Source organism: Nonomuraea sp. NPDC048826 (genome assembly GCF_043198225.1).
GTDB lineage: Bacteria > Actinomycetota > Actinomycetes > Streptosporangiales > Streptosporangiaceae > Nonomuraea.
The window spans coordinates 55,456-168,769 of the sequence record NZ_JBICUQ010000005.1 but is presented as its reverse complement, the minus strand read 5'-3'; the positions used below and the strand labels follow the sequence as shown (position 1 = coordinate 168,769).

Annotated in this window: 103 protein-coding genes and 1 riboswitch (2 of these 104 running past the window's edge); of the genes, 38 read left to right on the top strand and 65 right to left on the bottom strand. The window is 71.6% G+C overall.

Going from position 1 to position 113,314, the window contains the following annotated elements:
- The 8 genes from gatB to ACGFI7_RS19080 form a co-directional block, all read right to left on the bottom strand.
- Nucleotides 1-212 carry the 5' end (the start) of an Asp-tRNA(Asn)/Glu-tRNA(Gln) amidotransferase subunit GatB gene (gene gatB / locus ACGFI7_RS19115; RefSeq protein WP_393406006.1) on the bottom strand. It extends 1,294 nt beyond the left edge of the window, so only the first 212 of its 1,506 coding nucleotides appear in the window; its start codon is at nt 210-212; its stop codon lies beyond the left edge, outside the window.
- A gap of 38 nt (nt 213-250) precedes the next feature.
- Nucleotides 251-850, bottom strand: coding sequence for a hypothetical protein (locus tag ACGFI7_RS19110; RefSeq protein ID WP_393406004.1), 600 nt, complete (start codon nt 848-850; stop codon nt 251-253).
- Nucleotides 847-1,890, bottom strand: coding sequence for an AAA family ATPase (locus ACGFI7_RS19105; RefSeq protein ID WP_393406002.1), 1,044 nt, complete (start codon nt 1,888-1,890; stop codon nt 847-849). Before ACGFI7_RS19105 ends, ACGFI7_RS19110 begins: the two co-directional genes overlap by 4 nt.
- A 16-nt stretch (nt 1,891-1,906) precedes the next feature.
- The gene (gene gatA / locus ACGFI7_RS19100) at nt 1,907-3,400 is read right to left on the bottom strand and encodes an Asp-tRNA(Asn)/Glu-tRNA(Gln) amidotransferase subunit GatA (protein ID WP_393406000.1); all 1,494 of its coding nucleotides are present in this window, start codon (nt 3,398-3,400) and stop codon (nt 1,907-1,909) included.
- Nucleotides 3,397-3,696 (bottom strand): Asp-tRNA(Asn)/Glu-tRNA(Gln) amidotransferase subunit GatC, encoded by a 300-nt coding sequence (gatC, locus tag ACGFI7_RS19095; RefSeq protein ID WP_049556801.1) that lies wholly within the window; start codon nt 3,694-3,696, stop codon nt 3,397-3,399. Before gatC ends, gatA begins: the two co-directional genes overlap by 4 nt.
- 102 nt (nt 3,697-3,798) lie before the next feature.
- Nucleotides 3,799-5,871, bottom strand: coding sequence for a putative bifunctional diguanylate cyclase/phosphodiesterase (locus ACGFI7_RS19090; protein ID WP_393405998.1), 2,073 nt, complete (start codon nt 5,869-5,871; stop codon nt 3,799-3,801).
- A 158-nt stretch (nt 5,872-6,029) separates the two neighbouring features.
- Nucleotides 6,030-8,222, bottom strand: a complete 2,193-nt coding sequence (gene ligA / locus ACGFI7_RS19085; protein ID WP_393405996.1) for an NAD-dependent DNA ligase LigA — start codon at nt 8,220-8,222, stop codon at nt 6,030-6,032.
- Nucleotides 8,223-8,272: 50 nt separating this feature from the next.
- Complete coding sequence (locus ACGFI7_RS19080) at nt 8,273-9,262, bottom strand: methionine synthase (RefSeq protein ID WP_393405994.1); 990 nt, start codon at nt 9,260-9,262, stop codon at nt 8,273-8,275.
- A gap of 24 nt (nt 9,263-9,286) precedes the next feature.
- On the opposite strand from ACGFI7_RS19080, the gene ACGFI7_RS19075 reads away from it, so the two are divergent.
- Entirely contained in the window at nt 9,287-9,916 is a 630-nt protein-coding gene (locus ACGFI7_RS19075; protein ID WP_393405992.1) for an MBL fold metallo-hydrolase, read from the top strand.
- Here the strand turns inward: ACGFI7_RS19075 and mnmA are convergent.
- Nucleotides 9,913-10,971 carry a tRNA 2-thiouridine(34) synthase MnmA gene (gene mnmA, locus ACGFI7_RS19070; RefSeq protein ID WP_393405990.1) on the bottom strand — a complete coding sequence of 353 codons (1,059 nt, stop codon included), beginning with the start codon at nt 10,969-10,971 and terminating at the stop codon, nt 9,913-9,915. The genes ACGFI7_RS19075 and mnmA overlap by 4 nt on opposite strands.
- A gap of 118 nt (nt 10,972-11,089) precedes the next feature.
- On the opposite strand from mnmA, the gene ACGFI7_RS19065 reads away from it, so the two are divergent.
- Nucleotides 11,090-12,139 (top strand): DUF695 domain-containing protein, encoded by a 1,050-nt coding sequence (locus tag ACGFI7_RS19065; RefSeq protein ID WP_393405988.1) that lies wholly within the window; start codon nt 11,090-11,092, stop codon nt 12,137-12,139.
- Between the two features lie 20 nt (nt 12,140-12,159).
- On the opposite strand, the gene ACGFI7_RS19060 is transcribed toward ACGFI7_RS19065, so the two are convergent.
- Nucleotides 12,160-13,323: a cysteine desulfurase family protein gene (locus tag ACGFI7_RS19060; RefSeq protein ID WP_393405986.1), complete on the bottom strand. Its 1,164-nt coding sequence runs from the start codon at nt 13,321-13,323 to the stop codon at nt 12,160-12,162.
- A gap of 54 nt (nt 13,324-13,377) precedes the next feature.
- Here ACGFI7_RS19060 and ACGFI7_RS19055 point away from each other — a divergent pair, with 54 nt between their 5' ends.
- From ACGFI7_RS19055 to ACGFI7_RS19045, 3 genes are all read left to right on the top strand, one after another.
- Nucleotides 13,378-13,890, top strand: coding sequence for a TetR/AcrR family transcriptional regulator (locus tag ACGFI7_RS19055; protein WP_393405984.1), 513 nt, complete (start codon nt 13,378-13,380; stop codon nt 13,888-13,890).
- Between the two features lie 253 nt (nt 13,891-14,143).
- Entirely contained in the window at nt 14,144-15,334 is a 1,191-nt protein-coding gene (locus ACGFI7_RS19050; protein WP_393405982.1) for an MFS transporter, read from the top strand.
- A gap of 25 nt (nt 15,335-15,359) precedes the next feature.
- The gene (locus tag ACGFI7_RS19045) at nt 15,360-15,872 is read left to right on the top strand and encodes an HIT family protein (RefSeq protein WP_393405980.1); all 513 of its coding nucleotides are present in this window, start codon (nt 15,360-15,362) and stop codon (nt 15,870-15,872) included.
- 51 nt (nt 15,873-15,923) lie between these two features.
- On the opposite strand, the gene ACGFI7_RS19040 is transcribed toward ACGFI7_RS19045, so the two are convergent.
- The 10 genes from ACGFI7_RS19040 to ACGFI7_RS18995 form a co-directional block, all read right to left on the bottom strand.
- Entirely contained in the window at nt 15,924-16,877 is a 954-nt protein-coding gene (locus tag ACGFI7_RS19040) for an electron transfer flavoprotein subunit alpha/FixB family protein (protein ID WP_393405978.1), read from the bottom strand.
- Nucleotides 16,878-16,896: 19 nt separating this feature from the next.
- A complete protein-coding gene (locus tag ACGFI7_RS19035) occupies nt 16,897-17,676 on the bottom strand; it encodes an electron transfer flavoprotein subunit beta/FixA family protein (protein WP_393405976.1) in 780 nt (259 codons plus the stop codon).
- 228 nt (nt 17,677-17,904) lie between these two features.
- A complete protein-coding gene (locus tag ACGFI7_RS19030) occupies nt 17,905-19,137 on the bottom strand; it encodes a serine/threonine-protein kinase (protein WP_393405974.1) in 1,233 nt (410 codons plus the stop codon).
- Nucleotides 19,138-19,173: 36 nt separating this feature from the next.
- Complete coding sequence (locus ACGFI7_RS19025) at nt 19,174-20,967, bottom strand: protein kinase (RefSeq protein ID WP_393405972.1); 1,794 nt, start codon at nt 20,965-20,967, stop codon at nt 19,174-19,176.
- A gap of 16 nt (nt 20,968-20,983) precedes the next feature.
- Nucleotides 20,984-23,386, bottom strand: coding sequence for a protein kinase (locus ACGFI7_RS19020; RefSeq protein ID WP_393405970.1), 2,403 nt, complete (start codon nt 23,384-23,386; stop codon nt 20,984-20,986).
- A gap of 170 nt (nt 23,387-23,556) precedes the next feature.
- Nucleotides 23,557-24,069: a YbaK/EbsC family protein gene (locus tag ACGFI7_RS19015; RefSeq protein WP_393405968.1), complete on the bottom strand. Its 513-nt coding sequence runs from the start codon at nt 24,067-24,069 to the stop codon at nt 23,557-23,559.
- A gap of 60 nt (nt 24,070-24,129) precedes the next feature.
- Nucleotides 24,130-25,680: a flavin monoamine oxidase family protein gene (locus ACGFI7_RS19010; protein WP_393405966.1), complete on the bottom strand. Its 1,551-nt coding sequence runs from the start codon at nt 25,678-25,680 to the stop codon at nt 24,130-24,132.
- 175 nt (nt 25,681-25,855) lie between these two features.
- Entirely contained in the window at nt 25,856-26,698 is an 843-nt protein-coding gene (locus tag ACGFI7_RS19005) for a M55 family metallopeptidase (protein WP_393405964.1), read from the bottom strand.
- 31 nt (nt 26,699-26,729) lie between these two features.
- Nucleotides 26,730-27,935 carry a DUF6395 domain-containing protein gene (locus ACGFI7_RS19000; RefSeq protein ID WP_393405962.1) on the bottom strand — a complete coding sequence of 402 codons (1,206 nt, stop codon included), beginning with the start codon at nt 27,933-27,935 and terminating at the stop codon, nt 26,730-26,732.
- Entirely contained in the window at nt 27,926-28,321 is a 396-nt protein-coding gene (locus ACGFI7_RS18995; protein WP_393405960.1) for a hypothetical protein, read from the bottom strand. Before ACGFI7_RS18995 ends, ACGFI7_RS19000 begins: the two co-directional genes overlap by 10 nt.
- A 194-nt stretch (nt 28,322-28,515) precedes the next feature.
- On the opposite strand from ACGFI7_RS18995, the gene ACGFI7_RS18990 reads away from it, so the two are divergent.
- Both ACGFI7_RS18990 and ACGFI7_RS18985 read left to right on the top strand, forming a co-directional pair.
- Nucleotides 28,516-29,856 carry a glycoside hydrolase gene (locus tag ACGFI7_RS18990; protein ID WP_393405958.1) on the top strand — a complete coding sequence of 447 codons (1,341 nt, stop codon included), beginning with the start codon at nt 28,516-28,518 and terminating at the stop codon, nt 29,854-29,856.
- Complete coding sequence (locus ACGFI7_RS18985) at nt 29,853-30,926, top strand: endo-1,4-beta-xylanase (RefSeq protein ID WP_393405956.1); 1,074 nt, start codon at nt 29,853-29,855, stop codon at nt 30,924-30,926. Before ACGFI7_RS18990 ends, ACGFI7_RS18985 begins: the two co-directional genes overlap by 4 nt.
- Here the strand turns inward: ACGFI7_RS18985 and ACGFI7_RS18980 are convergent.
- A complete protein-coding gene (locus ACGFI7_RS18980; RefSeq protein ID WP_393405954.1) occupies nt 30,923-31,696 on the bottom strand; it encodes an enoyl-CoA hydratase/isomerase family protein in 774 nt (257 codons plus the stop codon). The two genes, ACGFI7_RS18985 and ACGFI7_RS18980, sit on opposite strands and share 4 nt — an antisense overlap.
- A gap of 148 nt (nt 31,697-31,844) precedes the next feature.
- Here ACGFI7_RS18980 and ACGFI7_RS18975 point away from each other — a divergent pair, with 148 nt between their 5' ends.
- Complete coding sequence (locus ACGFI7_RS18975) at nt 31,845-33,758, top strand: N-acetylmuramoyl-L-alanine amidase (protein ID WP_393405952.1); 1,914 nt, start codon at nt 31,845-31,847, stop codon at nt 33,756-33,758.
- Here the strand turns inward: ACGFI7_RS18975 and ACGFI7_RS18970 are convergent.
- Nucleotides 33,721-34,617 (bottom strand): MurR/RpiR family transcriptional regulator, encoded by an 897-nt coding sequence (locus tag ACGFI7_RS18970; protein ID WP_393405950.1) that lies wholly within the window; start codon nt 34,615-34,617, stop codon nt 33,721-33,723. The genes ACGFI7_RS18975 and ACGFI7_RS18970 overlap by 38 nt on opposite strands.
- 45 nt (nt 34,618-34,662) lie before the next feature.
- Nucleotides 34,663-37,245, bottom strand: coding sequence for an alpha-glucan family phosphorylase (gene glgP / locus ACGFI7_RS18965; RefSeq protein WP_393405948.1), 2,583 nt, complete (start codon nt 37,243-37,245; stop codon nt 34,663-34,665).
- Nucleotides 37,246-37,484: 239 nt separating this feature from the next.
- Between glgP and ACGFI7_RS18960 the strand changes: the two genes are divergently transcribed.
- The 3 genes from ACGFI7_RS18960 (at nt 37,485) to ACGFI7_RS18950 (ending at nt 42,647) form a co-directional block, all read left to right on the top strand.
- Complete coding sequence (locus tag ACGFI7_RS18960) at nt 37,485-39,530, top strand: alpha-1,4-glucan--maltose-1-phosphate maltosyltransferase (protein ID WP_393405946.1); 2,046 nt, start codon at nt 37,485-37,487, stop codon at nt 39,528-39,530.
- 72 nt (nt 39,531-39,602) lie between these two features.
- Nucleotides 39,603-41,303, top strand: a complete 1,701-nt coding sequence (treS, locus tag ACGFI7_RS18955; protein WP_393405944.1) for a maltose alpha-D-glucosyltransferase — start codon at nt 39,603-39,605, stop codon at nt 41,301-41,303.
- 3 nt (nt 41,304-41,306) lie between these two features.
- Nucleotides 41,307-42,647: a phosphotransferase gene (locus ACGFI7_RS18950; RefSeq protein ID WP_393405942.1), complete on the top strand. Its 1,341-nt coding sequence runs from the start codon at nt 41,307-41,309 to the stop codon at nt 42,645-42,647.
- On the opposite strand, the gene ACGFI7_RS18945 is transcribed toward ACGFI7_RS18950, so the two are convergent.
- A complete protein-coding gene (locus tag ACGFI7_RS18945) occupies nt 42,644-43,342 on the bottom strand; it encodes a DUF4328 domain-containing protein (protein WP_393405940.1) in 699 nt (232 codons plus the stop codon). The genes ACGFI7_RS18950 and ACGFI7_RS18945 overlap by 4 nt on opposite strands.
- 165 nt (nt 43,343-43,507) lie before the next feature.
- The gene (locus ACGFI7_RS18940; protein WP_393405938.1) at nt 43,508-44,182 is read right to left on the bottom strand and encodes a CHAP domain-containing protein; all 675 of its coding nucleotides are present in this window, start codon (nt 44,180-44,182) and stop codon (nt 43,508-43,510) included.
- Nucleotides 44,183-44,195: 13 nt separating this feature from the next.
- Nucleotides 44,196-44,335: riboswitch (cyclic di-AMP (ydaO/yuaA leader) on the bottom strand.
- 335 nt (nt 44,336-44,670) lie between these two features.
- On the opposite strand from ACGFI7_RS18940, the gene glgB reads away from it, so the two are divergent.
- The 4 genes from glgB (at nt 44,671) to sppA (ending at nt 52,064) form a co-directional block, all read left to right on the top strand.
- Nucleotides 44,671-46,821: a 1,4-alpha-glucan branching protein GlgB gene (glgB, locus tag ACGFI7_RS18935; protein WP_393405936.1), complete on the top strand. Its 2,151-nt coding sequence runs from the start codon at nt 44,671-44,673 to the stop codon at nt 46,819-46,821.
- Between the two features lie 98 nt (nt 46,822-46,919).
- Nucleotides 46,920-48,839, top strand: a complete 1,920-nt coding sequence (locus ACGFI7_RS18930) for a S8 family serine peptidase (RefSeq protein WP_393405934.1) — start codon at nt 46,920-46,922, stop codon at nt 48,837-48,839.
- 85 nt (nt 48,840-48,924) lie between these two features.
- Nucleotides 48,925-50,304 carry a S8 family serine peptidase gene (locus tag ACGFI7_RS18925; protein ID WP_393405932.1) on the top strand — a complete coding sequence of 460 codons (1,380 nt, stop codon included), beginning with the start codon at nt 48,925-48,927 and terminating at the stop codon, nt 50,302-50,304.
- A gap of 62 nt (nt 50,305-50,366) precedes the next feature.
- On the top strand, nt 50,367-52,064 hold the full coding sequence (gene sppA / locus ACGFI7_RS18920; RefSeq protein ID WP_393405930.1) for a signal peptide peptidase SppA: 1,698 nt from the start codon (nt 50,367-50,369) through the stop codon (nt 52,062-52,064).
- On the opposite strand, the gene ACGFI7_RS18915 is transcribed toward sppA, so the two are convergent.
- Genes ACGFI7_RS18915 through ACGFI7_RS18895 form a run of 5 tightly spaced genes read right to left on the bottom strand, consistent with a single transcriptional unit; the run spans nt 52,061 to nt 55,931 of the window.
- Nucleotides 52,061-52,543 (bottom strand): flavin reductase family protein, encoded by a 483-nt coding sequence (locus tag ACGFI7_RS18915; RefSeq protein ID WP_393405928.1) that lies wholly within the window; start codon nt 52,541-52,543, stop codon nt 52,061-52,063. The two genes, sppA and ACGFI7_RS18915, sit on opposite strands and share 4 nt — an antisense overlap.
- A gap of 43 nt (nt 52,544-52,586) precedes the next feature.
- Nucleotides 52,587-53,501 (bottom strand): ABC transporter substrate-binding protein, encoded by a 915-nt coding sequence (locus ACGFI7_RS18910; RefSeq protein WP_393405926.1) that lies wholly within the window; start codon nt 53,499-53,501, stop codon nt 52,587-52,589.
- Between the two features lie 15 nt (nt 53,502-53,516).
- On the bottom strand, nt 53,517-54,209 hold the full coding sequence (locus ACGFI7_RS18905) for an ABC transporter permease (RefSeq protein WP_393405925.1): 693 nt from the start codon (nt 54,207-54,209) through the stop codon (nt 53,517-53,519).
- A complete protein-coding gene (locus ACGFI7_RS18900) occupies nt 54,206-54,880 on the bottom strand; it encodes an ABC transporter permease (protein WP_393405924.1) in 675 nt (224 codons plus the stop codon). Before ACGFI7_RS18900 ends, ACGFI7_RS18905 begins: the two co-directional genes overlap by 4 nt.
- A complete protein-coding gene (locus tag ACGFI7_RS18895) occupies nt 54,873-55,931 on the bottom strand; it encodes an ABC transporter ATP-binding protein (protein WP_393405922.1) in 1,059 nt (352 codons plus the stop codon). The genes ACGFI7_RS18900 and ACGFI7_RS18895 overlap by 8 nt, the downstream gene beginning before the upstream one ends.
- Before the next feature lie 268 nt (nt 55,932-56,199).
- On the opposite strand from ACGFI7_RS18895, the gene ACGFI7_RS18890 reads away from it, so the two are divergent.
- Nucleotides 56,200-57,879, top strand: coding sequence for a hypothetical protein (locus ACGFI7_RS18890; RefSeq protein WP_393405920.1), 1,680 nt, complete (start codon nt 56,200-56,202; stop codon nt 57,877-57,879).
- 10 nt (nt 57,880-57,889) lie between these two features.
- Here the strand turns inward: ACGFI7_RS18890 and ACGFI7_RS18885 are convergent, their stop codons facing one another.
- Entirely contained in the window at nt 57,890-59,044 is a 1,155-nt protein-coding gene (locus tag ACGFI7_RS18885; protein ID WP_393405919.1) for an acyl-CoA dehydrogenase family protein, read from the bottom strand.
- Nucleotides 59,044-60,108, bottom strand: coding sequence for an acyl-CoA dehydrogenase family protein (locus ACGFI7_RS18880; protein ID WP_393405917.1), 1,065 nt, complete (start codon nt 60,106-60,108; stop codon nt 59,044-59,046). Before ACGFI7_RS18880 ends, ACGFI7_RS18885 begins: the two co-directional genes overlap by 1 nt.
- Before the next feature lie 254 nt (nt 60,109-60,362).
- Between ACGFI7_RS18880 and ACGFI7_RS18875 the strand changes: the two genes are divergently transcribed.
- The 6 genes from ACGFI7_RS18875 (at nt 60,363) to ACGFI7_RS18850 (ending at nt 65,963) form a co-directional block, all read left to right on the top strand.
- Nucleotides 60,363-60,992, top strand: a complete 630-nt coding sequence (locus tag ACGFI7_RS18875) for a TetR family transcriptional regulator (RefSeq protein WP_393407122.1) — start codon at nt 60,363-60,365, stop codon at nt 60,990-60,992.
- Between the two features lie 103 nt (nt 60,993-61,095).
- On the top strand, nt 61,096-62,034 hold the full coding sequence (locus ACGFI7_RS18870) for an NADP-dependent oxidoreductase (RefSeq protein WP_393407119.1): 939 nt from the start codon (nt 61,096-61,098) through the stop codon (nt 62,032-62,034).
- A gap of 37 nt (nt 62,035-62,071) precedes the next feature.
- Nucleotides 62,072-63,067 carry a sigma-70 family RNA polymerase sigma factor gene (locus ACGFI7_RS18865; protein WP_393405915.1) on the top strand — a complete coding sequence of 332 codons (996 nt, stop codon included), beginning with the start codon at nt 62,072-62,074 and terminating at the stop codon, nt 63,065-63,067.
- Nucleotides 63,068-63,110: 43 nt separating this feature from the next.
- A complete protein-coding gene (locus ACGFI7_RS18860) occupies nt 63,111-64,229 on the top strand; it encodes a steroid 3-ketoacyl-CoA thiolase (protein ID WP_393405913.1) in 1,119 nt (372 codons plus the stop codon).
- Nucleotides 64,226-65,263 (top strand): MBL fold metallo-hydrolase, encoded by a 1,038-nt coding sequence (locus ACGFI7_RS18855; RefSeq protein ID WP_393405911.1) that lies wholly within the window; start codon nt 64,226-64,228, stop codon nt 65,261-65,263. The genes ACGFI7_RS18860 and ACGFI7_RS18855 overlap by 4 nt, the downstream gene beginning before the upstream one ends.
- A 25-nt stretch (nt 65,264-65,288) precedes the next feature.
- Nucleotides 65,289-65,963, top strand: coding sequence for a FadR/GntR family transcriptional regulator (locus ACGFI7_RS18850; protein WP_393405909.1), 675 nt, complete (start codon nt 65,289-65,291; stop codon nt 65,961-65,963).
- Here the strand turns inward: ACGFI7_RS18850 and ACGFI7_RS18845 are convergent.
- Complete coding sequence (locus ACGFI7_RS18845; protein ID WP_393405907.1) at nt 65,960-66,790, bottom strand: hypothetical protein; 831 nt, start codon at nt 66,788-66,790, stop codon at nt 65,960-65,962. The genes ACGFI7_RS18850 and ACGFI7_RS18845 overlap by 4 nt on opposite strands.
- The gene (locus ACGFI7_RS18840; RefSeq protein ID WP_393405906.1) at nt 66,787-67,656 is read right to left on the bottom strand and encodes a hypothetical protein; all 870 of its coding nucleotides are present in this window, start codon (nt 67,654-67,656) and stop codon (nt 66,787-66,789) included. Before ACGFI7_RS18840 ends, ACGFI7_RS18845 begins: the two co-directional genes overlap by 4 nt.
- A 104-nt stretch (nt 67,657-67,760) precedes the next feature.
- On the opposite strand from ACGFI7_RS18840, the gene ACGFI7_RS18835 reads away from it, so the two are divergent.
- Nucleotides 67,761-68,708 carry a DNA polymerase ligase N-terminal domain-containing protein gene (locus tag ACGFI7_RS18835; RefSeq protein ID WP_393405904.1) on the top strand — a complete coding sequence of 316 codons (948 nt, stop codon included), beginning with the start codon at nt 67,761-67,763 and terminating at the stop codon, nt 68,706-68,708.
- Here ACGFI7_RS18835 and ACGFI7_RS18830 read toward each other — a convergent pair.
- The 6 genes from ACGFI7_RS18830 to ACGFI7_RS18805 form a co-directional block, all read right to left on the bottom strand.
- Nucleotides 68,663-69,835 (bottom strand): Cmx/CmrA family chloramphenicol efflux MFS transporter, encoded by a 1,173-nt coding sequence (locus ACGFI7_RS18830; protein WP_393405902.1) that lies wholly within the window; start codon nt 69,833-69,835, stop codon nt 68,663-68,665. The genes ACGFI7_RS18835 and ACGFI7_RS18830 overlap by 46 nt on opposite strands.
- A gap of 199 nt (nt 69,836-70,034) precedes the next feature.
- Complete coding sequence (locus ACGFI7_RS18825; RefSeq protein WP_393405900.1) at nt 70,035-70,787, bottom strand: dienelactone hydrolase family protein; 753 nt, start codon at nt 70,785-70,787, stop codon at nt 70,035-70,037.
- 140 nt (nt 70,788-70,927) lie between these two features.
- Nucleotides 70,928-71,581 (bottom strand): response regulator, encoded by a 654-nt coding sequence (locus ACGFI7_RS18820; RefSeq protein ID WP_393405898.1) that lies wholly within the window; start codon nt 71,579-71,581, stop codon nt 70,928-70,930.
- Nucleotides 71,578-72,816 (bottom strand): sensor histidine kinase, encoded by a 1,239-nt coding sequence (locus tag ACGFI7_RS18815; RefSeq protein ID WP_393405896.1) that lies wholly within the window; start codon nt 72,814-72,816, stop codon nt 71,578-71,580. The genes ACGFI7_RS18820 and ACGFI7_RS18815 overlap by 4 nt, the downstream gene beginning before the upstream one ends.
- A 23-nt stretch (nt 72,817-72,839) precedes the next feature.
- Nucleotides 72,840-73,607: an ABC transporter permease gene (locus tag ACGFI7_RS18810; RefSeq protein WP_393405894.1), complete on the bottom strand. Its 768-nt coding sequence runs from the start codon at nt 73,605-73,607 to the stop codon at nt 72,840-72,842.
- A 25-nt stretch (nt 73,608-73,632) separates the two neighbouring features.
- On the bottom strand, nt 73,633-74,541 hold the full coding sequence (locus ACGFI7_RS18805) for an ABC transporter ATP-binding protein (RefSeq protein ID WP_393405892.1): 909 nt from the start codon (nt 74,539-74,541) through the stop codon (nt 73,633-73,635).
- Nucleotides 74,542-74,695: 154 nt separating this feature from the next.
- Here ACGFI7_RS18805 and ACGFI7_RS18800 point away from each other — a divergent pair, with 154 nt between their 5' ends.
- Nucleotides 74,696-75,133: a GNAT family N-acetyltransferase gene (locus ACGFI7_RS18800; protein ID WP_393405890.1), complete on the top strand. Its 438-nt coding sequence runs from the start codon at nt 74,696-74,698 to the stop codon at nt 75,131-75,133.
- Here the strand turns inward: ACGFI7_RS18800 and ACGFI7_RS18795 are convergent.
- Genes ACGFI7_RS18795 through ACGFI7_RS18760 form a run of 8 tightly spaced genes read right to left on the bottom strand, consistent with a single transcriptional unit; the run spans nt 75,121 to nt 82,743 of the window.
- Entirely contained in the window at nt 75,121-76,047 is a 927-nt protein-coding gene (locus ACGFI7_RS18795) for an aldo/keto reductase (protein ID WP_393405888.1), read from the bottom strand. The genes ACGFI7_RS18800 and ACGFI7_RS18795 overlap by 13 nt on opposite strands.
- Entirely contained in the window at nt 76,044-76,349 is a 306-nt protein-coding gene (locus ACGFI7_RS18790) for an L-rhamnose mutarotase (RefSeq protein WP_393405886.1), read from the bottom strand. The genes ACGFI7_RS18795 and ACGFI7_RS18790 overlap by 4 nt, the downstream gene beginning before the upstream one ends.
- Nucleotides 76,349-77,338, bottom strand: coding sequence for an ABC transporter permease (locus tag ACGFI7_RS18785; RefSeq protein WP_393405884.1), 990 nt, complete (start codon nt 77,336-77,338; stop codon nt 76,349-76,351). The genes ACGFI7_RS18790 and ACGFI7_RS18785 overlap by 1 nt, the downstream gene beginning before the upstream one ends.
- Entirely contained in the window at nt 77,335-78,813 is a 1,479-nt protein-coding gene (locus ACGFI7_RS18780; RefSeq protein ID WP_393405882.1) for a sugar ABC transporter ATP-binding protein, read from the bottom strand. The genes ACGFI7_RS18785 and ACGFI7_RS18780 overlap by 4 nt, the downstream gene beginning before the upstream one ends.
- Nucleotides 78,813-79,844, bottom strand: coding sequence for a sugar ABC transporter substrate-binding protein (locus ACGFI7_RS18775; protein WP_393405880.1), 1,032 nt, complete (start codon nt 79,842-79,844; stop codon nt 78,813-78,815). Before ACGFI7_RS18775 ends, ACGFI7_RS18780 begins: the two co-directional genes overlap by 1 nt.
- A gap of 9 nt (nt 79,845-79,853) precedes the next feature.
- Nucleotides 79,854-80,597 (bottom strand): SDR family NAD(P)-dependent oxidoreductase, encoded by a 744-nt coding sequence (locus tag ACGFI7_RS18770; RefSeq protein ID WP_393405878.1) that lies wholly within the window; start codon nt 80,595-80,597, stop codon nt 79,854-79,856.
- A complete protein-coding gene (locus ACGFI7_RS18765) occupies nt 80,594-81,901 on the bottom strand; it encodes an L-fuconate dehydratase (RefSeq protein WP_393405876.1) in 1,308 nt (435 codons plus the stop codon). The genes ACGFI7_RS18770 and ACGFI7_RS18765 overlap by 4 nt, the downstream gene beginning before the upstream one ends.
- Nucleotides 81,898-82,743: a fumarylacetoacetate hydrolase family protein gene (locus ACGFI7_RS18760; protein ID WP_393405874.1), complete on the bottom strand. Its 846-nt coding sequence runs from the start codon at nt 82,741-82,743 to the stop codon at nt 81,898-81,900. Before ACGFI7_RS18760 ends, ACGFI7_RS18765 begins: the two co-directional genes overlap by 4 nt.
- A gap of 285 nt (nt 82,744-83,028) precedes the next feature.
- On the opposite strand from ACGFI7_RS18760, the gene ACGFI7_RS18755 reads away from it, so the two are divergent.
- Nucleotides 83,029-84,213, top strand: coding sequence for a cytochrome P450 (locus tag ACGFI7_RS18755; protein ID WP_393405873.1), 1,185 nt, complete (start codon nt 83,029-83,031; stop codon nt 84,211-84,213).
- 249 nt (nt 84,214-84,462) lie between these two features.
- Nucleotides 84,463-85,950 carry an ATP-binding protein gene (locus ACGFI7_RS18750; protein ID WP_393405871.1) on the top strand — a complete coding sequence of 496 codons (1,488 nt, stop codon included), beginning with the start codon at nt 84,463-84,465 and terminating at the stop codon, nt 85,948-85,950.
- Between the two features lie 26 nt (nt 85,951-85,976).
- On the opposite strand, the gene ACGFI7_RS18745 is transcribed toward ACGFI7_RS18750, so the two are convergent.
- Both ACGFI7_RS18745 and ACGFI7_RS18740 read right to left on the bottom strand, forming a co-directional pair.
- Nucleotides 85,977-86,777 carry a hypothetical protein gene (locus tag ACGFI7_RS18745; RefSeq protein WP_393405869.1) on the bottom strand — a complete coding sequence of 267 codons (801 nt, stop codon included), beginning with the start codon at nt 86,775-86,777 and terminating at the stop codon, nt 85,977-85,979.
- A gap of 531 nt (nt 86,778-87,308) precedes the next feature.
- Nucleotides 87,309-87,545 carry a hypothetical protein gene (locus ACGFI7_RS18740; RefSeq protein WP_393405867.1) on the bottom strand — a complete coding sequence of 79 codons (237 nt, stop codon included), beginning with the start codon at nt 87,543-87,545 and terminating at the stop codon, nt 87,309-87,311.
- A 178-nt stretch (nt 87,546-87,723) separates the two neighbouring features.
- Here ACGFI7_RS18740 and ACGFI7_RS18735 point away from each other — a divergent pair, with 178 nt between their 5' ends.
- Nucleotides 87,724-88,956 carry a helix-turn-helix transcriptional regulator gene (locus ACGFI7_RS18735; protein ID WP_393405865.1) on the top strand — a complete coding sequence of 411 codons (1,233 nt, stop codon included), beginning with the start codon at nt 87,724-87,726 and terminating at the stop codon, nt 88,954-88,956.
- A gap of 220 nt (nt 88,957-89,176) precedes the next feature.
- On the opposite strand, the gene ACGFI7_RS18730 is transcribed toward ACGFI7_RS18735, so the two are convergent.
- The gene (locus ACGFI7_RS18730) at nt 89,177-89,581 is read right to left on the bottom strand and encodes a DUF2000 family protein (protein WP_393405863.1); all 405 of its coding nucleotides are present in this window, start codon (nt 89,579-89,581) and stop codon (nt 89,177-89,179) included.
- A gap of 67 nt (nt 89,582-89,648) precedes the next feature.
- On the opposite strand from ACGFI7_RS18730, the gene ACGFI7_RS18725 reads away from it, so the two are divergent.
- Nucleotides 89,649-90,461, top strand: a complete 813-nt coding sequence (locus ACGFI7_RS18725; RefSeq protein ID WP_393405861.1) for an AraC family ligand binding domain-containing protein — start codon at nt 89,649-89,651, stop codon at nt 90,459-90,461.
- Between the two features lie 111 nt (nt 90,462-90,572).
- Here ACGFI7_RS18725 and ACGFI7_RS18720 read toward each other — a convergent pair whose 3' ends face one another.
- Nucleotides 90,573-91,598: a GDP-mannose 4,6-dehydratase gene (locus tag ACGFI7_RS18720; protein ID WP_393405859.1), complete on the bottom strand. Its 1,026-nt coding sequence runs from the start codon at nt 91,596-91,598 to the stop codon at nt 90,573-90,575.
- A 212-nt stretch (nt 91,599-91,810) separates the two neighbouring features.
- On the opposite strand from ACGFI7_RS18720, the gene ACGFI7_RS18715 reads away from it, so the two are divergent.
- From ACGFI7_RS18715 to ACGFI7_RS18700, 4 genes are all read left to right on the top strand, one after another.
- Nucleotides 91,811-93,052 (top strand): glycosyltransferase family 4 protein, encoded by a 1,242-nt coding sequence (locus ACGFI7_RS18715; RefSeq protein WP_393405857.1) that lies wholly within the window; start codon nt 91,811-91,813, stop codon nt 93,050-93,052.
- 37 nt (nt 93,053-93,089) lie between these two features.
- Nucleotides 93,090-93,806, top strand: a complete 717-nt coding sequence (locus tag ACGFI7_RS18710; protein ID WP_393405855.1) for a class I SAM-dependent methyltransferase — start codon at nt 93,090-93,092, stop codon at nt 93,804-93,806.
- Nucleotides 93,803-94,843 carry a prenyltransferase gene (locus tag ACGFI7_RS18705; RefSeq protein WP_393405853.1) on the top strand — a complete coding sequence of 347 codons (1,041 nt, stop codon included), beginning with the start codon at nt 93,803-93,805 and terminating at the stop codon, nt 94,841-94,843. Before ACGFI7_RS18710 ends, ACGFI7_RS18705 begins: the two co-directional genes overlap by 4 nt.
- 140 nt (nt 94,844-94,983) lie before the next feature.
- Entirely contained in the window at nt 94,984-95,955 is a 972-nt protein-coding gene (locus ACGFI7_RS18700; RefSeq protein WP_393405851.1) for a DUF1702 family protein, read from the top strand.
- 5 nt (nt 95,956-95,960) lie between these two features.
- Here ACGFI7_RS18700 and ACGFI7_RS18695 read toward each other — a convergent pair whose 3' ends face one another.
- Nucleotides 95,961-96,590, bottom strand: coding sequence for a class I SAM-dependent methyltransferase (locus ACGFI7_RS18695; protein ID WP_393407117.1), 630 nt, complete (start codon nt 96,588-96,590; stop codon nt 95,961-95,963).
- An 83-nt stretch (nt 96,591-96,673) separates the two neighbouring features.
- On the opposite strand from ACGFI7_RS18695, the gene ACGFI7_RS18690 reads away from it, so the two are divergent.
- The 3 genes from ACGFI7_RS18690 to ACGFI7_RS18680 are packed head-to-tail and all read left to right on the top strand — an operon-like array spanning nt 96,674 to nt 98,415.
- Nucleotides 96,674-97,126: a pyridoxamine 5'-phosphate oxidase family protein gene (locus tag ACGFI7_RS18690; protein ID WP_393405849.1), complete on the top strand. Its 453-nt coding sequence runs from the start codon at nt 96,674-96,676 to the stop codon at nt 97,124-97,126.
- The gene (locus ACGFI7_RS18685; protein ID WP_393405847.1) at nt 97,123-97,314 is read left to right on the top strand and encodes a ferredoxin; all 192 of its coding nucleotides are present in this window, start codon (nt 97,123-97,125) and stop codon (nt 97,312-97,314) included. The genes ACGFI7_RS18690 and ACGFI7_RS18685 overlap by 4 nt, the downstream gene beginning before the upstream one ends.
- 15 nt (nt 97,315-97,329) lie before the next feature.
- Nucleotides 97,330-98,415, top strand: coding sequence for a Zn-dependent alcohol dehydrogenase (locus ACGFI7_RS18680; RefSeq protein ID WP_393405845.1), 1,086 nt, complete (start codon nt 97,330-97,332; stop codon nt 98,413-98,415).
- 70 nt (nt 98,416-98,485) lie between these two features.
- Here the strand turns inward: ACGFI7_RS18680 and ACGFI7_RS18675 are convergent, their stop codons facing one another.
- The 10 genes from ACGFI7_RS18675 to ACGFI7_RS18630 form a co-directional block, all read right to left on the bottom strand.
- Nucleotides 98,486-99,010: a DinB family protein gene (locus tag ACGFI7_RS18675; protein WP_393405843.1), complete on the bottom strand. Its 525-nt coding sequence runs from the start codon at nt 99,008-99,010 to the stop codon at nt 98,486-98,488.
- Nucleotides 99,011-99,042: 32 nt separating this feature from the next.
- Nucleotides 99,043-99,636, bottom strand: a complete 594-nt coding sequence (locus ACGFI7_RS18670) for a hypothetical protein (protein ID WP_393405841.1) — start codon at nt 99,634-99,636, stop codon at nt 99,043-99,045.
- Nucleotides 99,637-100,035: 399 nt separating this feature from the next.
- Complete coding sequence (locus ACGFI7_RS18665; RefSeq protein WP_393405839.1) at nt 100,036-101,043, bottom strand: sugar phosphate isomerase/epimerase family protein; 1,008 nt, start codon at nt 101,041-101,043, stop codon at nt 100,036-100,038.
- Nucleotides 101,040-102,188, bottom strand: coding sequence for a Gfo/Idh/MocA family protein (locus ACGFI7_RS18660; RefSeq protein WP_393405837.1), 1,149 nt, complete (start codon nt 102,186-102,188; stop codon nt 101,040-101,042). The genes ACGFI7_RS18665 and ACGFI7_RS18660 overlap by 4 nt, the downstream gene beginning before the upstream one ends.
- Nucleotides 102,189-102,199: 11 nt before the next feature.
- Nucleotides 102,200-103,255, bottom strand: coding sequence for an ABC transporter substrate-binding protein (locus ACGFI7_RS18655; protein WP_393405835.1), 1,056 nt, complete (start codon nt 103,253-103,255; stop codon nt 102,200-102,202).
- Nucleotides 103,252-104,280: an ABC transporter permease gene (locus ACGFI7_RS18650; RefSeq protein WP_393405833.1), complete on the bottom strand. Its 1,029-nt coding sequence runs from the start codon at nt 104,278-104,280 to the stop codon at nt 103,252-103,254. Before ACGFI7_RS18650 ends, ACGFI7_RS18655 begins: the two co-directional genes overlap by 4 nt.
- Nucleotides 104,280-105,764: a sugar ABC transporter ATP-binding protein gene (locus ACGFI7_RS18645; RefSeq protein WP_393405831.1), complete on the bottom strand. Its 1,485-nt coding sequence runs from the start codon at nt 105,762-105,764 to the stop codon at nt 104,280-104,282. Before ACGFI7_RS18645 ends, ACGFI7_RS18650 begins: the two co-directional genes overlap by 1 nt.
- An 11-nt stretch (nt 105,765-105,775) precedes the next feature.
- Nucleotides 105,776-106,933 (bottom strand): ROK family transcriptional regulator, encoded by a 1,158-nt coding sequence (locus ACGFI7_RS18640; RefSeq protein WP_393405829.1) that lies wholly within the window; start codon nt 106,931-106,933, stop codon nt 105,776-105,778.
- A 153-nt stretch (nt 106,934-107,086) separates the two neighbouring features.
- Nucleotides 107,087-107,959 (bottom strand): SDR family oxidoreductase, encoded by an 873-nt coding sequence (locus ACGFI7_RS18635; RefSeq protein WP_393405827.1) that lies wholly within the window; start codon nt 107,957-107,959, stop codon nt 107,087-107,089.
- Nucleotides 107,960-108,026: 67 nt separating this feature from the next.
- Nucleotides 108,027-109,085 carry an MBL fold metallo-hydrolase gene (locus ACGFI7_RS18630; RefSeq protein WP_393405825.1) on the bottom strand — a complete coding sequence of 353 codons (1,059 nt, stop codon included), beginning with the start codon at nt 109,083-109,085 and terminating at the stop codon, nt 108,027-108,029.
- A gap of 46 nt (nt 109,086-109,131) precedes the next feature.
- Between ACGFI7_RS18630 and ACGFI7_RS18625 the strand changes: the two genes are divergently transcribed.
- On the top strand, nt 109,132-109,959 hold the full coding sequence (locus ACGFI7_RS18625) for a glutathione S-transferase C-terminal domain-containing protein (RefSeq protein WP_393405823.1): 828 nt from the start codon (nt 109,132-109,134) through the stop codon (nt 109,957-109,959).
- Here the strand turns inward: ACGFI7_RS18625 and ACGFI7_RS18620 are convergent.
- Nucleotides 109,907-111,187, bottom strand: coding sequence for an MFS transporter (locus ACGFI7_RS18620; RefSeq protein ID WP_393405821.1), 1,281 nt, complete (start codon nt 111,185-111,187; stop codon nt 109,907-109,909). The genes ACGFI7_RS18625 and ACGFI7_RS18620 overlap by 53 nt on opposite strands.
- Nucleotides 111,184-111,894 (bottom strand): winged helix-turn-helix domain-containing protein, encoded by a 711-nt coding sequence (locus ACGFI7_RS18615; RefSeq protein ID WP_393405819.1) that lies wholly within the window; start codon nt 111,892-111,894, stop codon nt 111,184-111,186. Before ACGFI7_RS18615 ends, ACGFI7_RS18620 begins: the two co-directional genes overlap by 4 nt.
- 76 nt (nt 111,895-111,970) lie before the next feature.
- Here ACGFI7_RS18615 and ACGFI7_RS18610 point away from each other — a divergent pair, with 76 nt between their 5' ends.
- Together ACGFI7_RS18610 and ACGFI7_RS18605 are read left to right on the top strand one after the other, a co-directional pair.
- The gene (locus tag ACGFI7_RS18610) at nt 111,971-112,621 is read left to right on the top strand and encodes a B3/4 domain-containing protein (RefSeq protein ID WP_393405817.1); all 651 of its coding nucleotides are present in this window, start codon (nt 111,971-111,973) and stop codon (nt 112,619-112,621) included.
- 204 nt (nt 112,622-112,825) lie between these two features.
- A protein-coding gene (locus ACGFI7_RS18605; protein ID WP_393405815.1) for a multifunctional oxoglutarate decarboxylase/oxoglutarate dehydrogenase thiamine pyrophosphate-binding subunit/dihydrolipoyllysine-residue succinyltransferase subunit crosses the window boundary here: on the top strand, nt 112,826-113,314 show its beginning. Its footprint extends 3,165 nt past the window's final position; the window shows 489 of its 3,654 coding nt (coding positions 1-489); it begins with the start codon at nt 112,826-112,828; the stop codon falls past the right edge of the window.

Below are 113,314 nucleotides of genomic sequence, written 5' to 3'. Positions count from 1 at the left end.
GACTCGATCGCCATGGCGTTCGCCACGGGCAGCGACCCCGGCAGCGCCAGACAGGTCGGGCAGACCTGCGAGTTGGGCGGCGCCCCGAACGTGGTCTTGCAGCCGCAGAACATCTTCGAGTGCGTGCCCAGCTCGACGTGCGTCTCCAGCCCGAGCACCGGCTCGAAGCGCTCGAGCGCCTCGTCGTACGGCATCGCCGTCTCGACAGTCATGATGAGGTCCTTCGTTCAGATCGTCGCATTCGAAAATATCAACGGTTACTCAGAGGAAGCTCTGGCTTCTCAGGATCCGCGTCGTCGCCTCGACCCACTCCTCGTAGGCCGGCAGCCGGCCCAGCACCGCCAGGTCGACGTGGTCGCCGGCGAAGGCGAAGTGCTCGCCGACCCGGCGGTGGGCGACCCCCGGCCAGCACCTTGTCCAGCACGGCCTTCGGGTCGGGAAGCCGCTCCGCCTCCCGGGGCTTGCGCGGCAGGGGACCGGTGTCCGCACCCGGCACCCGCTCCCACACCGCGCGGTCGGCCAGCAGCCACGCTTCGGTCTCCTTGACCGGCACGAGGGAGACGACCGGCCGCGCCACTGGCCCGCCCGCCAGACGATCGGCCTTGCCCCGCTCACGATGGTCACTGTGCAAGAAGATCAGGTGGCAGTCAGCGGCCAGCTCGGCGATCGCCTCATTGATCCGGCCGTCGTCCCTGGTCATCCTGCACCCCGCGTACTGCACGGACTGCACGTCGACCGGGCGGGGGGCGAAGTCCGTGAGGGCGCGGAGCTGCCGTGCGATCACCCTGCCAAGGAAGACCTCGTCGGTGTCGCCCTCCGCGACCAGACCCGGGACGAGCGGGCGGCTCATGAGGCCGCCCCCACCGTGCCGAGATAGGTGCGGACCTGCCTCGGGGAGACGAACGTGCCCGGCTCGCCCTCACTCCGCACCGGCTTGGCCACGGTGACCCGCGAGCGCGGACCTCCACCGCCGGTACGCCAGGCCGAGTCGAGGAAGACGAGCGCGTCCGGCAGGGCCCGGTAGAGGGTCGACACCGCCACCGGGGAGTGCGTGGTCAGGATCACCTGGCGCCAGGTGTCGTCCGTGCGCCCGACCCGCCGTGCGATCCGCTGCAGCAGCTCCCCCAGCCTGCTCGGGTGGAGGCCGTTCTCGATCTCCTCCACCATGAGCAGCCCGGAGGACGCCCGGTCGTAGAGAGCGGCCAGCAGCGCCACCACCCGCAGCGTCCCATCGGAGGCCAGGCGGCCCGGCACCGGCTCGTGGTCGACCAGGATGTCGAACGACCACTCCTCCTGACGCTCGTCCAGCACCGGCCGGACCCCGGTGACGTCCGGCACCAGGGCGGACAGGTCCACCATGAGGTCGTCCAGCTCACCCGTGGCGTCCATGCGGCTGAGCACCGCGGCCAGATTTCCGGCGTTCTCGGCAAGGGGACGGCGATCGAAGGCGGTGACCGGTCTGCGCATCGCAGCCGGCTCCGGCACGTGGAAGTGCCAGGACGCGGCCTCCGTCGACCACAGCCGCTCCGACGCGGGCGTGGTCTCGAGGAACCATTCGGCCGGATCGCGGACCGCCTTGACCGAGGCGCCGATCGACCGCTCGGGTCCGGTCTCCGCCCGCACCCCGATGGTGAACGCGGCGACCGGGCGCTCCCCCGACGGCTGGTGGAACAACTCCTGGGGTTTGCCCCGCCGGGCTTCCAGCAGCGGATCCAGCGCGGGCGAGTAGCCGGGACGCTCGGCCAGGATCGCCGCCCGGGCGAACGCGAGCGCGTCCAGCAGGTTGGACTTCCCGCTCGAGTTCGGCCCGACCAGGGCGAGGAACGGCGGCACGTCGAGCCCGAAGTCCAGGAAGGACTTGAACCCGTCGATCTCGATCCGAGTCAGCACGCCGCCGTCCCCTCTCCTAGAGCGCCGGGGCCTTGGCCAGCAGGCTGCCGCCCCAGCGGCTCTCCAGGGCCCGCTCCACGGCGGCGCCGACCCGGTAGCAGCGGTCGTCGCCCAGGACCGGGGCCATGATCTGCAGGCCCACCGGCAGGCCGTCCTCGTCGGCCAGGCCGCACGGCACCGAGATGGCCGCGTTGCCGGTCAGGTTGGACGGGATGGTGTAGAGGTCGGCGAGGTACATCGCCATCGGGTCGTCGGCGCGCTCGCCGATGGGGAACGCCGTCGTCGGCGTCGTCGGCGAGACGAGCACGTCGACCTGGTGGTAGGCGGCCTCGAACTCGCGCGAGATGACCGTGCGGACCTTCTGCGCCTGCCCGTAGTAGGCGTCGTAGTAGCCGCTCGACAGCGCGTACGTGCCGAGCATGATGCGCCGCTTGACCTCAGGACCGAACCCGGCGGCCCGGGTGAGCGCCATGACCTCCTCGGCGCTGCGGGTGCCGTCGTCGCCGACGCGCAGGCCGTAGCGCATCGCGTCGAAGCGGGCCAGGTTGGACGAGCACTCGGACGGCGCGATCAGGTAGTAGGCCGGCAGGGCGGTGGCGAACGACGGGCAGGACACCTCGACGACCTTGGCCCCGAGCGACTCCAGCAGCTGGACCGTCTCGTTGAAGCGCGCCAGCACGCCGGGCTGGACGCCCTCGCCCCCGGCGAACTCCTTGACCACGCCGATGCGCATGCCGGACACGTCGCCGTGGCGGGCGGCCTCGACCACGGACGGCACCGGCGCTTCGACGGAGGTCGAGTCCATCGGGTCGTGGCCGGAGAACGCCTCGTGCAGCAGCGCCGCGTCGAGCACGTTGCGGGCGAACGGGCCGGGGGTGTCGAGCGAGCTGGCGAAGGCGATGAGGCCGTAGCGGGACGAGCCGCCGTAGGTGGGCTTCATGCCGACGATGCCGGTGACGGCGGCCGGCTGGCGGATCGAGCCGCCGGTGTCGGTGCCGGTCGCCAGCGGCGCCTCGTAGGCGGCCACGGCGGCGCTGGAGCCGCCGGAGGAGCCGCCGGGCACCCGGGTCAGGTCCCACGGGTTGTGGGTGGCGTGGTAGGCCGAGTTCTCCGTGGAGGAGCCCATGGCGAACTCGTCGAGGTTGGTCTTGCCCAGGATGACCATCCCGGCCTCGCGCAGCCGCCGGGTGACGGTCGCGTCGTAGGGCGGGCGCCAGCCTTCGAGGATCTTGGACGCGGCCGTGGTGGGCATGTCGCGGGTGGCGAAGATGTCCTTGTGGGCGATGGGCACCCCGGCCAGCGGCCCGAGCTTCTCCCCCGCCCGCAGCCTGGCGTCGACGGCCCCCGCCTGCTCCAGCGTGGTCTCGCGGTCGACGTGCAGGAACGCCTTGACCTGAGGCTCGACCTCGGTCATCCGGTCGAGGTGGGCCTCGGCCACCTCGGTCGCCGACACCTCGCGGGCGGCGATCATCGCGCCGAGCTCGGCGGCGGTCTTGCGGATCAGGCTCATGCCTCCTCCCCGAGGATGCGCGGCACCCGGAAGCGGTCGTCCTCGACGGCGGGAGCCCCGGAAAGGGCCTGCTCGGGCGTCAGGGACTGTCGCACCTCGTCGGGACGGAAGACGTTGGTCAGAGGCAGAGCGTGCGACGATGGCGGCACGTCCTCGGCGGCGACCTCGGCCACCTTCGCGACCGACTCGATGATGGCATCGAGCTGCGTGGCGTAGTGGTCGAGCTCGTCGTCGGTGAGCGCCAGCCTGGACAACCGGGCCAGATGCGCGACCTCGTCGCGGGTTATGGCGGACATGAGTCGTTGAACCCGTTTCGTGGATGGAGTTGGGACACTCACATCCTAGGGGCCTTGACGGATCGCCTCAGAACCCTTAACCACCTGGAAACACGCGTCGTCTCAGACGCTCTGGGTCACCTCGGGCTGCAAGTCGTAGCCGAGCTCCTCGACGGGAAGCAGCCGCTCGCGGAGCCAGGCGGTGGCGTCGGCGGCCGGCATCGGCTCGCAGAACAACCATCCCTGGCCCAGGTCGCAGCCGATCTCGGCGAGGCGGAGGGCGACCGCCTCGGACTCGACGCCCTCCGCCACGGAGCGCAGGCCCAGCGAGCGTACCAGGTCGACGATGGAGCGGACGATGCGCTCGTCGTCGGCCGAGTCGGCCATGCGGCGCACGAAGGAGGCGTCGATCTTGACCTCGGAGACCGCCAGCCGCTGCAGCCGGATGAGCGAGGAGTAGCCGGTGCCGAAGTCGTCGAGCGCGAGCGGCACGCCCAGCGCGGCCAGCGCCTTGATGGTCTCCTGGGTGTAGGCCTGCTCGCCGGTCAGGATGCGCTCGGTGACCTCCAGCTGGATGGCCGCCGGCGGCAGCCGGAGCCTGGCCAGGCCGGCTTCGAGCTGCTCGGGCAGGGCGTTGCCGAGCAGGTCGCGGGCGGAGATGTTGACCGAGATCTGCACCCGCAGGCCGGTGTGCCACCAGCGGGCGGCCTGCTCCAGGGCCTCGTCGACGACGTAGGCGGTGAGCTGGCGCATCAGGTAGGACTGCTCGGCCAGCGGGATGAAGTCGGACGGCCCGATCGCGCCGTGGACCGGGTGGTGCCAGCGCAGCAGTGCCTCGACCCCGCACACCGTGCCGCCGGCCAGGGCGACCTTGGGCTGGTAGTGCAGGCGCAGGTCGCGGCCGTCGAGGGCGCGGCGCAGGTCGCCGAGCAGGTTGAGCCGCTCGGGCGAGTTGCGGTCCTTGTCCGGCTGGTAGAGCTCGACGCCGGTGCGGCCCTCCTTGGCGAGGTACATCGCCACGTCGGCGCGCTGGAGCAGCAGCTCGAAGTCGGGCGCGTGGTCGGGGAAGAGGGCGATGCCGACGGAGCCGTCGAGGTCGAACGACATGCCTTCGAGCCGCACCGGCTCGGTGAGCGCGGCCCGCAGCCGGGCGGCCACCTCGCGGGCGGCGTGCGCGTCCCTGATGGACGGCAGCAGCACGGCGAACTCGTCGCCGCCGAGGCGCGCCACCACGTCGCCCGGCCGCACCGAGTGGGTGAGGCGGTGGGCCACGAGCTGCAGCAGCCGGTCGCCGACCGGATGGCCCATCGTGTCGTTGACCTCCTTGAACCGGTCGAGGTCGATGAGGAACAGGCCGACCCGCTCGTCCTGGCGGGCCTCGGCCAGCGCCTCCTCGGTGCTGACGATGAGCATCTTGCGGTTGGGCAGCCCGGTCAGCTCGTCGTGCAGCGCCTGGTGGTCGCGGCGCATGGAGAGCGTGGCGGTGAAGTAGACGGCCGCGAGCGGGGCCACGAAGAGCGGCACCAGCCCGGGTGAGTGGTTCATCACGACGACGACCAGCGGGGCCAGCCCGAGCAGCCCGGCGTACACCAGGGCCTGCGGGCCGAGCGAGGCGCGCAGCACCCGCAGGATGGACCGGCGCTCGTGCAGCGCGACCGCGCCGCACACGAGGGCGGCCCGGGTGGTGAAGTAGGCCACGCCGGACAGCGCGATGGCGAGCAGGTCGTCGCCCCTCGGCACCCAGGGCACGGCGGGGCTGGGCGCGTGGCCGAACGCGCCGATCACGACGGCGGCGGCGGTGAGCGCGAGCGCCGACTGGGCGATGTTGAACATCACCCGGTGCCAGGACCTGCGGGTGACGATGCCGTTGACGGTGATGGCCGCGGCCTGCAGGAGCACGGCCACGGGCAGCCCGAAGTGGAGCAGGGCCGCGAAGGTGAACATGGCCGAGGGGTACGTGCCGCCCACGGCGGTGGCCGAGGACACCATGACCGGCCGCAGCTCGCCCAGGATGACCAGCACGACGAGCACCCAGAACAGGGGCGTGCGGACGAGCTCGGCCAGCGGGCCCAGGTCCAGCCGCAGCACGCTCACCAGGAGCGCGGTGAAGCCGGTCACGGTGACGCCCGCGAGGAACGCCCACAGAGGCGTGCCGGCGCGCGGCCCGGTGTCGCGAGTGTCGGTCGGGTCAGTCATCGTTAACGAAACCCCCATCAGGTCACTATGGGAGGGTACGACCATAACCCACTTCGTGAAGCCAAGCGCGTACGTTCCGTCACATCTCCTCCCCGGCCCGCACCCACCCTCTGTAGTTACCTGGTCAACGCCGTGTATCCGCAGAAACTTCCCGAGGCTCACTCTTCGGGCGTGACCGCCAGTTCGGCCGCCGCTTCCGGGCCGCGCTCCAGGAGCACCGCGAAGCCCTCGTCGGTCAGGATGGGGATGTTGAGGCTGACCGCCTTGTCGTACTTGGACCCGGCGTTCTCGCCGGCGATGAGGAACGAGGTCTTCTTCGACACCGAGCCGGTCACCTTGCCGCCCCTGGCGGCCAGCGCCGCGCCCGCCTCGTCGCGGGTGTGCCCGGCGAGCGTGCCGGTGACCACGAAGGTCAGCCCGGCGAGCGTCTGGGGCAGCTCGGAGGCGGCCGACGCCTCCTCCACCATGCGGACGCCCGCGGCCCGCCACCGCTCGACGATCTCACGGTGCCAGTCGACCTGGAACCACTCCCTGATGGTGACCGCCATCCGGGGGCCGATGTCCTCGACCGCGGCCAGCTCCTCCTCCGTGGCGTTCATCACGGCCTCGATGGAGCGCAGCTCGGCCGCGAGCTTCTGGGCGGTGGGCGGGCCGACGTGGCGGATCGACAGCGCCACCAGCACCCGCCAGAGCGGCGCCTCCCGCTTGACCCGGTCGAGCTCGGCGATGAGCTGGTGGGCGGCCTGGCTGGGGTTGCCGTCGGCGTTGGAGAACAGCGAGACGACCTTCTGCTCGCCGGTCTTGGGGTCGATCTTGGGCAGGCCGGACTCCTGGTCGCGGACCACCGACCTGATCGGCACCAGCCGGTCGATCGTGAGGTCGAACAGGTCGGCCTCGGTGCGCACCACTGGCTCCTGCGGCGGCACCGGCTGGCTGAGCGCGGTCGCGGCGACGTAACCCAGGCCGCGGATGTCGAGCGCGTTGCGGTGCGCGGCGAAGTAGAGGCGCTCGCGGATCTGCGCCGGGCAGCCGCGGGCGTTCGGGCAGCGCAGGTCGGCGTCGCCCTCCTGCTCGTAGGCCAGCTCGGTGCCGCACTCCGGGCAGTGGGTGGGCATGACGAAGGGCCGCTCGGTGCCGTCGCGCAGCGCCGCGACCGGGCCGATGATCTCGGGGATGACGTCGCCGGCCTTGCGCAGGATCACCGTGTCGCCGACGAGCACGCCTTTCTTGGCCACCACGGCGGCGTTGTGGAGCGTCGCCCTGGTCACCGTCGAGCCGGACACCACCACCGCCTCCATCACGCCGAACGGCGTCACCCGGCCGGTGCGTCCGACGCCGACCTGGATGTCGAGCAGCTTGGTGTTGACCTCCTGCGGCGGGTACTTGTAGGCGATGGCCCAGCGCGGCGCCCGCGAGGTGGAGCCCAGCTCGCGCTGCACGCGGAACCGGTCGACCTTCACGACCACGCCGTCGATCTCGTACGCCGGATCATGGCGGTGCTCGCGGTAGTGCTCGATGTAGGCGTTGACCTCGTCGATGCCGTCGACCACCCGGTAGAGGTCGCTCACCGGCAGCCCGAACTCGCGCAGCCGGTCGTACACCTGCGACTGCGACTGCGGCTCCGCCGCGCCCTCCCAGACGCCGACGCCGTGGACGAGCATGCGCAGCGGCCGCTTGGCGGTGATGCGCGGGTCCTTCTGCCTGAGCGTGCCGGCGGCGGAGTTGCGCGGGTTGGCGAACGGCGGCTTGCCCTCCTCGACGAGCTGCTCGTTGAGCAGCTTGAAGTCCTCGACCGGGATGTAGACCTCGCCGCGCACCTCGACCAGGCTGGGGATGTCGTCGCCGGTGAGCCGGTGCGGGATGCCCTTGATGGTGCGGACGTTGGCGGTCACGTCGTCGCCGACGCGCCCGTCGCCGCGGGTGGCGCCGCGCTCCAGCCGGCCGTCGCGGTAGACCAGCGCGATGGCCAGCCCGTCGATCTTCAGCTCGCAGAGGTAGGGGCCGGGGTCGCCTTCGGCCAGCCGCTCCGCCCTGGCCTGCCAGGCGGCCATGCCCTCGGCGTCGAAGACGTTGTCGAGGCTCTCCATCCGGGCCAGATGGTGGACCTTGACGAAGTCTCCCGAGACCGGGGCGCCGACCTTCTGCGTGGGCGAGTCGGGGGTCTGCAGCTCCGGATGGGTCTTCTCCAGCTCCAGCAGCTCGTTGAACCAGGTGTCGAACTGCGCGTCGCTGACCGTCGGCGCGTCCTCCACGTAGTAGCGGTAACGCGCGTCCTCGACCAGCTCGCTCAGCTCCGCGTGCCGCTGCCGCGCCTCCGCCGGCGCGCCCCCTTGCTCGCTCAGCTCGCTCACGGCGTCTCCTTCCTTACGGGCCCCTGGCAGAACGGTATCGCGGGGAGCCCTCACACCTGGAGGTCGCGCGCGGGGTCGTCCTTGACCACCTGGGCGGCCTTCCGGCAGGCGGCGAGCGCCGCCCTGGCGTAGCCGGGCGAGGCTCCGGCGAGCCCGCAGGCGGGCGTGAGCACGACCTTCCCGGCCAGTTCCTCCGGCGCGAAGCCGAGCCGCCGCCACAGCTCCAGCGCGGGCCGGGCGACGGCCGCGGACCCGGGCAGCCGCGCGTCGGTCGCGGGCACCACGCCGAGGAACAGCCCGACGCCGGCCTCGGCCAGCTCGCCGATCTCCTCCTCGTCCCTGCGCCTGATCAGCGACGCGTCCACGGACACCGCCCGCACGCCCGCCCGGCGCAGCAGCGCGTACGGCACCGACGGGGCGCAACAGTGGACCACCGCGTCGGGGAACGCCTTCAGCGACTCCTCCACCCGCCACTCCTCCACGGCGGCCAGCCTGCCGAACCCCGAGGCGGTCGGCACGGTGCCCGCCAGCACGCCGGGCAGGCCTGGCTCGTCGAGCTGGAGCACGAGGTCGGTGACGCCCGGCATCCGCCGCCGCACCTCCGCGCAGTGGTCGGCGACGCCCTGCGCGAGCGAGGCGGCCAGGTCGCGCACCGCGCCCGCGTCGGACAGGATCTTGTCGCCGTGGCGCAGCTCGATCGCGCCGGCCAGCGTCCACGGCCCGCAGACCTGCACCTTCAGCGGCCCCTCGTAGCCGTGGCCGACCTCCTCCAGGCCGTCGAGGTCGCGCCGCAGATGGTCGACGGCGCGCCGGTGGTCGCGGCCCGGCCGCCCGGCCAGCCGCCACCCGGACGGCTGCACCTCCACGGGCAGGTCGACCAGCAGCCCCGCCGTCCGCCCCACCAGGTCGGCGCCGACGCCGCGCGCGGGCAGCTCCGGCAGGTAGGGCAGCCCCGGCACCTCCCCGAACACGACCCGCAGCGCCTCAAGATGATCGTCGCCCGGGTGCGACCCGACCCCGGTGGCTTCCCACGTCAGCATGGGCACCAGCGTAGGCTGTGCGAGATGAAGCTCACGAAGTACGGTCACGCGTGCGTACGCCTGGAGAAGGACGGCAAGGTCCTGGTCGTCGACCCCGGCACCTTCACCCGTGACCCGGTGCTCGACGGCGCCGACGCGGTGCTGATCACCCACCAGCACCCCGACCATCTGGACGTCGACCGGCTCGCCGCCGCCTCACCCGACCTGGAGGTGTGGACGTGCGAGGCCGTCGCCGCCGAGCTGGCCGACCTGCCGCTGAAGGTCAACGTGGTACGGCACGGCGACGATTTCCAGGCGGCCGGGTTCCAGGTGGACGTGTTCGGCGAGTGGCACTGGAAGAACCATCCCGACCTGGCCATCGTGCAGAACGTCGGCTTCATGCTCGACGGCGGGCTGTTCTACCCGGGTGACGCGCTCACGGTGCCCGACGCAGAGGTGGAGACGCTGCTGGTGCCGACCAACGCGCCGTGGCTGAAGCTGGTGGAGATGGTCGAGTATCTCCGTACGGTGCGTCCCGCGCGGGCGTTCTCCACCCATGACGGGCTGCTCAACGACATCGGGCTCAGCTTGGTGGACAACTGGCTGCGGATGGAGGCGGAGGCGCAGAAGGCCGACATCCGCCGCATCCCCGTCGGCGAGTCGATCGAGCTCTAGGCCGCCGACGCGATCGTGGCCGACCCGATGACCGTCGGGCCCGAGTAGAGCACCGCCGCCTGGCCGGCCGCGACGCCGGTGGCCGGGCGGTCGAGCTCGATGACCAGGCCGCCGTCGCGCTCCTCGAACGCGCATCCGTAGACCTCGCCGTGCGCGCGCAGCTGCACGGTGAGGTCGTCGCGGGTGCGCGGGCCGTTCCAGACCGGGCGCAGACAGGAGATGCGGGTGACCTCCAGCGCCGAGCGCGGCCCGACCGTGACGGTGTTGGACACCGGCTCGATCGACAGCACGTAGCGCGGCCTGCCGTCGGGCGCGGGCCGGTCGATGCGCAGGCCCTTGCGCTGGCCGACGGTGAACCCGTGGGCGCCCTGGTGGTTGCCGACCACCGCGCCCGACTCGTCGACGATCGGCCCCTCGGCCGCGCCCAGCCGCTCGGCCAGGAAGCCGCGGGTGTCGCCGTCGGCGATGAAGCAGATGTCGTGGCTGTCGGGCTTGTCGGCGACGGTCAGCCCGCGCCGGGCCGCCTCCGCCCGCACCTCGGTCTTGGTGGAGTCGCCCAGCGGGAAGATCGCGTGGCCGAGCTGCTCGCGGGTGAGCACCCCGAGCACGTACGACTGGTCCTTGGCCGGGTCGGCGCTCCTGGACAGCACGCCGTCGACGAGCCTGGCGTGGTGGCCGGTGGCGACCGCGTCGAAGCCGAGCGCCAGCGCCCGGTCGAGCACCGCGGAGAACTTGATCTTCTCGTTGCACCGCAGGCACGGGTTGGGCGTGCGGCCGGCCGCGTACTCGGCCACGAAGTCCTCGATCACGTCGCGCTGGAACCGCTCGGCCATGTCCCAGATGTAGAACGGGATGCCGATGACGTCGGCCGCCCGCCTGGCGTCGCGCGAGTCCTCGACCGTGCAGCAGCCCCTGGCGCCGGTGCGGTGGGATTGAGGGTTGGCGGACAGGGCGAGATGGACACCAGTGACGTCGTGACCGGCCTCGGCGATCCGGGCGGCGGCCACGGCGGAGTCGACGCCGCCCGACATGGCGGCAAGCACACGCAGTCCCATGACCGTTCCAGCGTACTGTCCGTACGGACGTGCCCGCGCGGACAGGACGGCCGGCGAGCCCGTGCGGACATGACCACGCGGGTCACGGACGGGGGGCCGGGTCTGCGAGTATTCAGCCATGCGACTGTTCGGGCGCAAGAACGATGACGAGGGCGCCGACCCGGGTGAGCGCGTGGCGGGGTTCTGGCGGTGGTGGCAGGAGGCCAGGCCGGAGCTCGACGCGGCGCTGGCGTCCGGGGAGAGCGGCAAGCCGGCCGAGCTGCTCGATCCCGCGGTGGCGGCGGTCCACCCCGACCTGGTGTGGGAGCTGGCCCCGGGCAGGAACGCGGCGCACGCGCTGGTCGTGACGGCCGCGGGCGACGCCGAGCTGCGTCCGCTGGCGCATCGCTGGGCGCGCGCCGCGCCGCCGGCCGACCTGCTGTGGGAGTTCCACCCGTCGCGCCAGGCGAGCGCCCTGCCTGGTGAGCTGACGCTCGACGCGGGCGGGGTCGCGTTCGGGCTGGACAAGCTGGTGCTGGGGCTGCGGGTGCCGCGCGGGGCGCTGCGCGTGGACGTGTCCGCCTACCACCCGGTCTTCGGCGAGCTGGACGAGCAGACCCGGATGGAGGCCACGCTGCTGGCGCTCGACCGGCTGCTGGGCGAGGACGACGTGGCCCGATGGGTGGGCGAGATCACCCCGGCCACCGCGGCGCCGATCGACGCCGTGCCGGCCGTCCACCTGCCCGCGGTGGTGGCCGACGTGGCCGCCGACTACGACACCGGGCAGTGGGTCACGCTGGAGGGCCGGACGGCCGGCGGCGCGCCGCTGGTGGCCGCCGCCCGCTATCCGCTGCGGCCCGTCGACCATCCGCTGCTCGACCAGCATGTCGCCGTCACCCTGCCGTACCGCGAGAAGGACGGCGGCGGTCTGCCCCAGGGCGGGTCGCTGGCCGCGTTGCAGGCGTTCGAGGAGCGGCTGGACGAGCGGCTGCGCGCGCTGGGCGACGAGGCGGTGCTGGCCGCCCACCTGAGCGCCGAGCGCCGCCGCGTCATGCACGTGTACGCCACCCCGGAGAGCGGCGCCGCACCCGCGCTCAAGGAGCTGGCCGCCACCTGGGAGGAAGGCAAGGCCCGGGTGGACGTCACCGCCGACCCCGCCTGGAGCGCGGTCGCCGCCTTCCTGGCCTGACCCGCCGCGCCCCGGTCTCGTCAGCTGAGGCCGGCGCGGCGGGCGCGTTCGACGGCTGCCGGGAGGACCTCGATGAGGCGGTCGACGTCGTCCTGGGTGGAGGTGTGGCCCAGGGAGAACCGCAGGGAGCCCCGGGCCGCCGCCGCGTCGGCCCCCATGGCCAGCAGCACGTGGGACGGCTGCGCCACCCCCGCCGAGCAGGCGGAGCCGGTCGAGCACTCCACCCCCCTGGCGTCGAGCAGCATGAGCAGCGCGTCGCCCTCGCAGCCGGGGAAGGAGAAGTGGGCGTTGCCCGGCAGCCGGTCGTCGGGGTCGCCGTTGAGCACCACGCCGGGCACGGCCTGGCGGACGCGGGCGATGAGGTCGTCGCGGAGCGCCGTCAGGTGGCGGTGCTGGGCCTCCTGCTCCTTGACCGCGGTGCGGACCGCCGCGGCGAGCCCGGCGATGGCGGGCGCGTCGAGGGTGCCGGAGCGGACGTCGCGCTCCTGACCGCCGCCGTGTTGCACCGACACCGGGGTCACGCCGCGGGCCAGCAGCAGCGCGCCGACGCCCATGGGGCCGCCGATCTTGTGGCCGGTCACGGTGAGCGCGTCGGCCCCGGACTCGGCGAACGACACGGGAAGCTGGCCGATCGCCTGCACCGAGTCGGTGTGGAACGGGATGCCGTGGTCGCGGGCGATGGCCGCCAGGACGTGGACCGGCTGGATCGTGCCGACCTCGTTGTTGGCCCACATGACGCTGACCAGGGCGACGCCGTCGGGGTCACGCTCGATGGCGGCGCGCAGCGTGTCGGGGGCGACCCTGCCGAACTGGTCGACCTCCAGCAGCTCGACCTCGGCGCCCTGGCTGTCGGCCAGCCAGTGGGCCGGGTCGAGGACGGCGTGGTGCTCGACCGAGCTGAGCAGGACGCGCTTCCGCGGATGGCGCGCCCAGAACATGCCCTTGATCGCGAGATTGTCGGCTTCGGTGCCGCCTGAGGTGAACACGACCTCGCTGGGCCGGGCGCCGAGCGCGTCGGCGATGGTCTCGCGCGACTCCTCCACCACCCTGCGCGCCTCGCGCCCGGTGGCATGGAGGGAGGAGGCGTTGCCGACCCGGCCTAGTTGCTCCGTCATGGCCTCGATGGCCTCCGGAAGCATGGGCGTGGTCGCCGCGTGATCGAGATAGGCCGACGGTCTGTTCACCCGGTAAGGGTATCTCGCTTGCTCGTGTACCGTCCGGACGGTACAGTAGATCGCATGAGACGTGACGAGCTGTTGGACGCGGCAGAAGACCTGCTCAGCGACCTCGGTTCGACCGCGCTCACCCTCTCCGCGGTGGCCGATCGGGCCGGCGTGAGCAAGGGCGGGCTCCTCTACCACTTCTCCACCAAGGAAGCCCTGATCAAGGCCATGGTGGAGCGCCTGATCGAGGAGTTCGACGACCTGGTGTCCGCCCAGCCGGACGCCACCTACACCGAGCGCTACCTCGGCGCCACGCTCGCCGCCGTCCGCTCGGGCAAGCTGCGACGCTGGGCCGTCGTCACCGGCGCGTCGGGCAACACCTACCTGCTCGCCCCGCTGCGGGAGGCGATGGCCCGATGGCATCGCGAGGGCCTGGACGAGGAGCCCGACCGCGTGGCGGCGCAGATCGTACGCCTGGCCTGTGAGGGTCTGTGGGACGTGGCGAGCCACGACCCGGCGCTCAACAGCGACGACGACCTGCGCACCCTCGACGCGCGGCTGAGAGCCCTGCTGAAACCCCCCTCATGAGGCCCCGCGCCCTGGACGCCCGCCCGGCGGGCCCGTCCGCTTCAGAGCCGACCCGGTAGGACGCCTCCCTCAGGAGACGCCACGGTCCCGGCGTGCGCCCCTGCCCGGCCCGAGGCCGCGGCCTGCCCCCTTGGCGCGCTCCGTCACCGCCCGGCGCGTTCTCATCACCCCCACCCCCCGTGACTCCTTCAAGGCCCGGCTACGGCTGGGTCCTACTTCTGCTGATTTATAGAGCTTTGCGAGGTATGCCCAGATGAACCGTGACTTGAGGATCGCCCGCTACGGCGCCGTCCTCACCTTCGCCCTCGCCGGCCTGATGGTCGGCACCATGACCGTGCGCATCCCGGCGCTGTCCGACAAGCTCGGCCTGTCCGAGGCCGAGATCGGCGCCGTGCTGCTCGCCTGGGGTCTGGGCGCGCTGGTGAGCATGCAGGCGATGCGCCGGGTGATGGCCCGCACCGGCAGCCGCACCGTGCTGCGCTTCGGCGGCCCGCTGACCGCGCTCTCCTTGGTCGCGGTGGGCTTCATGCCGAACGTCCCCGCGCTGCTGGCCGCGTCCACGATTTTCGGCATGGCGTTCGGCCTGTTCGACATCGCGATGAACGCCCAGGGCTCCACCGTCGAGCGCGCCTACGGGCGGCCGCTGATGAACGGCATGCACGCCGGCTGGTGCGTCGGCGCCATGACCGCCGGCGGCGCGGGCAGCCTGTCGATCGCGCTCGGGCTGTCGTTCACCGCCAACCTGGTGCTGGTCAGCCTGGTGTCCCTGCCGGTGCTGCTGGTCCTCGGCCGCGCCTACCTGCCGGACGTCCCCGAGCCCGAGGTCGCCAAGGGGCCGCGCCGCCGCCTGCCGCCGGTCGTCTACCTGCTGGGCGCGCTGGCGTTCTTCGCCTTCATGGTCGAGGGCGTGGTCGCCGACTGGAACGGCCTCTACATGCGCGACACCATGAAGGCGCCGGAGGCGCTGGCCGCGCTGGGCTACCCGATCTTCGAGGCGGGCATGCTGATCGGCCGGCTGACCGGTGACCGGCTGCGCTCACGGTTCGGGGTACGGGGCATGCTGACGACCGCCGGCCTGGCCACGGCCGCCTTCTTCGGCGTGGTGCTGGCCGCGCCCGCGCCGGTGGTGGCGCTGGTCGCGGTGTTCTTCGTGGGCCTCGGCGTGGCGACGATCTCGCCGATGACGCTCTCGCTGGCCGGCACCGCCACCTCCACCCCCGGCCCGGCGATCGCCCAGGCGGGCGCCATGGGGTACGCGGGCCTGCTGCTCGGGCCGGTGGCGATCGGCTTCCTGTCGGACGCGACCTCGCTCCGCACCGCGCTCGGCCTGGCCGTCGTGCTGGGCCTGCTGATCGCGGGCGCGGCACGCCTGCTCCCGCGCGAGGAGCCCGCGGCGGTCACTCCCCTGCCGGTCTCCCGCGAGAAGCAGCCGGTGGCCGCCTGACGCCCGGACCGTCATGATCGGGATCATGACGACGGAGAGGAACGTCCCCTTCGACGTGGCCGCCTACGAGGCCCGCGTCCGGTCCATCCCCTGTTTCATCTGCGCCATCGTCGCGGGTGACCCGGCCTACGAGCACGAGCAGGTCTTCTACGAGGACGAGCGCCACCTGGCGTTCCTCTCCACCTACCCGACCGTGCCCGGGTACGTGCTGGTCAGCCCGAAGGCGCATGTCGAGCACGTGGTGCGTGACCTGGACGAGGAGGCGTACCTGGCGCTGATGGGCGTGGTGCGCGCGGTGGCGCTGGCGGTGGAGTCGGTGGTGCCGTCCGAGCGCACCTACGTGCTCTCGCTCGGCAGTCAGCAGGGCAACGCCCACCTGCACTGGCACGTGGTGCCGCTGCCGCCCGGCACCCCGTACCGGGAGCAGCAGTTCCACGCGCTGATGTCGGAGAACGGCCTGATCCCGTGGAGCCGCGACCAGGCCGAGGACCTGGCCGCCCGGCTCCGCGAGGCGATGGATGCCCGCCGGGCCACCTGAGAACGCGCGACGGCGCCGCACGGGAAGTGCGGCGCCGTTTCTCGCGACTGACTACTTGCGCTTGTCGACCTCTTCGGTGAGCTGCGGGACGACCTGGTGCAGGTCACCCACGATGCCGTAGTCGGCCAGCTCGAAGATCGGCGCCTCCGGGTCCTTGTTGATCGCCACGATGGTCTTGGCGGTCTGCATGCCGGCCCGGTGCTGGATGGCGCCGGAGATGCCCGCCGCGATGTAGAGCTGCGGCGACACGGTCTTGCCGGTCTGACCCACCTGGAACTGGTGCGGGTACCACCCGGCGTCCGTGGCGGCACGCGAGGCGCCCACGGCCGCGCCCAGCGCGTCGGCCAGGCCCTCGATGACCGAGAAGTTCTCGGCCGAGCCCACGCCGCGGCCGCCGGAGACCACGATCGCGGCCTCGGTCAGCTCGGGGCGGGCGCCCTTCTCCTGCTTGACGCGCTCGACGACGCGGGCGGACTTGGCGGCGTCGGACAGCGAGACCGACACCTCCTCCTCGGCGCCGGCGCCGGCGGTGGCCTCGGGGGCCGTCGAGTTGGGCCGCACGGCCACGATCGGGGTGCCCCTGCTCACCTTCGACTGGACGTTCACGCCACCGCCGAAGATGGACTGCTCGGCCACGAAGCCCTCGCCGAGGCCCACGGCGTCGGTGATGACGCCGGAGTCGGTCTTGACCGCGAGCCGTCCGGCGACCTCCTTGCCCTCGGCCGTGGCGGCGACCAGCACGGCCGCGGCCGACTTGTCGGCCACGAGCTGGGCGAGCAGCTCGGCCTTGGGCGCGACCACGTAGTCCGTGATCTCCTCGGAGCCGGCCACGTAGATCTTCTCGGCGCCGTACTCGGCCAGCTTGGCCTTGGCCTCCGGGGTGTAGCCGGGGCCGGCCCAGACGGCGGCGGGCGTGCCGAGCCTGCGGGCGAGGGTCAGCAGCTCCAGCGTGACCTTCTTGACCTCGCCGTCGACCTGCTCGACGAGAACGAGAATCTCCGACATATCAGTAAAACCCCCGTTCTCAGATGAACTTCTTGGACGCGAGGAACTCGGCGACCTTGGCGCCGCCGTCGCCCTCGTCCTTGACGACCGTGCCGGCGGCACGCGGCGGGGCCGGGGCGAAGTCGACGACCTGCGACCAGGCGGAGTCGAGACCCACCTGGGCGACGTCGATCTCGGCGTCGGCCACGCCCAGGGTCTGAACCGGCTTCTTCTTGGCCGCCATGATGCCCTTGAAGGACGGGTAGCGCGGCTCGTTGATCTTCTCGACCACGGACACGACGGCGGGCAGCGAGGCCTCGACCCGGTCGAAGCCGTAGTCGGTGATCCGCTGGATCGTGATGGCCGAGCCGTCGACCTCGACCTTGTTGGCCAGCGTGAGCTGCGGCGTGCCGAGGCGCTCGGCCAGCATCGCCGGCAGCACGCCGGTGCGCGCGTCGGTGGACTCCGAGCCGAGGATGACCAGGTCGAACCCGATCTTCTTCAGCGCCTGCGCCATGGCGTGCGAGGTGCCCAGCGCGTCGGAGCCGTGCAGCGCGTCGTCGACCAGGTGCACCGCCTTGTCGGCGCCCATGGCCAGGGCCTTGCGGATCGTCTCGGTGGCCTTGCCCGGGCCCATGGTGAGGACGGTCACCTCACCGCCGTGGGCCTCCTTGAGCTTGAGCGCCTCCTCGACCGCGTACTCGTCGAGCTCGTTCACCACGCCGTCGACGGCGTCGCGGTCGAGGGTCTTGTCATCGGACCGCAGCTTGCGCTCGGTCGCCGTGTCGGGGACCTGCTTCACGCAGACGACAATGTTCATGGCCGGTGGCCGACCTCCCATGTTCGCGTGCGCCGCCGCGAGCGGTCGGCGCCGGATGTCCAGTCCAGACTGCCAGGGCCCCACGGGTGCTGTGACAGCGGGTGTCCCGGCGCCATGTTACCCATGGGTAGCTTACGCGCAATCGTGCTGATCCGCGCGCAGCCCCTCCCCTGCCCCACCTTACCGAGCTTTGTTCCACTCGTTCATGGCGGCCCTGGTCACCCAGCCTCAGGCGCTGAACAGGAACACCAGGCCGAGGACCAGAGCCGTGCCCGCGAACAAGGCCAGCACGGGGGTGCTGAAGAACGCGCTCAACGCCACCGACAGCCCGATCGCCCCGGCGACGCCCAGGGCGTCGGCCACGATCCTGACCTTGGTGAGCGGCCCGCGCGAGAACAGCGCGAACCCGGCGTCCACCACCACTGCCAGCGAGAACGCCGCCAGCAGGAACAGCGCCACCTCCGGCAGCGGCTCGGTCGCCGCGGCCGCCAGCAACGCCACGAACACCGTCGAGCCGACCAGCCAGCGCCTGCGCACCTTCTCCCGGTGCCGCGCCCTGAGCTCCTCCGGCGAACGCTCCCGACCCGCCCGGCCGGGCTGCCAGGCACGCGTCTCCATGTGGTGGACATCACGGCCGGAACCGCGCCCCGTACCCGCCGAGAGCCGGGACAGGCGGCGCGGCCGCGGAGGCGCCTCCACCCCCAGCCGCGCGCAGATGTCCGCGGCCACCGGCCGCGCCGCCGGGTCGGTGGCGAGGCACTGGGCCAGCAGCGGCTCCAGCCAGCCGGGCGCGCCGTCGAGGTCGGGCTCGTGGTGGACGACGCGGTAGGCGACCGCCGACGCGGGCCCCGTGCCGTACGGGTGACGCCCGGTGGCGGCGTAGGCCAGCGTGGCGCCGAAGGAGAAGACGTCGGCCGCCGGGCCCGCCTCCTTGCCCTCCAGCACTTCGGGAGCTAAATAGCCCGGGGTGCCCACCACCGCGCCCGAGGCGGTGACGGACAGCGAGTCGAGCGCGTGCGCGATGCCGAAGTCGATGACGACCGGCCGGCCCTCGCTCATCATCACGTTGGCGGGCTTGAGATCGCGGTGCACGACGCCCGCGTCGTGCATGGCCAGCAGCGCGTCGGCCAGCCCCGCGGCCAGCAGCCGCAGGTCGGCGTCGGGCACCGGCACGGGCACCGCGCTGAGCGGCTTGCCCTGCACGTAGCGGGTGACCAGGTAGGGCCGGTCGACGTCGAGCGAGGCGTCGAGCACCTCGGCGACGTTGGGGCCGCCCACCCGCCGCATGGTCTCGACCTCGCGGGCCAGCCGGGCCAGCGCCACCGAGTCGGCCGCGACGTGCGGGTGGAGCACCTTGACCGCGACCGTGCGGCCCTCCGGGTCGAGGGCCAGGTGCACTTCGCCGAACCCGCCCGCTCCCAGCCGGGAGAGCAGCTGGTAGGGACCGAGGTGCTCGCTCATACCCCTACTTCTCCCCACGCCGGGCGCCGGGGACACTCACGACCAGGGTGACAGGAAGCCCAGCCCCAGCTCTCTCATCAGGTCGTCGATCAGGCCCGTGATCAGCCCCATCGCGCTGTCCTGGGCGCGGGTGGTGAGCTCCTCGATGACGGTCTCGGGGGCCCGCCACGGCTCCCACGAGGGCGTGCCGCCGAGCGCGTACATCACCGCGAACAGCGCGATCGTGCCCATCACCAGGGCGGCGATCGTGGCCGCGCCCGGCGAGCGCAGCACGCTCGTCAACGTGCGGGTGACCGCCTTGCGCGGCGAGCCGCCGCCGGGCAGCACGAACAGGCCGGCCACCAGCGCGCCGGCCCCGTAGGCGGCCGCCTCGTTGACGCCCATCCCGCCGCCCCAGCGCAGCACGCCCCACACGCACACGCCGAACAGGATCGCCAGCGGCACCTGCACCACGCTCACCAGCGTGGCCTTGACCAGCGCCCACGGCGTGCCCACCACCACGAGCAGCGGGTCGGCGGCACTGCTGCCGCGCACCTGGCGACGCTGCACCATGTCGCCGAACAGGTATTCGCCCACCCGCAGCACCAGCGCCAGCACGATGGCGATCGCGCTCACCATGACCGGCATCATCACCGCCAGCGCGATCAGCGTCACCAGCGCCAGCAGCGCGACGAACTGGCTGCCCACGAGATAGCGCTTGCGCTCGCCGGGCGGCGTGTGGGGCCGCGGCGCGGGCGGCGCGTAGGTGCGCGGCGCCGGCTGGACCTGCGCCCGCTGCTGCTGGGCGTAGGCGGGCGGCGGCGCGGGATAGCCCGCCACCCGCTGGTCCGGGCGGGGCGGCCGGGGCGTGACCGGCGCGGGCACGTACGGCGGCGGCTTCTCCTCGCGAGCCGGCCGGGTCGGCCGTTCGTACCGGACGGGCGGCAGCAGGTCGGAGAACGTCTCCATCATCTTCGTACGACCGAGCAGCCGCTTCGTCACCCCCGGCCGCTCCTCGGGCGGTGACTCGTTGAACGTGGTGACCGCCGGGTCGAGCGCCCTGGCCGTGCGCAGCAGCTCGCGGGCGTCCGGCCGGGCCGCCGGGTCGACCTGGAGCGCGCGGCTCAGCCAGCCGCGCAGCCACGGGGGCGCCTTGTCGAGCTGCGCCCGCCCTTCCATGATGTTGAAGCACACGGCCTCGAACGACCCGGTGCCGAACGGCGGCGCCCCGGTCGCGGCGAAGAACACCGTCGAGGCCAGCGAGTGCACGTCGGCCCGCTGCGTGATGTCGGTGTCGCGGATGATCTCCGGCGCCAGATAGCCGGGCGTGCCGACGAACATGCCCGTCTGGGTCAGCCGGGTCGCGTTCACCAGGTGGGCGATGCCGAAGTCGATGACCAGCGGCTCGCCGTCGACGAGCATAACGTTGGACGGCTTGAAGTCGCGGTGGATCACGTCGGCCGCGTGGATGGCCACCAGCGCCTGGCACAGGCCCTGCGCGAGCCTGATGAGCTGGCGCGCGTCGAGCGGCCCGTCGGACAGCACGGTCTCCTCGAGCGTGCGGCCCGGCGCGAACCGGGTCACCACGTACGGCTGGCCCCCCACCAGCTCCGCGTCGAGCACCTCCGCGACGTGCGGGCTGCGCACCCGGCGCATCGTCTCGACCTCGCGGGTGAGCCGGTCGCGCGCCTTGAGGTCGGCGGCGACGTGCGGGTGCAGGACCTTGATGGCGACCTCGCGGCCGTCACCGTCGAGGCCGAGGTGGACCACGCCCATGCCACCCTCGCCGATCTTGCGGACCAGCCGGTAGGGGCCTAGCCGCTCTGGCGTCTGGGTGTTGCCCGCGCTCATCGCCATCGTCCCCGCGTCATCCCCCCGGATCCTCCGTCCACTTCTTCAGCTGATCGACCACGGGCTTGACGTCCACCGGAGTCCATACGGCCCCCTTCGCGTTGTCCCCGAACGTGCCGGCGGCGAGGATGGACGAAAGCGCGACCATCGCCACGAGCGCTCCGGCCATCACCATCGCCGTTGTTCTCGAGGGTACGAGCGATGAGAGAGTTCTGCGCATCTGACGCCCCGGGCCCTCGACTCCGGGGCCGGCGCAGAGCGTCCACAGCGCCACCCCCGCGCCCCAGGCCAGCGAGTTCTCCAGGCGCATCCCGGCCAGCACCGTGAGCAGGAGCGTCACGGGCGAACCGAGGATGATCGCGTAGGGCGTCAGGGCCAGCGTGATGCCCACCGACTTGGCCAGTGCCTTCGGGTGTGCGAACACCCTGATCACGTCCAGCGCCGCCGAGCCCGTCGAGCGGCGGGCGGCCAGCTCGGGCTGGGCGAGGTCGGCGGCGCGCAGCAGCACCGCGAACGGCAGGCACACCACGGCCACCAGCACCGGCGCCCGCGCGGCCAGCACGATCATGAGGATGAGCAGCATCGCGCTCGCCACCCCGTAGGCGGCCGAACGCTGCAGCACCTGACCGGGGCGGGCGCCGGGGATGAACGGCTCGCGCTTGGTCTGCGGGTCGGGCGGGAACTGGGCCTGCGGCGGGATGTACGGAGGCGGCGGCACCGGGGCGCCCCTGCCGTAGTCGGGCGCCTCGGGGCGCACCCGCCTGGTCGGCACGTCCTGCGGATCGGGCCGCACCCGCCGGGTCGGCACGTCGGCCTCCGGCATGTGGTGGTTGGCCGGAGGGCCGGCGGGGTGGCCGGCGGGGTGGCCGGTCGGCGAGCCCGTCGGCTGACCGGCCGGCTGACCGCCGGGGCCCGGGTGCTGCTGCCAGGGGGCGATCGGCTGGGCCTCGCGCTGCATCTGGCGCAGCTCCTCGGGGCTCACCCGGCGCGTCGGCCACGGGTCGCCCTGACCGGGCAGCAGCGAGACGTACTGCTGATCAGGGGACGGCGGCGGGACGAGCGGGTCCTGGCCCTCGACGAGCCTGCGCGGGGTCATGGGCGGCGTGGAGACCTCCCACGCCGGCTTGTCGCCGCCCTCCTGAGCCCCGGTGCCCGGAGCCTGTGACCCGGTGCCCGGACCGGAAGAGCCGACGCCACCGGGACCGCCGGGACCGCCAGGGCCGCCGGCGCTGCTGGGACCGCCAGGGCCGCCAGGACCGCTGGCGCCGCCAGGGCCGCTGGGACGGCCGGGGCCGCCGAGCAGGCTCTGGGGCGGGCCCGATCCGTACGGCGGGTTCTGCGGACCGCTGCCCGGAGGCGTCTTGTCAGGGCCCTGCGGGCCGGAGAGCAGGCTGTGCGCCCCGCTGCCCGCCGCACCCGCCGCGCCGGCCGCGAGGCCGTGCGGGGCGTGCGAGCCGGTGCCCGGGAACGCGGGCTGGGGGCCGCTGCCGCCCGGCGGGCCGGAGGGCACGCCGCGCGGCCCGCCCTGGTCGCGGCCGGGCGCGGGCGTGGTGGGCCCGTCGTACGGAGGCGTCACGTTGACGTCGGGATGCGGCACCGTGGAGATCTCGTCGGGCGCCGACAGCCCGGCCTTGGGCATCAGCCTGGCCACCTGCTCGGCCAGCTCCGCCGCCTTCGGCCGCTTGGCGGGGTTGCGCTGGAAGGCGCTCTTGAGCAGCGGCTGCAGCGCCGCCGGGGCCGCGCTCACGTCGGCCTTGCCCGCGGTGATGTTGTAGAACACCATCTCCAGCGTGCCCTTGCCGAACGGCGGCTGGCCGGTGCCCGAGTAGAGGAGCGTGCCGGCCCAGGCGTGGATGTCGACCTCGGGCCCGGCCTCCTGCCCTTCGATGATCTCCGGTGCGAGGTAGCCGGGGGTGCCGATGAACATGCCGGTCTGGGTCAGCCGGGTCGCGTCGACCGCCTGCGCGATGCCGAAGTCGATCAGCACCGGCTCGCCGTCGAGGATCAGCACGTTGCCCGGCTTGAGGTCGCGGTGGATCACGCCGACCGCGTGGACGGCGGCCAGCGCGGCGGCCACCCCGTGGCCGACCTTGAGCAGCGCGGGCAGGTCGAGCGGGCCGTCGTTCTTGACGATCTCGTCGAGCGAGCGGCCGGCGACGTAGCGGGTGACGATGTAGGGGCGATGACCGGTCACATCGGCGTCGAGCACCTCGGCGATGTACTTGCTGCGCACCCGCCGCATCGTCTCGACCTCGCGCGAGAGCCGCCGCCTGGCGACCTCGTCACCGGCGACCTCGGTGCGCAGGACCTTGACCGCCACCTGACGCCCCTGGGGGTCGACGGCGAGGTGGACAACGCCCATTCCGCCCTCGCCCAGCCGTCTGAGCAGCCGGTAGGGGCCGAGTCGGTCATCGTTCATGGCATGAAGCACCATACCGGCTTAATCCCCGCCCACGAGATGAACCACGAGGCCACATTCCCACTCGTACAACGTCCAGATCGGGGTCATTGGTTTCCCATCCAACGGTCTCGGTTCGGAAACGGTGGCTCCCCTCGTGCCCGATCGGCCCTCCCCGCGCTGCGGGGTCGTCAGGTGGCCAGCGAGAGGACTTCCGCTCCCTTCAGCGCTGCCAGGGCGGCTCCGGCGACGGCGAGCTTGGACCGGCGCACGCCGCTGCCGATGACCACCTCGGCGCGCTCGGCGACCTGGGTGTCGACCAGGATCGGCCAGTCGGCGGGCAGCCCGACCGGGGTGATGCCGCCGTACTCCATCCCGGTGAGCTCGACCGCCTCGTCCATCGGGGCGAAGCTGGCCTTGCGGGCGCCGAGATGCCGCCGCACCACGCCGTTGACGTCGGCCCGCGTGGTGGCGAGCACCATGCAGGCGGCGTAGCGGACCTCGCCACCGCGTCTGGCGGCGACGACCACGCAGTTGGCCGAGTCGGCCATGGCCACGCCGTAGCGCTCGCAGAACGCGGCCGTGTCGGCCAGGTCGGGGTCGATCTGCGCGACCCGCGCGCCCTCCACCTGCCCGATCGCCCGCGCCACCGGGTCGGCCATGAGGTCGGCCCGGTCGGCGGCGGGTAGCCAGTGCAACGTCATTCCCTCTCCTCGTTCGCTCCTCCCAGGACCCTACGCCGGTCCCACGAGCAGCGTGCGGTGTCAGGGGGACCGCAGGACGCGCTGGTGCAGCTCAGTGACGACGCTGCGGGCCGATTCCATCGATCCCGCCTGCCAGGCGACCAGCCGGGTGAGCCAGTCGCCCGCGAAGTAGACCCTTCCGCTCGGGCGTTGCAGAAGAGTGAAGGACGAATCAAAGCCGGGCCAGCCGACCCAGCCGCCCTGGATGTGCTCCTGTCGTTCCCAGGCGATGGAGACGTCGGACAGGACACCGGTGCGGTACTTCTCGCCGTGGATCTTCTTGCCCTGGGTGAGCGCGCGCCTGCGGCGGTCCTCCGGGGTGAGCGCGCCGTACAGCTCGGCGGCGGGGCCGACGTTGTAGTAGCCGATCAGCAGGCCGCGCCGGGCGTGGTAGTCGTGCGACGGGTACCAGAGGTGGGTGATGTCCAGGTCGGTCTCGGTGATGCCGCCGTAGATCCGGTCCTCCAGCTCCCACCAGCGGCGGTCGTACTCCAGGCCGATCTTCCCGGTGGCCACCGGCGTGGGCAGGCGCAGGGCGGCGGTGATCTGGGCGCCCAGGTTGTGCGGGATCTTGGCGAGCAGGTGGGGAGGCAGGGTGGCGATGCAGTAGTCGGCCTTGAGGCTGCCGCCGTCCCAGGTCACCTCGACCCCGTCGGGCAGGTTGGTGATCTTGGTGACTTTGGCGCCGGTGGTGATCCGGTCCTCGCCGACGGCCTCGGCCAGCTTGGTGACGATCATGTCCATGCCGCCGGCGGGCTGGAACATGGGGGTGGCCTGGTCGTAGCCGAAGTCGTTGGTGATGGCCCAGCCGGTGCCCATGGCGAGCACCTGACGCAGGCTCGCGGGCGGGCCGAGCGGGGTGCCCGCGTCGAGGTCGGGAGGGTCGATGTAGCCGCGCCGGGTGGTGCCCTCATAGTCGAGCTTGGGGCCCAGGTCGCCGAACCGGCGCAGGAAGCTGAGCAGCCGCTCCCGGTCCTCGGCAGTGAGCTTCCTGTCGAGGGCGCCGCGGTCGGCCGCCTTGGCGAGCAGCTCGGCGACGTAGCCGTACATGTCGGCGCGGGCGGTGCCGGAGCGCACGGTCTGGCCGTTGTTGTGGATGTAGGCCTGGGAGTTCCTGTTGACGAAGGTCTCGATGGGGATGCCCAGCTCGCGGCAGTAGTCGAGGGTCACCATCCACTGGGCGATCCGGGCCGGGCCGGCGTTGAAGTAGACGCCCTCGCCCAGCTTGACCTCCTGGGTGGGGCCGTTCAGCTCGGGCAGCCGGTCGCCGCCGCGCAGGGTGAGGTTGCGCCCGCCGGCCTTGGCCCTGGCCTCCAGCAGCGTGCAGTCGTAGCCCGCCTTGCCGAGCTCGTAGGCGGCGGTCAGCCCGGCCACCCCGGCGCCGAGGATCACCACCTTGGCCGCGGCGCGCCCCTGCAGGGAGAAGTCGCCGGTCCTGGGCGGGGTGAAGGCCTTGTCCTGCTGGTCGGGGGCCAGCCCCAGCGCCCCCATGGCGGCGTACATGGCGCCGGCGCCGCCGGCCGCCCCGATCCCCACGAGCAGCCCGCGCCTGGTCAGAACCGCGCCGTCCATGCCACCTCCCTTCCGGCCCGGCCGCGCCGTCACCCGGCGCGGCGTTGCGAATCCGCCCATGCTGCCGCCCGGACGGCCTGGCCACCTCCGGAATGTCGCAATCCATCAGAAGCCGGGCGCCGCCCGAACGCTGGAACCCTACGACCGCACCTCGCCGGTCCTCTCGCGAGCCCCCTCAGCCGTACGGGCCACTGCCGCACGCCACCTGGCCGCCGATGGTGGCGAAGATCCCGAACAGGGCCATGATCTGGGTGAAGTCGTCCGTGGTGAACTCGGTGTGCCGCGTCCCCGCCGCCTTCACCCCGGGAATGAGCCCCACGGCCGCCGCGATGGCGGTCGAGTTCCACTCCACACCCAGCGTGTACGGGGGATCGAGCCGGTAGGGCGTGAAGTCGCTCAACCTGCTGAGCGCCCTGGCCATACCCTCACGGATGCGTTGCTGGGCCACCGCCGGCGGCAGCAGCTCGGCGGAGAACTTGTCGATCCCCTTCTTGACCGCCACCGTCTCGACGTCGCCGAGCAGCTCGCGGGCCTCCTCGCCGACGGCCTCGTCACCGGTGACCAGCACCACCGGCACGCCGTGGAACCCGGCGCAGGCCGCCACCACCCGGGTCTCCCCGGCGACCTCGCCGTTGAGGTAGACGTTCTGGATCTCCTTGCCCATCCACGTGTGGTTGAGCACCCCGTGGCTCACCCCGGCCCGCGCGTGATAGCCGACGAAGCCCGCGGCCTGGAAGGACCCGTCGAGCCCCTGCGCCATCCGCTGCGCCTTGCCCGGCCCCCTGATCAGGGTCGCCCGCCGGTCGAGCAGGTCGATCCGGAGGTTCTTGGTCGACCCGTGGGCGTCGTTCACCAGGACCTTCCCGGCCCCGGCGGCGAACGCCCCCTCGACGGCGGCGTTCGCGTCGGCCGTCATCAGCTCGCAGCCGCGGTCGTACCCGCGCTTGCCCGCGTGCATCTCCTCGGGGTCGGTCAGGCCGGTGACCCCTTCCATGTCGACGGACAGGTAGACCCTCATCGCTCACTCCCTCACTGGCTGCCGCTACGAATCAGGAGCCCCAGGTTTCCACGCGGTGGGCTTCCTTCTCCGTCATGAGCCCGACCTCGCCGGTCATGAAGGAGACCGCCCGCTCGCGCCAGGGGTCCGGGATCTCGTCCAGCGCCGGGGGGTAGCAGTGGTCGAGCCAGCTGATCGACTCCTCGGTGGCGTCGAAGTACTCCAGGCACCCGGCGAACAGGGTCTGCTCGATCCCGGGGATGCGGGCCAGGCCGTACTCGACCATCTCCTGGCCTCCGTACGGCGGCGGGCGGAGCCACTTCTTGGCCCGCGGATGGCCGGCGGTGAGCGGGGTGTCGAGCGGGCGGCGTTCGACGGCGGCCTGGATGAGCTCCTTGTAGAGGCACTTGGCGCAGGTCCGGCAGGGGCCGTCGGTGCCCTGGAGGCACCAGCGGACCTGGCCGGCGAGGTCGGAGCCGAGCGCCAGGCGCATGGTGACCGCCTCGCTCACGCCGCCGACGGGCAGCACGATGTGCACGCCCGCCGCGGCGAAGAGCCTGCCCCACTTGCCGTGGGGGGCCCACATGGGGTTGTCGGGGGTGAAGCGGTGGAGGTAGCGGCCGCCGCCGAGCCAGCGCGAGCCGATCTCGTAGCCGAAGGCGAGCCCGCCGAGGCCCAGCCGGTCGGCGTTGAGCAGCGCCCCGGCCGCCACCGCGTGGTGCTCCGGATAGCCGGGCCGGGGCTCGGCCAGGGTGTACTCCAGGTCGGAGCCCACCACGGTGAGCGGGCGTCCGGTCTGCTGGGCGAGCTTGGCCAGCACGTCGGAGCGGTAGTGCGGCCACCGGTTCGGCACCCGGGGGTGCGACATCCGGCGGAAGTGGACGAACGGCGCGTCGGGGTAGATCGCGGCCGCCGCCACGGAGTCGGCTCCGCCGCTGTACGAGACCGCGAGCGTGGCGCCGGCCGGCCGGGGCTCGGCGCCGGTCGGCCCGGCCTCGACGCCCCAGCCGTCGTACAGCGCCGCGGCGAGCCCGGCCGAGACGGCACGGTCGAAGACGATCCGCCGCCGCGTCCAGGGCGCGACGACGGTCCAGGCGGCGACGGCGAACAGGTCGGGGTGGGCGTCGTCCGGCACGTTCGTGATCGTGCAGGAGTTGGTGGCCAGCTTGACCGGATACTCGTCGGCGGCCTTGCCGGTGATCTCGTCCTCGGGGTCGAGACGGAACGTGAGCAGGCCGCCGGCCCAGGTCACGCGCACGGCCGCTGGTCCTCACGGGGACGCGACACGGCGCTCTGGGGCCGGGACTTGAGCTCGTCGATCGCCTGCCAGATGAGGACCTCGTTCTGCAGCAGGCCGTCGAGGGCCTGGGCGGTCTCCTTGGCCAGGCGGTGGGCGTCACCGGCGAGCCGATGGGCGTCGGCGGCCGATGCCTGCTGCTTGGACGACTGCCCGGGCCGCCGCTCGACGGCGGCGCGCAGGCGTTCGACCTCGCCCTGCAGGGTGGCCATCTCACGGCGCAGCGTCTGCACCTCCCAGAGGGCGTCCCTGATGTCCTGACGGTGGTCCGCGATCGAGATGTAACGGGAGTCGAACCACGAACGCACGGCCTGACGGAGCCGCGCGGGAACGAGGACGCGCTTCATGGAACGTCACGATAGTCGGTAACCTCCCGCGCTTCCGACGGCCGAATCCCGGCTGTGGCTGGATCGGTATGGCTCCGGCATCGTTTCCCCGCGACGCCTCCTGACTGGGGTGTTGACGAAGCGGCTTCCGCCCTTTACGTTTCCGGCTGTTGACGAAATATATCGTCACCTTTCCGAAAAGTTTCGGAGGCGCCATGTTACGAGGCGTTGTCGCGGTCACCCTGCTCGGCTTCACCGCCGTGAATCCCGCCCCGCACGGTGATCCCCCGGCCGTCACCGTCCGGGAACACATCCGCCACCAGGAGATCGACGGGTTCGGCCTCTCGCAGGCCTTCAGGCGCAACGAACTGCTGGAGGCGCTCACGCCCGCGCAGCAGCGCGAGATCCTCGACCTGTGGTTCCACCCGCGCAAGGGAGCCGGCCTGAGCATCCTGCGCCTGGGCATCGGCTCGTCCCCGGCCGGCAGCCCGTACGACCACATGGTCTCCCACCAGCCGGAGGACCCCGGCGGCCCGGACGCGCGGCCGCGGTACGTCTGGGACGGCGACGACAACAGCCAGGTGTGGGTCGCCAAGGAGGCCCAGCGCTACGGCGTCAAGCGCTTCTACGCCAACGCCTGGAGCGCCCCCGGCTACATGAAGGACAACGGCGACGACAAGAACGGCGGCACGCTCAAGCCGGAGTGGGCCGAGGCCTACGCCCGCTACCTCGTCGCCTACGCCGACTTCTACAAGAAGGAAGGCATCCGGATCACCGACCTGGCCTTCACCAACGAGCCAGACTACACGGCCGTCTACGCCTCCATGCGGTTCACCCCCGAGCAGGCCGCCGCGTTCGTCAAGGTGCTCGGCCCGATCGCCCGAGGCATGAACGTGGTGTGCTGCGACTCCTTCGGCTGGGACGAGGCCCGCGCCTACACCCGGGCCATCGAGGCGGACCCGGAGGCCCGCCGCTGGGTCAAGGTCCACACCGGTCACACGTACGCGAGCCCCGTGGACGGCCCGCTGCCCACGAACCGCAAGGTGTGGATGTCGGAGTGGAACCCCAACGGCACCACCTGGAACGAGAACTGGGACGACGGCAGCGGCTATGACGGCATGACGATCGCCCAGGCCGTGCACGACGCGATGACGCTGGGCCGGGCCAACGCCTACGTCTACTGGTTCGGCGCCTCGCGCGGCGCGACCAGGGCGCTGATGCAGATCGACGACGCGGCGGGGACCTACCGGGTGGCCAAGCGGTTCTGGGCGCTGGCGGCGTACGGCAGGTTCATCCGGCCGGGCGCGGTCCGGGTCGACGCCACCAGCCCGAACCCGGCGCTGAAAGTTTCGGCCTTCCGCAACCGTGACGGATCCACGGTCGTCGAGGTGATCAACACCGGCACCGAGCCGGTCACCTGGCACGGCGTGCGCGGCAGGGCGACCGCGTACCTGACCGACAGCACGCACGACCTCGCCCGCACCCCGATCACGGGCGGGAGCGTCACGCTCCAGCCGCGCGCCCTGACCACCATCGTCACCGGAGGCCATCGATGAGACCTTTGATCGTCGCGCTCGCGCTGGCGCTGACCGTGCCCGCCCTGCCCGCCTCGGCCGCGCCCGCCGAGTCCGGGCAGGGCGTCTCCGACAGCCGTCACCGCGTCCGCGACCTGCGCGACCTGGCACACAAGAACGGCATCAGGATCGGCAGCGCGGTCGACGTCGCCGCGCTGCGGTCGGAGTCCGACTACCGGCACGTGCTCAACCGCGAGTTCACCCACCTCACCGCCGAGAACGCGATGAAGTGGGAGAGCGTCGAGCCCGAACGCGGCGTCTTCACCTGGGACGACGCCGACGCGGTGGTCGCCAACGCGCGCCGCCACGGCCAGAAGGTGCGCGGCCACACGCTCATCTGGCACAACCAGCTCCCCGCCTGGCTGACCGAAGGCGTGGCGGACGGCTCGATCGGCCCGGCCGAGCTCAGGACGATCCTGCGCGACCACATCCGCGTCCAGGTCGGCCGCTACAAGGGCAAGATCAGGGCCTGGGACGTGGCCAACGAGATCGTCGACGACGAGGGCAACCTGCGCCAGAGCATCTGGCTGGAGCACCTCGGCCCCGGCTACATCGCCGACGCCTTCCGCTGGGCCCGTCAGGCCGACCCGCACGCCAAGCTCTACCTGAACGACTACAACATCGAGTGGAACCGGGCCAAGATCGACCGCTATCTGGCGCTGGTCAAGGAGCTGAAGGCGCAGCGGGTGCCGATCGACGGCATGGGCTTCCAGGGCCACCTGGGCATCCAGTACGACTATCCGGGCGACTGGGCCAACGTCATGCGGAGCTTCGCCGACCTCGGCCTGGAGATCGCGGTCACCGAGATGGACGTGCGGATGGTGCTGCCCGTCACGCCCGAGAAGCTCGCGACCCAGGCCGAGTACTACAGCAGGGCGCTGGCCGACTGCCTGAGCGTCAAGTCGTGCCGTGAGTTCACCGTCTGGGGCTTCACCGACCGGCACTCGTGGGTGCCGGGGTGGTTCGAGGGCGAGGGCGCGGCGTGCATCCTCGACGAGGACCTGCGGCCCAAGCCCGCCTACCACGCCCTGCTGGCGACCAGGCGGCGCTAGCGGCCGGTGAACTTGGGGATGGACTTCTCGGCGAAGGCCCTCATGCCGTTCTTCGCGTCCTCCGTCGCGAACAGGCCTGAGAACTGGAGCCTCTCGACCTCCAGGCCGGAGTCGAGGTCCACCTCCAGCCCCCGGTCGACCGCCTGCTTGGCGGCCCGCAGCGCGATCGCGGGCCCGCCGGTGAAGGTGGCGGCCCAGTCGCGCGCGGCCTGGTAGACCTCGGCGTCGGGCACGACCCGGTCGACCAGGCCGATGGCCAGCGCCTCGGCGGCGGGGACGTGGCGCCCGCTGTAGATGAGGTCCTTGGCGCGGGACGGGCCGATCAGACGCGGCAGCCTCTGGGTGCCGCCGGCGCCGGGGATGATGCCGAGCTGGATCTCAGGCTGGCCCAGCTTGGCTGACTCCCCGGCGACCCGGAAGTCGGCGCACAGGGCGAGCTCGCAGCCGCCGCCGAGCGCGTAACCCGTGACGGCGGCGATGACCGGCTTGCCGATGCGGGCGACGGCGGTGAAGCAGTCTTGCAGGGTGCGCGAGTGTGACGACATGTCGGCGTACGACATGTCGGCCATCTCCTTGATGTCGGCGCCCGCCGCGAACACCCGCTCGCCGCCGTAGATCACCACGGCGTGCACCCCGGGGTCGGCGTCCGTCATGCGGGCCGCCTCGGCGATCTCCAACTGCACCTGGGCGTTGAGCGCGTTCATCTTCGGACGGTCGAGTCGGATCGTGGCGATCTGGTCGGCCACCTCGACGCTTACGAACTCAGCCATGCTGCGACCTTATCGCCTGGCTTCCCACCGGCCCTGGCAGGTCCGCTCCCGGCAAAGGATGAAGATTTCCTTCGCAAAACTATCGCCAGAGAAGGAAAATGTTGAGACGCTGACTCCGGTCCGAACAGCCCCCCACAAGGAGCGGTACATGCGCAGAGCGCTGGCGATCGCCGCGGTCGCCATCCTGCCCTTAGCCAACGTCACGGCGGCGCGAGCCGCCGAGCCCGACGACCGTCAGGCGGCCTTCACCGCGGCCGCCGAGGAGTACCAGGTCCCGGAGAGCGTACTGCTGGGCGTCTCCTACCTCGAGTCACGCTGGGACTCCCACGCCGGGACACCCAGCAACAACGCGGGCTTCGGCCCCATGCACCTGACCGACGCGGCCGCGTACTCCGGCTCGAACCACCACGGCGCGAGCGAGGAGGACCCGCGCGGCGACGACAGCAGAGCCGCCGCGCCGGCCGCCGAGGAGCCGGAGCCGGCGCAGGTCCCCGCCGCGCTGCGCACCCTGGAGCGGGCGGCCGAGCTGACCGGCGAGAGCCGCGAGCGGCTGCGCACCGACCCGGCCGCCAACATCAGGGGCGGCGCCGCGCTGCTCGCCGACTACCAGAAGTCGATCGGCGCGCCGCTCAGCGACGACCCCGGCCAGTGGTACGGCGCGGTCGCCAAGTACTCCGGCGCCGAGCAGGAGGAGGCCGCCAAGTTCTTCGCCGACGAGGTCTTCGGCACGATCGAGTCGGGCGAGCAGCGGGTCACCGACGACGGCCACCGGGTCACCCTCGACCCCGTGCCCGGCCTGGGCAAGGTGACCGCGTGGCTGAAGAAGCTCGGGCTGCGCGCGCCGCGCCGCGACGGCGTGGAGTGCCCGCCCACGGTGTCGTGCGAGTGGATCCCGGCCGGCTACGCCGAGCTGCCCAACGGCGGCTACGGCAACCACGACCTGGCGAACCGCCCCGCCTCGCAGAAGATCGACTACATCGTCATCCATGACATGGAGGGCTACTTCGGCCCGTCCATCGGGCTGGTGGAGAACCCGGCCTACCGGGCGAGCTGGCACTACTCGCTGCGTTCCACCGACGGCCACATCGCCCAGCACATCAAGACCAAGGACGTCGGCTGGCAGGCCGGCAACTGGTACATCAACGCCAAGTCCATCGGCCTGGAGCACGAGGGCTTCCTCGCCGAGGGCCACACCTGGTACACCGAGGCGATGTACCGGACGTCCGCCCGGCTGGTGCGCTACCTGGCCTTCCGGCACGGCGTGCCGCTCGACCGGGCGCACATCATCGGCCACGACAACGTGCCGGGCACGCTCCCGACCACGGTGCGCCAGATGCACGAGGACCCCGGCCCGTTCTGGGACTGGGCGCACTACTTCAAGCTGCTCGGCGCGCCGCTGCACCCGTTCGGCGGTCCCCGCTCCGGCTCGGTCATGATCAGGCCCGACTTCGCGACCAACAAGCCGTACTTCTACGGCTGCGACCGGCAGAACCCCGAGGCCGCCTGCCCGCCGCTGCCCGCGCACACCGTCTGGCTGCGCACCGAGCCGCGCGCGGACGCGCCGCTGGTGAAGGACATCGGCAAGCACCCCACGGGCGAGTCTCTCTACAGCGTGTACGACCACAGCGCGCGGGCCAGCACCGGCCAGCGGTACGCGGTGGCCGACCGGCAGGGCGACTGGACCGCGATCTGGTATCTCGGCCAGAAGGCGTGGTTCCACAACCCGGCAGCCGCGCCGACGGCCGTGCCGTCGATGGGGCTCGTGGTGACGCCCAAGCCGGGCCTGGAGACGGTGCCGGTGTACGGCAGGGCCTATCCGGAGGAGGAGGCCTACCCCGAGGGCATCCCGTATCAGGCGGTCACCCCGCTGCAGTACACGTTCGCGGCGGGCGAGAAGTACACGCTGGCCGGACCGGCGGCGGCCGAGTACTACCGGGCCGTCACCTTCGACCCGGCCGGCCACCAGGTGGTCCGGGGCAGGACGAAGTATCTCCAGATCCAGTTCGGGCACCGGATCATGTTCGTCAAGGCTGACGACGTGCGGGTGTCGTTCTCCGGGTGAACTCCGAGACCGCGCGTTTCGTGCTGGCCAGCGCCTCCTGCGAGGAGTCGTAGGTGCGCTGGGCCACGCCGACGAACACGCAGTCGACGACGAGGAGCTGGCTGATGCGGCTGGCCAGGGCGCCGGGGCGGAACTCCGTCTCGCGCCCGGCCGAGATGAGCACGTGCTCGGCCAGCTCCGCGATGGACGAGCGGGGGTTGTTGGTGATGGCGACGGTCGTCGCGCCCGCCTCCCCCGCCCGCCGCAGCGGCTCGATCACGTCGGGCGTCTCGCCGGAGGTGCTGATGCCGATGGCCACGTCGCCGTCCTGGAGCAGGACGGCGCTGGTCAGCGCCAGGTGGGCGTCCTGGAAGGCGTGGCTGGACAGGCCGATCCGCATGAGCTTCTGGGCCATGTCCTCGGCCACCAGGCCGGAGGCGCTCACCCCGTAGGCGTCGATGCGGCGGGCGCCGACGATGGCGTCGACGACGAGGCCGAGCCGCTCGGAGGTGAGCTGGGCGACCGTGTCGTTGATCGCCTCGGACTCGGCCCTGGCGACCTTCTGGATGACCTCCGACAGCGGGTCGTCGGGGGCCAGGTCACCGGGCACCAGCCGGTCGGGCTGGGCGGCGGCCGCGGCCAGCGCGAGGCGCAGCTGCGGGTAGCCGGCGAAGCCGAGCAGCCGGGCGGTGCGCACGATCGTCGCCTCGCTGGTGCCCGACGCCGCCGACAGCTCCGTGATCGTGCTGCGGGCCACCGTCGCCGGGTCCTCGAGGATCAGCTGGGCGACGGTCCGGGCAGCAGGCGTCAGGGACGGCAGCACACCACGGACCGTGGCCACCAGGGTGTCGGCTCGCATGCCGTTGCCGCTGTCGTCCACGTCTCTGATTATGCCGCTGGTTGACCCGTTTTCTACACCGTGTAATCAGCGCAGCGTGCCGTTGGTCATGCCGGCCGGCTCCTCGGGAACCGCGAGGAGGCCCGGTTCGGCTCGCGCCGCCACCAGGGGATGGCTGGGCACCACCCGGACGGTGTAGCCGAAGGCTCCGGTGCGGCTGAGCGGGACGACGCCGGTGTAGTGGGCGCGCCCGTCGTCGTCGACCCCGTCGGCGGTCAGCTCGGTGTATTCGGGATGGACCAGCTCGTCGTGCGGGCCGACCCGGCCGTAGGCGGCCTCCACCAGCACGTCGCCGGGCCCCAGGTCACCGAGCACGATCGTGGCCCGCAGCTCCAGCGACGCCCCCACCTCAGGCGTGTCGCCGACGCCCGAGGCCTCGACGTGCTCGACCCGGACGCCCGGCCACTCCTTGGTGACCTTGAGCCGCCAGTCGGCGAAGGCGCGCGCCGGGGCGTACCCGTCGGCGGACAGCGCCCGCGCGGCGTTGGCGGCGGGCAGGTAGAGGTTGACCACGTAGTCGCGGAGCATCCGCCCCGCGAGCACCTTGGGCCCGAGCGAGGCCAGGGTGTGCTTGACCATCTCCATCCAGCGGCGGGGCAGCCCGTCGGCGGCCCGGTCGTAGAAGCGGTCGGACACCTCGTGCTCGATCAGGTCGTAGAGCGCGGCGGCCTCCAGCTCGTCACGCCGGTCGGGGTCGGTCACCCCGTCGGCGGTGGGGATGGCCCAGCCGTTGGTGCCGTCGTACCACTCGTCCCACCAGCCGTCGCGGATGGACAGGTTGAGTCCGCCGTTGAGCGCCGACTTCATGCCGGAGGTGCCGGACGCCTCCAGCGGGCGCAGCGGGTTGTTGAGCCACACGTCGCAGCCCTGCACCAGCAGCTGGGCCAGGGCCATGTCGTAGTCGGGCAGGAAGACGATGCGGTGGCGCACCTCGGGCCGGTCGGCGAACTTGACGATCTGCTGGATGAGCTTCTTGCCGCCCTCGTCGGCCGGGTGGGCCTTGCCGGCGATCAGGATCTGCACCGGCTTGTCGGGGTCGAGCAGCAGCTCGGTCAGCCGCTCGGCGTCGCTGAGCATGAGCGTGAGCCGCTTGTAGGACGGCACCCGGCGGGCGAACCCGATGGTCAGCACGTCGGGGTCGAGCGCGTCGTCGATCCAGCCCAGCTCGGCCGGCGAGGCGCCACGGTCGAGCCACGACCGGCGCAGCCGCGCCCGCGCCCCCTCGACCAGGCGGCGGCGGAGCGTGCGCCTGATCTCCCAGATCTCCTCGTCGGAGATCTTCTGCACGCCTTCCCAGCCGCGCGCCCGCTCCAGCAGCGACGGCAGCTCGCGGCCGGCCAGCTCCATGAACTCGCGGCCGACCCAGGTGGGCGCGTGCACGCCGTTGGTGATCGAGCCGATCGGCACCTCGTCGACGTCGAAGCCCGGCCACAGGTCCTTGAACATGTCGCGGCTGACCGCGCCGTGCAGCTCGGACACGCCGTTGACGCGCTGGGCCAGCCGCATGCCCATGACGGCCATGTTGAACCGGCCGGGGTCGGCCTCGGCGCCGAGCTCCAGGATGCGCTCGACGGGCACGGTCGGCCAGGCGTTGTCGCCGCCGAACTGGCGGGCGATCATGTCGACGGGGAACCGGTCGATGCCGGCGGGCACCGGGGTGTGGGTGGTGAAGACCGTGCCGGCCCGCACCGCCTCCAGCGCCTCGTCGAAGGAGAGCCTGGACTCGGTCAGCTCGCGGATGCGCTCCAGGCCGAGGAAGCCCGCATGGCCCTCGTTGGTGTGGAAGACCTCGGGGTCGGGGTTGCCGGTGATGCGGCAGAAGGCGCGGATGGCGCGCACCCCGCCCACGCCGAGCAGGAGCTCCTGCATCAGCCGGTGGTCGCTGCCGCCGCCGTAGAGCCGGTCGGTGACGTCGCGGGCGGCGCTGTCGTTGTCGGCCACGTCGGAGTCGAGCAGGAGCAGCGGGACCCGTCCGACCTGCGCCACCCAGACCTGGGCGTGCAGCACGCGCTCGCCGGGCAGCGAGATGCGGATCTTGACCGGGGCGCCCTCGGGCTCCTTGAGCAGGCTCAGCGGCAGGCCGCCGGCGTCGAGCGACGGGTAGTGCTCCAGTTGCCAGCCCTCGGGCGAGAGCGACTGCGTGAAGTAGCCGTGCCGGTAGAGCAGGCCGACCGCGAGGATCGGCACGCCGAGGTCGCTGGCCGCCTTGAGGTGGTCGCCGGCCAGGATGCCGAGGCCGCCCGAATACTGCGGCAGCGCGGCGGCGATGCCGTACTCGGGCGAGAAGTAGGCGATGGCCCGGGCGGCGTCGGGCAGCGTCTGGTACCACCGCGGCGCGGTCATGTATTCGCGCAGGTCGTCGGCCGCGTCGGCGAGGCGTCGCCGGAAGCGGCGGTCGGCGGCCAGCTCGGCCAGCCGGTCGGGCCCCACGGCGCCCAGCAGGGCGACCGGGTCGTGGCCGACCTGCTCCCAGAGGACGGGATCGACCTCGGCGAAGAGATCCAACGTCTCTGGGTGCCATGACCAGCGCAGATTGTGCACGAGCTCGCCGAGTGCGGCCAGCTCCGCGGGCAGGACGGTCCGGACGGTGAACCGGCGGATAGCTCTCACAATGTGAACCCTACGGGCTAGGAGGAACGTCTGGTTCCTTCACCCCCAGCCTGGGCGTTCAAACCCCTTCCGGGATGAAGCATGAAGATGGACTATTGGGGCAACTTTCTCCAATGTCAGGTTCTCCCGGGGAACACTCGGGAGGTCTATCCACTGCTGCCCGCAATTCACGTGCAAGGATCGATCCTGCCAGGAAAGCCTCCGGCGGTACCGAGTGCCGTCGCAACCCTTGAAATGCGATGATCGGACGAATTCCCATCACGGACATCTCCCCCGTCGTCGACTGCGGGCAGTGGCCCGCCAAGGCGGTCGCCGGCGAGACCTTCGAAGTCTCGGCGACCGTGTTCCGGGAGGGCCATGACGCCGTGGCCGCCGGAGTGGTCCTGACCGCGCCCGACGGGCAGCGCGGCCGGCTGAGACGGATGCGCGAGATCGCCCCCGGCACCGACCGGTGGGCCGTGGACGTCTGTCTCCCGAGCGAGGGCGAGTGGCTCTTCCGGGTGGAGGCGTGGAGCGATCCCATCGCCAGCTGGCTGCACGACGCCGAGATCAAGATCCCGCGCGGTCTCGACTCCGACCTGATGTGCGAGGAGGGCGCCCGCCTGTTCGAGCGCGCGGCCAAGGCCGTGCGGCAGGCCGACTGCCCGGCCCCGACCGGCGGCAACGGCGAGAGCGCCTGCGGCCACCGGGCCGCGCTGCTCGGCGTCGCGGCCCGGCTGCGCGACGAGGACCTCGACCCGCGGGCCCGGCTGTCGATCGCGCAGTTGCCCGAGACCGCCTCGCTGCTGACCGCCCACCCGCTGCGCGACCTGGTCACCAGGGCCAAGCAGCAGAAGGTGCGGGTCGCCAGGCGGCGGGCTCTCTACGGATCCTGGTACGAGTTCTTCCCGCGGTCCGAGGGGGCCGTGGTCAGCGACTCCGGCATCACCAAGTCCGGAAATTTCCAGACTGCGGCCAAGCGTCTGCCCGCCATCGCCAAGATGGGCTTCGACGTCGTCTACCTGCCGCCGATCCACCCGATCGGCCACACCTTCCGCAAGGGGCGCAACAACACGCTCAGCCCCGAGCCCGACGAGCCCGGCTCGCCGTGGGCTATCGGCTCCGAGGACGGCGGCCACGACGCCGTCCACCCCGACCTGGGCACCATCGACGACTTCGACGACTTCGTCGGCCGCACCCGCGAGCTGGGCATGGAGGTGGCGATCGACTTCGCCCTCCAGTGCTCGCCCGACCACCCGTGGGTCAAGGAGCACCCGGAGTGGTTCACGGTCCGGGCCGACGGGACGATCGCGTACGCCGAGAACCCGCCCAAGAAGTATCAGGACATCTACCCGATCAACTTCGACAAGGACCCCGAGGGCCTGTACGCGGAGATCAAGCGGGTGCTGCGCCACTGGATGGACCACGGCGTGCGGATCTTCCGGGTCGACAACCCGCACACCAAGCCGGTGGGGTTCTGGGAGCGGCTGATGGCCGACGTGCACGCCACCGACCCGGACGTGCTGTTCCTTTCGGAGGCGTTCACCCGGCCGGCGATGATGCAGACGCTGGCCAAGATCGGCTTCCACCAGTCCTACACGTACTACACGTGGAAGAACGCCAAGTGGGAGGTCGAGGACTACCTGGCCGAGCTGGCCCACACCACGTCCCACTTCCTGCGGCCCAACCTGTTCGTCAACACGCCGGACATCCTCCACGAGTACCTGCAGCAGGGCGGGGTCCCCGCGTTCAAGATCCGGGCCGTGCTGGCGGCCCTGGCCTCGCCGACGTGGGGGGTCTACGCCGGGTACGAACTGACGGAGAACGTCCCGGTACGCCCCGGGAGCGAGGAGTACCTGGACAGCGAGAAATACCAGTACCGGCCGCGCGATTGGGTCAGCGCGGAGCGAGAAGGCCGCAGCCTGGCGCCCTTCATCACTCACCTGAATTTGTTCCGAAGAGCCCATCCGGCTCTGCAGGAATTGCGTAACCTACGGTTCCACCGGGTCGACCAACCGGACATCGTCTGCTTCTCGAAGCGGCTCCCCGGCGCCTACGACGCGGCCACACGACGGCACGGTCTGGGCGACGTCGTCATAGCAGTGATCAACCTCGATCCGCACCATACGCACGAGGCCACTGTCGACCTCGACCTGCCTGCCCTCGGGCTCGACTGGAATGCCGAGTTCGTGGTGGACGACGAACTGTCGGGCGAGTCGTACCGTTGGAGGCAGAGCAACTATGTGCGCCTCGACCCTCACATCCAGCCGGCCCACATTCTCACCGTACGAGCCTCGCCACGGTAGAACTGAACTCAGCGGGGAGTCTTCAACTGTGTGTGCAAGCGCCTCCCTCATGAGCACCCGAGAGGAGAGCTCATGAGCTCCACACCCATTCCCAACACCTTCGACGACGAGAAGCCGCGCGATCCGCACTGGTATCGGCGGGCCGTCTTCTACGAGGTGCTGATCAGGGGTTTCGCCGACTCCAACGGCGACGGCACGGGCGACATCCGCGGCCTCATCGACAAGCTCGACTACCTCCAGTGGCTCGGCGTCGACTGCCTCTGGCTCCTCCCCCTGTACGAGTCGCCGCTGCGTGACGGCGGCTACGACATCGCCGACTTCATGAAGATCCTCCCCGAGTTCGGCGACCTCGGAGACTTCGTGCGACTGGTCGAAGAGGCGCACAAGCGCGGCATGCGCGTCATCGCCGACCTGGTGATGAACCACACCAGCGACGCCCACCCCTGGTTCCAGGCCTCACGCCACGACCCCGAGGGGCCGTTCGGCGACTTCTACGTCTGGTCAGACACCGACACGCGCTACTCCGACGCCCGGATCATCTTCATCGACACCGAGACGTCCAACTGGACCTACGACCCGGTGCGCGGCCAGTACTACTGGCACCGGTTCTTCCACCACCAGCCGGACCTCAACTACGAGAACCCCGACGTGCAGGACGCGATGCTGGAGGTCCTGCGCTTCTGGCTCGACCTGGGCATCGACGGGTTCCGGCTGGACGCGGTGCCCTACCTGTTCGAGGAGGAGGGCACCAACTGCGAGAACCTCCCCAGGACGCACGAGTACCTCAAGCGGGTGCGGGCCGAGGTCGACCGGCTCTACCCGGACCGGGTGCTGCTGGCCGAGGCCAACCAGTGGCCGTCGGACGTGGTCGAGTATTTCGGCGATCCGGTGGGCGGCGGCGACGAATGCCACATGGCCTTCCATTTCCCGCTCATGCCGCGCATTTTCATGGCGGTCCGCAGGGAGTCTCGTTACCCTATTTCCGAAATTTTGGCCCAAACGCCGAAAATTCCGGAGAACTGCCAGTGGGGGATTTTTCTCCGCAACCATGATGAGTTGACCCTCGAAATGGTGACGGACGAAGAACGCGATTACATGTACACCGAATACGCCAAAGACCCTCGTATGCGGGCGAACGTCGGCATCCGTCGCCGGCTGGCTCCCCTGCTGGAGAACGACCGCAACCAGATCGAGCTGTTCACCGCCCTGCTGCTCTCGCTCCCCGGCTCACCGGTGCTCTACTACGGCGACGAGATCGGCATGGGCGACAACATCTGGCTCGGCGACCGCGACGGCGTCCGCACCCCGATGCAGTGGGACCCCGACCGCAACGCGGGCTTCTCCGACTGCGACCCCGGCCGCCTCTACCTGCCGGTCATCATGGACCCGATCTACGGCTACCAGGGGCTCAACGTCGAGGCCCAGCAGAAGAACGCCGGGTCGCTGCTCCACTGGACCCGCCGGATGATCGAGATCCGCAAGCGTCACCCGGTCTTCGGGCTCGGCGAGTTCACCGAGCTCAACTCCTCCAACCCGAGCGTGCTGGCGTTCGTGCGCGAGCTGGGCGACGACCGGATGCTCTGCGTGAACAACCTGTCTCGCTTCCCTCAGCCGGTGGAGCTCGACCTGCGCAGGTTCGTCGGCGTCTCGCCCGTGGAGACGATGGGCGGCGTGCCATTTCCCCCAATTGGGGAACTTCCGTATCTTTTGACGCTTCCTGGGCATGGGTTCTACTGGTTCACCTTGCCACCGGTCCGCACCCAGGAGGAATAGGACGTGCTGGACGAGCTCCTTGCCGCATGGATCGCCCGCCAACGCTGGTTCGGCGGCAAGGGGCGCCCGATCGACGCGCTGTCGATCGAGTCCGACGTCGTCATCCAGGAGGGCGACCCGAGCCTGCGCCACCTGGTCGTGGCGGTCCGGCAGGAGGGCTCACCCGAGCGCTACCAGCTCCTGCTCGGCCTGCGCAGGGAGCTGCCCGACACCCTCACGCACGCCTTCATCGGCCCGTACGCGGCGGAAGGCGCGGAATGGGCGGCCTACGACGCCGTCCACGACCACGAGCTGACCCACTGGATCCTGGAGTCGATGGCGGGCGACGGCGGCCGGGCGGGCGTGCGGTTCAGCCACCTGCCGGGCGTCGAGATCGACACCTCGCAGCGCAGCATCGTGCTCGGGGCCGAGCAGTCCAACACCTCGCTGGTCTTCGGCGAGGAGTACATCTGCAAGCTCTTCCGCCGGCTCGTCCCCGGCGTCAACCCGGAGCTGGAGATCACCACCGCGCTGGCGGCCAGGCAGGCTCCGCACATCGCGCAGCCGTACGGGTGGATCGAGACCGACCTCGACGGCACGCCGACCACGCTGGCGATCATGCAGGAGTACCTGTCGAACGCCACCGACGGCTGGGACCTGGCGCTGACCAGCGTGCGCGACCTGTACAACTCGATGCCGGAGCTGTCCGCCGGGGAGGCCGGCGGCGACTTCGCCGCCGAGGCGAGCCGGCTCGGCGCGGCCACCGCCCGCGTCCACCACGAGCTGCGCGAGGCGTTCGACACCGGCGTGCTGGACGCCCCCGAGGTCAAGCGGATGATCGAGGACTTCCGGCGGCAGCTCGGCCAGGCCGTGAGCGAGGTGTCCGAGCTGCGCGAGCACGCGCCCGTCGTGGAGCGGGCCTACCACCGGGCCGAGGAGCTGACCTCCGAGGTGCACGTCCAGCGGGTGCACGGCGACTACCACCTGGGCCAGGTCATGCGGACCACCACCGACTGGGTGGTGCTCGACTTCGAGGGCGAGCCAGGCCGGCCGCTGGCCGAGCGCCGCGCGCTCTCCTCGCCGCTGCGGGACGTGGCGGGCATGCTGCGCTCGTTCGACTACGCGGCCAGGCACCTGCTGGCCGGCCACGCCGAGGCGAGCCGGCTGGAGGCCAAGGCCGAGGAGTGGACCAAGCGCAACAGGGCCGCGTTCCTGGAGGGCTACGCCGAGGGCGGCGGCGTGATCACGCCGGCCGACGCGGCGCTGCTGCGCGCGTTCGAGCTGTCGAAGGCGGTCTACGAGGTCGGGTACGAGGCCCGCAACCGCCCCGCGTGGGTGTCGATCCCGCTGGCCGCCTTCCGCTAGGCGGCCGGGCTCCCGTACGGCGGCGCCGGGGACGGGGGCACGGGCGACAGCGGCGCCGCCCGGCGGGCCTCCTGCGCGTTGCTGATGCGCAGCACCACCAGGGCAGCCGGCACCGCCGCCATCAGCATCAGGACGCAGCTCACCGCGTCGAACCTGGCCGCCGACGCCATGGACTCCAGCTCCTGGGCGTTGAAGAGCAGCCGTGCGGCCGCCCACGTCACCCAGTTGCCGATCAGCCAGAGCGTCCACCAGAGCGTGACCAGCCTCGAACGCGGCCAGGGGTCGTTCGGGTTCCCGTGGCTGGCGCTCCAGATGTCGTCGACGATCTGCTTGGGGAACCAGAGACTGATGATCGGCACGAACCACGCGAAGATCGCCCAGGGCCGGGCATGCCGCTGCTCGTCGGGCGCGATGATCTCGGCGTTCGCCCGTACCCGGAACATCCAGATCAGGAAGGCCACGGCCGTGAGGACGTAGACGCCGATCTCCACCATCCCGGACAGGGCGTAGAGCGCGTCGCTCGCCTCGGCCTCCTCCAGTGTGGCGGACATGGGGTCGGCGACCACCTGGTCGATGAACGCGGCCCGCTGCAGGTCGATCACGATGGCGCCGAGCCCGACGACGGAGTCGAGGACGAGCCCGCCGACGGCCAGGAAGGCGACCCCGCGGGCCGGGCGTAACGGTAAGGGATACACGATGACCTCTCAGAGGCTGGGGGGTGAACAGCCCGCCAGTCTCGCAGCTCCCCGTGCCAGGGCGCCCCCGGTGGCCGATCCGGGGCCCATCCGTGATCGTCCCGCGACACACGACGATCCGGCCAGGAAGTCCTGACCGGATCGGCGGAGTGAGGTGTGGTCGGCTCAGGCGGCGTTGTACTCGGGGTAGCCGTAGCCGGTCACGTGGCCCTTGGGCCGGACCCGCTCCTCGACCTTGCCGTTGCCGGTGTTGCCCTCGATCGTGGTGATCGTGCCGTCGCCGTTGTCCTTCTTGACCAGGCCGACGTGGTCGATCGAGCTGATGCTCTTGCTGCCGCCCCAGTCGAAGAAGACGACGCTGCCGGGCTTGGCCTCGCCGCCCCAGCGGCCGTTGTTCGCGAACCACTGGGCGTAGGTCACGGTGTAGGCGTCCCAGCCCACCGTGGAGCGGGCGCCGACCTGCTCGCCGACCCAGGACACGAACATCGCGCACCAGGGGGCGTTGGCGTACATCGCGGGCGTGCCGCCGCCGTCACGGGCCAGGGTCTCGGCCGCGCGCGGGGAGGACATGTACCACTGGTGGAACTTGGTGCCGCCACCGGTCGCGTCCTCGGACACGCCGATCTGGGACTCGGCCACCCGCAGGAGGGTCTGCGCGCTGACGGGCTTGGCCTGGGTCCGCTGCTGCTGGGCGGCGGCCTGCGGCTCGGCCGGGGTGGTGGTGGCGGAGGCGGCGGTCGCGGCGGCTCCGGTGAACGCCAGGCCCAGCGCCAGCGTGGCGCCGACGGCCAGACGGGAGGCGGTCGTGGGGATGCGGTCGATCAGATGCTGTGCGGCCATGCTCTCGGATTGCTCCTTGCTTCCATGCCGCCTACCGGGTTAGCTGTCGGGTTCGGGCGTGGAAGTGCCCTACGGTCGAATACGACCGATTCACCCCAGATGGAAAGGTGGGTCCCCGGTTCCGCCCGACGGCGGATTCGGCGGCCGCGCCGTGCTCCTGCACGGAGGGCGCGGTCTCGGCAATACATCGGCAACGCGCGAGGGCTTTACCTGAAAGCGCTGGTCAAGCGCGTGCCATCGATGTACTCGAAGGTAATCGGCGAGCAAGGGGCAAGGCAAGTGCCCTACCGGCCCGCACGACGCGATCCCCGATCCCATAGGGGATCCCGGACCGATTTTTTACCTTGGGACGCAGCCCGGACGGGGTGGGCACCCACGGCTTCTCCTCCCGATAAACCCAAGATTCCGCACATTCGGTGATTGGCGTGGTGAATGCGGGCAGTGCCAGAGATGGACGGTCGCCATAGGGCAGTGTGGGGAGTATGCCGATGAGGACAGAGCTCGACCGCCTCGCGGGCGGGGCGCATCACGATCCGCATTCCGTGCTGGGTGCCCACCCGGGCGCGGGCGGGGTGACCTTCCGTGTGCTGCGCCCGCTCGCCGAACAGGTCCGCGTGGTGCTGGAGGACGGCACCGCGCACGATCTGAAGCACGTGGCCCACGGCGTGTTCGAGACCACGGTCGCCGGTTTGGACAAGGTTCCCGCGTACACCGTGAGCGTGCGCTACCCCGGCGGTGACGCGCACGAGGCGCGCGACCCGTACCGGCACTGGCCCACGCTGGGCGAGGTGGACCTGCACCTGATCGGCGAGGGGCGGCACGAGCGGCTCTGGGAGGTCCTCGGCGCCCGCGTGATGGAGCACCAGGACGTGCGGGGCACGGCGTTCGCCGTCTGGGCGCCCAACGCCCGCGGCATCCGCGTGATCGGCGACTTCAACCACTGGGACGGCACCGCCCACCCGATGCGCTCGCTGGGGCGCTCGGGCGTGTGGGAGCTGTTCGTCCCCGGCATCGACGCCGGCGAACGCTACAAGTACCAGGTGCTGGGCGCCGACGGCGTGTGGCGCGACAAGGCCGACCCGATGGCGCGCAGGACCGAGCTGCCGCCGCAGACCGCCTCGGTCGTCGAGCGGTCCGACCACGTCTGGCAGGACGAGGAGTGGATGGCCCAGCGGCAGGACAGGCAGCCGCGCAACGCCCCGGTGAGCATCTACGAGGTGCACCTGGGCTCGTGGCGGCCCGGCCTGTCCTACCTGGAGCTGGCCGACCAGCTCTCCGAGTACGTCGCCGACCTGGGCTTCACCCACGTGGAGCTGCTGCCGGTGGCCGAGCACCCGTTCGGCGGGTCGTGGGGCTACCAGGTGACCTCCTACTACGCGCCGACCGCCCGGTTCGGCAGCCCCGACGAGTTCCGCGTGTTCGTGGACCGGATGCACCAGAAGGGCATCGGGGTGCTGCTCGACTGGGTGCCCGCGCACTTCCCGATGGACGACTGGGCGCTGGCCCGCTTCGACGGCACCCCGCTCTACGAGCACGCCGACCCGGCGAGGGGCGAGCACCCCGACTGGGGCACCTACGTGTTCGACTTCGGCCGCCGCGAGGTGCGCAACTTCCTGGTCGCCAACGCCGTCTACTGGCTCAAGGAGTTCCACATCGACGGCCTGCGGGTGGACGCGGTGGCCTCGATGCTCTACCTGGACTACTCGCGGCGCGAGGGCGAGTGGACGCCCAACGTCTACGGCGGCCGGGAGAACCTCGACGCGGTCGAGTTCCTCAAGGAGATGAACTCCGTCTGCTATCGCGAGGCGCCCGGCATCATGACCGTGGCCGAGGAGTCGACCGCCTGGCCGGGGGTGTCGCGGCCGGTGCACCTGGGCGGGCTCGGCTTCGGCTTCAAGTGGAACATGGGCTGGATGCACGACACGCTGGAGTACCTCCGGCACGAGCCGATCTTCCGGCAGTACCACCATCACCAGATGACGTTCTCGCTCATCTACGCGTACTCGGAGAACTACGTCCTGCCGCTCTCCCATGACGAGGTGGTGCACGGCAAGGGCTCGCTCATGGGCAAGATGCCCGGCGACGAGTGGCAGCGCTTCGCCCAGCTGCGCGCGCTGCTGGCGTTCATGTGGGCGCATCCGGGCAAGCAGCTGCTGTTCATGGGCGGCGAGTTCGGCCAGGGCTCGGAGTGGTCGGAGGAGCGCGGGCTCGACTGGTGGGTGCTGGAGTTCGACGGCCATCAAGGCGTGCAGAAGCTCGTACGCGACCTCAACCGGTTCTACAAGCAGACCCCGGCGCTCTGGGAGCAGGACACGCGGCCCGAGGGCTTCCGGTGGATCGACGCCGACGACGCGCCGGGCAACACGTTCTCGTTCGTCCGCTACGCCAAGGACGGGTCCGCGGTGGCGTGCGTGGTCAACTTCAGCGGCGCGGCGCACGAGAACTACCGGCTCGGTCTCCCGTACGCGGGTCAGTGGACGGAAGCGGTCAACACCGACGCCTACGAGTACTGGGGCAGCGGCGTGGGCAATCTGGGCTCGGTGGAGGCGGTCGAGCAGGCGTGGCACGGCCTGCCGTACTCCACGACGCTGCGGGTGCCGCCGCTGGGGGCGGTCTGGCTGACCTCTCCGGCTTCCTGACAGACGGCTGAAAGTCTGGTGAGAAAGGGGCGGCAGGGCCTGTGCCGTTCTGACATATCGCCTTAAACTCCGAGATCATGTCTCTTCGGAGGAAGCCGGTGCGACTTCGCCCCCTGATCGCCGCCGCGGTCATGCTGGCGCTGCTTCCCGCGGCGCCCGCGTTCGCCGACGATCCCACGCCGACACCGTCCCCCAGCGCCACCGCGAGCCCCGAAGAGAAGGTCGAGGAAGGGTTAGCCGTCGACGGCGGCACCGTGCGCGCCATCGTCGAGCTGACCGACCCCGCCGAGCACGCCCCGGTCGCGGGCAAGGCCGCGGCCGACGACGTGCAGGTGCTGTTACAGCCGCAGTCGCAGCCGTTCATGGTGGTCGAGGGCACGGCCGAGGAACTGGCCGCGCTCGCCGAGGACCCGCGGGTGACCTCCATCCACCGCGACCGGGCCTACCCGCCCGCCCTGGCCTCCAGCATCAAGCAGATCGGGGCCGACCAGGCGCACGCCGCCGGCCACACCGGGGCCGGGCAGAACATCGCGATCCTGGACACCGGCGTCGACCTGGACCACCCGTTCCTGGGCAATCGGGTGGTGGCCGAGGCCTGCTTCTCGGCCGTGGACACCGGCGTCGAGTCGCTCTGCCCCAACGGCCAGACCAGCCAGGTCGGAGCCGGCGCGGCCGACGCCACCACCGCCAAGTGCCTGCTCGACGGGACCAACCTGTGCGACCACGGCACCCACGTGGCCGGCATCGCCGCCGGCACCGGCGGCGTGGCGCCCGGCGCGGGGATCATCGCGGTGCAGGTGTTCAGCCGGGTCAACGACGAGGACCTGTGCGGGGCGGCCGCCTGTCTGCTCGCGTACGAGTCGTCGCTGCGGCTGGCCCTGGACCACGTGGCCTCCCTCACCGAGCCCGTCGCCGCGGTCAACCTGAGCCTGGGCGGCATGCCGTACGAGACCACCTGCGACGACAGCGAGGAGGGCCAGGTCTTCAAGCCGAAGATCGACGCCCTGCTGGCCAAGGGCACCGCCACCGTGGTCGCGGCCGGCAACGAGTACTTCGAGGGCGCCTCGTTCCCCGCCTGCATCAGCTCCGCGGTCGCCGTCGGCGCGAACGACGACGGCGACGCCATCGCCGACTTCTCCAACCAGGGCGCGCTGCTCGACCTGTTCGCGCCCGGCGTGGACATCGAGTCGTCGGTGCCGGACAACCAGACGACCACCTACAGCGGCACCTCGATGGCCACCCCGCACGTCGCGGGCGCGCTGGCGGTGCTGAAGGCGCAGTCGCCCGGGACGCCGATGCCGGAGCTGATCGCCAAGCTCGTCGCCACCGGCAGGCCGTACGTCTACCAGGCCAACGGCGCCGAGGTGCGCACCCCCCGGCTGGACGTGGCGGCGGCGGTGACCGGCAGCGGCCCGCAGCCGGAGATCAGCCAGAGCCCGCCGTCCGCACCGGACCCGACGGATCCCGGCCCCACCGACCCCGAGCCGGACCCGACGGAGAGCGGCCCGGCCCCGGAGCCCGGCCCGACCGAGAGCGGCCCGAGCCCCGAGCCGGACGCGCCGTCGGACGACCCGACCCCGGTGCCGCTGCCGACGATCACCGTCACGGTCACGATCACCGTCACCCCCACCCCGGCCGCCAAGGCGGCGCCGGTCTGCACCCGGGGCACCGCGGCCGAGCGGCTGACCGTCAAGCAGTGGGCCAAGGAGATCCACCGCGGCAGCGGCACGATGAGCGACGAGACGCTCACCTGCTACCTGAAGCTGGTGGGCAAGGCCAGCAAGGTCTTCCCCGAGCTGACCAAGGCCTCGTCGCTGGGCAAGGCGTACCGGGTGCTCAAGAACACCAAGAAGGCCAAGGGCAAGCTCGACAGCGCGCTGCTCGCCGGCTGGCTCAACTGGGCGCACGGCGTGAACGGCACCAAGACCCTCGGCTCGGCCGAGAAGGTGCGGCTGTCCAAGAAGTCGACGGGCGCCGCGCTCAAGAAGGCCGCCGCCAAGGTGATCAAATCCCGGTAAAGGGCTGGAAAACCGAGGCGTCGGGGACGACACGGATGGGGAGCAATCCGCCGTGTCGTCCCTTTGACGCCCTCGGAGGAAACCAGTGGGATCCCGCTCCGCGCTCGCCTGCGCGCTCGCCCTGACCACGGTGGTGGCCGCCGCGCCCGCCGGCCACGCCGGCACCCCGGGCGGCGTCCACGGGGGCGACGGACCCACGGTCGGCAAGGGCCTGGCCAGCCAGATCCGCTCCGAGGAGAAGGTCCGCTCCATCGTCGAACTGCGGCCCGGTCAGCCGGTGAGCAGCGTCGCCACGGACGTCGAACGGGCCTCGGCGGGGGCCAGGGTGCTGGAGGCGTCGGCCTCGGCGCACTTCTTCGTCGCCGAGGTCGACGCCGCCACCCTCGCCGAGCTGCGCAAGGACCCCCGGGTCAAGGCCGTGTACGCGGACCAGCTCAGCGTGCCGTTCCTGGCCGAGAGCACCAGGGTGATCGGCTCGGACGCGGCCAACCGGGCGGGCTGGACCGGCCGCGGCGCCACGGTCGCGGTGCTGGACATGGGCATCGACGGCGACCATCCCTTTCTGGCCGGCCGCATCGTGGACCAGGCCTGCTTCTCCACCACCGACGCGAGCACCGGGGCCGTCTCCCTGTGCCCGAGCGGCCGGGACGACCAGGCCGGCCGCGGCGCGGCGGACAGCCGGGTCGCGCGCTGCCTGGCGCGCGGCGTCAACCAGTGCGGCCACGGCAGCCACGTGGCCGGCATCGCGGCCGGCCGGTTCGCGCCCGGCGCGCCCGGCGACGGGGTGGCCCCTGGGGCGGGGATCCTGCCCATCCAGGTCTTCAGCCGGCTCGACTCCGCCACCAGCTGCACCCGGGTCGGCCGCCAGGCGCCCTGCTTCGTCAGCTACACCTCCGACCAGAAGCTGGCGCTGGAGTACGTCACCCGCATGGCCAGGACCTACAACGTGGCCTCGGTGAACATGAGCTTCGGCGGAGGCGGCCCGCACGAGACGCACTGCGACGCCGACCCCGAGTCTGCGGCGCTCAAGAGCCAGTTCGACGCGCTGCTGGACCTGGGCGTCGCGCCCGTGGTCGCGGCCGGCAACGGGGGCGCCGGCAACGGCGTCTCGGCACCGGCCTGCATCTCCAGCGCCGTCACCGTGGGCGCCACCGACAACGCCGACGAGATCGCCGCGTTCTCCAACCGGGGGCCGCTGCTCGACCTGTTCGCGCCGGGCGTGGCGATCACGTCCTCGGTGCCGGACGACGCCTACGCCACGATGAGCGGCACGTCGATGTCCACGCCGCACGTGGCGGGCGCGTTCGCGGTGATGAAGCAGGCGTTCCCGACGCTCGACGCGGTGCAGATCCTGCAGCGGCTGCGGGCGACCGGCCGGTCGATCGTCTACAGCGCCGACGCGCGCCGGCTCGGCACCCCGCGCCTCGCCGTGGGCCGCGCGACCGCCCCGAGCGCGGCGCGCTGAGCTGTCCCCACTTGGCAGGAGTTGGACACACGCGTCCGGGTCGCGCCGCTTAGGGTGGCTCTATGGACGCAGGCAAGGCGATCATCGACACCGTCGAGAAGTACCGGCAGCGACGCACCGCCCCGCTCGTGCTGGAGCTCGACCTCACCGAGGGGCTGACCGAGGGGCCGCCTGCCGACCCGCTGGCCGCCCTGTTGTCCATGCGCAAGCCCCGCCTGTCCGACGTGCTGGCCGGGCTCAAGCGGGCCCGGCAGGACTCCCGGGTCAAGGCGCTGATCGTGAAGATCGGCGGCAACCCGATCGGGCTCGCGACCGTCCAGGAGCTGCGCCAGGCCGTCATCCAGTTCCGCGCCTCCGGCAAACAGACCGTGGCCTACGCCGAGACGTTCGGCGAGTTCGGCGCCGGCACCGTCCCCTACTTCCTGGCCAGCGCCTTCGAGCGGGTCTACCTGCAGCCCAGCGGTGACGTCGGGCTGACCGGCGTGGTCCTGGAGCAGCGCTTCCTGAAGAACGCGCTGGGCAAGCTCGGCGTCGACTACCAGGTCGGCCAGCGCCACGAATACAAGACCGCGGCCAACACCTTCACCCAGGACCACATGACCGAGCCGCACCGCGAGTCGATGGCCCGCATCGTCGAGTCGGTGACCGAGCAGCTCGTCGCCGGCATCGCCGACGGCCGCAGGCTCGACCCGGGCAAGGTGCGCGAGCTGATCGACCGCGGCCCGTTCATCGGCGCCGAGGCGCTGGAGGCCGGCCTGGTCGACGGCCTCGCCTACCGCGACGAGGTGTACGAAGAGGTCAAGCGGTCCGCGGGGGCGGACACGCATCTGCAGTATGTGTCCCGCTACCAGCGGGCGTCGGCCGTCAAGAAGCTGCCCCACCCGGGCGCCGACAGCGTCGCGCTCGTCCACGGCAGCGGCCCGATCCGCACCGGCCGCAGCGGCCGCAGCCCGCTCGGCGGGAGCGGCGCGATGGGCTCCGACACGATCAGCGCCGCGCTGCGCGCCGCCCGCCGCGACGAGCACGTCAAGGCCGTGGTGTTCCGGGTCGACAGCCCCGGCGGCTCGTACGTGGCCTCCGACACGGTCTGGCGCGAGGTGGTGCTGACGCGCAAGGTCAAGCCGGTGATCGTGTCGATGGGCGACGTGGCGGCCTCCGGCGGCTACTTCGTCGCCATGGCCGCCGACGTGATCGTGGCCCAGCCGGGCACGCTCACCGGGTCGATCGGCGTGCTCGGCGGCAAGCCGGTGCTGTCGGAGCTGATGGCGAAGCTCGGCGTCGACACCGAGCAGGTCGCCGAGGGTGCGAACGCGGGCATGTTCTCCACCACCCGCGGCTTCTCGCCGGAGCAGTGGGAGCGGGTCAACGCCTGGCTGGACCGCATCTACGACGACTTCGTGGGCAAGGTGGCCCAGGCCCGCGACCTGAGCCGCGAGCGGGCCCACGAGCTGGCCCGCGGCCGGGTGTGGACCGGCGCCGACGCCCGCGCGAGCGGCCTGGTCGACGAGCTGGGCGGCCTGGAGGACGCGCTGGCGCTGGCCAGGAAGCGGGTCGGCCTGGCGCAGGACGCCCCGGTCCGGATGTACCCGAAGCTCAATCCGCTGGAGCGGCTGCGCGGCCCCGAGTCGAGCGAGGACAAGGCCGCGGCGCTGGCCAGGGTGCGCCTGGACGCCTGGGGTCCGCTGGCCCGGCTCTCCGCCGAGCTCGGCCTCCCGGCGACCGGCCCGCTGGCGCTCCCGGCCTGGTATCAGATCCGCTAGCCGCTCACCGAGCGGTAACGCCCGCGCAGGCGGACCAGGGGTCGCAGGCCCGGGGTGACGTAGTCGACGGTCAGCACCCGGGCCACGAACAAGGTGTGGTCGCCCGCCGGCACCACCTGCGCGGTCTCCGCCTCCAGCGCCGCGACGCCGCCGTCGAGCACGAGCGCGCCGGAGTAGGCGCCGCGGTGGTGCGGGGCGCCGGCCACGAGGTGGCGGGCGCTCGGCCGGCCGGCGGCGGCGAACCTGCTGGCCATCGCCGCCTGCCCGGACGACAGCAGGGAGCACGCCCAGCGGTCGCGGCGCAGCAGCACCTCGCTGAGGTAGCCCCGGCTGCCCAGGCTGACGAGCACCAGCGGCGGGTCGATCGACACCGACATCAGGGCGGAGACGGTGACGCCCACGTCGTCGCGGTCGTCGCGCACGGTGACGACCGACACGCCCGCCGCGAGCTGCCCCATCGCGTCGGTGAACTCGCTCACCGACGGGCCCCCCGGCGCGCGGGGGGCCCGTCGGCGGCGCGGGTCAGCCGAGACCGTTCGACGTCAGCCATTCCTTGGCCACCGTGGCGGGCTCGTCCTTGTTGACGGCGATCTTCTGCATCATCTCGAGCAGCGAGTCCGTCGTCAGCTTGGCGGAGATGCCGTTGAGCGTCGTGCGGACCGTGTCGTCCACCGCGGCCTTGTTGACCAGCGGGGTGACGTTCTGGGCGGGGAAGATGTTCTTGGTGTCCTCGAGCGGGACCAGGTCGTTGGCGGTCATCTTCGGGTCGGTGCTGAAGACGTTGCCCACCTGGATGGAGCCGTCCTTGATGGCGTCGGCCGTCGTCGGGCCGGTCGGCTTCCACTCCTTGAACTCGATCCCGTACACGTCCTTGAAGGGCTTCTCCCAGCGGCTCTTGAACTCCGGCGGGCCGCCCACGACCATGTCCTTCGACACCTTGGCCAGGTCTTCCATGGTGGCGGTGGTCTGCGCGGTCTCCTTGGTGACCGAGAGCGTGTCCTTGTCCTCGGCCGGCGAGGAGTCGAGCACCTCCAGCTCCGGCGGCAGCTTCTCCTTCAGCGCGGCGTTGACGTCGTCGGCGGTCGCCGCGGTGGACTCCTTGTCGACGTAGGCGAGCAGGTTGCCGTTGTACTCGGGCACGACGGTCAGCCCGCCGCTCTTCACCTGGTCGTAGACGACCTCGCGGCTGCCGATCCTGGGCTTCTCCTCGACCTGCACGCCCTTGGCCTCCAGCGCCTGGGCGTAGATCGACGCGAGCAGCACGCTCTCGTCGAAGTCGAACGACCCGATCACGACCGTCCCCCCGCCGGAAGCCGAACCGCTCGGCGCGGCGGACGTGGTCTGCAGCGGGTTGTCCCCTCCGCCGCCACCACCACAGCCGGCCAGCGCGAGCGCCGCGGACAGAAGCACCGCCGCGGTGCCGAACATGCGTCTCATCAGTTGTTTCCCCTTCTAGCGGGAGGTTGCACCACTGTCACGTACCCTCAGTCGCCGGCTCACGCCCGGGGAGACGGTGACCCGCTGCACCAGCGTGAAACCGACCTGCACCACGAGCGCGAACAGCACAATCAACACAGAACCCCCGAACACGCTCGCGTAATCCTGTGTCGCGAAACCGTCGATGACGAACCTGCCGAGCCCGCCCAGGCCGGTGTACGCGGCGACCGTCGTGGTCGCGACCACCTGGATGGCCGACAGCCGCAGCCCCAGCAGGATCAGCGGCAGCGCCACCGGCACCAGCACCTTCCCGAGCACCTGCCCGCCGCGCAGCCCCATCCCGTAGGCGGCGTCGCGCAGCTCGGGGTCGACCCCCCTGATCCCCTCGAAGGTGTTGACCAGGATGGGCGGCACGGCCAGCAGCACCAGCGGGATGATCACCGGCCAGATCGACGTGGTGCCCAGCAGCAGCACGAACAGCACCAGCGCGCCCAGCGTGGGGATCGCCCTGGCCAGGTTGGCGGAGACCACCACGACCAGGCCGCCCCGGCCGGTGTGGCCGATCAGCAGGCCGAGCGGCACCGCGACCAGCGCGGCCAGGGCCAGCGCCAGGGCGGCGAACTCCAGGTGCTCCAGCAGCCGCATCGGGATCCCGTACGGCCCGGACCAGTTGGCCGGATCGCCGAAGAAGTCGAACAGCCAGGTCACGACGCCCTCCTCGCCCGTTCCCAGGGGGTGAGCAGCCGCTGCGCGAGCACCAGCAGCCCGTCGGCGACCAGCGCCAGCAGCACGATGAGCCCGATGCCGACCACGACCGGGGGCACGAACGGGTTCTGGTAGGCGCGGGTGAACAGCATGCCCAGCCCGCCCTGACCGATCAGCGCGCCGACGCTGACCAGGCTGATGCTGGAGACGGCCACCACCCGCAGCCCGGCGATCACGACCGGCACCGCGATCGGCAGCTCCACCTGCACCAGCCGGCGCAGCGGCGTGAAGCCCATGGCCACGGCCGACTGGCGGACGTGATCGGGCACCGCGCCGATCCCGTCGACCACGGCCGGGATGAGCACGGCCATCGCGTAGAAGGTCAGCGGGATGATCACCGTGACCGGCGACAGCCCGGTGACCGAGATCAGCATCATGAACAGCGGCAGCGACGGCAGCGCGTAGAGCACGTTGAACACGGCCGCCGTGGGCTGGTAGAGCCACCGCCACCGGATGCAGGCCAGCCCGAGCGGCAGGGCCAGCGCCAGGCCCACGACGATCGGCACCAGCGACATCAGCAGGTGGTCGCCGAGCAGGTCCTTGATGCTGCCGCTCCGCCCGGTGTCCCAGTTGCGTGCGGTCCACTCCCAGAGCGAGGGAGGCCCGTCACCCATGGACGGCCTCCGTCAGGGCCTCGTCGAGCGCCTGCCGGGTGGCCACCCCGACCACCTTGTCGTGCTCGTCCACCGCCACCGCGTGGCCCGACGGCGACAGCAGGGCGGCGTCCAGCGCCGCGCGCATGGAGTCGCGGCCGGGCCGGAAGGTGCCCGCGGGCTCCAGCGCGCCGGGCTTGGCGCGCGACAGCCAGCCGGCCGGGCGTCCTTCGGCGGTGACCGCGAGCAGCCAGGGCTCGTCGCCGTTCCGGCCTGAGCCCTCCCGCACGGTCAGGTCGGTGCGCAGCCGCAGCCCGTCGGTGGGGACGAACTGCAGGCGGCGGATCCCCCGGTCGCGGCCGAGGAACTCGCGCACGAAGTCGTCGGCCGGCTCCGTCAGCAGCGTCCGGGGATCGGCGAGCTGCGCCAGCTTGCCGCCCACGCGCAGCACCGCCACCTGGTCGCCCAGCTTGATCGCCTCGTCGATGTCGTGGGTGACGAACACGATGGTCTTGTTGAGCTCGGCCTGGAGCCTGATCAGCTCGTCCTGCAAGCTCGTGCGCACCACCGGGTCGACCGCGCTGAACGGCTCGTCCATGAGCAGCACGGGCGGGTCGGCCGCCAGCGCCCTGGCCACCCCGACCCGCTGCTGCTGCCCGCCGGACAGCTGGAACGGGTAGCGCTCGGCCAGCGCGGGGTCCAGGCCGACCCGCTCCAGCAGGTCCATGGCCCGGCCGCGGGCCCGCTTGCGGTTCCAGCCCAGCAGGTAAGGGACGGTGGCGACGTTGTCGACGACCTTGCGGTGCGGGAACAGACCGGCCTGCTGGATCACGTAGCCGATGCCGCGGCGCAGCACGGGAGGGTCGACGCTCTGCACCGGAGCGCCGTCGAGCAGGATCCGGCCCTCGCTGGGGTCGATCATCCGGTTGATCATCCGCAGCGACGTCGTCTTGCCGCACCCGGAAGGGCCGACCAGCACGGTGATCTCTCCCGTGCGCGCCTCAAGGCTCAAGCCGTCCACCGCGACGGTGCCGTCCGGGTAGCGCTTGGTGACAGCGTCGAAAGTGATCACGCGCGACCTCCCGCATCGAGCAGGGCCGCGACCCCCTGCCACGACCGCCACATGATCTCTTGAACCCACAGACTACGGCGATCCATCCCCATCTGGGCATCGAGTCCGAACTGAACCGCTTCACTGACCTGCGATTCCCCAGGAATTCCCGCCCCGGTAGTGCGCTCGACTTGGGATTGTTGGCATGATTACCTCCACAATCTCCAGACTCACCGGCGCACCCCCCTCCCCCCAGCGTCCGCCTTTGTCAGTAAGAGGAACCGGTACCGTGACACACCCGCTCACCGGTCAGCGCTCCCGTCGCGAGCAGATCGCCGAGCTCTACGACAGTCACGCCGCCGGGCTGTTCGTCTACTGTGCCGATCAGCTCGGCGACCCCGGCTCGACGGCCGACGTCCTGGTGTCCGTCCTCACCAGCGCGCCGGAGGATTCTCCGCGAGCCGCCCTGTACGCGTTCGCCCGCCGGGAGATCCACCGGCGCGACGTGGTCTACGCGCCGCCCGTGGTCGACCCGCTCGTCGACCCGGCCTCCGCGCTGGTCGAGCGGATCCTGCGCGAGCTGCGGCCGCAGCAGCGCGAGGTGCTCGTGCTCGGCCACGTCTGCGGGCTCGACCTGGCCGAGCTGGCCTGGGTGCTCGACGTGGCGCCCGACACGGCGGAGGAGCTGGTGCTCAGCGCGGCCCACCGGTTCCGTCAGATCCTCAACATGGCGCTGGACGCGAGCGAGGGCCGCATCCCGAAGCCGGTGGCCGACGTCTACGGCGCGCTGTCCGTGGCGCCGCTGCGCGACGTGCTCGGGCGCCTGCCGTGGCCGGAGCCGCCCGGGACGCTCCGCATCCACCTGGCGGGCTCCAGCACTGCCAATCCCGCACCGCTGTTCGTCAAGCCGCGCTGGCCCGTGCCGCCGGCCTGGCCGCAGCCGCTCGGCGAGGCCGACCCGGCGACCACGACCGGGCTCTTCCCCCGCGACCTGCTGACCCCGCCCTCGTCGTCCCGCGTCCCGGCCCACGACGCGACCACGGCCCCGATGCCGAAGTACCGCGACGCGGTGCGCGAGGGCCCGGCCCGCCTGACGGGCTTCCCCGGTGCGTCGTCCCTCGCGCCCTTCCCCGGCGCCCGCCCCGGCCCGTCGTCCTTCGCGCCTTTCCCGGGTTCGCGCCCCGGCCCGTCGTCATCGCCCTTCCCGGACCCGCGGCCCGGCCCGTCGTCCCCAGCACCCTTCCCGGACCCGCGGCAGGGGCCGTCGGCCCTCGCGCCCGTCAAGCCGGAGCGGCCCGCTGTTCCTGAGCCTCCGGCCGCGTCGTCGCCTTTCGAGGCCTTCCGCCCGCGCCGGGCCGCGCAGGCCGGGCCTGAGCGGCCGACGCCGCGGGGTGCGAAGCCGGGCATGGGCGAGCCGCTGTCCGCGCCCGCGTTCCTGACCGGCGGCGACCTGCTCGACGACGCGGCCGGCGCCCCGCCGGCGTCACCGGCCGCCGACCCGCCGGCCACCGGCGACTTCCTCGTCCACCAGGGCCAGGTCCGCGAGGCGGGGCCGCTGTTCGTGCCGCGCACCCCGCCCAAGGAGCCGGTCTACCGCATGCCCGTGGCCCCGGCCGCCGAGCCCGTGGTCCCGGCGCCCCGCCCGGCCGACTCACCGACCTCCCCCACGGCCGCCCCTCTCTCGGACGTCTCCCGTACGGACGTCTCCCGTACGGACGAACCCCGTACGGAAGAGGCCCGGAAGCCGGTGGCCGCACCCGATCCGCTGCTGACGAAGCCGCGGCCCGTGCGCAAGCCGCCGGCCCGCAAGCCGCCGCAGAAGGGCCGCAAGCCGCACCCCGCCAAGGGCAGGAAGAAGAAGCGCCGCAACCGTCACCACGACTGGGCCTGGGAGCTGATCGGCTTCCTGATCTGCGTGGCGATCGCGATGATCGTGTTCTTCTCGGTCCCGATGATCATCAAGCCGTAGCCGCCTTCGGTCAGCGCGGCGGTCTGGGCAGGCTCAGGCCGAGCATGGTGATCAGCTCGCGCTGCACCTCGTTGACGCCGCCGCCGAAGGTGAGCACCAGGCCGCCCTTGACGCCCCGGTCGGTCACCTCGATCAGCTCGGCCGTCTCCGGGTCGGCCGGGTCGCCGTGGCGGGCCAGGATCTCGCCGATCAGCCGGCCCGCCTCCTGCATCCGCTCCGAGGCGTAGACCTTGGTGGCGGAGGCGTCGGGCGCGCCCAGCCAGCCGAGGTCCATGTTCGCCGCGACCTGCCAGTTCAGCAGCTCGTTCGTACGGAAGAAGGCCCGGACGCGGCCCAGCGCGCGGCGGACGTCCGGCTGGTCGGCCACGCCCGTCCGGCGGGCCCAGGCGAGCAGGCGGTCGTAGAGCTGGCCCAGGTTGCCGGCGGGGCCGAGTGTGACGCGCTCGTGGTTGAGCTGGTTGACGATCAGGTCCCAGCCCTTGCCCACCTCGCCGACCACCATGTCGGCCGGGACGCGGACGTCGGCGTAGTAGGTGGCGTTCGTGTGGTGGCGGCCGTCCATGGTGGTGATCGGCGTCCAGGAGAAGCCGGGGTCGTCCGTCGAGACGATCATCATGGTGATGCCCCGGTGCTTCTTCGCCTCCGGGTCGGTGCGGGCGGCGAGCCAGATGTACTGGGCGTAGTGGGCGCCGCTGGTGAAGATCTTCTGGCCGTTCACCACGTAGTGGTCGCCGTCGAGCACCGCCGTGGTGCGCAGCGAGGCGAGGTCGGTGCCCGCCTCGGGCTCGGTGTAGCCGATCGCGAAGTGGCACTCCCCCGCCAGGATGCTCGGCAGGAACCGCTCCTTCTGCTCGCGCGTCCCGTACTGCATGATCGTCGGCGCGACGGTCTGGACGGAGATGAGCGGGTATGGGACGCCGGCGCGGGCGATCTCGTTGGCGAAGATCTGCTGCTCGATGGGGCCGAGACCGGCGCCGCCGAACTCTTCGGGCCAGCCGAGGCCGAGTCTGCCGTCGCGGCCGAGCCGGCGGCAGTGCGCCATGTACGCCTCGCCGAACGGGTCCTCGGCGATCTTCGCGCGCTCCTCGGGGGTCAGGCAGGCGGTGAAGTACGCGCGCAGTTCGTCCTGGAGCCGGCGCTGGTCGGGGGTCAGGTCGATGTGCATCAGGCGAGCGCTCCGATCAGGTCGAGCTGCGCGTCGGCGCCGCCGAGCAGGTGCGCCAGGTGCTTGGCGTGCGCGAAGTAGCGGTGCAGCGGGTACGTCACGTCCAGCCCGAGTCCGCCGTGCAGGTGCTGGCAGGTGTAGAGCGCACGGGCCGCCTCGCTCGCGTGATAGCCGGCCAGCGCCAGGTCCTCCTCGGCGGGCAGGCCCGCGGCCAGCCGCCAGGTCCCGGACCACATGGCGACGTCGAGCGCCCGCGCCGCGATGTAGACGTCGGCGACCTGTGTGGTCACGGCCTGGAACTCGGCCAGCGCCCGGCCGAACTGCCTGCGGGTCTTCAGGTGCTCGGTGGTCAGCCGCAGCGCCCCGGCGAGCACTCCGGACGCCTGCGCGGTCACGGCCGCGGTGTAGAGGTGGCGCACCGCGGTGACCGCCTCGGGTCCGGCCACCCGTTCGGCGGGGGCGTCCTCGAACGCGACCGAGGCCATGACCTCCCCGGTCGAGGCGAACTCCGCCGTCGTCGTGACCCCTGGCGCGGCGTGCTCGGCGATCCCCGGCGCGCGGACCAGGAACAGCCCTTCGTCGGCGGTGACCAGCAGCTCGCCGCCGGGGTAGGCGACGCCGCACTTGCGCCCTGTCAGCCGCCAGACATCGGACGCCCGCCCGGCGGTCGTGGCGGGCGGGTCGGCGAGCGACCTGCCCGGCTCCCTGATGGCGACTGTGGACACGGCGGCGCCGTTCAGCCGCTCGTGGTGTTCCGGTGCGCCGTACCGGCTCGCGGCCAGCGTGCTCACCAGCGTGGCCGCCAGCGGACCCGGCGCCGCCCGCATGCCCGCCTCGCGCAGCACCACCGCCATCTCGACCGGCCCCAGCCCCGCGCCGCCCGCGTGCTCCGGCACGCAGATCGCGGTCAGGCCGGCCTCGCGCAGCGCCTGCCACAACCCCTGGTCGTACGGTGCGCCGCCGCGTTCGTGCGCCTCCAGCCGCTCCTGGCTCGCCTCCTTGGCCAGCAGGCCGGCGGTCAGGTCGCGCAGGGCTTCCTGGGTCTCGTCAAGGCCGAAGTCCATCCGCGCCTCCACCAAGCGCTCGGTCAACCGAATCGCAAACTAGAACAGATTCCAATATCTGTCTAGTGCGAGTTAATCCGAATAATCCTCGAAATAGCCACGAAACGGCGAGGACATGCACTGATAGGCCTTCTTTGTGACTCGCGAGTAACAAGCCGGGGCGTCGGTTAATCAGATAACGTGTTCTTATGCGTACCCCGCAGGCGGCCCTTCAGGGAGCCATCGCCACACCCCCCACCCACCCTGAGGGGACCATGGAGCACGACTTCACGCCCGACGGGCTCCCGTCCGGCGGCCCCTCGTCGGGCGGGCAGGGCGCCCGTTCGCGCAGCCAGCACCAGCGCCGCAAGCGCATCGTCCAGGCCGCCGCGGCCCTCGCCTCCCGGGGCGGGGTCGAAGCCATGCAGATGCGCACCGTCGCCGAGCGGGCCGGTGTGGCGCTCGGCACCCTCTACCGCTACTTCCCGTCCAAGATGGACCTCGTCGTGGCGGTGGTCGGCGAGGAGATCGACCTGCTGGAGAGCAGCATCGAGCGGCGCCCGCCGAGCGCGGACACCCCCGCGGGGCGCGCGGTCGACGTGCTGATGCGGGCCACCCGGGGGCTCATGCGCGAGCCCGAGCTGGCCGACGCGCTGATCCGCTCGCTCATCCTCGCCGACGACGTCGAGATCCCCCTCGGCGACCGCATGGCCGGCCTCCTGCTCCGCGTCTCCACCGGCGGTCTCACCCCCGAGCAGGCCACCGAGGAGCAGCTCGCGCTGGCGGGCTCGCTGGCGAGCGTCTGGGTCCAGGAGCTCCTGGAGATCCTCCGCGGCCGCCGCACCCACGACCAGATCCAGCGCCGCATCGAGATCGCCGCCGGCCGCCTCCTCGCCGACATCTGACCCCCGCCGCCCGCCGGTCCGGGGTTGGCCGGATCTTTGCGGAGGTTGGCCATCCGGCCGCTCGCCCGCACCCGGGCGGCTGGGCAAGCTGGTCGGCATGAAGATGCTCGCGATCACGCAGGACTCGCTCGGCGGGCCCGAGGTGCTGACCATGGCGGAAGTCGACAAGCCGGTGCCCGGCCCGACCGAGGTGCTGGTGCGGGTGGAGGCCGCCGGGGTCAACCCGACCGACTGGAAGACCCGCGCCACCGGCGGGCTGGTGGGCGCGCCGCCGTTCACGCTCGGCTACGACGTCTCCGGCGTGGTGGAGGGCTCCGGCATCGGGCAGGCTCTGTACGAGCCGGGCGACGAGGTCTTCGGCATGCTGCGTTACCCGTTCGGCCACGGCGCGTACGCCCAGTACGTGACCGCGCCGTCCCGCCACTTCGCCCGCAAGCCGCGGGTCGTCGACCACGTGCGCGCCGCCGCCCTCCCGCTCGCCGCGCTGACCGCGTGGCAGGCGCTGGTGGACGTGGCCGGGCTCAAGGGCGGTCAGCGCGTCCTGATCCACGCGGCGGCCGGCGGGGTGGGCCACCTCGCGGTGCAGATCACCAAGGCGCGCGGCGCGTACGTCATCGGCACCGCGAGCGCGGCCAAGCACGCGTTCCTGCGCGGGCTCGGCGCGGACGAGCTCGTCGACTACCGCGCGGCCGACTTCGCCGAGACCGTCCGCGACGTGGACGTGGTGCTGGACGGCATCGGCGGCGACTACGGCCGGCGCTCGCTGCGCACCCTGCGGCGGGGCGGCACGCTCGTCACGCTCCCCCTGTCGGTGATGGATGCGGGCCTGCCCGAGGAGGCGGCCGCACTGGGCGTCAGATCGGCCGCCATGCTGGTGGAACCGGACCACGCCGCGCTGCGCGCGCTGGCGGCGCTCGTGGAGGCGGGCAGGCTCCGTCCGGAGATCGCCGCGGTGCTGCCGCTCGCGGAGGCGGCCAAGGCCCACGAACTCGGCGAGACCGGCCGGACCAGCGGCAAGATCGTCCTCACGGTACCGCACTGACCGGCGATCTGTCGGTCGCGTCGTCTATACAGGGGGTATGACCGAGAGGCCATCCAATGAGGAGTTTCTCCGGCAGGCCGATCCCATGCGCCGGGAGTTGCTCGCCCACTGCTATCGCATGATGGGCTCGGTGCACGACGCCGAAGACCTGGTGCAGGAGACGTTCCTGCGGGCCTGGCGCCACTATGACGGGTTCGAGGGGCGCTCGTCCCTGCGCACGTGGCTCTACCGCATCGCCACCACGCAGTGCCTGACCGCGCTCGACAACCGGGGGCGCAGGCCGCTGCCGACCGGGCTGGGCGCGCCCGCGTCCGAGCCGGCCGCGCCGCTGGTGGAGCGGCGGGAGGTGCCGTGGCTGGAGCCGGTTCCCGACGGCATGGTGGGCGCCGGCGGCGACGACCCGGCCGCCATCGTCACCGCTCGCGAGAGCATCCGCCTGGCGCTCGTCGCGGCCCTGCAACACCTGCCGCCGCGCCAGCGGGCGGTGCTGGTCCTGCGTGACGTGCTCAAGTGGCGGGCCGCCGAGGTGGCCGAGGCGCTCGACACCACGACCACGGCCGTCAACAGCATCCTGCAGCGCGCCCGCGCCCAGCTGGAGCAGGTCTCGCCGAGCCTCGACGACCGGCCCGAGCCGCTCACTGAGGAGCAGCGGGAGCGGCTCGACCGCTACGTGGAGGCGTTCGAGTCCTACGACATCGGGGCGATCGTCGAGCTGTTCACCAAGGAGGCGATCTTCGAGATGCCCCCTTACGACGGGTGGTACCAGGGCGCGGAAGACATCGGCCGGCTCGTCTCCGCCCAGTGCCCGGCCGAGCGACCCGGTGATCTGCGGCTGCTGCCGGCGCGGGCCAACGGCCAGCCGGCGTTCGGCCTCTACCTGCGCGACGGCGACACCTACCAGGAGTTCGCGCTGCAGGTGCTCACCTTCGACGGGCCGCAGGTCAGCCACGTGGGGATGTTCTTCGAGCCCGGCATCCTGCCCCGCTTCGGGCTGCCCGCCTCGTTGCCCGCCGGGGCTTCCGGATCAAAGTAGAACAAGTTACAGTCGCGACCAGAGTAACGTTCTGGAGGCGAATGTGCGCACCCCCGTCATCGTCGAGGCCGTCCGCACGCCGATCGGCAAGCGCGGCGGCTGGCTGGCCGAGCTGAAACCGCAGCAGGTGCTGGCCACCGCGCTCAACGGCCTGATCGGGCGGTCCGGGGTCGCTCCCGCGCTGGTCGACCAGGTGTTCGCGGGATGCGTGACCCAGGCGGGCGAGCAGGGAGGCCACGTCGGCAGGCACGCCTGGCTCTACGCCGGCCTCCCCTACCGGACGGGTGTGACCACCGTCGACGCCCAGTGCGGCTCCTCGCAGCAGGCGGTGCACCTCGCGGCGGCCATGATCGCAGCCGGGGTGATCGACGTCGGCGTGGGCTGCGGCGTCGAGGTGATGAGCCGGGCGCCGCTCGGCAGCAACGTGCTGCCCGCGAACCCGCGGCCCGACGACTGGAACATCGACCTGCCCGACCAGTTCACCGCGGCCGAGCGGATCGCCCGGCGGCGCGGGCTCACCCGTGAGCGGCTCGACTGGTTCGGCGCCCGGTCGCAGCAGCGGGCCGCCAAGGCGTGGTCCGACGGACGGTTCGAGCGGGAGATCGTCCCGGTCGGCACGGTCACCAAGGACCAGGGGCTGCGCGAGACCACGGTGGAAGGGCTGGCCAAGCTCAAGCCGGTGCTGGGCGAGGAAGGGCTGCACACCGCGGGCACCTCCTCGCAGATCTCCGACGGGGCCGCCGCCGTGCTGCTGATGAGCAGGGAGGCCGCGATGCGCCACGGGCTGCGGCCCCGGGCGCGCATCCTGGCCCAGACGCTCGTCGGCGCCGAGCCGTACTACCACCTCGACGGGCCGGTGGACGCGACCGCCAAGGTGCTGGCGGCGGCCGGGATGACCATCGGCGACATCGACCTGTTCGAGGTCAACGAGGCGTTCGCGTCGGTGGCGCTGTCCTGGGCGCAGGTGCACGAGCCGGACCTCGACCGGGTCAACGTCAACGGCGGCGCCATCGCGCTCGGCCACCCGGTCGGCGCGACGGGGGCGCGGCTGATCACCACGGCGCTGCACGAGCTGGAACGGTCGGACCGCTCGACGGCGCTGGTGACCATGTGCGCGGGTGGCGCGCTGGCCACCGCCACGATCCTCGAGCGCATGGCATGACCCGCTCCAAGACAGCCCGTCGTCCGTACGCCGAGCAGCGCCCGCTGGATCTCGGGTTCGGGGTGTGGAGCGTGCCGGTGCCGATCCCGGGCAACCCGCTCGGCTACACGCTGGTGTACGCGATCGAGTCGCCGCGCGGGCCGGTGCTGGTGGACGCCGGATGGAACCACCCGGACGCGTGGGCGGCGCTCCGCGACGGCCTGGCGGTGGCCGGGATCGACGTGGCGGACGTACACGGGGTGGTCGTCACCCACTTCCACCCGGACCACGCCGGGCTGGCCGGGCAGGTCAGGGAGACGTCGGGCGCCTGGATCGCCATGCACGAGGCGGACGCGGCGCTCGTCGACATGATGAACGACGTCGACTCCGACCTCCGCAGGTCCTTCCAGACCGACATGCTCCGCCGGGCCGGCGCGCCCGTGGAGGACCTGCCCGACGGCATGGCGAGCGACGGCAGGCAGCAGCCGCCCGCGCGGGCCGATCGGCGGCTGCGCGACGGCGACCTCGTCGACCTGCCCGGCAGGAAGCTGCGGGTGGTGCACACGCCGGGCCACACCCCCGGCCACGTCTGCCTGCACCTGGAGGACTCCGACCGGCTCTTCACCGGTGACCACGTGCTGCCCGGCATCACCCCGCACATCGGGATCTATCCGTTCGACCGGGACGACGTCAACCCGCTCGGCGACTTCCTGGAGTCGCTGGACAGGGTCGGCGAGCTGGGGGACCTCGGAGCCCTGCCCGCGCATGAGTGGACATTTCCAGATGTGGCGGCACGAGCCGCTCAGATCCGTCACCATCACGAGGAGAAGCTCGACCGGCTCCTCGCCCTGCTGGCCGAGCGCGCCGAGCCGCTGACCATCTGGGAGACCGCCGCCATGATGACCTGGAACCGGCCATGGTCGGAGCTGCCGCCGATGCTGCGCGGCATGGCGGCCGGCGAGGCCGCCGCCCACCTGCGCGCCCTGGAGGTCCGCGGCGCGCTCCGCCGACTCCCGGGAGGCGAGCCGGTACGTTTCCAGGCCCTAGAATCCTAGACATCCGATGTCTAGGGAGAAAAGCGTGGCGGTCACCGACGCGGCCATCGACAAGATCAAGCAGATGATCCTCTCAGGCGAGGTCGCTCCGGGAGACAGGCTGCCCAAGGAGGCCGACCTCGCCGAGCGGCTCGGCCTCTCGCGCAACTCGCTGCGCGAGGCCGTGCGCGCGCTCGCCCTGATCAACGTCCTGGACGTGCGGCAGGGCGACGGCACCTACGTGACGAGCCTGGAGCCGCGGCTGCTGCTCGACACCATGTCGTTCATCCTCGACCTGCACCGCGACGACACGGTGCTGCAGTTCTTCGAGGTCCGCCGCATCCTGGAGCCCGCGGCCACCGCCATGGCCGCCGAGCTGATGACCGACGACGACATCGCCGAGCTGCGCACGATCCTGGAGTCGCTGCCCGCCGAGCCGACGATCGAGGAGCTGGTCGCCAACGACCTGCGGTTCCACCAGCGGATCGCCGCCGGGTCGGGCAACAGCGTGCTCTGCTCGTTCATCGAGAGCCTGTCGGGGCCGACCACCCGGGCCCGCATCTGGCGCGGCCTCACCCAGGAGGGCGCGATGGCCAGGACCCGAGAGCAGCACACCGCCATCTACGAGGCGATCGCCGCCCGCCAGCCGGAGGTGGCCCGGGCCTGGGCCACCATCCACGTGGCGGGCGTCGAATCCTGGCTCCGCAAGGCCCTCGCCTAACGGAGCCCGGAGCGGCTGCCCTCCAGCGGGTCCGGCACCGGCACCCGGAGGTTCTGGAAGTCCTTGTAGGGGAGGACCTCGTCCGCGGCCGGGGCCGTGATCACCATGGGGGCGCCCCAGTCCGAGAAGCGGGTGTCGGCGGTGGTGACGACCTTGTGCTCGCCCGAGCCCACTGCCTCCCGGGTCTGCAGACGCTCGATCAGGCCCTTCCGGTCGATCCGGAGCCGGTAGGAGATCTTTCTGTCGGCGCGGTCACCGCGGTTCAGATCCCCGAACCGCTCGGCGTAGAAGGACTTCGACGCCTCGTACAGCTCCTGGTACGTCACGTGGCCCTGATAGAGGTGGCCGCCGGAGACCGGCCTGGCCCGCTCGCCCCGCAACGTCGCCTTCAGCACGGCCGGATCGAACACGTTGATCGGCTGCATGCCGGCGAAGGCCACCGGGTTCACGGTGACCCCCTTGGCCGCTTCCTCGCCCACCCAGGACTTGCCGCCGGGAAGGTGCTTCGCCACATCGGCTCCGCCGAGATAGGCGGCTCGCGGGAAGCCGAGTATCTCGATGGTGCCGGCGTCCTCCTCGTCCGGGGCTTCCACGGAGACGTGCACGGCGACAGGGCCGGACGGGGAGAGCTGGACGCCGCCCTTGATCCGGAAGCGGACGGAGCCCAATCTGGACACCTCCGCCAGTTTGACCCCGCGCTCGGCCTTGAGCTGCTTCCGCAGCGCACGGACCGGGTCGGGCGCCGCGGTCTCGGCGGCGGCGGCGGGGGGAGCGGCGAGGAGGACGGTCAGCGCGACGGTGACCGCCGCGAGGATTCCGCGCTTCACGACGCGTAGGGCTCGGAGTGGGCCGCCGACAGGCTGATGTCGCTCTCAGGGGCGTCGGGGCCGGGGCGGCGGCGGTCCTCCCACTCGACGACCTCGGCCCGCGCCGGGGCGGTGATGATCAGGTGCTCGCCCCAGCCGGAGTAGCGGGTGTCGATCGTGCGGTACGCGCCGGACACCGCCCGCTCGGTGGTCGCGAGCCGCAGGGGCAGGCCGCGGCTGTCGGTCCAGAGCCGCCAGGAGATCGTGGTCTTGGCGTAGGCCCCGCGGGGGGCGCCGGAGAAGAGCTTGCCGTAGTAGCCCTTGGCGGCCTCGTACAGCTTGGCGTAGGTGATCGTGCCCCGGTAGAGGTGGCCGCCGGAGACCGCGCCGGCCCGCTTGCCCTTGAGCGCGGCCCTGAGCACGGCCGGGTCGAAGACGTTGATCGTCTGCTTGCTCGCCACGGCCAGCGCCAGGTTCGGGTAGCGGTCGCCCTGCTCGGTCCTGACCCAGAGCTTGTCCTTGGGCAGCAGCTCGGCGACGGCCTCGCCGGTGGTGTAGACGGACGTGCCCACGGCGGCCCGCTGGCCGGGCTTGCTGCCCTGGCCGCCGCTGCTGCGGTCGTCGGAGGCGTCCTCCACGTCCGCCCATGAGGCGACCGGGCCGGTCGGGCCGAGCTGGATGCCGCTGTGGTAGCGGGTGCGGGTGGACGCCTTGGCGGTGACGGCCCGCGACACCTCGTCGACGCGGACGCCGCGCTCGGGCCGGAGCTGCGCCTTGACGGCCTGCGCGGGGTCGGGGGCGGCGGTCCGCGCCGCGGCGGGCACGGCGGTCACGGCGGGCAGGGCGGCGGCCAGCGCGAGGGCCGCGGGGAGGATCCAACGCCTCATGATGATTCTGCAGTCCTAGGGAGGGGGAATGCTGGGGGAGATCATCTTTCCAGAAGCGGGCTCGGGTTCGCTCGGACATGGGCGAAGTCGGGTAGTACGCCTGTGTGGCTGACAAACTCAAGCAATACAGGAGCAAACGCGACGCCAGCCGTACCCCCGAACCCGTCCCCGACGAGCCCCCGGAGCCGCGCGGCGGCGCCTCCTTCGTCATCCAGGAGCACCACGCCCGCTCCCTGCACTGGGACCTCCGCCTCGAACGCGACGGCGTGCTCGCCTCCTGGGCCATCCCCAAGGGCCTGCCGTCCGACCCCGCCACCAACCACCTGGCCGTGCACACCGAGGACCACCCGATGGAGTACCTCACCTTCCACGGCGAGATCCCCAGGGGCGAGTACGGCGGCGGCACCATGACCATCTGGGACCAGGGCACGTACGAGACCGAGAAATGGTCGGAGCGCGAGGTCAAGATCGTGCTGCACGGCTCCCGGGCCGAGGGCCGGTTCGTGCTGTTCCAGACGAACGGCAAGAACTGGATGATCCACCGGATGGACCCGCCGTCCCGCGCTCCCCTGCCGGACGTGGCGCCCATGCTCCCCACCCGGCGCTCCCGCCTGCCCCGCGACGCCGCCGCGTACGCGTACGAGTTCGCCTGGGGCGGCCGCCGCCTGCTGGTGCCCGTCGAGGGCGGCCGCACCACCGCCGCCCGCGAGCACCCGTGGCTGCGGGCGCTCGCGGCGTCGTTCGGCAGCCGCACCGCACTCCTGGACGGCGAGCTCACCACCCTCTCGGGCGCCGAGGTGCTGGTCTTCTACGACCTGCTGTACGACGACGGCCGGGTGTTGCTGGACGAGCCGTACGAGGTGCGCCGGGCCGCCCTGGAGGCGCTGGATCTCTCCACGCCCCGCTGGCAGACGGCCCCCGCGTGGCCCGGCGACGCCCGGCCGGTCCTGGAGGCGGCGCGCGGCCAGGGCCTGCCCGGCGTCGTCGCCAAACGCCTCGACTCCCCCTACGAGCCGGGCGAGTCGGCGTCCTGGCTGTTCATCCCGTCCTGACGCCGGATCAACAGGGCCAGAGCCGGCGCCACCAGCAGCGCGCTCACCCACAGCGGCGACCTGAACCCGTGGCCGGCGGCGATGGCGAGGCCGCCCAGCCAGGGGCCGAGCGCCGCGCCGACGTTGAAGGCCGCCGTGGCGAACGCGCCGCCCAGCGTGGGCGCGTCGACGGCCGTGTAGAGCACCCGGGAGATCAGCGTCGAACCGACGGCGAACGCGAGCGTCCCCTGGACGAGGACGAGCACGACCGTCGCCACCGGGTTCCCGGCCGCCAGCGCGAACGCCACCCACCCGGCCAGGAGCGCCGCGCCGCCCAGGACCAGCAGCCGCGCGGGCCGTACGTCGGCCACCCGGGCGGCGGCGGTCACGCCGGCGAACGAGCCGACGCCGAACAGCGCCAGCACGACGGGCACCCACGCCGGGTCCATCCCCGCCACGTCGGTGACGACCGGCGCGAGATAGGTGTAGGCGCAGAAGGTCGCGCCGTTCACCAGCGCGCCGAGCAGCAGCGTCACCAGCAGCCGCCGGTCGCGCAGCGCCCCGAACTCCACGCGCGCCCCGCCGCCGCGGGCGTGGACGGCCGGGGAGTCGGGCACCGCCCTGAGGATCGCGGCGAACGCGGGCGCCGACACCAGGGCCACCGCCCAGAACGCCGACCGCCACCCCCACGCCTGGCCGAGCAGCGCCCCCGCGGGCACTCCCACGACGCAGGCGGCGGTGACGCCGCCGAGCAGGACGGCCGTGGCCCGCCCCTTGGCGTCCGGCGCGACCAGACCGGCCGCCGCCGACAGCGCCACCGCCAGGAACCCGGCGTTGGCGAGCGCGCCGACGACCCGGGTCACCAGCAGGAGTTCGAAGCTCGTGGTGACCGCGCCGAGGACGTGCACGAGCATGAAGACCGCCAGGAACGCCAGCAGCGCGCGCCGCCGCGGCCAGCGCAGGCTCAGGGCCGCCATCAGCGGCGCCCCGACGATCATCCCCACGGCGAACGCCGAGGTGAGCTGCCCGGCAGCGGGGATGGACACCCCCAGCTCACGGGCGAGGCCCGGCACCAGGCCGGACAGCATGAACTCGGACGTGCCCATGGCGAACACGGCCAGCCCGAGGAGATGGACGAACAAAGGCATGAAGAGGCTCCGCACCCAGAAAGGGACCGACAGGAAAGCGGAACCGGTGATCCGGCGACGACGGCCCTTCAGGGACCGCGACAGGACAAGCCACCGGACGACCGGTGGCTACCGTCTTGACGCCTCTGGGCTGGACATGTCCGGCAACCTAACAACGGGTGTCCCGCGCTGCCAAGCGAATTCGGCCCGCGGCTCCGGTTCACCTGGAAGGTTCACGGGGGCAGCCGAGGTGGCGGGTGAAGAAGCGCACCGTGCTGTCCAGTTCGAAGGCCGGGAGCTCAGCGTGTTCGCCGGGGTTGGCGTGCAGGGTCTTCTCGGCTGAGCCCAGGGCGTCGAAGAGGGCCAGGCTCTCGGCCCGGGGCACCCGCTCGTCGTCCCACTGCACCAGGAACTCGACCGGGACGGTGATCCGCGCGGCGGCCTCGGCCGACGCCGACGCGCCGCCCAGGCCCAGGACCGCCGCGCGGACCCGGGGTTCGGCGGCGACGAAGGGGACGCCGAGCCCGCAGCCCAGTGACACGCCCCAGTAGCCCACGGGCCCGGCGCCGACGTGGCCGAGGTGCTGGAGCGCGTCCAGGACCGCCCGCCACTCCAGGACCGTCCGGCGTGCCACGAGGGCCTGGAAGGCGGCGATCAGCGGAGCCGGGTCCTCCCCGGCGTCCACGCGGGCCTGGTTCGCGGTCGCGATCCGGTGGAACTCCTCGTCCTTCGGACGGTCTCCGTGACCGGGCACGTCCACGGCCGCGACCGCGTAGCCGCACTCGGCCACGAGCCGGCTCGACCGGGCCACGATTCCGGGATCCTTCTTGTGCCGGCCGCCGCCGTGCCCCATCAGCACGAGGGGACGGGCACCGGTGGCGCCGTGCGGCGTCCACAGCACGCCGGGGATCTCATCGAGGGTGAAAAGCTGTTCGCGGATGCCGTCGGACGACGTCTCAGAGGTGAAGCGCATAGCGTGGGGAACCTTTCGGGATGCCCGCGGGCGCTCCCTCGGCCATGCGCAGGAGGGAGGCCCGACTCGTCACAGCGTTGATCGGTCTCACCTCCTCGGTTCGCAGTGGTGCACGGCGCCGCAGAACATATCACGAAATGTCATGACCGCCCTGGGGGGCGTGGGACGAGGAGGCCGCGGTTGAAGGCCTCGGTGACGGCGGCGGCCCGGTCCTTCACCTGGAGCTTGGCGTAGATGTTGAGCAGGTGGGACTTGACCGTGGCCTCCGTGATGAACAGCCGGACGGCCGCCTCGCGGTTGGTGTTCCCGGCGGCCACGAGTTCGAGGACCTCCAGCTCGCGGGCGCTGAGCAGGGACGGCGCGGGGGCCCGCATCCGGTTCATCAGCCGGGCCGCCACCGAGGGGGCCAGCACGCTCTCGCCCCTGGCCGCGGCCCGCGCGCCACGCAGCAGTTCCTCCCGGGGTGAGTCCTTGAGGAGGTAGCCGGTGGCGCCCGCTTCGATGGCCGGCAGGACGTCGGTGTCGGAGTCGTACGTGGTCAGCACCAGCACGCGCGCGGCGACCCCGAGCCTGGCCAGTTCGGTGATCGCGGCCAGGCCGTCCATGCCGGGCATGCGCAGGTCCATGAGGATCACGTCGGGCCGCAGGTCCTGGGCCAGCCGGACCGCGTCGGCGCCGTCCGCGGCGGCGCCCAGCACCTCGAACCCGGGAGCGGAGGCGAACATGCTGCTCAGCCCGTCCCTGACGACAGGATGGTCGTCGGCGATGAGCAGCCGGATCGGGGCGCCGGTCATGCGCCGCTCCCGTTCAGCGGGCAGGGGACGCAGGCCGAGATGCCGACGCCGGCGCCGGGCTCGGCCTCGACGCGCAGACTGCCGGACAGCTCTTCCACGCGCTGCCGCATGATCGTCAGCCCGTACCCGCCGGCCCCGAGTGCCGCGAGGTCGAAGCCCTTGCCGTCGTCGCGCACGTCCAGTGCCACCTCCTGCTCCAGATAGGACAACGTCACCCCGACCCTGCTCGCGCCGGCGTGTTTGGCCACGTTGGCCAGCGCCTCCTGCGCCGTGCGCAGCAGCGCGAACTCGGTCTCGGGCGTCATCGGCCGCGCCGTGCCCGTCGTCATGACCTGGACGGGCAGACCGTGCAGCTTCGACCACCGGTCGGCGACGTCGGCGAGCGCGTCGCTCAGACGCGCGGCCTGCAACGGTTCGGGCCGGAGCGCGTCGACCGAGCGCCGCGCCTCGGCCAGGCTCTCCCTCGCCAGGTTCTTGACCGCGTCGAAGGGCCGCCGCCACGGCGCCGGGACCTCGTGCATCTGCTCGGCCGCCTGAAGCTGCGCGATGATGCCGGTGAGTCCCTGCGCGAGCGTGTCGTGGATCTCGCGGGCCATCCGCTGCCGCTCGTCGAGCACGCCCGCCTCCCTGGCCTGGGCGAGCAGCTGGGCGTGCAGGCCGGCGTTCTCCGCGAGCGACGCCTCCAGCAGCCGGTTCGTCCGGCTCAACTCTTCCAGGGTCCGCTCGCGCCGCTCCTCCTCCTTCTCGGCGAGCCGCAGCACCCAGGCGCAGCCGCCCATCAGGATGATGTTGAAGGCGACGATGATCACCTGCAGCGCCAGGCCGAGCGCGTCCGGCCCGGGAATGCCGGACGCCTGCGCCGTACCCGCGAGGACCGCCGTGGCGGCCACGCCCAGCAGCCGCCGCGGCCAGGGCAGGACCGTGAAGGAGTAGATGTAGGAGGCGGGGGTGAAGAGCCCGAAGGCGGGATGGCGGACCACCAGGACCGCGGTGATCGCGAGCAGCCCCGCGACGAACACCCCCATGATCGCCGGCCGGTCCCACCAGCCGGGACGCAGGGTGAACAGGCCGAGCATCCACGCGGCCGCCAGCCCGCACAGGGCGAGGTCGACGGCCAGGGAGCCGCCCGCCCAGCCGTCCGCGATCGCCACGATCACCAGAGGGAGCACCAGCACCGTGTAGGGCACCACGTTGACCAGCACGAACGGCGGCCGTGTCGAGGTCTTCCCGGTCAAGGACTCCATCTCCCCACGCGCCCCTACTCCCAGCGGAACCAGCGGACCGCGACGAACGCGCACACCGTCGCGTAGGCCGCCAGGGTAAGCAGTGGCGCGGCCGACGGGAAGTCGCCCAGGTAGGCGTCCTGGAAGGCCCCCATGCCCGCGCCGAGCGGCGTGTAGTGGGCGATGTCCCGCAGCAGCGGCGGCATCTGGGAGATCGGCACCCAGAGCCCGGCGAAGAACATCATCGGGAAGAACAGCACCGTGCCGATCGCCGTGGCCGGGCCACGCCCGGGGGCCAGGGCGCTGATCAGCAGCCCGATCGCGAGCAGCGCGGCCGCCGCGAGCAGCCAGGCGAGGACGAAGCCGGGAAGGTGCCGCGGCAGGTCGACGCCGAAGCCGAGCGCGGCCACCGCGACGAACAGGACCATGGCCACGACCGCGATGGCGAAGTTGGCCGCGAGCTGGGCGGCGAGCACTCGGGCCGGGCCGACGGGCGTGGTCCGCATCCGCCGCAGCACGCCGTTCTCCCGGTATCCCGCGAGCGTGGTGGGCAGGGCGGCCGTGGCCAGGATGGCCAGGTTGAACAAGATCAGGACAGGGACGTAGAGGTCGAAGTACGTCAGGTCGCCGCCGGTCTCCACGGGCTGGCGCAGATCGGGGACGCTGCCGAGGATGATCAGCAGGATCAGCGGGAAGCCGATGCCCCAGAGGGGGCCGACCTTGTCCCGGACGCAGAGCGTGCCCTCGGCCTTGACGAGCCGCCACGTCGCGGAACCTCGTTCGACGGTGTGCAGTGCGGACATGGGATCAGGTCCTCTCTTCAGGTGGTTACTGGGGGCGCTTGCCGGTCAGCCGGACGAACGCGTCCTCCAGGCTGGCCTGCTCGACGCGGAGCCGTTCGGCGACGATCTGGTTGCGGGCCAGCACGGCGGTGACGGCGTTGAGCGCGTTGTCGTTGCCGTCGACGACGACCAGGTCGCCCCGGCGGGTCACGGCGGAGACGTCGGGCAGGCTCGTCAGCAGGCTGTCGTCCATCGGCCTGGACGGCCTGAACTGGATCCGCTGCCCGATGCGCGCCCGCTCGGTCAGGCCGGCCGGGGTGTCCACCGTGACGACACGGCCGGAGTCGATCAGCGCGAGCCGGTCGCAGAGCCGTTCGGCCTCTTCCATGAAGTGGGTGACCAGCACGATCGTCACCCCGCGCGAGCGCACGCCCTCGATCAGGTCCCAGGTGTCGCGCCGGGCCTGCGGGTCGAGGCCGGTGGTGAGCTCGTCGAGGATCGCCACCCGGGGGTTGCCGACGAGCGCCAGCGCGATCGAGAGCCGTTGCTTCTGGCCGCCGGACAGCTTGGCATAGCCGGTCCTGGCCTTGTCCGCCAGGCCGAGGCCGTCCAGCAGCGCGCGCCAGTCGGCGGGCTCGGGGTAGAAGGAGCTGTAGAGCTCCAGGGCCTCGGCGACCTTGAGCCGCTCGGGCAGGTGACCGGCCTGCAACTGGACGCCGAGTTGCCGGGTCACCTCGGCGTGGTCCCTGAGCGGGTCGAGCCCGAGCACCCTGATCTCACCGCGATCCGGCGTGCGGAGCCCCTCGACGCACTCGACGGTCGTCGTCTTGCCGGCGCCGTTCGGGCCGAGGATGCCGAAGATCTCGCCTTCCTGGACGGTGAACGAGACGTCGTCGACGGCGACCTTGTCCTCGTAGCGCTTGTGGAGGTTGCGTACCTCGATCACTGCTGGCATGCCGGTCCTTCCGGAGAGCTGCTGTGGCTCCCAAGCCTGCTATGACCAGCGCTTTTCCGGCATCGACCAGTGGACGGGACCTGACGGTCAGCCGATCGGTGGATAGCCGTCCGCCGGACAGGCGGCGGCGAGCGCGTTGTGGCAGATTGGCGGCGTGCGCATCTCGGAGATATCAGCTGACCAGCCGGGCCTGATCGACCTGCAGCGAGCCGCCTACCACGTCGAGGCGGAGATCATCGGCGACGACCGGATCCCGCCCCTGCACGAGACGCCGGAGGAGGTGCGGGCCCTGCCCCTCACCTGGCTGGGGGCCTTCGGTGACGACGGTGACCTGCTCGGGGCCGTGGCCTGGGAGGAGACCGCCGACGAGGTGGACCTCGACCGGCTCATGGTGGACCCCGGCGCGCACCGGCGGGGTGTCGGGCGGGCCCTGGTCAAGGAGGTCATGGCCAGGGCCGGTGCGCGCCGGGTCGTGGTGTCCACCGGGCGCGGCAACACCCCGGCCAGAGCGCTGTACGAGCGACTCGGGTTCACGCTCACCGGCGAGTCGGAGCCGGTGCCGGGGCTGTGGGTGGTGCACTACGCGTCGTGAAGCAGGCCCTCGGCGCGCAGCTCCGACCAGAGCGCGTCGGGGACGGGCTGCCCCATCGCCGCGGCGTTGGCCTCGACCTCCTCGGGCGAGCGGGCGCCGAGGACGACCGCGGCCGTGGCCGGGTGGCGCAGCGGGAACGCCATCGCGGCCTGCGGGAGCGTCACCCCGTGGGCCGCGCAGACCGAGGCGATCCGCCGGGCCCGGTCCAGCAGTTCCGGCGGCGCGGGCGCGTAGTCGAAGGTGCCCGACGGGTCGGGGGTCGCGAGGAGGCCGCTGTTGAAGACCCCCGCCGCCAGCACCCGGACGCCCCGTGCGGCGCAGGCGTCCAGGAGCGGCAGGCCCGATTGGTCGAGCAGGGTGTAGCGGCCGGCCAGCATGACCACGTCGATGTCCGTTTCCCGGACGAATCTCAACGGCGCCCGCCACTGGTTCATGCCGACCCCGATGGCCTTGACCACGCCCTGCGCGCGGAGCGAGGCCAGCGCAGGGTACGCCTCGGCAAGCGCCTGCTCAACGTGGTCGTCCGGGTCGTGCAGGAGAACGAGGTCGACGGACGGCAGGCCGAGCCGTTCCAGGGACTCCTCCAGCGAGCGGAGCACGCCGTCGCGGGAGAAGTCCCACACCCGCTCGACGTCGGCCGGCACGTCGAAGCCCTGGGTGTCCCTGCCGCCGGAGGACGTGGGCACCAGCAGCCGGCCGACCTTGGTCGAGAGCACGTACCCGGACCGCTCGCGCAGCGCCGCGCCCAGGCGACGCTCCGACAGGCCGAGCCCGTAGTGCGGCGCCGTGTCGAACAGCCGCACCCCGCTCTCCCAGGCCGCGTCGACGGTGGCGCGGGCCTGCTCGTCGGTGACGGCCGAGAACAGGTTGCCGATCGGCGCCGCGCCCAGGCCGACCCGGGGCAGCGCGATCACGTCAGCTCCCAGACCAGCCGCAGGCCACCCGAGCCCTTGTCGAAGCCGCCGTCGAGCAGCCGGTTCATCCGGGCCTGCCACGCCCGGTCGGCCGGGTGGTCGCGGAGCGCGTCCTGCATGGCGGCGTAGTCGTCGACCTCGACGACGTGGAACAGGTCGAGCCCGTCACGGTAGATCCGCCAGGAGTGCAGGCCGTGGTCGCGCATGGCCTGCTCCAGCTCGGCCGGGATCTCGGCGTGCTCGCGGTCGTAGACCTCCTCGCAGCCGGGCTTCAGCCGGGTACGCAGCGCGAGCCGTTCCATCAGTCTTGCGCCTTCCCACCCGCGATCCTGCTGATCATGAGGGCGACCAGGATGATCGTCCCGTACACGACCGGCTGCCAGAAGCCCGACACGCCCTTGAGGGTGAGCAGGTTCTGCACCAGGCCGATGACCAGCACGCCGGTGAGCGCGCCCAGGATGGTGCCCTTGCCGCCGTCCATGCTGACGCCGCCGATGACGGCCGCCGCGAACACCATGAAGATCCAGTTGACGCCCATGCCGGAGCCGATCGCGCCCAGCCGGCCCGTCTCCAGGATGCCGGCCAGCGCGGCGAGCGTGCCGCCCAGGATGAACACGCCCCACAGCACCCGGTCCACCCGGATGCCGGCGGCGCGGGCCGCGTCGACGTTGCCGCCGATCGCGTACAGGGAACGGCCGACCCGCAGGTAGGCGAGCCCGGCGATGCCCGCGGCGAACAGCACGCCCGCGATCCAGATCGAGGCCGGCAGGCCGAGCCAGACGGCGCCGCCCAGGTAGAGCATCGAGGCGGGCAGCTCGAACAGGGTCTTGCCCTCGGTCGGGCCGAGGTGCAGGCCGTGCACGATGATCAGCATGGCGAGCGTGACGATGAACGCCGACAGCTGGAACTTGATGATCAGGAACCCGTTGAACGCCCCGATCGCGGCCCCGATGAGCAGGCAGAGCGGGATCACCAGCACGGGCGGCAGCCCGATCCCGAGCCCTCCCGCCGACACCGGCACGACCAGCAGCACGGCCAGGGCCGGCGCCATGCCGACCGTCGACTCCAGCGACAGGTCGAACTTGCCGGCGATCAGGATCAGCGCCTCGGCCAGCACCAGCAGCGAGATCGCCGCCTGCTGCTGGAGCACGTTCGTCAGGTTGCCCTTGGTCAGGAAGACCGGGTCCAGGAACGCCCCCACGATCAGCAGGAGCACGATCACCGGGACGAGCGTCAGGTCCCTGAACCTGGCCAGCCTGAGCCGGGGCGCGGGTGCGGTCAGTGTGGTCACTCTTCGATGCCTTCCATCACGGCCACGAGCTCGTGGTCACTCCAGCCACGCGGCACGTCCTTGACGACCCGTCCGTGGAACATCACCAGGACGCGGTCGCAGATCCGCAGGTCGTCCAGTTCGTCGGAGACGAGCACGGCGCCCGCGCCCCGGTCGGCCGCGTCCTCGACGGCGCCCAGCAGCGCCTGCTTGGCCTTGACGTCGACCCCGGCCGTCGGGTTGATCACCACCAGCGCGTCCGGGTCGTCGGCCAGCGCCCTGGCGAACACCACCTTCTGCGCGTTCCCGCCGGACAGGTCGCCGACGGGCTGGTCGGGGCCCTCGGTCTTGATGTCCAGGTCCTCGATCATCCGTACGGCCCGCGCGCGGCGTCTGGCGGGCGCGACGACGCCGTACCGGCCCAGCTTGCGGGCGATCGACATCGTCCCGTTCTCGCTCACCGACAGCAGCGGCACGAACCCCTGGTGGTGGCGGTCCTCGGGGACGAACCCGAGCCCGGCGGCGAGCGCGGCCGGCACGTCGCCTGGCTTGACCGCCCGGCCGTTGACGGTGACGGTGCCGGCGTCGGCCTTGCGCAGGCCGACCAGCGTCTCGGCGAGCGACACCTTGCCGCTGCTGCCCGACCCGGCCAGCCCGACGACCTCGCCGGACCGTACGGCCAGGTCGACGTCCTCGTAGCGGCCCGTCAGCGAGAGGCCGGAGGCGGCCAGGACCACCGACTCGCGCGGCTCGCGGGCGCGCGCCTGGTAGGCCGCCGTGGCCTCGCCGGTCATGGCGTCGACCAGCTCGTCCTGCGGCAGGTCGGCGACGGGCGCGGTGAGGATGTGCCGGGCGTCGCGGAAGACCGTGACGCTCTGGCAGATCTCGTACACCTCGTCCAGGTGGTGGGAGATGTACATCATCGTCACGCCCTGCCGGCGCAGCGCCCGCATGCGGGTGAACAGCCGCTCGATGGCCGGGCCGTCCAGGCGCGCGGTCGGCTCGTCCAGGATGATGAACCGCGCGCCGAAGGAGAGCGCGCGGGCGATCTCCACGAGCTGGCGCTGCTCGACGCCGAGGTCCCCGGCCAGCGCCTGCGGGTCGACGTCGACCTCGTACGTGTCGAGCAGCTCGCGCGCCTTGGCCCGCAGCGCCCGCCAGTTGATGAGCCGGCCCTCGGTCTGGCGGTTGAGGAACAGGTTCTCGGCCACGGTCAGCGCGGGGATGATCGTGGACTTCTGGTAGACGCAGGCGACCCGCTGCCGCCAGGCGTCGCGGTCGCCGAGGGCGGGCGCGGGCTCTCCCGAGTACCGCACCTCGCCCTCGTCCGGCCGCTGGAGCCCGGTGAGTATCGACACCAGGGTGGACTTGCCGGCGCCGTTCCTGCCGACGAGCGCGTGGGTCTCGCCCTCCGCGATCGAGATGCCCGCTCCGTCGAGCGCGGTGGTCGGGCCGAAGCGCTTGACGACATTTCGAGCTTCAACGTGATATTTCATCACTTGACCTGGTTGCCCCAGAGGGTCGGGTCATCGACGTTGTCCTTGGTGACGACCGGCGCCGGGAGCTGGTCCTCCAGGCCGTTGGGCAGCTCGATGATGGTGCTGTCGTGGTCCGTCGCGCCCGGCTGGAACGTCTTGCCCTCCAGCGCCGCCTTCGCGTAGTACAGGGCGTACTTCGCGTACAGGTCGGCCGGCTGCGAGATCGTGGCGTCGATCTCACCCTTGCGGATCGCCTCGAACTCCTGCGGGATGCCGTCGTTGGAGATCACGGCCACGTGCTTGGGGTCGTCCGGCGGCAGCAGCAGCCCCTTCTGCTTGAGCACCTGGAGCGTCGGGGCCAGGTGCACGCCGCCCGCGTGCATGTAGACGCCGTTGATGTCCGGGTGCTGCTCCAGCCGGGTCTGCAGCATGGACGCGGCCTTGCTGCCCTCCCACTCGGTGGGCTCGTCGAACACCGTGATGCCGGGGAACTTGGTCTTCATGCACTCGCCGAACGCCTCGGCCCTGTCGCGCCCGTTGATCGAGCTGAGCGCGCCCATGAGCTGCACGACCTTGCCCTTGCCGCCGAGCTTCTCACCGAGGAACTCGCAGGACTTGGTGCCGTACGCGCGGTTGTCGGCCCGTACCACCATGTAGACCTTGCCCTTGTCCGGGCGGGTGTCGACGGTGACGACGGGGATGTTCTTGTTCTCCAGGTTCTGCAGGGTGCTGGCGATGGCGCCGGTGTCCTGCGGGGCCATGACGATCGCCTTGGCGCCCTGGCCGACCAGCGCCTGCACGTTGTTGACCAGCTTGGCGACGTCGTTCTGCGAGTTCGTGGCAGGCATCAGCTCGACGTCGAGCTCGTCCGCCATCTTGGGGACGTACGTGATGTAGGAGTTCCAGAAGTCGGAGTCGGCGCGCGGATGGTCGATGCCGACCTTGCCGCCTTCCCCTCCCGCTGCCGGGGTGGTCGTGGTGGTGTCGGAGCCGCACGCGGCGATCGCGGCGACGAGGACCGCGCAGGCGGCCAGCGGCTTGATCTTCATCGGGGGGTTTTACCTTTCTGGGTGGTGCGGCCGGAGCCTGAGCCCCTGCATGCCGCCGTCGACGGCCAGGGCCGTGCCGGTGGTCGCGCCGGAGTCGGGGCCGGCCAGGAACGCGATCGCCGCCGCGACCTCGGCTGCGTTGACCAGGCGGCCCATCGGCTGCCTGGCCTCCAGCGCGGCCCGCTCGGCCGCGGGGTCGTCGGCGGCGTCGAGCAGCCGGGCGACCCAGGGGGTGTCCGCGGTGCCCGGGTTGACGCAGTTGACGCGGATGCCCTCACGGAGATGGTCGGCGGCCATCGCCAGCGTGAGCGACTGCACCGCGCCCTTGGTGGCGCTGTAGAGGGCCCGCTGGGGCAGGCCGGCGGTCGCCGCGATGGAGCAGGTGTTGACGATCGAGGCGTGCGCGGACCGGCGCAGGTACGGCAGCGCGGCCCGGGTGACGCGGACCATGCCGAGCACGTTCACCTCGAACACCCGGCGCCACTCCTCGTCCGGGTTGTCCTCGACCGTGCCCTGGGCGCCGATGCCGGCGTTGTTGACCAGCACGTCGAGGCCGCCCATCCGGTCGGCCGCCTCGGCCACGGCCCTGCGCACCTGGGCGTCATCGGTGACGTCGGCCCTGATGCCGATCAGCGGCTCGCCGGGCGGGTTCAGGTCGAGGCAGGCGACCCGCATGCCGCGCTCGGTGAGCAACTGGGCGGTCGCCAGGCCGATGCCGGAACCGCCGCCGGTCACGATGGCTCTGAGGTTCACGCGTTCCTCCAGACCTCTCCGCCGGGATAGGTGTGGGCGGCGATCGACTCGGCGCGCATCTCCGAGCTGAACCCCGGCGTCTCCGGGGCGCGGTAGCGGCCGTTCTCGATCACCACCGGGTCGGTGAAGTGCTCGTGCAGGTGGTCGACGTACTCGATCACCCGGTTCTCCATGGTTCCGGTGACGCTCACGTAGTCGAACATCGACAGGTGCTGGACCAGCTCGCAGAGCCCCACCCCGCCGGCGTGCGGGCACACCGGCACCCCGAACTTGGCCGCGAGCAGCAGGATCGCGAGGTTCTCGTTGACCCCGCCGACCCGGGCGGAGTCGATCTGCAGGTACGAGATCGCGCCGGCCTGCAGCAGCTGCTTGAACACGATGCGGTTCTGCACGTGCTCGCCGGTGGCGACCGGGACGGGCTTGACGCCCTCGGCGATGGCGGCGTGGCCGAGCACGTCGTCCGGGCTGGTCGGCTCCTCCACCCAGTGCGGGGAGAACGGCTTGAGCGCGGTCACCCACTCGATGGCGGAGGCGACGTCCCAGCGCTGGTTGGCGTCGACGGCGATCGGGTAATCGGGGCCGCAGACCTCGCGGGCCACGGTGAAGCGGCGCACGTCGTCGGCCAGGTCGGCGCCGACCTTGAGCTTGATCTGGCCGAAGCCCTGGTCGAGGGCCTCCCGGCAGAGGCGGCGCAGCTTGTCGTCGTCGTAGCCGAGCCAGCCGGGGGAGGTGGTGTAGGCGGGGTAGCCGGTGCGCCGGAGTTCCTCGATCCGCCCCTGCTTCCCCTTTTCCGCATTTTTCAGGATCTGAAGGGCTTCGTCCGGCGTCATGGCGTCGCTCAGGTACCGGAAGTCGATCAGGCCGACGATCTCCTCCGGCGCCATCTCCGCCAGCAGCAGCCAGAGCGGCTTGCCCGCGCGCCTGGCCTTGAGATCCCACAGGGCGTTGACCACGGCGGAGATCGCCATGTGCATGACGCCCTTCTCCGGCCCCAGCCAGCGCAGCTGCGAGTCGTAGACCATCTCCTTGTAGAGCGCGCCCAGGTCCTCGGCGTCCCGGCCGATCACGTACGGCTCCAGCGCGGAGATGGCGCCGGTCTGCACGTCGTTGCCGCGCCCGATGGTGAACGCGAACCCGTGCCCGGCGTACCCGTCGTCGGTCCTGAGCACCACGTACGCGGCCGAGTAGTCGGGGTCGGGGTTCATCGCGTCGGAGCCGTCGAGCTCGCGCGAGGTCGGGAAGCGCACGTCGTACGTGTCCATCCCGACGATCCGGTACGAGGCCGCGCCCCGCGACGCCGTCATGCCTGACCCACCGTCTGGCGCTGGCGGCCGAGAGCCTCGATCTCCAGCTCCACCACGTCACCGGCCCGCAGGTAGGGCTGGCCGGGCATGCCCATCGCGACGCCGGCCGGGGTGCCGGTGTTGATGACGTCGCCGGGCTCCAGCACCATGAACTGACTGAGGTAGCGGACGATCTCCGCCACGTCGAAGATCATGTCCTTGGTGGAGCCGTTCTGCCGCTGCTCACCGTTGACCCACAGCCGGAGCGCCAGGTCCTGCGGGTCGCCGACCTCGTCGGCGGTCACCAGCCAGGGGCCGAGCGGGTTGAACGTCTCGCACGACTTGCCCTTGTCCCACTGGCCGCCGCGCTCCAGCTGGAACTCCCGCTCCGACACGTCGTTGGCGACCGCGTACCCGGCCACGGCGTCGAGCGCCTCCTCGCGTGACTCCAGGTAGCGGGCGCGCCTGCCGATGACCACGGCCAGCTCGACCTCCCAGTCGGTCTTCACGCTGCCGCGCGGCACCAGCACCTCGTCGTACGGGCCGACCATGGTGTCACTGGCCTTCATGAACACGACCGGCTCGGCCGGCGGCTCGGCGCCGGACTCCGCGGCGTGGTCGCGGTAGTTCAGCCCGATGCACACGATCTTCCCGGGCCGCGCGACGGGCGCGCCGACGCGCAGCCCCTCGGCCTCGGCCAGGGGCAGCGCGCCGCGCTCCAGCGCCTCCCGCACCCGTGCCACGCCCCCGGAGGCGAAGAAGGCCCCGTCGATGTCGGGCTCCCCGATGGCGCGCAGGTCACCGGCGGCATCCATCACCACCGGCCGTTCCTGGCCGGCGGGTCCTACTCGAAGCAGCTTCACTCCGCGTCCTTCGGTTCATACATCGGATGTCTCGCCTCCGCATGCTGATGGCGGTTTCGGGTGTGTGTCAAGAGCCGCACCCTGGTTAAATCCGATCCGTGACATGTACGAGGGTCGGCAGCGTCGTCCTCTGGACCAGGCAATCATCCGACGACAGATGACTGGTTGTCCCAGGTCGGAGGTTTACCAGGCTCCCTACCGGTCATCTTGACGGCCGTACAGGCGCGTAATAGAACACGTTTCAGCAGGGCTTTCACAGAGCGCTCTACCAAGAGGGTGAACCGGGTGCACATCGACCTCGTCGACCAGGACCGTTACGCCACCTCCGGACCTCCGCACGAGCAGTTCTCCTGGCTCAGAGAACATGATCCTGTGCACTGGCACGAGGGCGAGCCGGGCTTCTGGGCCGTCACCCGCTACGAGGACGTGGTGCACGTCTCGCGCCACTCGGAGCTGTTCTCCTCGGCGCGGAAGCTGGCCCTGTTCAACGAGATGCCCGAAGAGCAGCGGGCGCTGCAGCGCATGATGATGCTCAACCAGGACCCGCCCGAGCACACCCGCCGCCGCTCCCTGGTCAACCGCGGCTTCACCCCCCGCGCCATCGGCGCGCTCCAGCAGCACATCCGCGACATCTGCGATGACCTGCTCGACACGTGCGGCCCCGAGGCCGACTTCGTCACCGACGTCGCCGCCCCGCTGCCGCTCTACGTGATCTGCGAGCTGCTCGGCGCGCCCGTCGAGGACCGCGACAAGATCTTCACCTGGTCCAACCGCATGATCGGCGCCCAGGACCCCGACTACGCCGCCTCCCCCGACGAGGGCAGCGCCGCCGCCGCCGAGGTCTACGCCTACGCCAACGAGCTGGCGGCCAAGCGCCGCGCCAACCCGCGCGACGACATCGTCACCAAGCTCCTGCAGACGGACGAGAACGGCGAGACCTTGTCGGAGGACGAGTTCGACCTGTTCGTCCTCCTGCTGGTGGTAGCCGGCAACGAGACCACCCGCAACGCCGCCTCGGGCGGCATGCTCGCCTTCTTCGACCACCCCGACCAGTGGGACCGCCTGGTCGCCGACCCCTCGCTCGCCGCCACGGCCGCCGACGAGATCGTCCGCTGGGTCTCCCCCGTCAACCTCTTCCGCCGCACCTCCACCCGCGACCAGCTCCTCGGCGGCCAGACCGTTAAGGAGGACGACAAGGTCGTCGTCTTCTACGGCTCCGCCAACCGCGACCCCGCCGTCTTCCCCGACCCCGAGGTCTTCGACATCGGCCGCACCCCCAACCCGCACATCGGCTTCGGCGGCGGCGGCGCCCACTTCTGCCTCGGCAACCACCTGGCCAAACTGGAGCTCCGCGTCCTCTTCGAACAGCTTGCCCGCCGCCACCCGCGCCTCCGTCAGACCGGCCCCGCCCGCCGCCTGCGCTCCAACTTCATCAACGGCATCAAGGAGCTCCCGGTCGCCATGAGCTGACGCCGTCGCCACCCGTACGACCTCGGCCGGTGGCGCGGCCGAGGCCGGACGCCGCGACAGCCACCGAACACCAAGCCCCCACCGAACGTGGCCGCTCAATCTCCTCATGCGCTACAGAAGCGATGACAGTATGTGACCATGCGACCACCCCCAGCGAAATCCTTCAACACCGCCGGCCCGTGTGACCCGCGACGCCACTACATGGTGCCTCCCACTCCGCGACTTCCCCAGGCGCGAGCACTGATAGAGATGGACCGGTATTTCGTGGTCCACGCGCCCCGGCAGACCGGCAAGACGACCGCGCTGGAAGCCCTGGCATCCGAACTGACCGCCGAGGGCGACATCGCCGCGCTGATGTTCTCCTGCGAGACTGCCAAGGCTGCCGGCGAGGACGTCGCCCTCGCGGAGTCGCTTCTGCTGGATTCCCTCCGCGACGCCGCCGAGTGGTCGGGATGGCCGGAGGAACTGCTGCCGCCGGATCCCTGGCCGCAGTCCTCTCCCGGCAGCCGCCTTCGTGCGGCACTGCGTGAGTGGTGCCGCCGGAGCCCGCGCCGGGTGGTGCTGCTCCTGGACGAGGTCGACGGCCTGCAGGGCAACAGCATGATCAGCATTCTCAGCCAGCTCCGTGACGGCCACAACTCGCGGCCGAAAGGGCGTCCGTTCCCCGCATCCGTGGTGCTGTGCGGGCTGCGCGACGTGCGTGACTACAAGGTCGCCTGCGGCGGCGACGCCGACCGGTCGAATCCGATCAGCCCGTTCAACATCGTCACCGAGTCGCTGCGGCTGGGTGACTTCACCGCCGGCCAGATCGGCGAGCTGTACGGCCAGCACACCGAGGCGACCGGCCAGGAGTTCACCAAGGACGCGGTGGACCGGGTCTTCGAGCTGACCCAGGGCCAGCCGTGGCTGGTCAACGCCCTCGCCCATGAGATCACCTTCACCATGGGCGTGACCGGCGCCGTCACCATCGGGCAGGTGGAGAAGGCCAAGGAGCGGTTGATCCGGGCGCGCGCCATCCACCTGGACGCCCTCGTGGCGCGGTTGTACGAACCGCGGGTGGAACGGGTGATCGAACCGATCGTGGCGGGAACATGGCCCGGCACGGACACGTCTTTCGACGATGACGTCTCCTATGTTCACGATCTGGGCCTGATCCGGGGGACCCGGGATCTGGAGATCGCCAACCCGATCTATCGGGAGGTTCTGCTACGGGTCCTGGGCGACCGTACGGAACGGTTCGTGAAGGCCGACCCGCGCAGCTTCGTGCTGCCGGACGGCCGGTTCGACCTGGAGCGGCTGCTGCGGGAGTTCGTCGTGTTCTGGCGCGAGCACGGCGAGGTGCTCATCCAGCAGGAGGGCTACCACGAGGCCGCCTGCCAGATCATCCTCATGGCCTTCCTGCACCGGCTGGTCAACGGCGGCGGCCAACTCGACCGGGAGTACGCCGCCGGCACCAAACGTCTGGACGTGCTGGTCCGCTGGCCCTACCCCGGCCCGGACGGCGAACGCCTCGTGCAGCGCGAAGCGATGGAGCTCAAGGTCTGGCGAGCCGGCAAGGACGACCCCCTCTTCGACGGCCTCGCCCAGCTCGACGGATATCTGGACCGGCTCAGCCTCACCACCGGCGTGCTGGTCGTCTTCGACCGGCGGCCCGAGGCCGCGCCCTGGAACCAGCGAGGCACGTTCGAGCAGGCGACCACGCCGTCCGGCCGCCAGGTCACCGTTCTCCGTGGATGACCACGAACGCGCCACGTAAGGGGGTTCTACCCGTACGACCTGCCGCGGCGGGACGTGCGGGGGCGGCGGGTGGCGCGGATGCGGGCGAGGATCCGCACCATGCCCTCGGGGCCCGGCTGCCACCCGCGCTCGATCAGGGCGTTCGCCACGACCTCCAGGAGGTCGGCGGCCCGGCCGGGGATGACGTCGGGGCCCGCGACGACGATCCGCCAGCCGAGGTCGCGCAGCTCGGCCCGGCGCAGTGAGTCGTGGCGGCGGTCGGCGGGGGTGGCGTGGTGCTCGCGGCCGTCGTACTCGACCGCCACCTTGTACGCCTCCCACCCGAGGTCCAGGCAGGCGTGACGGCCCCCGGGGAGAGCGACGCGAAGCTGCGTCGCGGGTCTGGGCAGCCCGCAGTCGGCCAGCATCACCCTCACCCAGCTCTCCCTCGGGGACGCGGCCCGTCGGTCGGCGAGGGTCAGCACGTCCCGGGCGCGACCCGAAAGGGTGCGGTGCCACAGCGGGCCGAGGTCGACGCCCCGGCGGAGGAACTGGTCCAGCACCACCACCGCCTCGGCCCTGGGCAGCCAGTGGGCGCAGTCGAAGGCCGTGCGGGCGGGGGTGGTGACGCGGATCCCGTCGTGGAGCGTGACGTCGGCAGTGGGCAGGACCCCGGCGTGGGTGACGCAGCCGGGGATCTCCAGCCCTTCAGGGGTGATCAGCTCCAGCGGCTGCCCGGCGCCGGGGTGGTGGAGGACCTCCACGCCCCACACCCGAGCCGCCGCGGCCCGGCACACCACCGCCTGGGGCAGTGCCCGCGTGACCCGCCGCGCCCGGACCAGCAGCATGGTCTTCTCCCGCTGCCGCTCCCGCTTGAGAGCCCGCGCCGGGCTCTCCCCTTTGATGTCGTAGAGCGAGTGAGAACCAGAGTCGCTGTCGTCCGACGCGCGGGAGGGGACGCGGGATCCGCGGCTCGATGCTCCCTCGCGCGAAGATCGTGGGCGGTCGGATGTCAACCTGCCATCCGGGACGGCCACCTGATCAGCATGCGGGCGGCCGGAGGCGGAGCCAACGTCGGGGACAGTCATGGGTTGAGCATGCAAGAGAGGGACCGAGGAGGTGCGGCCGAGTGGGGTTCTGTGGACGGCCGGGCGTCATCCCCAGAAGATGGCCGCTCGTCACCTCGGCAGCTGCCCGACATCACTCCGCCCTCGCCGGTCGCGGACCCCAGGTGAACCGGGCCGTTGTAGACCCAGGCCACCTCACGCCACCCACCGAGTCGGAGGCAACGGCCAGGACCTGGTCACGCATGGCCGTTGCCAGCTCCGGGGCGCGAAGCTGTGCAGTTGGAAATGCTGGCACCGCTGCGGCGGACGCGGTCACCGGGCTCTCCATACGTCCCGGCGCGCCTGCTCGGCGATGCCTTCCTGCTCCGCGATGGCCTGGCACAACCTCACCAGGTCGTCCGCATCGACCGTACGGTGCGCGCCCGCGTTTTCGACGGCCCGGGGGAACGGTCGCTCGCGGGTCGCCCAGAACCGCCCGGCGTCGCTGCGCATGATCCGCCATCCGGCGAACACCGGAGGAGCGGTGACAAGAGTCCTGTCGTGTGTCATGGGTCAGGACCACCATCCTGATCAAGGGGTCCGTACGGCGGTTCCAGCGCCTACGGACCCCGGCTTCGATCGCGTCACCTCCGATTACAACAGTGAGTAATCTTTTGATCACAGGTGTGATTGGGGGACGCTAAGGGTGGTCAGAACGTCCCCCAGGTCTGACAGCGAGGTGCTCACGGTGGTGACCGAACTTCCTGCATGGGCCGTACGGCTGCGCGCCGAGCGGCGCAACCGGCTCTGGAGCCAGAAGGACATGGCCCGACGCCTGGTCGAGGCCGCCGACGACGACGTACGAGTCCGGCTCCCTTCTCGGGAGAGCATCGTCCGCCGGATCAAGGCGTATGAGGCCGGACGCGACCAGCCTGATGACCCTTACCGCCTCCTGTACGCCCGGGCCTTCGGCCTCGCCGAGGACGAGCTGTTCGAGCACAACCCTCGAAACCTCGGATGCGCTGGTGACGATGAGTGGAACGCCCTGGAGCTGTCTCGCCGTGCCGCCGCCACTGAGGTGGGGCAGGACACTCTCGAACGGCTGGAGGCGGCGGTCGACGACCTCGCCGTGGCCTATCACCGAACGCCGCCCCGCAAGTCGCTGGTCCATGTTCGTCGCCATCTCGATTACGTCTCCCAACTCCTGGACGGCAAGAAAACGCTGATCGAGCATCGACGGCTGCTGGTGGCCGGCGGCTGGCTCTCACTCCTCGCGGCAACCTGCCTCATAGACCTGCGCCGGTTCCCTGCCGCAACGGCGCGGCTGCGTACGGCCACCCAGCTCGCGAAAGAGACAGAGCACCGTGAGATCGCGGCATGGTGCCTGGAGACGGAGGCGTGGCAGGTCCTCATCGACGGCGAATACCGGGGGGCTCTGACGCTCTCCCAGGCGGCGCGGCGGGTGGCGCCCAAGGGCGGTTCGGCGTACATCCAGGCGGTCGCTCAGGAGGGCCGGGCCTGGGCGCGTCTGGGTGCCGCCCGCGAGACGCGCGAAGCGCTGAACGTGGTGGCCCGGCTGGTCGCTCCTCTGCCGACTCCCAACAGGCCCGAGCACCACTACCGCTACGACCCGGCCAAGTCCGACGCCTACATCGCGACAACACTCTCCTGGCTCGGCGACTCCGCGGCCGAGTCGTACACTCGCGGAGTGCTTGCCCGGCTGAAGTCCGACGGCCCTGCACGACCGCGCCGCGCCCTCGCCGCAGGGCTCGACCTGGCTCTCGCGCTCCTGGCCAATGACCAGCCCGACGAGGCAGGGCACATAACGCTCACCGCCCTCACCAACCCGCACCTCGTACCTTCGCACCATTGGCGTGCCACAGAGGTGATCGGAGCCTTGGAAGCCCGGCGGGCACCAGAGGCCAAGCACCTACGTGAGGCATACCGAGAGCTTTGCGGCCCTGCCATCCAGCGTTTCTGATGACCGCCCGGAATCTTCTCAGGGAGAGGTGTGAGTCCGGCAAGGAGCGGCGTCGACTCTTCGGTCGTGTTCGGGTCATCGCCTTGGGGAGGCGCATTCAGCACTTCCAGCAAGCCGAGGCACTCGATGAAGGACGTGATCTCGGCGGCCGATACAAGCAGCTCAAACCCGGGACGGTCGGCCGCCTTTCACCTGTCGTCATCCACCAGGCGCACCACCGTCAGGGGTGCAGGGAGAGGCCCTTGAGGGTTTTGTCCACGGCGTTCTTGGGCCCGTACACCGCGAGCCCGACGAGTTGCAGGTCGGGCGCCGCCACCGCGCGCACGGCGGCGCGGTTGTCCACGTCGTTGCCCGTCTTGAACATCTCCTCGATGTAGACCGCCACCCGCAACCCCCGGCCCACGGCCTTCTCACGGACGGCGGCCAGCGACTCGGCCGTGTAGACGAGCACCGGCTGGCGGAACATCGGCAGGTAGGCGTTCCCGGACCCGTCCTCGTACGGCTCCCCGATCGTCTCCGGCTCGCCGCCGGCGACGGCGCTGGCGAGGAAGGCGGTGACGTTCAGCTTCTGCCAGGTGGCCAGGTCCTCGCGGACCACGATGCCGATCTTCGTGTCGAAACGCATGATGTCCAGGATGCCGTCAGCGCGTCCGCCGGGTCTTGAACGCTGGTGCGGCTCGTAGCATGGGTGCGTGGCACGTGATTGGTCCCGCTACTGGAGGTCCCCCGACCGGCCCATCGAGGCCATGCACGCCCACTTCGCGCGCCACGTCTACCACCGGCACAGCCACGAGACCTACTCGTTCGGCATGACCGAGGACGGCGCGCAGTCGTTCACCTGCCGGGGGTCGGCGCACACGAGCACGCCCGGCATGGTCATGGCCTTCAACCCCGACGACCCGCACGACGGCCGGGCCACCGACGCGCTCGGCTTCACCTATCGGATCGTCCATCTCGGCCCCGGCCTGGTGTCGGAGGTGCTCGACGACCTGGCGGGCCGCCGCACGGGGCTGCCGCTGTTCGCCGAGCCGGTGGTGCACGACCCCGCGCTCGCCTCGGCGCTGCGCGCGCTGCACGCCGCCCTGCTCGGCGGGGCGTCCGCGCTACGCCGCGACGAGCTGCTCGCCGTCACGGTGGGGGCGATGGTACGGCGCGCGGCCACCAGGCCGGTCACTGCGGCGGCCGCCTCCGGCGGGGTGGCGGCGCGGGCCGGGGCCCTGCTGCGCGACCGCCTCCTGGACGACCTGACCATCGACGACCTGGCCCAGGAGGCGGGCACCAGCAGGTTCGCCGTCTACCGGGCGTTCCGCGCCGCGTACGGGATGGCGCCCAGCGAGTACCAACGCCTGCTCAGGCTCAGGGAGGCGCGCCGGCTCATCGCGGTCGGGACCCCGATCGGCGAGGTGGCGGCGCTCACCGGGTTCGCCGACCAGAGCCACCTGACCCGCTGGTTCGGCCGCTGCTTCGGGCTCACCCCGGCCGCCTACCGCGCCGCCGCGGCCTGAGCCCCCGGCCGCCTACCGCACCGTCGCGGCCTGAGCCTCGGCCGCCTACCGCGCCGCCGCGGCCTGAGCCCCCGGCCGCCCACCGCGCCGCGGCCTGAGCTCCGGCACCCGTCACGGCCAGGAGGACTCCTGGTCGGGGTCGCCGCCGTCGGTCAGCAGGCGCAGGTCCGACTCGACCATCATCGCCACCAGCTCGTCGAACGACACTGTCGGCTCCCAGCCGAGCTGCACCCTGGCCTTCTTCGGGTCCGCGCAGAGCAGGTCCACCTCGGCCGGCCGGTGCAGCGCCTGGTCGGTGACCACGTACCGCTCCCAGTCGAGCCCAGCCGCCGCGAACGCGGCCTGGGCCAGCTCCCTGACGGACTTCATCCGCCCGGTGCCGATCACGTAGTCCTCCGGCTTGCCGGCCTGGAGCATGAGGTGCATGGCGCGGACGTAGTCGCCGGCGAAGCCCCAGTCGCGCCGCGCCTCCAGGTTGCCCAGCCGCAGCTCACCGGCGAGGCCGAGCTTGATGCGGGCCACGCCGAGCGAGACCTTGCGGGTGACGAACTCGGCGCCGCGCCGGGGCGACTCGTGGTTGAACAGGATGCCGGAGACCGCGAACATCCCGTACGACTCGCGGTAGTTCTGCGTCAGGAAGTGCCCGTACGCCTTGGCGACCCCGTAGGGGGAACGCGGGTGGAAGCCGGTGCTCTCGTTCTGCGGCGTCTCGCTGACCTGGCCGAACATCTCCGAGGACGAGGCCTGGTAGAAGCGGATCTGCCCGCCGGAGGGCCGTCCGCCGCGCGACACGCCGGAGCACACGCGGATGGCCTCCAGCACGCGCAGCACGCCCATCCCGGTGACCTCGGCCGTCAGCTCGGCCTGCTCCCACGACATCGGCACGAACGAGATGGCGCCGAGGTTGTAGACCTCGTCGGGCTGAACGCGTTCCACCGCGGAGATCAGCGAGCCCTGGTCCAGCAGATCGCCCCGGACGAGCCGGACGTCCGCGAGGAGCTTGCGGATGCGCGACACGCGCGGGTTGGCCTGGCCTCGGGCCAGCCCCCACACCTCGTAGCCCTGATCGAGCAGGTGCTCCGCCAGATAAGAACCGTCCTGGCCGGTGATGCCGGTGATCAGAGCGCGCCTGGCCAAGGGTCCTCCAACTCTCGCCTACCCGGGAATACTATCTAGAACACGTTCCACCGAACAACGCTCGGTCAGGCTAATGCCGCAGTTCGCACGGCTTGTCCATGCGACTGTGAACCATTCCAGATGACGTACCGAATGGTAGCCTTCTCGGACTAAGGTCATCTTTCACGGTACACGCCCGCGTTCCGGGCCTACCGGCGGAGAAAGGGGTGTCCGTGAGCACGGACTCGCTGCGGATCGCGCTGCTGTCCTACCGCAGCAAGCCCACCTGCGGCGGCCAGGGCGTCTATCTTCGCCACCTGAGCCGCGAGCTGGTCGCACTCGGCCACCACGTCGAGGTGTTCTCCGGCCAGCCGTACCCGGAGCTCGACGAGGGCGTCGTCCTGCGCGAGGTGCCCAGCCTCGACCTCTACCGCGACGAGGACCCGTTCCGCACCCCCGGGCTCTCCGAGTACCGCGACTGGATCGACCTCCTGGAGGTCGGCACCATGTGGACCGCGGGCTTCCCCGAGCCGCTGACCTTCACCCTGCGCGCCTACCGGGAGCTGAAGAAGCGCGTCGGCGACTTCGACGTGGTGCAGGACAACCAGACCCTCGGCTACGGCCTGCTCGGCATCCAGAAGCTGTTCCCGGTGGTCGGCACCATCCACCACCCGATCAGCGTGGACCGGCGCATCGAGCTGGAGGCCGCCAAGGGGGTCAAGAAGCTGACCATGCGCCGGTGGTACGGGTTCGTGAAGATGCAGGCCAAGGTCGCGCCCCAGCTCAACCCCATCCTGACCGTCAGCGAGTCGTCGCTGGCCGACATCCACCGCGACTTCAACGTCCCGCAGGCCAACATGCGCCTGATCCCGCTCGGCGTCGACACCCGCTACTTCCACCCGCGGCCGGACAAGCCACGCCGCAAGGGCTCGATCGTGGCCGTGGCCAGCGCCGACTCCCCGATGAAGGGCGTCGCCACGCTGCTGCGGGCCGTCGCCAAGCTCGCCACCGAGCGCGACGTCAACCTCACCGTGGTGAGCCGGCCGACCCCGGGCGGGCCGACCGAGCAGCTCGTGCAGGAGCTGTCGCTGCAGGATCGGGTCCGGTTCGTGCACGGGATCTCCGACGACGAGCTGGGCGAGCTGATCGCCACCTCGGAGATCTCGGTCGTCCCTTCGCTGTACGAGGGGTTCTCGCTGCCCGCCGTCGAGCACATGGCCTGCGGCACGCCGCTGGTGGCCAGCCGTACGGGCGCGCTGCCGGAAGTCGTGGGCGACGCCGCGGTCCAGGTCGCGCCGGGCGACGCCGAGGAGCTGGCCGCGGTGCTGCGCCGGCTGCACGACTCCCCCGAGGAGCGCGAGCGGGTCGGCCGGGCCGGCTACGAGCGGGTCATGGAGCGCTACACCTGGCACGTGGTGGCCAAGAAGACCGTCGAGGCCTACCGGGAGGCCATCGCCGCCCGCCGGTCCCGCTGACGACCCTGCTGCTGACGATGACAAGGAGATCTCTCTCGTGCTGACCGTCGACTTCGACCGGCTGCCCGTGGGCCGCGGGGTGCGCGTGCTCGACCTGGGGTGCGGCGGTGGCCGGCATGCCTTCGAGGTGTTGCGCCGCGGTGCCGACGTGGTCGCCTTCGACATGGACCAGGCCGAGCTCGACAGCGTGTCGGCCATGTTCGTGGCGATGGACAAGGCGGGCGAGGTGCCGGCCGGCGCCACCGGCGAGACCGTCCAGGGGACGGCGCTCGACATGCCGTTCGAGGACGCGAGCTTCGACCGGGTGATCGCCGCCGAGGTGCTGGAGCACATCCCGGACGACATGACGGCGATGCGGGAGATCTTCCGGGTGCTCAAGCCGGGCGGCACCGCCGCGATCACGGTGCCGAGCTTCCTGCCCGAGCGGATCTGCTGGGCGCTGGACGAGGACTACCACACGGCCCCCGGCGGGCACGTGCGCATCTACACGCTGGCCGAGCTGTCGGCCAAGCTGAAGTCCATCGGGTTCGTCATCGGCCCGCACCATCACGCGCACGGCCTGCACGCACCGTACTGGTGGATCAAGTGCGCCGTCGGCGTCAACAACGACGATCACCCGCTCGCCAAGGCCTACCACGAGCTGCTCGTGTGGGACATCATGAAGCGCCCGCCGGCCACCAGGATCGCCGAGGCGCTGCTGAACCCGATCATCGGCAAGAGCGTCGTGCTCTACGTGCGAAAGCCCGAGGCGTGATCTCGCGCGAGCAGGTCGCGCAGACCGCCGAGAGCATCGCGGCCATCCAGCAGGACGACGGGGGCGTGCCCTGGCCCGAGGGGCACGTCGACGCGTGGAACCACATCGAGTGCCTGATGGCCATGGCCGTCGCCGGGCTGCGCGGGCCGGTCGAGCGGGGCTACGCCTGGCTGGCCGGCCACCAGCGCGAGGACGGCTCCTGGCCGATGAAGGTGACCGGCGGGGTCGCGGTGGAGCGGGGCGGCGAGTCCAACCACGCCGCCTACATCGCGGTCGGGCTCTGGCACCACTGGCTGGTGACGGGCGACCGGGCGTTCGCCGAGGACCGCTGGCCGATGGCCAAGGCGGCGCTCGACTACGTGGTGGGGCTGCAGACCGAGCGCGGCGAGATCGTCTGGGAGCGCGACGCGCACGGCCGGCCGGCCACGTACGCGCTGCTGACCGGCTGCGCCTCCATCCACCAGGGCCTGCGCTGCGGGGTGCGGCTCGCCGACCACCTGGGCGACCCGCAGCCGCACTGGGAACTGGCCGCCGACCGGCTGGCGCACGTGCTCGCCGCGCACCCGGAGGCGTTCGCCGACAAGAGCCGCTACTCGATGGACTGGTACTACCCCGTACTCGGTGGCGCGGTGCGCGGCCCGGCCGCCGTCGAGCTGCTGGAGCGGGAGTGGGGCACGTTCGTGGTGCCGGGGCTCGGCATCCGCTGCGTGTCGGACCAGCCGTGGGTGACGGGCGCGGAGACGTGCGAGCTGGCGCTGGCCCTGGACGCGCTCGGCGACCGTGACCGCGCGGCCGCGCTCTTCGCCGACATGCAGCACCTGCGGCACGAGGACGGCTCGTACTGGACCGGCTGGCAGTTCGCCAACCGCAAGCACTTTCCTCACGAGCGGTCCGGCTACACGGCCGCCGCCGTGATCCTCGCGGCGGACGCCCTGCAGGGGCTCACCGGCGGGGGCGGGATCTTCCGCGATGTCGCCGCGCCGTCCGGCCTGACCGGCCGTCCGGAGCTGTGCGGCTGTACGCCCGCCAGAGCGTGACACGCAAGCGGTTTTGCCGCTTCTTTGCCCGTGGGGCCCGTGCGGCACCGTGAAAGCGCCCAATGCGGTTACTAGCTTCGGGAGCGACCGTACGAGGCGTCTTCGGGGGAAGCGTGGGCGACACGGGCACAACATCGTTCTTGGAGCACGTCGGAACCGAGCCGGTGATGAGCCCGGCCCGAGGATGGCGGCGGCTGCTGGCGAAGGATCCGCGCGAATCGGACCTGAGCAGGCGGAGGTTCCGGCTCACCAGGCCGGCCTCCAGAGCCGTCATCGAGCGCGCGGAGAGGTCTTACCTCTCCGGGTTCAACGCGGTCGTCGCGCGGGACGTCGAGCGGATCGAGGATCTCTCGCGTGACCAGCGGGCCTTCGCCTACGAAGGGGCGGGGGCCGCGTGCGCGGTGCTCGATCTGGTCACCCTGACCCGGGGCCGGCGCCTTCGCGAGCTACTGGCCGGCCCCGCCGCGCACCACCCGTTCGCCGCCCATCTGGGGGCGGGCCGCGGCTACGCCATGCTGCGCATGCGCCCGGTGCGGGCCACCCGGCGGGCGCACCCGCTGCTGCGCTGGCTGGCGCTGGACGGGTTCGGATTCCAGTGGAGCCTGGCGCGGGCCGACCGGATGGTGGGCGAGCGGGCCATGCCCGACCTGCTGTCGCGGGCCCACTGCGCGCTGTTCGACCAGGGGCTGGGGCGGCTGCTCTGGTATCACGACTGCGCCGCTCCCGACGACGTGGCGGCCAGGGTCGCCGCCTATCCGGTGGCGCGGCGGGCGGCGCTGTGGAGCGGCGTGGGGTTCGCCGCCGCCTACACCGGCGGCGCGGAGGCCGACGAGCTGTGGTGGCTGACCGAGCACGCGGGCGCCGACGGCTTCCGCGCGCACCTGGCGCAGGGCTGCGCGTTCGCCGTCGCGGCCAGGGCGCAGGCCGGGCCGCTGCCGGACCACCTGGCGCAGGCGGCGCCGATCCTGGCGGGCGGCGAGGCGGACGAGGCCGCCGGCTGGGCGGACCGGGCGCTGCTGGTGCTCGGTGAGGACCCGCACGGCCATGAGGGGTTCCTCGCCTGGCAGGCGCACACCCGCCGGCTCTGGCTGCGCCGCCACCAGCCGGCCTGACGCCGTCAGATCCCGTCGCCGACGCGTTCGAGGACCCGCAGCGAGCCTGTCACGCTCACCTCGGTGAACGCGCCGGACTTCAGCGCCCGCAGGTAGACCCGGTAGGGCGCCTGCCCGCCGTCGGCGGGGTCGGGATAGACGTCATGGAACACCAGCGCCCCGCCGAGCGTGATGTGCGGGGCCCAGCCCTCGTAGTCGCGGGTCACCGGCTCCTCGGAGTGGCCGCCGTCGATGAAGAGCATGCCCACGGGCGTCGCCCACAGCCGCGCCACCCGGTCGGACTGCCCGACGACGGCGATCACCTCGTCCTCCAGCCCGGCGGCCGCGATCGTGGCGCGGAAGGTGGGCAGGGAGTCCATCTTGCCGAAGCGCGGGTCGACCAGCGTGGGGTCGTGATGGGCCCAGCCGGGCTGGATCTCCTCCGAGCCGCGGTGGTGGTCGACGGTGACGACCACGGAGCCGGTCTCGCGGGCGGCGGCGCCGAGATAGATCGCGGACTTGCCGCAATAGGTGCCGATCTCGCAGATCGGCCCGCGCGGCCCGTACTCCCGAGCCGCCTCGTACAGGGCCAGGCCCTCCTTCGGAGGCATGAAGCCTTTGGCGTGCTCAGCTGCGTAGAGCAGCTCGGGCGGCATCGTCATGCCCAGCACCTTAACGGTACCGAACAATATTCGGGCCACCCCTTGCCCGGCATAATGCAACCTGTTCTACTGGCAGCGTGAATCAGCGCGCACGCATCTCGATGCCCGAGGAAGAGGTGGCCGCGTTCCTGGAAGAGGGACGCAAGCTCCAACTCGCCACGATCAACTCCGACGGCACGCCCCACCTGGTGACCATGTTCTACGGCCTCGACAAGGGCAGGATCACCTTCTGGACGTACGCCAAGTCGCAGAAGGCGCTCAACCTGTCCCGCGACCCGCGGGTGAGCTGCCTGATCGAGCTGGGCGACGACTACGACGAGCTGCGCGGGATTCTGGTGTACGGGCGAGTCACGGTCCTCGACCGCCCCGAGGACATCCTCGACGTCGGCATGCTGGTGGCGCGCCGGATGACCCCGGGCGTGCCCGACGAGCAGCTGCGACCCTACGTGGAGCACACCGGGCGCAAGCGGCTCGCGTACGTCGTGGAGCCTGACAAAGTGGTCTCATGGGATCACCGGAGAATCACGTGAAAGTCAGCGTTGACGAGCTGGTCTGCGAGGCCAACGCCGTGTGCATGGGCCTCGCTCCCGAGGTCTTCGAACTCGACGACGACGACCGGCTCCACATCCTGCTCCCCGAACCGCCCCCCGAGATGCTGGACCGCGTCCGCCACGCGGTGCGGTCCTGCCCCAAAGCCGCCCTCTCCCTTGAGGACTAGCCGGAGGAGGAAACCATGCGCGCCGCGCTCCTGCACGCCGTAGGTGACGACAAGCTGGACATCCGCGACGACATCACCCTGGCCCCCGTCGGGCCGGGCGACGTCCGCGTACGGATCAAGGCGACGGGCGTCTGTCACTCCGACCTGTCGGCCATGACCGGCGTGCTGCCCCAGCCCGTGCCGCTGATCCCCGGCCACGAGGGCGCGGGCGAGGTGGTGGAGGTCGGCGAGCACGTCGGCTCGGTCCAGCCGGGCGACCACGTGGTGATCAGCTGGCGGCCCGCCTGCCAGGAATGCGACCTGTGCCTGGGCGGTCAGCCGTTCCTGTGCATGAAGTACATCATCGAGTCGTTCACCAAGGGCAACTTCCGCTTCGGCGGCGACACCACCGCTTTCGGCATGGCCGGCTGCGGCACCTGGGCCGAGGAGATCGTGGTGCCGTCGGTGGGCGTGGTGAAGATCGACCCCGAGGTGTCGTGGGAGGCGGCGGCCCTGATCGGCTGCGGCATCACCACCGGCGTGGGCGCCGCGATCAACACCGCCAGGGTGCGCCCCGGCTCCACGGTCGCGGTGATCGGCTGCGGCGGCGTCGGCCTGTCGGTGATCCAGGGCGCGCGCATCTCCGGCGCCAGGACCATCCTCGCCATCGACCCGCTGGAGTCCAAGCACGCGCTGGCCAAGAAGGTCGGCGCGACCCACGCGGTCACCCCCGAGGAGGTGCCGGGCGCGCTGGCCGAACTCACCGGCGGCAGCGGCTTCGACTACGGCTTCGAGGTCGTCGGCAAGGCGGCCACCATCCAGTCGGCCTGGCAGATCACCCGCGCCGGCGGCGACGTGATCGTGGTCGGCGCGGGCGCGGCCGACGACATGGTCTCGATCTCCGCGTTCAGCCTGCTCTTCGAGGGCAAGAACCTCCTGTCGAGCCTGTACGGGGAAGCGGACGTCCGCCATGACTTCCCGTACTTCGCCAAGCTCTACAAGGCCGGCCAGCTCGACCTGGAGTCGCTGATCAGCTCCCGCATCAAACTGGCCGACCTCAACGACGCGGTGGCCGCGCTCAAGAGCGGCGAGGTGCTGCGCCAGATCGTCGTCATGGACTAGGTTCCGGCCCCCTTCTTCCGTCCCGCCTCCACGGGGACGCGGGACGGAAGGAGGTCACCGCCGTCGCCGGTCACCTGCCCACCCGGTGGGCCCAGAGGTCACGCAGCAGCGCGATCTCGGCGCCGTGGTGGATGACCTCGCGGTTGATGTGCAGCACCAGCGTGGCCATCGGCCGGTCGCCGTACGACCCCTCGGCCGGTCCGCACGGCCGTGCCAGCGCCTCGGCGTCCAGCGACCGCACCCCCTGCGACCAGCGCGCGAACCCCTCGTCGAGCTGGTCCAGCGCCTCCGCCGCCGTCTTGGCGTACGGGTGGGTCATGTAGTCGAACGGCGGGCCGCCGAAGTGGCTGTGCGCGCGGGCCCCGAAGATGCCGACGATGATGTGCGCCAGCCGCCAGGCGATCGTGGTCACCGGCTCGGGCCGCGGAGGCGGCACGTCCCAGTCGATGGGCCGGTCACCGCCCGGGTGGATGGTCCAGGCGCCGGGGGCCGGCTCCCACAGGTACTCCTCGTCGGTGAGGCCGTCGAGCCGGGGTCGGAGCTGGTTGGTCCAGTGCCAGTCGAGCTGGTCGTGAAGCTCTCTTGTCCAGTTCATGGGCCATGCCTACCCCGGCTTGGCGCGGCTTCTCAGCTGTGGCCGCCGTGGGCCGGGCCCGACGGGCACTTCACCCGCGGGTTCCACTGCTCGAACAGGCCCTTCGGATTGTCCTTCCAGATCCACAGGTGCAGGTCGTAGTGGATGGGCATGCCGTCCTCGTGCGGGCCCATCGGCCCCTGGAACTCCTGCCCGAGCAGCGTGGGCCGGTCGTCGGCGGTGGCGATGCGCTGGTCCCTGTCGCGCTTGAAGTACTCGACCGCCCCCAGCTTCCGCCCGCCGCGGCCGTCGGGCACGTACACGAGGATTTCCGGACGCATGAGATCGATCTTCGGGTCCTGGATGAGCCGCTCGTTGGCGTAGTGGTATCCCATGCCGCCGAGCGGCTCACCGCCGGGCAGTTTGTACGGGAATTCCCAGCAACTGTCGGTCCTTTCGTAGCCGTACCGCTCGGCCACCCGCGGATCCCGGAATTTCGCCGTCTCCTTGCGCAGCCGCTTGAGCCAGCTGGACGGGCTGATGGTCGTCAGGTCGCCCCGGCCCGCTTCGACAGCCGCCGTCGTCGGGGCCGTCGCCGCAGCTGGGAGGGCTATGGGGGACGCTGCGCACGCGGTAGCCAGGAGCATGGATGCGATTCTTCTCATGCCCTTGTTCGTCCACTGACGCCCCTCAGGACAAACACGAAAGGCACCCAATTCTTCACCGTCCGCGGCGTATTCGCCTTTCTCCGGGTTGCGGTCTCAGGTGATTAATTCCGGACATTTCCCATTAAAGACGGTGTGCCACTTTTGCCCCTACCGAGGCCGCGCGGGCACCGACCTCCTGGGCGGGGTCTCACGCGTGTCCCAACGCGTACTGGCCAGGCGCCGTTCGGTGAGAGTCAGCAGCCGGCCCGCGGGCGGGGAGCGCGAGGGGCAGCGGCCTCTCGCCCCGGGGGGCAGCCCCCGTCGGGCGCGGCCCGAGGTGTGGGGCGCGGAGCGACTGGAAGGCGAGGACCTCGGGTTCCAAGGTCCTCGCCGTAAGGGTCAGCCGCTGCTGAAGGCCGCGTCGAAGGCCGTCGCCGGCGGGGTGATGGAGTTCATGGTGCGGATGTACGACAGCGCCTCGCGGGCCCCGTCGAGCCGGTCCATCCCGGCGTCCTCCCATTCGATCGAGATCGGTCCCTCGTACCCGATGGAGTTCAGCGCGCGGAAGCAGTCTTCCCAGGGCACGTCCCCGCGGCCGGTGGAGACGAAGTCCCAGCCGCGCCGCATGTCGGCCCACGGCAGGTGCGACGACAGGCGGCCCCGGCGGCCGTCGCCGACGCGTACGCGGGTGTCCTTGCAGTCGACGTGGTAGATCCGGTCGGCGAAGTCGAGGATGAACGCCACCGGGTCGAGGTCCTGCCACACCATGTGGGACGGGTCCCAGTTGAGCCCGAACGCGGGCCGGTGGCCGATGGCCTCCAGGGTGCGCACGGTGGTGTGGTAGTCGTAGGCGATCTCGCTCGGGTGGACCTCGAGCGCGAACCGTACGCCGACCTCGTCGAACACGTCCATGATCGGGTTCCAGCGGTCGGCGAAGTCCTGGTAGCCGGCGTCCACCATGGAGGCGGGCACGGGCGGGAACATCGCGACGGTGTGCCAGATGGACGAGCCGGTGAACCCGACGACGGTGTCGACGCCGAGCGCGGCGGCGGCCCTGGCGGTGTTCTTCATCTCCTCGGCGGCGGCCTGGCGCACCGACTCGGGGTCGCCGTTCCCCCAGATGCGGGCGGGCAGGATGGCCTTGTGCCGCTCGTCGATGGGGTGGTCGCAGACGGCCTGGCCCACGAGGTGGTGGGAGATGGTCCACACCTTCAGGCCGTGCTTGTCGAGCTGCGCCCGCTTCTGCTCGACGTACGACGGGTCGGAGACGGCCTGGGCGACGTCGAAGTGGTCGCCGGAGCAGGCGATCTCCAGGCCGTCGTAGCCCCATTCGGCGGCGAGCCGGCACACCTCCTCGAACGGCAGGTCGGCCCACTGGCCGGTGAACAGCGTGACGGGTCTCATCAATCCTCCACAGCGGTGTAGCGGCTGCCGTCGGCGGCGCTGCGCTCGACGGCGGCGAGCACGCGCTGGACCCGCAGCCCCTCGGCGAACGACGGGGTGGGGTCGGCGCCCTGCCCGATGGCCTCCAGGAAGTCCTTGATCTCGTGGGTGAACGTGTGCTCGTAGCCGAGCCCGTGGCCGGGCGGCCACCACGCGCCGACGTACGGGTGGTCGGGTTCGGTGACGAGGAGGCGCTCGAAGCCGCGCCCGCCGTCGCTGACCCACAGCTCGTTCATCGCCTCGAAGTCGAAGGCGAGGCTGCCGAGCGAGCCGTTGAGCTCGATCCGCAGCGCGTTCTTGCGGCCGGTGGCGAACCGGGTGGCCTCGAACGAGCCGACCGCCCCGCCCGACAGCCGCCCGATGAACAGGGCGGCGTCGTCGACCGTGACGGGCCCCCTGCCGGTGCCGCCGCTGGCGGCGAGTCCGGACGAGCCTTCGGAGAGCGGCCGTTCCTTGATGAACGTCTCGGTGAGCGCGGAGACGCCGACGATGTGCTGACCGGCGATGAACTGGGCGGCGTCGATGATGTGCGCGCCGATGTCGCCGAGCGCTCCCGAGCCGGCCTTGTCCTTCTGCAGCCGCCACACCAGCGGGAAGTCCGGGTCGACGATCCAGTCCTGAAGGTACTGGGCGCGCACGTGGCGGATCTCGCCGAGGCGTCCCTCCTCGACCATCCGGCGGGCCAGTGCGATGGCGGGGGCCCTCCGGTAGTTGAACGCCACCATGCTCTTGCCGGTGGCCGAGGCGGCCGCCGCCGCCATGGCCTCGGCCTCGGGAACGGTGTTGGCCAGCGGCTTCTCACAGATGACGTGCTTGCCCGCGCGGAGCGCGGCGATGGCGATCTCGGCGTGCGTGTCGCCGGGGGTGCAGATGTCGATGACGTCGACGTCCGCACGCCCGACCACCTCCCGCCAGTCGGTCACCGCCTCGTCCCACCCGAGCCGTGCCGCCGCCGTGTGGGTGGCCTCCTTGGACCGGCCCGCGATGACGCGCATGCGCGGCGTGACGGGCAGGTCGAAGAAGGCGGCGACGTTGCGCCAGGCCTGGGAATGGACGCGGCCCATGAAGGCATAGCCGATCATGCCGACGCCGACGGTTCTGTCAGACATGCAACCCCCGATCAGGATTCGAAGCCGAGTGGCAGGTACTTCTCGACGTTCTCCTTGGTAATGGTCTCGGACGCGAGTGTGATCGACTGGGGAACCTGGTTCTCCACGAGGTCACTCATGCCCTTCCCTTGGGCGATCAGACGAGCGAGCTTGATCGCGGAGGAGGCCATGGTGGGGCTGTAGGTGACGGTGGCCTTCAGCACGGAGTTGTCGTTCTGGATCTCCCGCATGGCGTTGGCCGAGCCGGCCCCGCCGACCATGATGAACTCGTTGCGGCCGGCCTCGCTGATGGCGGCGAGCACGCCGACGCCCTGGTCGTCGTCGTGGTTCCACATCGCGTCGATCTTGCTGTGGGCCTGGAGCAGGGAGGTGGCGACCTCGTTGCCGGTCTCGACGGTGAACTGGGCGTCCTGCTGGGCGGTGACGCTGAACCCGTAGGTCTTGAGCGCGTCGGCGAAGCCCTTGCTGCGGTCCTGGGTGAGCGGGAGGGTGGCGATGCCCTGGATCTCGACGATGACCGGGTTGGAGACGTTCTTCTCCTTGAGCGCGCTGCCGATGTAGTGGCCGGCGGCCACACCCATGCCGTAGTTGTCGCCGCCGATCCAGGAGCGGTAGGCGAGCTTGTCGGGGAAGATCCGGTCCAGGTTGACCACGGGGATGCCGGCGTCGGTGGCCCGCAGCGCGATCTGGTTCAGCTGCTGGCCGTCGTTGGGCAGGATGACCAGCGCGCTCACCTTGGCCGCGATGAGCGACTCGACGGCGGAGATCTGCTGGTTGATGTCGTTGGTGGGCTCCACGGGCCGGAACTCGACGTCCGTGTACTGCTTGGCGGTGGCTTCGGCGTTCTTGGCGATGGCCGCGATCCAGCCGTGGTCGGCGGCCGGGGCGGAGAAGCCGATGGTCACCTTGGTGCCGGGTTCGTCGTTGCCGCCGGCCGCCTGGGTGGGGGCGGGCGCGGCGGAGGTCGGCGAGGCGGACGGCTCATTGCTGGTGCAGCCGGCCGCCAGCAGCGCGGCTCCGCCGAGCCCGCCGATGAGGAATCCCCTGCGTGCGACGTTGTCACTCATGGTGCTCTCTCCTTCAGGTTCCGCCGCTGGAGAAGGACGGCGACGACGATGATCAGGCCCTTGGCGATCAGCTGGTCGCTGGTGTTGAGCCCGTTGAGGATGAACAGGTTGGTGATGAGCGTGAAGATGAGCAGGCCGAGGATCGATCCGATGATCGTGCCGCGGCCTCCGGTGAGCAGGGTGCCGCCGATGATGACGGCGGCGATCGCGTCGAGTTCGTACAGGTCGCCGTGGGTGGACGAGCCGGTCGTGGTGCGGGCCATGATCAGGATGGCGGCGATGCCGCAGCACAGCCCCGACAGCGCGTAGAGCAGCATGGTGTGGCGGCGCACGTCGATGCCGGCGAGCCGGGCCGCCTCCGGGTTGCCGCCGACGGCGTAGGTGCGTCGGCCGAACGTGGTCCGGTTGAGCAGGATCCAGCCGAGCACCACGACCAGCGCGAAGATGTAGACCAGCAGCGGCACGCCGAGCCACCGGGTGGTCGACAGGTCGACGATGGCGGAGTTGTCCTGCGTGATGAGCTGGGTCTTGCGGTCCGACATGCGCTGGGCGAGCCCTCGGGCGGCGACCAGCATGGCGAGGGTGGCGATGAACGGCACCAGCCGCCCGTACGCGATGAGCAGCCCGTTGACCAGGCCCGCCCCGGTGCCGACCAGGAGGGCGCAGATCGCCATGACGACCGGGCCGAACTCCTGTGTGGCCACCGTCGTGGCCCAGACCGAGGCCAGCGCCATGATCGCGCCGACCGACAGGTCGATGCCGCCGCCGATGATGACGAACGTGGCGCCGACGGTGATGACGCCGATGGTGGCGGCCAGCGACAGAATGCTGATCAGGTTGGAGGTGGTGGCGAACGCCTCCGGCCTGGTGACCAGGCCGACGACGACGAGCAGGGCGATCGCCACGAGCAGGCCCAGGTGGCCGCCCTCGATCAGGCCGCCGAGCGGGTTGCGCAGCGCCGAGCCCGGCAGCGCGAACCTGGGAGGCGGCTCGGTGTCCGTCCGTGGTTTCGTGGGGTCGCTCATCAAGCCGCCCTCCCGTTCATGATCATGTCGAGTACGAGGTGCTCGTCGAGTTCGCGGGCGTCGCCTTCGTGCAGGACGACGCCTTCGCGCAGCACCAGCACGCGGTCGGCGAGACCGAGCACCTCGGGCACCTCGCTGGAGACCAGCAGCACCCCGATGCCCCGGTCGGCCAGTTCGCGGATGACCGCGTACAGCTCGGCCCTGGCGCCCACGTCCACGCCCCGGGTCGGCTCGTCGAGGAGCAGCAGCTTGCGGCTGCCTAGCAGCCAGCGGGCGAGCACCGCCTTCTGCTGGTTGCCGCCCGACAGCGTCTTGATCGGCCGTTCCGGGTCGGGCGGGCGGATGTCGAGCGCCTTGACCAGCCGCTCGGCCTCCGCCCTCTCCCGGGTACGGTCGAGCCAGCCGAACGTGGCGAACCCGGGGAGGCTGCCGAGGGTGATGTTGGCCGTGACGCTCTGGTCCAGCAGGAGCGCCTGGGCCTTGCGTTCCTCGGGCGCCAGGCCCATCCCCCGGCGCACGTTGCCGGAGACGCTGTGCCGTACCCGCGTGCCTGACAGCACCACCTGGCCGGTGGCCGGGCGCGCCCCGTACACGGCTTCGAGGATCTCCGAGCGCCCGGAGCCGACCAGGCCGGCCAGTCCGACGATCTCGCCGGCCCGTACCGAGAACGACACGTCGCGGAACGCGCCCGGGGAGGTGAGCCCCTCGACCCGCAGCACCTCGTCGCCGGGCGGGTGGGCCGCCCGGGGCGGGAACACGTACTCGACGTTCCTGCCGGTCATCAGGGAGACGATCTCAGAGGTGGGGGTGTCGCGGGCGGGCAGGCCGACCGCGACGGTGCGGCCGTCCTTGAGCACGGTGACGCGGTCGCCGATCTCGCGGATCTCCTCCAGCCGGTGGGAGATGTAGACGACGGCCACGCCCGCGGCCGTCAGCTCGCGGATGATGCGGAAGAGGTTGTCCACCTCGTCGTGGGCGAGCGCGGCCGACGGCTCGTCCATGATGATCAGGCGGGCGTCGTGCGACAGCGCCCTGGCCATCGACACGACCTGCTTGGCCGCCGGGGACAACCGGCCGACCTCGGTGGTGGGGCGGATCTCGGGGTGGCCGAGGCGGGCCAGCACCTGGCGGGCGGCCCGGTTGCCCTCGGCCCGGTTGACGAAGCCGAACGTGGCGTGTTCGTGGCCGAGGAAGATGTTGTCGGTCACGCTGAGCCCGTCGACCAGGTCGAGCTCTTGGTAGATGGTGGCGAAGCCGAGCCTGATCGCGTGGTTGGGGCCTGACGGGCGGACCTGCTGCCCGTCGAACTCGATCGTGCCCTCGTCCGGCTGGTGGACGCCGGCCAGGACCTTGATGAGGGTGGACTTGCCGGCCCCGTTCTGGCCCAGCAGGCAGTGCACCTCGCCGGCCCGGACGTCCAGGTCCACGCCGTCCAAGGCGCGCACGCCGGGGAACTGCTTGACGATGCCCCTCATGACCAGCATGGGGCTCCCTTTCAGGCGGTGACGATCTTGTTGATGTTGTCCGGGGACAGGTAGTGCTCGATCGCCAGGATTCCGGCGCCCCACGCGGCGGCGTCGACTCCCATGCGGCTCGGCACGATCGACAGGTGGTGAGTGGCCAGCGGCAGCGACCGGCGGTAGATCGTCTCCCTGACGCCCGCGAGCAGGTGCTCGTGGACCCTGGAGAGCGCGCCGCCGATGACGATGGCCTCGGGGTTGAAGAAGTTGACCAGGCTGGCGAGCACCTCGCCGATGAGCCGCCCGGCCTCGCGCACCAGCCGCAGCGCCTGGGTGTTGCCGGCCTGGACGAGGGCGACGACGTCGGCGCCCGTCTCGGCGGGCACGCCCAGCTCGGTGAGCCGGCGGGCCACCGCGGCGCCTCCGGCCACGGCCTCCAGGCAGGCGCTGTTGCCGCACCGGCAGCCCGACTCCTCGTGGCCGCTGACGCGGATGTGGCCGATGTCGCCGGCCGAGCCCTGGGCGCCCCTGTGGAGCTTGCCCTCGGCCACGATGCCGCAGCCGATGCCGGTGCCGACCTTGACGAACAGCAGGTGGCGGGCCGCCGGGAAGGCGTTGCGGTGCTCGCCGAGCGCCATCACGTTCACGTCGTTGTCGACCAGGACGTCGACGCCGGAGAAGTATTCGGGGATGGGGTACTCGTTCCAGCCGGGCATGATCGGCGGGTTGTTGGGCCGCCCGGTGGCGAACTCGACCGGCCCGGGCACCCCCATGCCGATCACCCGCAGCGCCGCCCGGGGCCGTCCCGCGGCGGCGAGCAGCCGGTCGATCCGCCCGTCGACGTGGGCCAGGACCTTCTCCGGGCCTTCGCTGATGAGCAGCGGGTCCTCGCACTGGGCGAGCACGACGCCGGTCATGTCCATGAGCGCGATCCGGCAGTGGGTGGCGCCGAGGTCGACCCCGGCGAACGCGTGCTCCTCGGTGTGCAGGCGGAGCTGGCGTGGCGGCCGGCCGCCGGTGGATTCTCCGCTCTCGGTCTCCTCGACCAGCCCGCGTTCGATCAGCGCGTCCACCCGCTGCGAGATCGTCGAGCGGGCCAAGCCGGTGACACGGGCGAGATCAGAACGGGTCGTGGCGGAGCCTGCGCTGATGAGCGTCAGGACGTCGCCGGGCGAGCCCGGGGCGGGGGTCATGCCGCGACAATAAGATCACGCAACACGTAATTCAAGAGTGTGAGCGACATAACTCCCCATACTTACGCCGATCATCGAACAAAGTCTGATTTGTCGGGCATAGCAAAGGCCGGACGGGATCGTCCCGTCCGGCCTCGGCCTGGCGCGCTCAGCTCACAGCATGCGCTGCATCGACTCCATGGCCGACTGCACGTACGGCTGCTCGGCCATGATCTCGCCCCAGTGGTCGGCGATCGCCTCGGGCGTGAGGTCGTCGGTCTTCCAGCCGGGACCCTCCGCGACGAACACCCGGGCCACCCGGCCGGCGCCCACGCTGAACACCTCGCCGCTCACCTCGCACGACTCGTGCACCAGGTAGGCCACCAGGGCGCTGATCCGCTCCGGGGTGAACTTGGCCTCGAACTCCGCGGGCAGCAGCGACTCGGTCATCCGCGTCCAGGCGATCGGCGCGATGGCGTTGGCCTTGATGCCGCTCCGGGCGCCCTCGATGCCGATGGTCTTGGTCAGCCCGACCAGGCCCATCTTGGCGGTGGAGTAGTTGGCCTGGCCGAAGTTGCCGAACAGGCCGGCCGGGCTGGAGGTGTTGACGACCCGGCCGTAGCCGGCCTCCTTCATGTGCGGGTAGGCGGCCTGGCTGACCAGGAAGGAGCCGCGCACGTGCACGGCGAGCACGTTGTCGAAGTCCTCGACCGTCATCTTGGCGAGGGACTTGTCGCGCAGGATGCCGGCGTTGTTGATCACGATGTCGACCTTGCCGAAGGCGTCGAGCGCCGACTGCACGATCGCCCGCGCGCCCTCGGGGGTGGCGACGTTGTCGGTGCTGGCGATCGCCTGCCCGCCGTTCTTGGTGATCAGCTCCGCCACCTCGGCGGCGGGGCCGGTCGACGCGCCGGAGCCGTCGAGCGAGCCGCCCAGGTCGTTGACGACGACCTTGGCGCCGCGCTCGGCCAGCAGCAGCGCGTGCGAGCGGCCGAGGCCGTGCCCGGCCCCCGTGATGATCGCGACCCTGTCATCGAACCGCAGCATCGAACCTCCAGCCCAGGAGAACAACATTCTGTTAGGTGCACGATAACCCAGCACGCCCCGGTCGGCCTCAGACGCCGGTCCACAGCTCCGGCTCGCCCCGCAGACGGCGGGCCCGGCCGCGTGACTCCAGCCAGATCAGGTGGGCGAGTGTCTCGTTCCCCGCCGCCCGGCGCATGAACGGCGGGATCGACTCCCAGGGCCGCGACCAGGTGAGCTTGGTGGCCACGTCCCAGCAGGTGACGCCGTCGCCGCCGGAGATGACCTGCTCGATCTCGGCCAGCCGCTCGTGGTGGTGCTCCATCACGTAGTCGATCCGCCCGGCCAGCTCCAGGAACCGGTACTCGTGCGCGGGCAGGACCTCCTCCACGTCGAACGCGCGCAGCGCGTCCAGCGCGTCGAGGTAGTCGGCCAGCGGGTTCGGCGCCGACTGCGGGTGGACGGCGACGGCGGAGGTGATCCGGGGCAGCACGTGGTCGCCGGTGAACAGCAGCTTCCTGTCGGGCGCGGCGAAGCACAGGTGACCGGGCGAGTGGCCGGGGGTCCACACCGCGCGCAGGTCCCAGCCGGGCAGGTCGAGCCGGTCGCCGTCCTCCACGAGCCGGTCGGGCGCGGCCATCGTGACGAAGGTGCGGATCATCATGGACGCGCCCGCCAGCTCGTCCACGACCGAGGCGGGCACGCCGCACCGCACCAGCTGCGCCCGCTCCTTGGCGACCAGCGCGTCGATGAACGCCTCGTCGTACCGTTCGCGCAGCAGCCGCGCGTCGGCGGGGTGCAGCCCGATCCACGCGCCGGACGCCTCCCTGACCCGCCCGGCCAGCCCGTAGTGGTCGGGGTGGATGTGCGTGACGAGCACGGCCTTGACGTCGGTGATGGCGTAGCCGGCCACGCCGAGCCCGGCCGCGAGCGCCCCGTAGGCCTCGTCGGTGTCCCACCCGGCATCGATGATCGCCACGCCGTCGGCCAGCTCCAGCGCGTAGACGAGCACGTACCGCAGCGGGTTGACCGGGATGGGCACCGGGATGGACCACAGCCCCGGCCGCACCCGCTCGACCTCGGGGATGCCGCCGCCCGTCCAGGCCGCGCGCTGCTTCTCGCTGGAGGGGGTCACCACGAACTTCGCCATGCCTGTGATTGTGCCCGTCCTTTCAGAACCATGTTCTACTGGGGTCATGGACGCGGTACGAGACGGCCGCTGGATCAGGCAGCCGAACCACTTCACCGACCGGCTGGGACCGCCGGAGCCGGGCCGCTACCGGCTCTACGCCTCCTACGCCTGCCCGTGGGCGCAGCGGGTGCTGATCGTCCGCGAGCTGCTCGGCCTGGGCGACCTGCTGGACGTGGCGATCGTGGACCCGATCAGGGACGAGCGCGGCTGGCGGACGCCCGACGGCACGTTCCTGTCCGAGCTCTACCTGGCCACCGACCCGGGCTTCACCGGCCGCTACACGGTGCCGTGCGTGTGGGACACCGTGGAGCGGCGGATCGTCACCAACGACTTCCCGCAGATCACCCTGGACCTGGAGACGCGCTGGGGCGGCGGCCCCGACCTGTATCCGGAGGAGCTGCGCGGCGCGGTCGACGCCCTGAACGAGCGCCTCTACCAGGGCCTCAACAACGCGGTCTACGAGGCGGGCTTCGCCCGGAGCCAGGAGGCGTACGAGGACGCGGTGCGCCGGGTGTTCGCCACGCTCGACTTCCTGGAGGAGCGGCTGCGGGGGTCGGAGTTCCTGTTCGACCGGCTGACCGAGAGCGACGTGCGCGCGTACACCACGCTGGTGAGATTCGACACGGTCTACTACGCGCACTTCAAGTGCTCGATCCGGCGGCTGACGGACTATCCGGCGGTGTGGGCGTACGCCAGGAGGCTGTACGCGATCCCCGCCTTCCGCGACACCACGAACTTCGACCACATCAAGCGGCACTACTACATGACCCAGACGGCCATCAACCCGAGCCGGCTCGTACCGCTGGGTCCTGAGCTCGACTGGAGCCTGTGACCGGCATCCGGACGAACAGCAGCGCCGAGGACAGCACCACCACGGCGGTGAGCCCCCAGGCGGCGGCCGTGCCGGCGTGCGCGGCCAGCGTGCCGAGCGTCAGGTTGGCCACGATGCCGCCCGCCTGCAGCGAGAGCGAGGACGTGGAGGTGACGGTGGTGCGTTCGGCGGCGGTGATGGCGTTGTGGGTCATCTCCAGGCACAGCAGCCCGGTCACCGAGAGGCCGGCGAACAGCGTGACGTAGGCCGTGCCGGCGGTCAGGAGCCCGGCCGTGCCGCCCAGCCCGGCCGTCGCGGCCAGCGCCCCGACGGAGAACGCGGCCACCACCAGTCCGGCGATCGCTCCCCCGGGCGAGCCGCCGGCCAGCCGGGCCGCCCGGGGCGCGAGCGCGCTGCCCGCGGCGCTGCCGGCGAACCCCAGCGCGGCGACGACCGCGTACGCCGTGCCGCCCTGCTCGGCCGTGCCCGTCAGCTGAGCCATCCGGCCCGGGGTGAGCAGCTCGATCGAGACGAGCAGGACGCCCGAGCAGGCGGCGGCGAGCATCAGGCGGCGCAGCACGCGCCCGCCCGCCGCCAGCCGCACCCCGGCGACGACCGTGCCGGGCACCTCGCGCAGCACGCCTCCCAGCGACCGGCGGGCGTGCGGCGGCTCGGGCAGCGCGAGCAGCACCACCACCAGCAGGACCGCCGCGGCCGCCGCCCCGGCCAGGCTCGGCGCCGCCAGCGGGAAGAACAGCTCGGGCGGCACCACGAGCGGCAGCGCGCCGCCGGCCAGCACGCCGAGGCAGAGGGACACCGACTCCATGGCCGCGCCGCGGGACAGCCCCGGCTTGAGGTCGGCGTCGCGGCCCTCGGCGCGGTGCAGCGTGTCGACGTACCAGGAGGCGGCGGGGCCGCTGGACAGCGCCCTGGCGACGCCCTTGAGCACGCCGCCGGCCAGGAACATCCAGAACGTGGTGGACACGCTCACCAGGGCGAGCGCCGCGACCAGGAACCCGGCGGAGACGGCCAGCATCACGCGCCGCCCCACGACGTCGGACAGGCCGCCGGTGGGCAGCTCCAGAGCCACGGTGACGGTGGAGAAGACCGTGAGCACCAGGCCGATCTGCGCCAGGCCGAGCCCTCTCTCGGTCATCAGCAGCACCATCGTGGGCATCATGAGCCCGACCGGCAGCCAGGTCAGGAAGCAGACGAGGGTGTAGCGGCGTAACGCCGAACGCGCGGTCATGACTCCTCCTCGGCAGCGCGGCCTTCCTCGGCAGCGCGGTCCTCCTCGGCAGCGCGGTCCTCCTCGGCAGCGCGGTCCTCCTCGGCAGCGCGGTCCTCCTCGGGAGCGCGGTCCTCCTCGGGAGCGCGGTCCTCCTCGGGAGCGCGGTCCTCCTGGGGAGCGCGGGGGACGGCGCCCAGCCAGACGTGCGTCATCCGGGCGGCGGGGTCGCCGGCGTGGCGGGTGACGAGGTCGCGCAGCAGTTCCTCGGCCTTGTCCTGGAACTCGCGGAGCGCGGAAGGCGGGAGCGTGAGGAGGTGGTCGCTCATCCCGGCGACCTCCACCCACTCCTCGGGCCAGTCGGCCTGGTCGTACTCCTCCATCACCCGCCCGACCATCTCCGCCTGCCGCTGGTGGATGATCCTGAGCGCCTCGCGGCCCTCCGCGCTGCCGGACAGCTCACCGGCGTCCCACGAGGTGTAGCGGTGGCGCGCCCGCCAGCGGCGCTCGCGGCCGTCGCGCCGGTCCGCGACCTCCTCGATGAAGCCGTACTTGAACAGCTCACGCAGGTGGTAGCTGGTCGAGCCCGAGCTCTCGCCGACCTTGCGGCCCAGCTCGCTGGCGGTGGCCGGGCCGTCGCCGCGCAGCAGGCCGAGCAGGCGCACCCGGAGCGGGTGGGCGACGACCCTGAGAACCCGCGGGTCACTGATCTCGAAACGCTCCTCCATACGACCGAGCGTAAACCGCAAAGGCTTTTTTGCAAAGGGAGTTTTGCGGTTTCTCCGAGATCGATAGACTGGACGCATGCTGGAAGACATCTGGGTGGACGACGCGGTGACCGCGCTCCGTCCCGACTTCGCGGTGCTCGCGATGACGGCCCACGGCCTGCGCAACGGGCCCACGGACGACCGGTCCCGCGCCTGGCTCGCCGAGGCGGCCGAGGCCGCGCGGCCGGTGCAGGCCGACAAGATCGACGCCTGGAAGGACGCCTACCGCGCCTTCGGGGCCAAGCCGCAGCGCACCCGCCCGTCGGTCGACGCGCTCACCCGCAGGCTTCCGCTGCCCGAGATCAACCTCGTGGTCGACGCCTACAACTCCGTCAGCGTCAAGCACGCGCTGCCCATCGGCGGCGAAGACCTCGACCGCTACTCCGGCCCGCCCCGCCTGGTCAGGGCGACGGGCGACGAGGCCTCGGAGGAGGCGCTCGGGCAGCCTGAGCCGGGCGAGGTGATCTGGCGCGACGACGTGGGCGTGACCTGCCGGCGATGGAACTGGCGCCAGGTGGTGCGCACCCGGCTCACCGAGGAGACCACCAACGCGATCTTCCTGCTGGAGCGGCTGGAGCCGATGACGCTGGAGGAGCTGAAGGAGGCCGGCGAGGAGCTGGCCGACCTGCTGACCCGGCTCACGCCCGAGGTCCGGATCACGTCCCGGCTCCTATCAGGCGGGAAGTAAACCTCCGCTCCGGAGGTTGATACTGAATGGTAATAATCTTGGCGCCGCCTGGACAGGCAAGGGGAGGCATCACCTCTTTGGGCACCCTGAGAGGATCGATCGTGGCGCGACAGCCTAGGCTGCGCGCTGAGCCGGTCCGGGCGAGTAGCCTTGGACAGGTTCTCTATCATCAACGCCGATCTGCGGAAGAGGGCGATTTCCGCCGTGTCGTCTGAGTCGTCGCGGACAAACCCGCTGGCAAGCTTCGGTCAGAACGAATGGCTTGTCGACGAGCTGTACCAGAAGTACCTCCAAGATCCTGAGTCTGTTGACAAGGCCTGGTGGAATTTCTTCGCTGACTACAACCCTGACTACGGACCGGGGCGTACCCCGGCCAGGGAGGCGGCGAACGGCACGGCTACCGCGCCCGCGCCCTCTCCCGCACCAGTGAAGGCGCCGCCCAAGGCGGCGGCGCCCGCGGCCGAGAAGCCGAAGCAGCCGCCGACCCCGGTGCCCAAGGGCGCCGAGGAGGTCAAGCTGCGCGGCGCCGCGGCGCGCACGGCCATCAACATGGACGCCTCACTGGCCATCCCGACCGCGACCAGCGTTCGGGCCATCCCGGCCAAGCTGATGGTCGACAACCGCATTGTGATCAACAATCACCTCAAGCGGGGTCGCGGCGGCAAGGTCTCCTTCACCCACCTGATCGGCTTC

Coding starts and splice junctions, on each gene's coding strand:
- ACGFI7_RS19110 (WP_393406004.1), bottom strand. CDS start 850: ATGAGCCGCCCGCTCGTCCCGGGTCTGGTCGCGGAGGGCGACACCGAC.
- gatA (WP_393406000.1), bottom strand. CDS start 3,400: ATGAGCCTGATCCGCAAGACCGCCGCCGAGCTCGGCGCGATGATCGCC.
- gatC (WP_049556801.1), bottom strand. CDS start 3,696: ATGTCCGCCATAACCCGCGACGAGGTCGCGCATCTGGCCCGGTTGTCC.
- ACGFI7_RS19090 (WP_393405998.1), bottom strand. CDS start 5,871: ATGACTGACCCGACCGACACTCGCGACACCGGGCCGCGCGCCGGCACG.
- ACGFI7_RS19080 (WP_393405994.1), bottom strand. CDS start 9,262: ATGCTGACGTGGGAAGCCACCGGGGTCGGGTCGCACCCGGGCGACGAT.
- ACGFI7_RS19075 (WP_393405992.1), top strand. CDS start 9,287: ATGAAGCTCACGAAGTACGGTCACGCGTGCGTACGCCTGGAGAAGGAC.
- mnmA (WP_393405990.1), bottom strand. CDS start 10,971: ATGGGACTGCGTGTGCTTGCCGCCATGTCGGGCGGCGTCGACTCCGCC.
- ACGFI7_RS19065 (WP_393405988.1), top strand. CDS start 11,090: ATGCGACTGTTCGGGCGCAAGAACGATGACGAGGGCGCCGACCCGGGT.
- ACGFI7_RS19055 (WP_393405984.1), top strand. CDS start 13,378: ATGAGACGTGACGAGCTGTTGGACGCGGCAGAAGACCTGCTCAGCGAC.
- ACGFI7_RS19050 (WP_393405982.1), top strand. CDS start 14,144: ATGAACCGTGACTTGAGGATCGCCCGCTACGGCGCCGTCCTCACCTTC.
- ACGFI7_RS19045 (WP_393405980.1), top strand. CDS start 15,360: ATGACGACGGAGAGGAACGTCCCCTTCGACGTGGCCGCCTACGAGGCC.
- ACGFI7_RS19040 (WP_393405978.1), bottom strand. CDS start 16,877: ATGTCGGAGATTCTCGTTCTCGTCGAGCAGGTCGACGGCGAGGTCAAG.
- ACGFI7_RS19035 (WP_393405976.1), bottom strand. CDS start 17,676: ATGAACATTGTCGTCTGCGTGAAGCAGGTCCCCGACACGGCGACCGAG.
- ACGFI7_RS19030 (WP_393405974.1), bottom strand. CDS start 19,137: ATGAGCGAGCACCTCGGTCCCTACCAGCTGCTCTCCCGGCTGGGAGCG.
- ACGFI7_RS19025 (WP_393405972.1), bottom strand. CDS start 20,967: ATGAGCGCGGGCAACACCCAGACGCCAGAGCGGCTAGGCCCCTACCGG.
- ACGFI7_RS19020 (WP_393405970.1), bottom strand. CDS start 23,386: ATGAACGATGACCGACTCGGCCCCTACCGGCTGCTCAGACGGCTGGGC.
- ACGFI7_RS19015 (WP_393405968.1), bottom strand. CDS start 24,069: ATGACGTTGCACTGGCTACCCGCCGCCGACCGGGCCGACCTCATGGCC.
- ACGFI7_RS19010 (WP_393405966.1), bottom strand. CDS start 25,680: ATGGACGGCGCGGTTCTGACCAGGCGCGGGCTGCTCGTGGGGATCGGG.
- ACGFI7_RS19005 (WP_393405964.1), bottom strand. CDS start 26,698: ATGAGGGTCTACCTGTCCGTCGACATGGAAGGGGTCACCGGCCTGACC.
- ACGFI7_RS18995 (WP_393405960.1), bottom strand. CDS start 28,321: ATGAAGCGCGTCCTCGTTCCCGCGCGGCTCCGTCAGGCCGTGCGTTCG.
- ACGFI7_RS18990 (WP_393405958.1), top strand. CDS start 28,516: ATGTTACGAGGCGTTGTCGCGGTCACCCTGCTCGGCTTCACCGCCGTG.
- ACGFI7_RS18985 (WP_393405956.1), top strand. CDS start 29,853: ATGAGACCTTTGATCGTCGCGCTCGCGCTGGCGCTGACCGTGCCCGCC.
- ACGFI7_RS18980 (WP_393405954.1), bottom strand. CDS start 31,696: ATGGCTGAGTTCGTAAGCGTCGAGGTGGCCGACCAGATCGCCACGATC.
- ACGFI7_RS18975 (WP_393405952.1), top strand. CDS start 31,845: ATGCGCAGAGCGCTGGCGATCGCCGCGGTCGCCATCCTGCCCTTAGCC.
- ACGFI7_RS18960 (WP_393405946.1), top strand. CDS start 37,485: ATGATCGGACGAATTCCCATCACGGACATCTCCCCCGTCGTCGACTGC.
- treS (WP_393405944.1), top strand. CDS start 39,603: ATGAGCTCCACACCCATTCCCAACACCTTCGACGACGAGAAGCCGCGC.
- ACGFI7_RS18940 (WP_393405938.1), bottom strand. CDS start 44,182: ATGGCCGCACAGCATCTGATCGACCGCATCCCCACGACCGCCTCCCGT.
- glgB (WP_393405936.1), top strand. CDS start 44,671: ATGAGGACAGAGCTCGACCGCCTCGCGGGCGGGGCGCATCACGATCCG.
- sppA (WP_393405930.1), top strand. CDS start 50,367: ATGGACGCAGGCAAGGCGATCATCGACACCGTCGAGAAGTACCGGCAG.
- ACGFI7_RS18910 (WP_393405926.1), bottom strand. CDS start 53,501: ATGAGACGCATGTTCGGCACCGCGGCGGTGCTTCTGTCCGCGGCGCTC.
- ACGFI7_RS18900 (WP_393405924.1), bottom strand. CDS start 54,880: ATGGGTGACGGGCCTCCCTCGCTCTGGGAGTGGACCGCACGCAACTGG.
- ACGFI7_RS18885 (WP_393405919.1), bottom strand. CDS start 59,044: ATGCACATCGACCTGACCCCCGACCAGCGCCGGCTCCAGGACGAACTG.
- ACGFI7_RS18880 (WP_393405917.1), bottom strand. CDS start 60,108: ATGGACTTCGGCCTTGACGAGACCCAGGAAGCCCTGCGCGACCTGACC.
- ACGFI7_RS18875 (WP_393407122.1), top strand. CDS start 60,363: ATGGAGCACGACTTCACGCCCGACGGGCTCCCGTCCGGCGGCCCCTCG.
- ACGFI7_RS18870 (WP_393407119.1), top strand. CDS start 61,096: ATGCTCGCGATCACGCAGGACTCGCTCGGCGGGCCCGAGGTGCTGACC.
- ACGFI7_RS18865 (WP_393405915.1), top strand. CDS start 62,072: ATGACCGAGAGGCCATCCAATGAGGAGTTTCTCCGGCAGGCCGATCCC.
- ACGFI7_RS18855 (WP_393405911.1), top strand. CDS start 64,226: ATGACCCGCTCCAAGACAGCCCGTCGTCCGTACGCCGAGCAGCGCCCG.
- ACGFI7_RS18840 (WP_393405906.1), bottom strand. CDS start 67,656: ATGAGGCGTTGGATCCTCCCCGCGGCCCTCGCGCTGGCCGCCGCCCTG.
- ACGFI7_RS18830 (WP_393405902.1), bottom strand. CDS start 69,835: ATGCCTTTGTTCGTCCATCTCCTCGGGCTGGCCGTGTTCGCCATGGGC.
- ACGFI7_RS18825 (WP_393405900.1), bottom strand. CDS start 70,787: ATGCGCTTCACCTCTGAGACGTCGTCCGACGGCATCCGCGAACAGCTT.
- ACGFI7_RS18820 (WP_393405898.1), bottom strand. CDS start 71,581: ATGACCGGCGCCCCGATCCGGCTGCTCATCGCCGACGACCATCCTGTC.
- ACGFI7_RS18810 (WP_393405894.1), bottom strand. CDS start 73,607: ATGTCCGCACTGCACACCGTCGAACGAGGTTCCGCGACGTGGCGGCTC.
- ACGFI7_RS18805 (WP_393405892.1), bottom strand. CDS start 74,541: ATGCCAGCAGTGATCGAGGTACGCAACCTCCACAAGCGCTACGAGGAC.
- ACGFI7_RS18790 (WP_393405886.1), bottom strand. CDS start 76,349: ATGGAACGGCTCGCGCTGCGTACCCGGCTGAAGCCCGGCTGCGAGGAG.
- ACGFI7_RS18780 (WP_393405882.1), bottom strand. CDS start 78,813: ATGAAATATCACGTTGAAGCTCGAAATGTCGTCAAGCGCTTCGGCCCG.
- ACGFI7_RS18775 (WP_393405880.1), bottom strand. CDS start 79,844: ATGAAGATCAAGCCGCTGGCCGCCTGCGCGGTCCTCGTCGCCGCGATC.
- ACGFI7_RS18765 (WP_393405876.1), bottom strand. CDS start 81,901: ATGACGGCGTCGCGGGGCGCGGCCTCGTACCGGATCGTCGGGATGGAC.
- ACGFI7_RS18750 (WP_393405871.1), top strand. CDS start 84,463: ATGGACCGGTATTTCGTGGTCCACGCGCCCCGGCAGACCGGCAAGACG.
- ACGFI7_RS18745 (WP_393405869.1), bottom strand. CDS start 86,777: ATGCTGCTGGTCCGGGCGCGGCGGGTCACGCGGGCACTGCCCCAGGCG.
- ACGFI7_RS18740 (WP_393405867.1), bottom strand. CDS start 87,545: ATGACACACGACAGGACTCTTGTCACCGCTCCTCCGGTGTTCGCCGGA.
- ACGFI7_RS18730 (WP_393405863.1), bottom strand. CDS start 89,581: ATGCGTTTCGACACGAAGATCGGCATCGTGGTCCGCGAGGACCTGGCC.
- ACGFI7_RS18695 (WP_393407117.1), bottom strand. CDS start 96,590: ATGCCGCCCGAGCTGCTCTACGCAGCTGAGCACGCCAAAGGCTTCATG.
- ACGFI7_RS18680 (WP_393405845.1), top strand. CDS start 97,330: ATGCGCGCCGCGCTCCTGCACGCCGTAGGTGACGACAAGCTGGACATC.
- ACGFI7_RS18675 (WP_393405843.1), bottom strand. CDS start 99,010: ATGAACTGGACAAGAGAGCTTCACGACCAGCTCGACTGGCACTGGACC.
- ACGFI7_RS18670 (WP_393405841.1), bottom strand. CDS start 99,636: ATGCTCCTGGCTACCGCGTGCGCAGCGTCCCCCATAGCCCTCCCAGCT.
- ACGFI7_RS18660 (WP_393405837.1), bottom strand. CDS start 102,188: ATGTCTGACAGAACCGTCGGCGTCGGCATGATCGGCTATGCCTTCATG.
- ACGFI7_RS18655 (WP_393405835.1), bottom strand. CDS start 103,255: ATGAGTGACAACGTCGCACGCAGGGGATTCCTCATCGGCGGGCTCGGC.
- ACGFI7_RS18650 (WP_393405833.1), bottom strand. CDS start 104,280: ATGAGCGACCCCACGAAACCACGGACGGACACCGAGCCGCCTCCCAGG.
- ACGFI7_RS18645 (WP_393405831.1), bottom strand. CDS start 105,764: ATGCTGGTCATGAGGGGCATCGTCAAGCAGTTCCCCGGCGTGCGCGCC.
- ACGFI7_RS18640 (WP_393405829.1), bottom strand. CDS start 106,933: ATGACCCCCGCCCCGGGCTCGCCCGGCGACGTCCTGACGCTCATCAGC.
- ACGFI7_RS18635 (WP_393405827.1), bottom strand. CDS start 107,959: ATGCTGCGGTTCGATGACAGGGTCGCGATCATCACGGGGGCCGGGCAC.
- ACGFI7_RS18630 (WP_393405825.1), bottom strand. CDS start 109,085: ATGGCGAAGTTCGTGGTGACCCCCTCCAGCGAGAAGCAGCGCGCGGCC.
- ACGFI7_RS18625 (WP_393405823.1), top strand. CDS start 109,132: ATGGACGCGGTACGAGACGGCCGCTGGATCAGGCAGCCGAACCACTTC.
- ACGFI7_RS18620 (WP_393405821.1), bottom strand. CDS start 111,187: ATGACCGCGCGTTCGGCGTTACGCCGCTACACCCTCGTCTGCTTCCTG.
- ACGFI7_RS18615 (WP_393405819.1), bottom strand. CDS start 111,894: ATGGAGGAGCGTTTCGAGATCAGTGACCCGCGGGTTCTCAGGGTCGTC.
- ACGFI7_RS18610 (WP_393405817.1), top strand. CDS start 111,971: ATGCTGGAAGACATCTGGGTGGACGACGCGGTGACCGCGCTCCGTCCC.